Annotated in this window: 103 protein-coding genes and 1 tRNA gene (2 of these 104 cut by a window edge); 54 read left to right on the forward strand and 50 right to left on the reverse strand. The window is 71.1% G+C overall.

The features are described 5' to 3' along the window. Positions 1-1693 carry the 3' portion of an aminopeptidase N gene (gene pepN, locus AAW13_RS16235; protein ID WP_046729674.1) on the forward strand. 791 nt of this gene lie to the left of the window's left edge, so 1693 of the gene's 2484 nt are visible here — the last part of the coding sequence; its start codon lies off the left edge, out of view; its stop codon occupies positions 1691-1693. 174 nt (positions 1694-1867) lie between these two features. Here pepN and AAW13_RS16240 read toward each other — a convergent pair whose 3' ends face one another. Further along, positions 1868-2416, reverse strand: coding sequence for a GNAT family N-acetyltransferase (locus tag AAW13_RS16240; protein WP_240528636.1), 549 nt, complete (start codon positions 2414-2416; stop codon positions 1868-1870). 229 nt (positions 2417-2645) lie between these two features. On the opposite strand from AAW13_RS16240, the gene AAW13_RS16245 reads away from it, so the two are divergent. Both AAW13_RS16245 and AAW13_RS16250 read left to right on the forward strand, forming a co-directional pair. Next, entirely contained in the window at positions 2646-4004 is a 1359-nt protein-coding gene (locus tag AAW13_RS16245) for a pyridoxal phosphate-dependent decarboxylase family protein (protein WP_046729608.1), read from the forward strand. Then, on the forward strand, positions 4001-5407 hold the full coding sequence (locus tag AAW13_RS16250; protein ID WP_046729609.1) for a lysine N(6)-hydroxylase/L-ornithine N(5)-oxygenase family protein: 1407 nt from the start codon (positions 4001-4003) through the stop codon (positions 5405-5407). The genes AAW13_RS16245 and AAW13_RS16250 overlap by 4 nt, the downstream gene beginning before the upstream one ends. 43 nt (positions 5408-5450) lie before the next feature. Here AAW13_RS16250 and AAW13_RS16255 read toward each other — a convergent pair whose 3' ends face one another. Beyond that, a complete protein-coding gene (locus AAW13_RS16255; RefSeq protein ID WP_046729610.1) occupies positions 5451-7247 on the reverse strand; it encodes a bifunctional metallophosphatase/5'-nucleotidase in 1797 nt (598 codons plus the stop codon). A gap of 149 nt (positions 7248-7396) precedes the next feature. On the opposite strand from AAW13_RS16255, the gene AAW13_RS16260 reads away from it, so the two are divergent. Together AAW13_RS16260 and pyk are read left to right on the forward strand one after the other, a co-directional pair. After that, entirely contained in the window at positions 7397-8086 is a 690-nt protein-coding gene (locus AAW13_RS16260) for an SIMPL domain-containing protein (protein WP_046729611.1), read from the forward strand. Between the two features lie 140 nt (positions 8087-8226). Beyond that, positions 8227-9663, forward strand: coding sequence for a pyruvate kinase (gene pyk, locus AAW13_RS16265; protein ID WP_046729612.1), 1437 nt, complete (start codon positions 8227-8229; stop codon positions 9661-9663). Between the two features lie 98 nt (positions 9664-9761). Here the strand turns inward: pyk and AAW13_RS16270 are convergent. Beyond that, positions 9762-9836, reverse strand: a tRNA-Leu gene (locus AAW13_RS16270). Between the two features lie 100 nt (positions 9837-9936). On the opposite strand from AAW13_RS16270, the gene AAW13_RS16275 reads away from it, so the two are divergent. Continuing rightward, complete coding sequence (locus tag AAW13_RS16275) at positions 9937-10593, forward strand: ANTAR domain-containing response regulator (protein WP_046729613.1); 657 nt, start codon at positions 9937-9939, stop codon at positions 10591-10593. A 157-nt stretch (positions 10594-10750) separates the two neighbouring features. On the opposite strand, the gene AAW13_RS16280 is transcribed toward AAW13_RS16275, so the two are convergent. The 9 genes from AAW13_RS16280 to AAW13_RS16320 all read right to left on the reverse strand — a co-directional run bounded on the left by AAW13_RS16280 (position 10751) and on the right by AAW13_RS16320 (position 20773). Continuing rightward, positions 10751-11467, reverse strand: a complete 717-nt coding sequence (locus AAW13_RS16280; protein WP_046729614.1) for an ABC transporter ATP-binding protein — start codon at positions 11465-11467, stop codon at positions 10751-10753. After that, on the reverse strand, positions 11464-12366 hold the full coding sequence (locus AAW13_RS16285) for an ABC transporter ATP-binding protein (protein ID WP_046729615.1): 903 nt from the start codon (positions 12364-12366) through the stop codon (positions 11464-11466). Before AAW13_RS16285 ends, AAW13_RS16280 begins: the two co-directional genes overlap by 4 nt. Before the next feature lie 5 nt (positions 12367-12371). Then, positions 12372-14213, reverse strand: coding sequence for a branched-chain amino acid ABC transporter permease (locus AAW13_RS16290; protein WP_046729616.1), 1842 nt, complete (start codon positions 14211-14213; stop codon positions 12372-12374). A gap of 5 nt (positions 14214-14218) precedes the next feature. Further along, positions 14219-15151: a branched-chain amino acid ABC transporter permease gene (locus AAW13_RS16295; RefSeq protein WP_046729617.1), complete on the reverse strand. Its 933-nt coding sequence runs from the start codon at positions 15149-15151 to the stop codon at positions 14219-14221. A 107-nt stretch (positions 15152-15258) separates the two neighbouring features. Beyond that, positions 15259-16497, reverse strand: coding sequence for a branched-chain amino acid ABC transporter substrate-binding protein (locus tag AAW13_RS16300; RefSeq protein WP_046729618.1), 1239 nt, complete (start codon positions 16495-16497; stop codon positions 15259-15261). A 313-nt stretch (positions 16498-16810) separates the two neighbouring features. Next, positions 16811-17404, reverse strand: a complete 594-nt coding sequence (locus AAW13_RS46775) for a Tat pathway signal sequence domain protein (RefSeq protein WP_071659571.1) — start codon at positions 17402-17404, stop codon at positions 16811-16813. Then, a complete protein-coding gene (locus tag AAW13_RS16310; RefSeq protein ID WP_046729619.1) occupies positions 17401-17850 on the reverse strand; it encodes a hypothetical protein in 450 nt (149 codons plus the stop codon). Before AAW13_RS16310 ends, AAW13_RS46775 begins: the two co-directional genes overlap by 4 nt. A gap of 56 nt (positions 17851-17906) precedes the next feature. Next, complete coding sequence (locus tag AAW13_RS16315; RefSeq protein WP_046729620.1) at positions 17907-18392, reverse strand: PaaI family thioesterase; 486 nt, start codon at positions 18390-18392, stop codon at positions 17907-17909. Positions 18393-18478: 86 nt separating this feature from the next. After that, positions 18479-20773, reverse strand: coding sequence for an FdhF/YdeP family oxidoreductase (locus AAW13_RS16320; protein WP_046729621.1), 2295 nt, complete (start codon positions 20771-20773; stop codon positions 18479-18481). A 155-nt stretch (positions 20774-20928) separates the two neighbouring features. Between AAW13_RS16320 and polA the strand changes: the two genes are divergently transcribed. Both polA and AAW13_RS16330 read left to right on the forward strand, forming a co-directional pair. Continuing rightward, on the forward strand, positions 20929-23658 hold the full coding sequence (gene polA / locus AAW13_RS16325; protein WP_046729622.1) for a DNA polymerase I: 2730 nt from the start codon (positions 20929-20931) through the stop codon (positions 23656-23658). Positions 23659-24067: 409 nt separating this feature from the next. Further along, positions 24068-24436 carry a hypothetical protein gene (locus AAW13_RS16330; protein WP_046729623.1) on the forward strand — a complete coding sequence of 123 codons (369 nt, stop codon included), beginning with the start codon at positions 24068-24070 and terminating at the stop codon, positions 24434-24436. Here AAW13_RS16330 and AAW13_RS16335 read toward each other — a convergent pair. After that, complete coding sequence (locus tag AAW13_RS16335; RefSeq protein ID WP_046729624.1) at positions 24375-25211, reverse strand: DUF4184 family protein; 837 nt, start codon at positions 25209-25211, stop codon at positions 24375-24377. The two genes, AAW13_RS16330 and AAW13_RS16335, sit on opposite strands and share 62 nt — an antisense overlap. Positions 25212-25522: 311 nt before the next feature. Between AAW13_RS16335 and AAW13_RS16340 the strand changes: the two genes are divergently transcribed. From AAW13_RS16340 to pgfA, 3 genes are all read left to right on the forward strand, one after another. Beyond that, the gene (locus AAW13_RS16340) at positions 25523-27301 is read left to right on the forward strand and encodes a lytic transglycosylase domain-containing protein (protein WP_046729625.1); all 1779 of its coding nucleotides are present in this window, start codon (positions 25523-25525) and stop codon (positions 27299-27301) included. Between the two features lie 164 nt (positions 27302-27465). After that, the gene (locus AAW13_RS44875; RefSeq protein ID WP_107483338.1) at positions 27466-27600 is read left to right on the forward strand and encodes an SPW_0924 family protein; all 135 of its coding nucleotides are present in this window, start codon (positions 27466-27468) and stop codon (positions 27598-27600) included. 21 nt (positions 27601-27621) lie between these two features. Next, positions 27622-28614, forward strand: a complete 993-nt coding sequence (gene pgfA, locus AAW13_RS16345; protein WP_046729626.1) for a cell envelope lipid trafficking protein PgfA — start codon at positions 27622-27624, stop codon at positions 28612-28614. Here the strand turns inward: pgfA and AAW13_RS16350 are convergent. Together AAW13_RS16350 and AAW13_RS16355 are read right to left on the reverse strand one after the other, a co-directional pair. Beyond that, positions 28604-31345: an ATP-dependent RNA helicase gene (locus AAW13_RS16350; protein WP_046729627.1), complete on the reverse strand. Its 2742-nt coding sequence runs from the start codon at positions 31343-31345 to the stop codon at positions 28604-28606. The two genes, pgfA and AAW13_RS16350, sit on opposite strands and share 11 nt — an antisense overlap. 111 nt (positions 31346-31456) lie before the next feature. After that, positions 31457-32323, reverse strand: a complete 867-nt coding sequence (locus AAW13_RS16355; protein WP_420855468.1) for a class I SAM-dependent methyltransferase — start codon at positions 32321-32323, stop codon at positions 31457-31459. A 317-nt stretch (positions 32324-32640) separates the two neighbouring features. Between AAW13_RS16355 and rpsA the strand changes: the two genes are divergently transcribed. From rpsA to AAW13_RS16375, 4 genes are all read left to right on the forward strand, one after another. Beyond that, entirely contained in the window at positions 32641-34137 is a 1497-nt protein-coding gene (gene rpsA, locus AAW13_RS16360) for a 30S ribosomal protein S1 (RefSeq protein WP_046729628.1), read from the forward strand. Between the two features lie 288 nt (positions 34138-34425). Further along, positions 34426-35364 (forward strand): PAC2 family protein, encoded by a 939-nt coding sequence (locus AAW13_RS16365; protein WP_046729629.1) that lies wholly within the window; start codon positions 34426-34428, stop codon positions 35362-35364. Between the two features lie 67 nt (positions 35365-35431). Next, the gene (gene coaE / locus AAW13_RS16370) at positions 35432-36043 is read left to right on the forward strand and encodes a dephospho-CoA kinase (RefSeq protein WP_046729630.1); all 612 of its coding nucleotides are present in this window, start codon (positions 35432-35434) and stop codon (positions 36041-36043) included. A 72-nt stretch (positions 36044-36115) separates the two neighbouring features. Beyond that, positions 36116-36502 (forward strand): tetratricopeptide repeat protein, encoded by a 387-nt coding sequence (locus AAW13_RS16375; RefSeq protein WP_046729631.1) that lies wholly within the window; start codon positions 36116-36118, stop codon positions 36500-36502. Between the two features lie 45 nt (positions 36503-36547). Here AAW13_RS16375 and AAW13_RS16380 read toward each other — a convergent pair whose 3' ends face one another. Beyond that, positions 36548-36862 (reverse strand): DUF6343 family protein, encoded by a 315-nt coding sequence (locus AAW13_RS16380; RefSeq protein ID WP_046729632.1) that lies wholly within the window; start codon positions 36860-36862, stop codon positions 36548-36550. 202 nt (positions 36863-37064) lie between these two features. Between AAW13_RS16380 and AAW13_RS16385 the strand changes: the two genes are divergently transcribed. Then, on the forward strand, positions 37065-37979 hold the full coding sequence (locus tag AAW13_RS16385) for an acyltransferase domain-containing protein (protein ID WP_046729633.1): 915 nt from the start codon (positions 37065-37067) through the stop codon (positions 37977-37979). Positions 37980-38143: 164 nt separating this feature from the next. Further along, on the forward strand, positions 38144-38851 hold the full coding sequence (locus tag AAW13_RS16390; RefSeq protein WP_046729634.1) for a class I SAM-dependent methyltransferase: 708 nt from the start codon (positions 38144-38146) through the stop codon (positions 38849-38851). A 149-nt stretch (positions 38852-39000) separates the two neighbouring features. Here AAW13_RS16390 and AAW13_RS16395 read toward each other — a convergent pair whose 3' ends face one another. Both AAW13_RS16395 and AAW13_RS16400 read right to left on the reverse strand, forming a co-directional pair. After that, complete coding sequence (locus AAW13_RS16395) at positions 39001-39372, reverse strand: DUF1330 domain-containing protein (RefSeq protein WP_046729635.1); 372 nt, start codon at positions 39370-39372, stop codon at positions 39001-39003. Next, entirely contained in the window at positions 39369-39719 is a 351-nt protein-coding gene (locus AAW13_RS16400; protein WP_046729636.1) for a nuclear transport factor 2 family protein, read from the reverse strand. Before AAW13_RS16400 ends, AAW13_RS16395 begins: the two co-directional genes overlap by 4 nt. A gap of 119 nt (positions 39720-39838) precedes the next feature. Here AAW13_RS16400 and AAW13_RS16405 point away from each other — a divergent pair, with 119 nt between their 5' ends. After that, positions 39839-40621, forward strand: coding sequence for a helix-turn-helix domain-containing protein (locus tag AAW13_RS16405; protein ID WP_046729637.1), 783 nt, complete (start codon positions 39839-39841; stop codon positions 40619-40621). Between the two features lie 95 nt (positions 40622-40716). Then, the gene (locus tag AAW13_RS16410) at positions 40717-41187 is read left to right on the forward strand and encodes a DoxX family protein (RefSeq protein WP_046729638.1); all 471 of its coding nucleotides are present in this window, start codon (positions 40717-40719) and stop codon (positions 41185-41187) included. A gap of 67 nt (positions 41188-41254) precedes the next feature. On the opposite strand, the gene AAW13_RS16415 is transcribed toward AAW13_RS16410, so the two are convergent. Further along, the gene (locus AAW13_RS16415) at positions 41255-41863 is read right to left on the reverse strand and encodes an RNA-binding S4 domain-containing protein (RefSeq protein WP_046729639.1); all 609 of its coding nucleotides are present in this window, start codon (positions 41861-41863) and stop codon (positions 41255-41257) included. Between the two features lie 105 nt (positions 41864-41968). Between AAW13_RS16415 and AAW13_RS16420 the strand changes: the two genes are divergently transcribed. Continuing rightward, the gene (locus tag AAW13_RS16420) at positions 41969-42661 is read left to right on the forward strand and encodes a uracil-DNA glycosylase (protein ID WP_046729640.1); all 693 of its coding nucleotides are present in this window, start codon (positions 41969-41971) and stop codon (positions 42659-42661) included. A gap of 5 nt (positions 42662-42666) precedes the next feature. Here AAW13_RS16420 and AAW13_RS16425 read toward each other — a convergent pair whose 3' ends face one another. Beyond that, complete coding sequence (locus AAW13_RS16425; RefSeq protein ID WP_046729676.1) at positions 42667-44139, reverse strand: LamG domain-containing protein; 1473 nt, start codon at positions 44137-44139, stop codon at positions 42667-42669. A 62-nt stretch (positions 44140-44201) separates the two neighbouring features. Next, the gene (locus AAW13_RS16430) at positions 44202-44870 is read right to left on the reverse strand and encodes a GntR family transcriptional regulator (protein ID WP_046729641.1); all 669 of its coding nucleotides are present in this window, start codon (positions 44868-44870) and stop codon (positions 44202-44204) included. Positions 44871-45062: 192 nt separating this feature from the next. Between AAW13_RS16430 and AAW13_RS16435 the strand changes: the two genes are divergently transcribed. Both AAW13_RS16435 and AAW13_RS16440 read left to right on the forward strand, forming a co-directional pair. Next, entirely contained in the window at positions 45063-46520 is a 1458-nt protein-coding gene (locus tag AAW13_RS16435; protein WP_046729642.1) for an NCS1 family nucleobase:cation symporter-1, read from the forward strand. Positions 46521-46525: 5 nt separating this feature from the next. After that, positions 46526-47248: an aspartate/glutamate racemase family protein gene (locus tag AAW13_RS16440; protein WP_046729643.1), complete on the forward strand. Its 723-nt coding sequence runs from the start codon at positions 46526-46528 to the stop codon at positions 47246-47248. 117 nt (positions 47249-47365) lie between these two features. Here AAW13_RS16440 and AAW13_RS16445 read toward each other — a convergent pair whose 3' ends face one another. The 5 genes from AAW13_RS16445 to AAW13_RS16465 form a co-directional block, all read right to left on the reverse strand. After that, positions 47366-47818, reverse strand: coding sequence for a GNAT family N-acetyltransferase (locus tag AAW13_RS16445; RefSeq protein ID WP_046729644.1), 453 nt, complete (start codon positions 47816-47818; stop codon positions 47366-47368). Further along, a complete protein-coding gene (locus AAW13_RS16450) occupies positions 47815-48228 on the reverse strand; it encodes a RidA family protein (RefSeq protein WP_046729645.1) in 414 nt (137 codons plus the stop codon). Before AAW13_RS16450 ends, AAW13_RS16445 begins: the two co-directional genes overlap by 4 nt. Before the next feature lie 222 nt (positions 48229-48450). Beyond that, complete coding sequence (locus AAW13_RS16455; RefSeq protein WP_143145011.1) at positions 48451-49305, reverse strand: hypothetical protein; 855 nt, start codon at positions 49303-49305, stop codon at positions 48451-48453. 123 nt (positions 49306-49428) lie between these two features. Next, complete coding sequence (locus AAW13_RS16460) at positions 49429-50565, reverse strand: AAA family ATPase (RefSeq protein WP_046729647.1); 1137 nt, start codon at positions 50563-50565, stop codon at positions 49429-49431. Next, positions 50562-51866, reverse strand: coding sequence for a DUF262 domain-containing protein (locus tag AAW13_RS16465; RefSeq protein ID WP_052768556.1), 1305 nt, complete (start codon positions 51864-51866; stop codon positions 50562-50564). The genes AAW13_RS16460 and AAW13_RS16465 overlap by 4 nt, the downstream gene beginning before the upstream one ends. Before the next feature lie 195 nt (positions 51867-52061). On the opposite strand from AAW13_RS16465, the gene AAW13_RS16470 reads away from it, so the two are divergent. From AAW13_RS16470 to AAW13_RS16490, 4 genes are all read left to right on the forward strand, one after another. Then, positions 52062-52793 carry a DUF7873 family protein gene (locus tag AAW13_RS16470; protein WP_046729648.1) on the forward strand — a complete coding sequence of 244 codons (732 nt, stop codon included), beginning with the start codon at positions 52062-52064 and terminating at the stop codon, positions 52791-52793. A 622-nt stretch (positions 52794-53415) separates the two neighbouring features. Continuing rightward, positions 53416-55194 carry an FUSC family protein gene (locus AAW13_RS16480; protein ID WP_046729649.1) on the forward strand — a complete coding sequence of 593 codons (1779 nt, stop codon included), beginning with the start codon at positions 53416-53418 and terminating at the stop codon, positions 55192-55194. An 80-nt stretch (positions 55195-55274) separates the two neighbouring features. Next, positions 55275-55919, forward strand: a complete 645-nt coding sequence (locus tag AAW13_RS16485) for a DUF899 domain-containing protein (RefSeq protein ID WP_046729650.1) — start codon at positions 55275-55277, stop codon at positions 55917-55919. Between the two features lie 154 nt (positions 55920-56073). Continuing rightward, a complete protein-coding gene (locus AAW13_RS16490) occupies positions 56074-56253 on the forward strand; it encodes a hypothetical protein (RefSeq protein ID WP_046729651.1) in 180 nt (59 codons plus the stop codon). Here AAW13_RS16490 and AAW13_RS16495 read toward each other — a convergent pair. From AAW13_RS16495 to AAW13_RS16505, 3 genes are all read right to left on the reverse strand, one after another. After that, positions 56250-58136 (reverse strand): ABC transporter ATP-binding protein, encoded by a 1887-nt coding sequence (locus tag AAW13_RS16495; protein ID WP_420855470.1) that lies wholly within the window; start codon positions 58134-58136, stop codon positions 56250-56252. The genes AAW13_RS16490 and AAW13_RS16495 overlap by 4 nt on opposite strands. Positions 58137-58385: 249 nt before the next feature. Beyond that, positions 58386-58820: a hypothetical protein gene (locus AAW13_RS16500; RefSeq protein WP_046729653.1), complete on the reverse strand. Its 435-nt coding sequence runs from the start codon at positions 58818-58820 to the stop codon at positions 58386-58388. Continuing rightward, a complete protein-coding gene (locus AAW13_RS16505; protein WP_079178830.1) occupies positions 58817-59488 on the reverse strand; it encodes an ATP-binding protein in 672 nt (223 codons plus the stop codon). The genes AAW13_RS16500 and AAW13_RS16505 overlap by 4 nt, the downstream gene beginning before the upstream one ends. Positions 59489-59855: 367 nt before the next feature. On the opposite strand from AAW13_RS16505, the gene AAW13_RS16510 reads away from it, so the two are divergent. The 3 genes from AAW13_RS16510 (at position 59856) to AAW13_RS16520 (ending at position 61986) form a co-directional block, all read left to right on the forward strand. Continuing rightward, positions 59856-60716, forward strand: coding sequence for a helix-turn-helix domain-containing protein (locus tag AAW13_RS16510; protein ID WP_046729654.1), 861 nt, complete (start codon positions 59856-59858; stop codon positions 60714-60716). Then, positions 60717-60992 (forward strand): DUF397 domain-containing protein, encoded by a 276-nt coding sequence (locus AAW13_RS16515; RefSeq protein WP_046729655.1) that lies wholly within the window; start codon positions 60717-60719, stop codon positions 60990-60992. A gap of 190 nt (positions 60993-61182) precedes the next feature. After that, on the forward strand, positions 61183-61986 hold the full coding sequence (locus tag AAW13_RS16520) for an SAM-dependent methyltransferase (RefSeq protein WP_046729656.1): 804 nt from the start codon (positions 61183-61185) through the stop codon (positions 61984-61986). Between the two features lie 156 nt (positions 61987-62142). Here the strand turns inward: AAW13_RS16520 and AAW13_RS16525 are convergent, their stop codons facing one another. The 3 genes from AAW13_RS16525 to AAW13_RS16535 all read right to left on the reverse strand — a co-directional run bounded on the left by AAW13_RS16525 (position 62143) and on the right by AAW13_RS16535 (position 65139). Further along, positions 62143-63630 carry a glutamate synthase subunit beta gene (locus AAW13_RS16525; protein ID WP_046729657.1) on the reverse strand — a complete coding sequence of 496 codons (1488 nt, stop codon included), beginning with the start codon at positions 63628-63630 and terminating at the stop codon, positions 62143-62145. Between the two features lie 296 nt (positions 63631-63926). After that, positions 63927-64406 (reverse strand): anthrone oxygenase family protein, encoded by a 480-nt coding sequence (locus AAW13_RS16530; RefSeq protein WP_046729679.1) that lies wholly within the window; start codon positions 64404-64406, stop codon positions 63927-63929. 31 nt (positions 64407-64437) lie between these two features. Further along, entirely contained in the window at positions 64438-65139 is a 702-nt protein-coding gene (locus tag AAW13_RS16535; RefSeq protein WP_046729658.1) for a DUF2293 domain-containing protein, read from the reverse strand. Positions 65140-65397: 258 nt separating this feature from the next. On the opposite strand from AAW13_RS16535, the gene AAW13_RS16540 reads away from it, so the two are divergent. Next, entirely contained in the window at positions 65398-66030 is a 633-nt protein-coding gene (locus AAW13_RS16540; protein WP_046729659.1) for a nucleoside/nucleotide kinase family protein, read from the forward strand. Positions 66031-66036: 6 nt separating this feature from the next. Here AAW13_RS16540 and AAW13_RS16545 read toward each other — a convergent pair whose 3' ends face one another. Beyond that, positions 66037-67164 (reverse strand): magnesium and cobalt transport protein CorA, encoded by a 1128-nt coding sequence (locus tag AAW13_RS16545; RefSeq protein WP_046729660.1) that lies wholly within the window; start codon positions 67162-67164, stop codon positions 66037-66039. A 250-nt stretch (positions 67165-67414) separates the two neighbouring features. Here AAW13_RS16545 and AAW13_RS16550 point away from each other — a divergent pair, with 250 nt between their 5' ends. Beyond that, on the forward strand, positions 67415-68209 hold the full coding sequence (locus AAW13_RS16550) for a methyltransferase domain-containing protein (protein ID WP_046729661.1): 795 nt from the start codon (positions 67415-67417) through the stop codon (positions 68207-68209). Between the two features lie 40 nt (positions 68210-68249). Here the strand turns inward: AAW13_RS16550 and AAW13_RS16555 are convergent, their stop codons facing one another. Beyond that, entirely contained in the window at positions 68250-69188 is a 939-nt protein-coding gene (locus AAW13_RS16555; protein WP_240528638.1) for a carbohydrate kinase family protein, read from the reverse strand. After that, positions 69173-70081: a pseudouridine-5'-phosphate glycosidase gene (locus AAW13_RS16560; RefSeq protein ID WP_046729662.1), complete on the reverse strand. Its 909-nt coding sequence runs from the start codon at positions 70079-70081 to the stop codon at positions 69173-69175. The genes AAW13_RS16555 and AAW13_RS16560 overlap by 16 nt, the downstream gene beginning before the upstream one ends. A gap of 99 nt (positions 70082-70180) precedes the next feature. Here AAW13_RS16560 and AAW13_RS16565 point away from each other — a divergent pair, with 99 nt between their 5' ends. After that, on the forward strand, positions 70181-70609 hold the full coding sequence (locus tag AAW13_RS16565) for a VOC family protein (protein WP_046729681.1): 429 nt from the start codon (positions 70181-70183) through the stop codon (positions 70607-70609). A gap of 27 nt (positions 70610-70636) precedes the next feature. On the opposite strand, the gene AAW13_RS16570 is transcribed toward AAW13_RS16565, so the two are convergent. Both AAW13_RS16570 and AAW13_RS16575 read right to left on the reverse strand, forming a co-directional pair. Next, positions 70637-71191: a methylated-DNA--[protein]-cysteine S-methyltransferase gene (locus tag AAW13_RS16570; protein ID WP_046729663.1), complete on the reverse strand. Its 555-nt coding sequence runs from the start codon at positions 71189-71191 to the stop codon at positions 70637-70639. 49 nt (positions 71192-71240) lie between these two features. Next, complete coding sequence (locus tag AAW13_RS16575) at positions 71241-72110, reverse strand: glycerophosphodiester phosphodiesterase (protein WP_046729664.1); 870 nt, start codon at positions 72108-72110, stop codon at positions 71241-71243. Positions 72111-72386: 276 nt separating this feature from the next. On the opposite strand from AAW13_RS16575, the gene AAW13_RS16580 reads away from it, so the two are divergent. The 7 genes from AAW13_RS16580 (at position 72387) to AAW13_RS16610 (ending at position 81233) form a co-directional block, all read left to right on the forward strand. Then, positions 72387-73253, forward strand: coding sequence for an MHYT domain-containing protein (locus tag AAW13_RS16580; RefSeq protein ID WP_046729665.1), 867 nt, complete (start codon positions 72387-72389; stop codon positions 73251-73253). A 39-nt stretch (positions 73254-73292) separates the two neighbouring features. Further along, positions 73293-75440 (forward strand): excinuclease ABC subunit UvrB, encoded by a 2148-nt coding sequence (gene uvrB / locus AAW13_RS16585; RefSeq protein ID WP_046729666.1) that lies wholly within the window; start codon positions 73293-73295, stop codon positions 75438-75440. A 158-nt stretch (positions 75441-75598) separates the two neighbouring features. Next, positions 75599-76177 carry a TerD family protein gene (locus AAW13_RS16590; protein ID WP_046729667.1) on the forward strand — a complete coding sequence of 193 codons (579 nt, stop codon included), beginning with the start codon at positions 75599-75601 and terminating at the stop codon, positions 76175-76177. 73 nt (positions 76178-76250) lie between these two features. Then, the gene (locus AAW13_RS16595) at positions 76251-78362 is read left to right on the forward strand and encodes a TerD family protein (protein WP_071659573.1); all 2112 of its coding nucleotides are present in this window, start codon (positions 76251-76253) and stop codon (positions 78360-78362) included. 223 nt (positions 78363-78585) lie between these two features. Then, entirely contained in the window at positions 78586-79587 is a 1002-nt protein-coding gene (locus AAW13_RS16600) for a TerC family protein (RefSeq protein ID WP_046733440.1), read from the forward strand. A gap of 129 nt (positions 79588-79716) precedes the next feature. After that, complete coding sequence (locus AAW13_RS16605; protein ID WP_046733441.1) at positions 79717-80019, forward strand: hypothetical protein; 303 nt, start codon at positions 79717-79719, stop codon at positions 80017-80019. 113 nt (positions 80020-80132) lie between these two features. Next, positions 80133-81233: a calcium:cation antiporter gene (locus AAW13_RS16610; RefSeq protein ID WP_046733442.1), complete on the forward strand. Its 1101-nt coding sequence runs from the start codon at positions 80133-80135 to the stop codon at positions 81231-81233. Here the strand turns inward: AAW13_RS16610 and AAW13_RS16615 are convergent. Then, positions 81223-82539 (reverse strand): MFS transporter, encoded by a 1317-nt coding sequence (locus AAW13_RS16615; RefSeq protein WP_420855469.1) that lies wholly within the window; start codon positions 82537-82539, stop codon positions 81223-81225. The two genes, AAW13_RS16610 and AAW13_RS16615, sit on opposite strands and share 11 nt — an antisense overlap. Before the next feature lie 139 nt (positions 82540-82678). On the opposite strand from AAW13_RS16615, the gene aroQ reads away from it, so the two are divergent. After that, positions 82679-83152 carry a type II 3-dehydroquinate dehydratase gene (aroQ, locus tag AAW13_RS16620; RefSeq protein WP_046733444.1) on the forward strand — a complete coding sequence of 158 codons (474 nt, stop codon included), beginning with the start codon at positions 82679-82681 and terminating at the stop codon, positions 83150-83152. Between the two features lie 4 nt (positions 83153-83156). Here aroQ and AAW13_RS16625 read toward each other — a convergent pair whose 3' ends face one another. The 5 genes from AAW13_RS16625 to AAW13_RS16645 form a co-directional block, all read right to left on the reverse strand. Beyond that, positions 83157-83909, reverse strand: coding sequence for an amino acid ABC transporter ATP-binding protein (locus AAW13_RS16625; RefSeq protein WP_046733445.1), 753 nt, complete (start codon positions 83907-83909; stop codon positions 83157-83159). Beyond that, positions 83906-84808 (reverse strand): amino acid ABC transporter permease, encoded by a 903-nt coding sequence (locus AAW13_RS16630; protein ID WP_046733446.1) that lies wholly within the window; start codon positions 84806-84808, stop codon positions 83906-83908. Before AAW13_RS16630 ends, AAW13_RS16625 begins: the two co-directional genes overlap by 4 nt. Beyond that, a complete protein-coding gene (locus tag AAW13_RS16635; RefSeq protein ID WP_046733447.1) occupies positions 84805-85698 on the reverse strand; it encodes an ABC transporter substrate-binding protein in 894 nt (297 codons plus the stop codon). Before AAW13_RS16635 ends, AAW13_RS16630 begins: the two co-directional genes overlap by 4 nt. 340 nt (positions 85699-86038) lie before the next feature. Beyond that, entirely contained in the window at positions 86039-86695 is a 657-nt protein-coding gene (locus tag AAW13_RS16640) for an MBL fold metallo-hydrolase (protein WP_046733448.1), read from the reverse strand. A 43-nt stretch (positions 86696-86738) separates the two neighbouring features. After that, a complete protein-coding gene (locus AAW13_RS16645) occupies positions 86739-87428 on the reverse strand; it encodes a maleylpyruvate isomerase family mycothiol-dependent enzyme (RefSeq protein WP_046733449.1) in 690 nt (229 codons plus the stop codon). Positions 87429-87651: 223 nt separating this feature from the next. Between AAW13_RS16645 and uvrA the strand changes: the two genes are divergently transcribed. Then, on the forward strand, positions 87652-90681 hold the full coding sequence (uvrA, locus tag AAW13_RS16650; protein WP_046733450.1) for an excinuclease ABC subunit UvrA: 3030 nt from the start codon (positions 87652-87654) through the stop codon (positions 90679-90681). Positions 90682-90861: 180 nt separating this feature from the next. Here uvrA and AAW13_RS16655 read toward each other — a convergent pair whose 3' ends face one another. Beyond that, entirely contained in the window at positions 90862-91773 is a 912-nt protein-coding gene (locus tag AAW13_RS16655) for a carbohydrate kinase family protein (RefSeq protein ID WP_046733451.1), read from the reverse strand. Further along, positions 91770-92864 carry a LacI family DNA-binding transcriptional regulator gene (locus AAW13_RS16660; protein WP_079178832.1) on the reverse strand — a complete coding sequence of 365 codons (1095 nt, stop codon included), beginning with the start codon at positions 92862-92864 and terminating at the stop codon, positions 91770-91772. Before AAW13_RS16660 ends, AAW13_RS16655 begins: the two co-directional genes overlap by 4 nt. A gap of 183 nt (positions 92865-93047) precedes the next feature. Between AAW13_RS16660 and AAW13_RS16665 the strand changes: the two genes are divergently transcribed. Further along, complete coding sequence (locus AAW13_RS16665) at positions 93048-93476, forward strand: Rieske (2Fe-2S) protein (protein WP_046733452.1); 429 nt, start codon at positions 93048-93050, stop codon at positions 93474-93476. Positions 93477-93608: 132 nt separating this feature from the next. On the opposite strand, the gene AAW13_RS16670 is transcribed toward AAW13_RS16665, so the two are convergent. Further along, positions 93609-94556 (reverse strand): hypothetical protein, encoded by a 948-nt coding sequence (locus AAW13_RS16670; protein ID WP_046733453.1) that lies wholly within the window; start codon positions 94554-94556, stop codon positions 93609-93611. Between the two features lie 690 nt (positions 94557-95246). Here AAW13_RS16670 and uvrC point away from each other — a divergent pair. The 12 genes from uvrC (at position 95247) to pgi (ending at position 111101) form a co-directional block, all read left to right on the forward strand. Next, positions 95247-97448 carry an excinuclease ABC subunit UvrC gene (gene uvrC, locus AAW13_RS16675; protein ID WP_046733454.1) on the forward strand — a complete coding sequence of 734 codons (2202 nt, stop codon included), beginning with the start codon at positions 95247-95249 and terminating at the stop codon, positions 97446-97448. Further along, complete coding sequence (rapZ, locus tag AAW13_RS16680) at positions 97445-98485, forward strand: RNase adapter RapZ (RefSeq protein WP_071659574.1); 1041 nt, start codon at positions 97445-97447, stop codon at positions 98483-98485. The genes uvrC and rapZ overlap by 4 nt, the downstream gene beginning before the upstream one ends. Then, positions 98482-99549, forward strand: a complete 1068-nt coding sequence (locus tag AAW13_RS16685; RefSeq protein WP_046733456.1) for a gluconeogenesis factor YvcK family protein — start codon at positions 98482-98484, stop codon at positions 99547-99549. Before rapZ ends, AAW13_RS16685 begins: the two co-directional genes overlap by 4 nt. After that, positions 99540-100529, forward strand: coding sequence for a DNA-binding protein WhiA (whiA, locus tag AAW13_RS16690; protein WP_046733457.1), 990 nt, complete (start codon positions 99540-99542; stop codon positions 100527-100529). The genes AAW13_RS16685 and whiA overlap by 10 nt, the downstream gene beginning before the upstream one ends. Positions 100530-100698: 169 nt before the next feature. Next, entirely contained in the window at positions 100699-103653 is a 2955-nt protein-coding gene (locus AAW13_RS16695) for a M14 family metallopeptidase (protein WP_079178833.1), read from the forward strand. 274 nt (positions 103654-103927) lie between these two features. Next, positions 103928-104938 (forward strand): type I glyceraldehyde-3-phosphate dehydrogenase, encoded by a 1011-nt coding sequence (gene gap, locus AAW13_RS16700; RefSeq protein ID WP_046733458.1) that lies wholly within the window; start codon positions 103928-103930, stop codon positions 104936-104938. A gap of 150 nt (positions 104939-105088) precedes the next feature. Further along, entirely contained in the window at positions 105089-106300 is a 1212-nt protein-coding gene (locus AAW13_RS16705) for a phosphoglycerate kinase (protein WP_046733459.1), read from the forward strand. A 5-nt stretch (positions 106301-106305) separates the two neighbouring features. Then, a complete protein-coding gene (tpiA, locus tag AAW13_RS16710; protein WP_046733460.1) occupies positions 106306-107082 on the forward strand; it encodes a triose-phosphate isomerase in 777 nt (258 codons plus the stop codon). Between the two features lie 131 nt (positions 107083-107213). Then, positions 107214-107450, forward strand: coding sequence for a preprotein translocase subunit SecG (gene secG, locus AAW13_RS16715; RefSeq protein WP_079178834.1), 237 nt, complete (start codon positions 107214-107216; stop codon positions 107448-107450). A gap of 257 nt (positions 107451-107707) precedes the next feature. Next, positions 107708-107995, forward strand: a complete 288-nt coding sequence (locus tag AAW13_RS16720; RefSeq protein WP_007448238.1) for an RNA polymerase-binding protein RbpA — start codon at positions 107708-107710, stop codon at positions 107993-107995. A gap of 125 nt (positions 107996-108120) precedes the next feature. Further along, positions 108121-109374, forward strand: coding sequence for an MFS transporter (locus AAW13_RS16725; protein ID WP_071659575.1), 1254 nt, complete (start codon positions 108121-108123; stop codon positions 109372-109374). A 74-nt stretch (positions 109375-109448) separates the two neighbouring features. Continuing rightward, a complete protein-coding gene (pgi, locus tag AAW13_RS16730) occupies positions 109449-111101 on the forward strand; it encodes a glucose-6-phosphate isomerase (protein ID WP_046733462.1) in 1653 nt (550 codons plus the stop codon). A gap of 82 nt (positions 111102-111183) precedes the next feature. Here the strand turns inward: pgi and pgl are convergent, their stop codons facing one another. The 4 genes in view from pgl to tal are tightly spaced (at most 4 nt apart) and all read right to left on the reverse strand, a layout consistent with a single transcriptional unit that may run on beyond the window. Further along, positions 111184-111966 carry a 6-phosphogluconolactonase gene (pgl, locus tag AAW13_RS16735; protein ID WP_046733463.1) on the reverse strand — a complete coding sequence of 261 codons (783 nt, stop codon included), beginning with the start codon at positions 111964-111966 and terminating at the stop codon, positions 111184-111186. Then, positions 111963-113036, reverse strand: a complete 1074-nt coding sequence (gene opcA / locus AAW13_RS16740) for a glucose-6-phosphate dehydrogenase assembly protein OpcA (protein ID WP_046733464.1) — start codon at positions 113034-113036, stop codon at positions 111963-111965. The genes pgl and opcA overlap by 4 nt, the downstream gene beginning before the upstream one ends. Then, positions 113033-114571 (reverse strand): glucose-6-phosphate dehydrogenase, encoded by a 1539-nt coding sequence (gene zwf, locus AAW13_RS16745; protein ID WP_046733465.1) that lies wholly within the window; start codon positions 114569-114571, stop codon positions 113033-113035. The genes opcA and zwf overlap by 4 nt, the downstream gene beginning before the upstream one ends. A 4-nt stretch (positions 114572-114575) precedes the next feature. Continuing rightward, a protein-coding gene (gene tal / locus AAW13_RS16750; RefSeq protein ID WP_046733466.1) for a transaldolase crosses the window boundary here: on the reverse strand, positions 114576-115343 show its 3' portion. The gene runs 351 nt beyond the window's last position; the window shows 768 of its 1119 coding nt (coding positions 352-1119); its start codon lies off the right edge, out of view — the gene reads right to left on this strand; it ends in the stop codon at positions 114576-114578.

A 115343-nucleotide genomic window follows, 5' to 3' on the forward strand; every position in this document is an offset into this window, starting at 1 on the left:
CACCTTCCGCGACGAGTTCGTCTACCGCTCCGCCGTCACCGACACCGAGCGCCAGACCCGCGCGATGGTCGTCGCCCACGAGATGGCCCACATGTGGTTCGGCGACCTCGTCACCCTCCAGTGGTGGGACGACATCTGGCTGAACGAGTCCTTCGCGGAGTACATGGGCTACCAGACCCTCACCGAGGCCACCCGCTTCACCGACACCTGGGTCGACTTCGGTGTCGCCCGCAAGGCCTGGGGCTACGACGCCGACCAGCGCCCCTCCACCCACCCCGTCGCCCCCGAGGCCGTCGACGACACCGCCGCCGCGCTGCTCAACTTCGACGGCATCTCGTACGCCAAGGGCGCCTCCGCGCTGCGCCAGCTGGTCGCCTGGATGGGCGAGAAGGACTTCCTGGCCGGCATCAACATCCACTTCCAGCGGCACCGGTTCGGCAACGCCACCCTCGCCGACTTCATCGAATCCCTGGCCGCCGCCACCGACCGCGACGTGCACGCCTGGGCCGACACCTGGCTGCGCACCACCGGCGTCGACACCCTCGTCCCGGTCCTGGCCACCGCCGCCGACGGCACCCGCGGCCTCACCGTGGAGCGCACCGGCAGCCGCCCGCACCGCGTCTGCGTGGGCGTGTACGACCAGGACCTCGCCGACGAGGGCCGGCTCACCCTGCGCGAGCGCATCGACCTCGACATCCCGGGGACCGCCCCGCAGCCCCTCGGCAAGCGCCCCGCGCTGCTCGTGCTCAACGACGGCGACCTGACCTACGCCAAGATCCGCTTCGACGCCGAGTCCGCCGCCACGATCCGCGCCCACCTGTCGGGCCTGCCCGACCCGCTCACCCGCGCGGTGGTGTGGAACGCCCTGCGGGACGCGGTCCGCGACGGCGAACTGGCGCCCGCCACCTACCTGGAGACCGCCCGCGCCCATCTCCCGCGCGAGACCGACCTGGCGCTCGTCCAGGGCGTGCTGGCCTTCACCGCGCTCCACCTCGTCGACCGCTACCTCACGCCGGAGGAGCGCCCGGCCGCCCTCGCGATCCTGTCCGCGCTCTGCCGGGACCTCATCCGGCGCACCGAGGACGGCGACAACCCCGGCCTGCGCCTCATCGCCGTACGGCACTTCATCCGCGCCGCCGCCCAGCCCGACACCATCGCCGCCTGGCTCGCCGACGGCACCGTGCCGGGCGGCCCCGAACTCGACCCCGAGCTGCGCTGGCGCATCATGAGCCGGCTCGCCGTCCTCGGCGCCGTCGACGAGGACCGGATCGCCGCCGAGCTGGCACGCGACCCGAGCGCCAGCGGCCAGGAGGGCGCCGCCCGCTGCCGGGCCGCGCTGCCCCACCCGGAGGCCAAGCGCACCGCCTGGGAGGCCATGTTCACCGGCGACGACCTGTCCAACTACCTGTTCGCGGCCACCGCCCAGGGCTTCTGGCACCCCGAGCAGGCCGACCTGGTCCGGGAGTACGTGCCGCGCTACTACCAGGACGCGGTCGCCGTCGCCGCCCGGCGCGGGCCCGCCATCGCCGGGGTGGTCGGCCGGGAGGCCTTCCCGGTCCACGCCGTCGACGCCGAGAACCTCGCCCTCGGCCGGGACTGCCTGCGCGACGCCGACCCGGTCACCGCCCTGCGCCGCCGCCTGACCGACGAACTGGACGACCTGGAAAGGGCGCTGCGGGTCCGCGGGGCGTAGGGGGCCGCGGAAGCCCCGTCGTTCACCCGGAGGGCGGGGCACCCGAAGGGTGGGTCAGACGGGGCTTCCGCGTCTCGATCCGGGGGGGGGTCTCGTGCCCCGACCCCCGGGGGACTTTCGCGACACACCCCAGCCGAGGGCGCCGTGGGTACGGCTGGGTGCGTGGTCGGCTGTTCAGCCCGCGGACGGGCGCAGTTCGGCCCGGCGTACCCCGCCCTCCCGTGGGCCCGCGCGCCGGTTGCCCACCTCGGCGGCTCTGGGCGTCGGCACGCCCAGGGTGAAGCCGAGGCGCTCCAGGAAGCGCTCCCCGGCCCGCCAGCCCGGCGGCACCGTCGCCGTCACCAGCGACACCCCCTCGGCATGGGCCAGCAGCGACTCGGCCAGCGCGCGGCCGAGGCCCCGGCCGCGCGCCCACGGCGCCAGCAGGAACAGGCCCACCGCGACCGCGCCGGGCCCCGGATGGTCGCGCACCGCGTCCACCAGGCCCGAGACCACCCCGTCCCGTTCCAGCACCAGCAGCACCTTGTCGTCGGGGTCGGCGCCCTCGGGCAGCCCGTAGAACAGGCTCTGCACGTCGCCCGGCCCCGACGGCAGCCCCGTCGCCGCCACGAACCAGTCCTCGCAGGCCTCGAAGAGGTCCAGCAGCGGCACCTCGTCCGAGGGCAGCGGCTCCCGTACCAGCACCCGCTCACCGGGCACGTCGATCATCCACGCGTCAACCACCCGACCGACGTTAGCCCCGGTCAGCCCCCGCCTCAACGCCCTTGCCCCGCTCCGCCCCACACGCGGGCCACCACCCGCCGCCGGACGTCCCGACAGGTTTTCCCCGCACGGCAGTACCCACTTTCGGGTTCCGATCGTTGAGCTTTATGGGCGCGCAGACCCAATCCCGTACAAGCTGGAACTCCCCCCCGCGGACCACCCCCTTAGGCCAGCGACCCGAGGAGAGCCCATGGGCATGCCGCCCCTCGCATCCGGACCGCACGGACCCGACGCCCTGCGGCCCCTGCTGGACACCGTGCTCGACGCCCTGCGCGCGGGCGGCCGGGCACGCGGCGGACCGCTGCCCGCCGGCGGTCCGGAAGCGGTGGCCGAGCGCGTCGCGGACGCCATGGGGGACGTACTCCCCGACGACGGTGATCCCGACGCCCTGCGCACCCTGGTGACCGCCCTCGCCGAGGGCGCCGCCGACCCCGCCGACCCGCTGTGCGCGGCGCACCTGCACTGCCCGCCACTGGCCGTCGCGGCCGCCGCGGACCTCGCCGCGAGCGCCCTCAACCCCTCCCTGGACTCCTGGGACCAGGCCCCGGCGGCCACCGCCCTGGAAGCCATGGTCACCCGCACCCTCGCCCACACCATCGGCCTCGCCGACGCCGTGGTCACGAGCGGTGGCACCGAGTCCAACCAACTCGCCCTGCTGCTCGCCCGCGAGGCCCTGGACGGCCGCGTCCAGCTGGTCCACGGAGCCAACGCCCACCATTCGCTGCCCCGCGCCGCCTGGCTGCTCGGCCTGCCCGACCCCGTCGTGCTCCCCACCCCGAACGGCACCCTCGACCCGGCCGCCCTCCACGACGCCCTCACCCACCTGCCCCGCCCCTGCCTCGTCGCCGCCACCGCCGGTACCACCGACGCCGGGCACATCGACCCGCTCCCCGAGATCGCCGGGCTCTGCGCGGCCCACGGCGCCCGGCTGCACATCGACGCCGCCTACGGAGGCGGCCTCGCCTTCAGCGACCGGCACCGGGACAAGCTGGCCGGCCTGGAGCGCGCCCACACCGTCACCCTCGACCTGCACAAACTCGGCTGGCAGCCGGTCGCCGCCGGCCTCCTCGCCGTCGCCCGCCCCGCCGAGTTCGGCGTCCTGCACCATCGCGCCGACTACCTCAACGCCGACGACGACACCGAGGCCGGCTACCCGGACCTGCTCGGCCGCTCCCTGCGCACCACCCGCCGCCCCGACATCCTCAAGATCGCGGTCACCCTCAGGACCCTGGGCCGCTCCGGACTCGGCGCGCTGGTGGACCAGGTGTGCGCACGGGCCCGGGAGTTCGCCTCCCTGGTCCGCGAACACCCCGGCTTCGAGCTCTACGACCGGCCGGACATCAGCACGGTGCTGTTCCGCCCCACCGGAGCCACCGACGAGGACGTCGCCGGCATACGGCGCAGCCTGCTGCACGACGGCCGGGCCGTCCTCGGCCGGGCCCGGCTCGACGGCCGGCTCTGGCTCAAAGCCACCCTCCTCAACCCCCACACCCGGCCGGACGAACTGGCCGTCCTCCTGAAACTCGTGGAAGGAACGACCCCGCGATGACCCACCCCCCACACCACGAGCCCGAAGCACCCCGCGACCTGGTCGGCATCGGCATCGGTCCGTCCAACCTGTCCCTGGCCGCGCTCGCCCACCCGCTCGCCGAACTCGACACCGTCTTCTACGAACAGCGCCCCCGCTTCGACTGGCACGCCGGACTGCTGATCGACGGCGCCACCGTCCAGGTGCCGTTCCTCGCCGACCTGGTGACCCTCGTCGACCCCGCCAGCCCCTGGTCGTTCCTCAACTACCTCAAGGCCCGCGAGCGGCTTTTCCCGTTCTACTTCGCCGAGCGCTTCCACGTCCGGCGCGCCGAGTACGACGCCTACTGCCGGTGGGTCGCCGAGAGCCTGCCCGGACTGCGCTTCTCCCACCAGGTGGACGCGGTCCGCTGGAACTCCGAACGCGACCTGTTCGAGGTCGACCACACCCAGCTCGACGCCGAAGGAGAGGCCGAGGCCCTCGGCCGTACCTACACGAAGAACGTCGTGCTCGGGGTCGGCACCGTGCCGTACGTGCCCGACCCGCTCAAGCCGCTGGTGGAGTCCCCGGGCGTACCCGTCCTGCACGCGGCCGACTACCTCGACCACCGCGAGGCCCTCCTCACGGCCGAGCACGTCACCGTCGTCGGCTCCGGCCAGTCCGGTGCCGAGGTCTTCCTCGACCTGCTGAGGAACCGGCCGGCCGGCCGCGAGAAGCTGCACTGGATCGGCCGCAGCGAGTCGTTCGCGCCCATGGAGTACTCCAAGCTCGGCCTGGAACACTTCACCCCCGACCACACCCGCTACTTCCATGCCCTCGGCGAGCCCGTCCGGGACCGGCTCGTCGCCTCCCAGTGGCAGCTCCACAAGGGCATCGACGCGGACACCATGGCCGCCATCCACGACGAGCTCTACCGCCGTACCCTGCACGGCGGCTGGCCCGACGCCGTCCTCACGCCGGGCGTCCAGGTCCGTACGGCCGGACGCATCGCCACCACCAAGGTCGAGCTCCACCTCGAACACGTGCAGCAGGGCGGCCGCTCCCGACTCACCACCGACGCCGTGGTCCTGGCCACCGGCTACCGCGAGCGCCCCCTCGGGCGGCTGCTCGCCGGACTCGACCCCTACCTGCGCCGTGACAGCAGCGAACGCCCGCGCGTGGACGAGCGGTTCCGGCTGGTCCTCGACCCGTCGGTGAGCGGAGCGGCGTACGTCCAGAACGCCGAGCTGCACACCCACGGCGTCGGCGCGCCCGACCTGGGCCTCGCCGCCTGGCGCAGCGCCACCATCCTCAACTCCCTGACCGGCAAGGAGCCCTACCCGCTGCCCGCGCGCACGGCCTTCACCAGCTTCGGCCTGGAGGGACCCGAGGACCGGGTCCCGGCCCAGCAGCAGCCGAGGCAGCTCACGCCCCTGGTCGACTGAGGGACCGGCGCCGGGCCGCCCGGACCGGCGCCGGCCGCCCCTCTCAGAACACCGGCGTGCCCTCGCGCGTCAGCCGCCAGTCCGCCGACGCGAAGTCCTTCGGGTCCAGGACGCCCTTGGCGGTCACCCACTCCGCGATCCGGGTGCGGATCTCCGTCGACTCCGACCACAGCTCCTTGGCCGAGGCGACGTACGGGAACGCGCCGCCGCCGTTGGCGCGGTAGTTGTTCACCGCGAGCACGAACTGCCGCGAGTCGTCCAGGGCGGCCCCGTCGTAGGTCAGGTTCCTGATCCGCGACCCGGCCGGCCGGGCGACGTCGATGTCGTAGCGCAGACCGGAGACGTAGTCGTAGTTGTAGTCCGGACGGTTGCCGGCGTTCGTGAGCTTCTCCACGTCGACGGCCGCGCCGACGGCCGTCTGGACGTAGTACTCCGCCGAGTACTCCAGGTACGCGCGGATCTGGGCGCCCGTCATCAGCTTGGCGACCAGCGTGTTGTCGTACACGTAGAGGCTCGACAGGTCCCGGATGGTCACGTTGCCGGCCGGGATCTCGGACGTCCGCGAGAACGGCGAGGCCTGCGCGATCACCGGCAGCTCGGCGTACTCGGTGCCCGCCAGGGCCGCCCTGACCACGTCCTCCTGGACCTTGGTGATCAGGTCGATGATCGGGGCGTCCTGGTAACGGGCGTCGACCGTGGTGAGGGTCTCGGTGGCGGTGCCGACGACCTGGTTGACGTACGCGACGACCTTCGCGTGCTCGTCGGAGAGCAGTCTGGTGATCTTCGGGTCGTCGGCGACCGTCCTGGAGTCGCGCAGCGAGGCCGCCACCGACTCCACCTGCCAGGCACCCTTGCTGAACACCAGCTCGATGTCGAACACGGTGAGGCGCTCGGCGTAGCACAGCGGTTCGGACAGCACGACCGTCCTGCCGGTGGCCTCGTTGGTGACCTTCAGCTCCGGGATCTCCAGGTGCGCGTGGCCGACCAGGATCGCGTCGATGCCCGGCACCTGCCTGGCGACGTTCGCGGCCGCGTTCTCCACGAAGGGCACCTGGTCGCCGTAGGAGGAGGTGCCGGAGGAACCGGAGTGCGCCGAGACCACGACCACGTCGGCGCCCAGCGCCTTCAGCCTCGGCACCCACTTCGCGGCCTGCTCCTCGAGGCCGGGGAAGGCCAGCTTGCCCTGGACGTAGGCCTTGTCCCAGATCGCGATGCCCGGGTTGGTCAGACCGAGGACGGCGACCTTGACCGGCGGGGCGCCCGGGACGTGGAACTTCTTGACGAAGTACGGCGGGAAGGCGGGCTTCAGGGTCTTCGCGTCCACCGCGTTGGCGCCGAGCAGCGGGAAGTCCAGTTGGTCCTCGAACGTGCGCAGCGTCTCGATGCCGTAGTTGAACTCGTGGTTGCCGAGCGCCGCCGCGTCGTACCCGATCGCGTTCATGGCCTGCGCCATCGGGTGCACCGGGCCGCCCTTGGCGGTGATCGGGTCGACCTTGGCGTAGTAGTACGTCAGCGGGGTGCCCTGGATGGTGTCGCCGGCGTCCAGCAGCAGCGTGTTGCAGCGGCCCTTCTCCGCGCGCACCTGGTTCACCAGGGTCGAGACGCGGGCCAGGCCCATCGCGTTGCCGGCCTTGTCGGAGTACTCGGCGTCCTTGAAGTAGTCCCAGTTGAAGACGTGCCCGTGCAGGTCCGTGGTGCCCATGACGGTCAGCGAGTACCGCTTGGGGTGCCGGCCGGGCCGCGCGGACGCCTGTGCCGGAGCCGCCGCCGCCCCGGCGACCGCGACCCCCGCACCGGTGACGGCTGACTTCTTCAGGAACTTCCGGCGGTTCAAGGGCATGTCTCGATCTCCTCGGGAAACGGTCAACGACGCGCGTAGATTGTGTCCTGCCCGGACCGACGGCAACAGGTCCGGGAGGTTGCGATCTGGTGACCTGATCCCCGAACTCCGGTGCGCACAAGCGGGGATGGCGTGACAGAGTGGGGCGTATGACCTTCGAGGATGCCCGCTCGGCCGGCACGCCCGACGCACCCCTCCTCGTCGTGCGCGGCGAGGCGGAACTGGAGGTCGAACCGGAGCTGGCCCGGATCGGTGTCCTGGTCAGCGCCCGGGGCCGCGACCGCCGTTCGACCCTGGACGACCTCACCCGCCGCAACACCACCGCCGTGGAACTCGTCAAGTCGTACGGCGAGGCGGTGGAGCGGCTGTCGACGGGGGCCTTCTCCATCGCGCCCGAATTCGCCGAGCGCGGCCGGGGCGAACGGGTGCGCAGCTATCACGGCCGGGTGCAGCTCACCGCCGAGTTCACCGACTTCACCGTGCTCGGCGAACTCGTCACCCGCCTCGCCGACCTGGAGCTGACCCGGGTCGACGGGCCCTGGTGGTCACTGCGCCCCGACTCACCGGTGCACGGCGAGGCCCGGCGGCGGGCGGTCGCCGAGGCGGTGCAGCGGGCCCGTGAGTACGCGAGCGCCCTCGGCACCTCCCTCGCCGCGCTGGTCGAACTCGCCGACACCGGCGCCGAGGGCCCGCGGCCGCACCGGCCTGCCTTCGGTGGCGGGGTCCGCAGCCGGGCGGTCGCCGACGCCCCCGCCGAGCCGCTGGACCTCGAACCCCCGCACCTGCGGGTGGCCGCTCAGGTCGGCGTGCGCTTCACGATGGCGCCGCCGGAACTGTGAACGCGTTCAACACCTGCGGGATGCTCATAGGAGCGGGTCTCCGCACAATTCAACACTTGTCAATAGGCCTTCACGCAAAGGTTGTTGGGTCGTCATGTACCACCGATTCTCTACCCGCCGGTAAGGCCTAGGCTCGAAGCATGCGCCGAGCAAAGATCGTTTGTACTCTGGGGCCCGCCACCGACTCGTACGACCAGATCAAGGGCCTGGTCGAGGCCGGCATGGACGTCGCCCGATTCAACCTCAGCCACGGCGGTCACGCCGAGCACGAGGAGCGCTACCACCGGGTGCGCAAGGCCTCCGACGAGACCGGTCGCAGCGTGGGCATGCTCGCCGACCTTCAAGGCCCGAAGATCCGGCTCGGCACCTTCACCGAAGGCCCGGTCCTCCTCGAGCGCGGCGACACCTTCACCATCACGGTCGAGGAGGGCGCCGAGGGCGACCGCGGCCAGTGCGGGACCACCTACGCGGGCCTGGCCGCTGACGTCACCCCCGGTGAGCGGGTCCTGGTCGACGACGGCAAGGTCTGCCTGGAGGTCACCCATGTCGACGGTCCCCGGGTGCACACCAGGGTCGTCGAGGGCGGCGTGGTCTCCGACCACAAGGGCCTCAACCTGCCCGGGGTCGCCGTCTCCGTCCCGGCCCTGTCCGACAAGGACGAGGCCGACCTGCGATGGGCGCTGCGCACCGGGTTCGACGTGATCGCACTGTCCTTCGTGCGCAGCGGCCGGGACATCGAGGACGTCCACCGCATCATGGACGAGGAGGGCCGCCGCCTTCCCGTGATCGCCAAGGTCGAGAAGCCGCAGGCCGTCGAGAACATCGACTCCATCGTGGCCGCCTTCGACGGCATCATGGTCGCGCGCGGCGACCTGGGCGTGGAGATGCCGCTGGAGCAGGTGCCGATCGTCCAGAAGCGCGCCGTCAAGCTGGCCAAGCGGAACGCCAAGCCGGTCATCGTCGCCACCCAGATGCTCGACTCGATGATCGACAACTCCCGGCCCACCCGTGCCGAGGCCTCCGACGTGGCCAACGCGGTCATCGACGGCACGGACGCGGTGATGCTCTCCGGCGAGACCAGCGTGGGCAAGTACCCGATCGAGACCGTGCGGACCATGGCGAAGATCGTCGAGGCGGCCGAGGAGGACATCCTCGCCAAGGGGCTGCCCCCGCTGACCGACAGCAACAAACCCCGTACCCAGGGCGGCGCGGTGGCGCGGGCCGCCGCCGAGATGGGCGACTTCCTGAACGCGAGGTTCCTGGTCGCGTTCACCGAGTCCGGGGACACGGTCCGCCGGCTCTCCCGCTACCGCTCGCCGATCCCGCTGCTCGCCTTCACCCCGGAACCGGCCACCCGCTCCCAGCTCAACCTCACCTGGGGCGTGGAGACCTTCCTCGGTCCGCATGTCGACTCGACGGACAAGATGGTCGACCAGGTCGACGAACTGCTGCTGAAGTACGGCCGCTGTGAGAAGGGGGACATCGTGGTCATCACGGCCGGCTCCCCGCCCGGTGTCTCCGGCTCGACCAACATGGTCCGGGTCCACCACATCGGCGAGGACGACAGCCCCAGGTGACGCCGGCGGGCGCCCCCGCACAATGCCGACGGGCCCCTCCGCAAGGTGGGGCCCATTGTTAACACGAAATTATTGTGACCTTGGAATCCAAGGAAAAGTGCCCCGGGTCGGACTCGAACCGACACTGTACGGGTTTTGAATCCGTTGCCTGCTGCCAATTGGGCTACCGGGGCTCGAAGAATCAAAGGTTATCCCCGACCCTCCGCGCGTCCACCATACCGTAGCTAGGTAGGCTCTTGTCAGCAGTACCCCTGCCCTGAACGAGGAGCCCCCGTGACCGCCGCCGAGTCGCCCCAGCCAGTCGACGCACCCGACGACGACAAGTCGCACGTACCTCCGCTGACGACCCGTGTCGTCATCGCCGAGGACGAGGCCCTGATCCGGCTCGACCTCAAGGAGATGCTGGAGGAAGAGGGGTACACGGTGGTCGGCGAGGCCGGCGACGGCGAGCAGGCCATCGAACTCGCCCGCGAGCACCGCCCCGACCTGGTCATCCTGGACGTCAAGATGCCCAAGCTGGACGGCATCTCGGCGGCCGAGAAGATCGCCGAGGAGTCCATCGCCCCGGTCCTGATGCTCACCGCGTTCTCCCAGCGCGACCTGGTCGAGCGGGCACGCGACGCCGGTGCGATGGCGTACCTGGTCAAGCCGTTCAGCAAGAGCGACGTCGTACCGGCGATCGAGATGGCCGTCTCCCGGTTCAGCGAGCTGAAGCAGCTGGAGGCGGAGGTCGCCGACCTCAGCCAGCGCCTGGAGACCCGCAAGCTGGTCGACCGCGCGAAGTCCGTCCTCCAGACCGAGTACGGCCTGACCGAGCCGGCCGCGTTCCGGTGGATCCAGAAGACGTCGATGGACCGCCGCATGTCGATGCAGCAGGTCGCGGAGGCGGTCATCGCGGACAGCGAGGAGAAGAAGACCGGCAAGAGCTGACCGACGGTCGCACGAACGCCAAGGCCCGCGCCCCGGAGAAGGGGACGCGGGCCTTTGTGACGCCGTCGGCGGCAGCGCCCCCTCGGGGGGCAGCGCTCCGTCAGGGGCGTGGGGAACCGCGCGACCGGCCACGACCGGCCCGCAGTGATCCCACGACCTAGTCCTCGCCCAAGTAGGCCTTACGAACCGACTCGTCGTGCAGCAGGTCCTGGCCCGTACCCGACAGCACGATGTTGCCGACCTCCATCACATGCCCCTGGTCGGCCAGCGACAACGCCGCCTGCGCGTTCTGCTCGACCAGCAGGATCGTCGTCCCCTGCGACTTCAGCTCCGCGATCGTCGCCATGATCTTCTGCATCATGATCGGCGACAGCCCCATCGACGGCTCGTCCAGCATCAGCAGCTTCGGCTGGGACATCAGCGCCCGCCCCATCGCCAGCATCTGCTGCTCACCGCCGGACAGGGTGCCCGCGGCCTGCTTGCGCCGCTCCCCGAGGATCGGGAAGAGGTCGTACGCCCGCTGGATGTCCTTCTCGATGCCCGGCTTGTCGCTGCGCAGGAACGCACCGAGGCGCAGGTTGTCCTCGATGGTCATGCGCGGGAAGATGTGCCGCCCCTCGGGGGAGTGGGCGAGTCCCAGCGAGACCACGTCGTGGGCCGGGACCTTCTTCAGCGATCTGCCGTTGAACCGGATCTGCCCGCCGACCGGCTTGAGCAGCCCGGACAGCGTGCGCAGGGTCGTCGTCTTGCCGGCGCCGTTGGTGCCGATCAGGGTGACGACCTGGCCGGCCTCGACCTTGAAGGAGATGCCCTTGACGGCCTCGATCTTGCCGTAGGCGACCCGCAGGTCCTCTACTTCGAGCAGTGCGGTCATCGGTCGTTCTCCTTGCCGGGCACGGCGTCGGTCGTGGTGTCGGCCTGGGCTGCGGCTTCCGCCGCCGCGACCTCGGCGGCCTCCTCGTCGCCGGGCGCGTTCTCGAACGGCTCGCCGAGGTAGGCGGCGATGACCCGCTCGTCGCCCTGCACGGTCGCGCTGTCACCCTCGATGAGCTTCTCGCCCTGCACGAGGACGGCGACGCGGTCGCAGAGGTTGAAGATGAACCGCATGTCGTGCTCGATGACGAGGACGGCGATGCCCTTGTCGCGGATCGCGAAGACCAGTTCCTCGGTGGTGCGGGTCTCCTGCGGGTTCATGCCGGCCGTCGGCTCGTCCAGGAGCAGCAGCCCCGGCTCGCTGGCCAGCGCCCGTGCGATCTCCAGCTTGCGCTGCTCGCCGTAGGGCAGGTTGCGGGCGAGGTGCTCGGCCTTCTTCTCCAGGCCCACGAACTCCAGGAGTTCCATGGCCCGGGCCCGGGAGGCGGCCTCGGCCTTGTGGAAGCCGGGGCCGCGCAGCAGGGCCGACCAGAGGCCCTCCTTGGTGCGGGTGTGGCGGCCGACCAGCACGTTCTCCAGGACCGTCATGTTGGCGAACAGCCGGATGTTCTGGAAGGTGCGGGCGATGCCGGCCGCCGTGACCTTGAAGGACTTCGGCGGCAGGACCTCGCCCTTGTACCGGACCTCGCCCTCGGTGGGGATGTACAGACCGGTGAGGCAGTTGAAGAAGGTGGTCTTGCCGGCGCCGTTGGGGCCGATCAGACCGACGATCTCGCCGCTCCTGACGGTGAAGTCGACACCGCGTACGGCGGTGAGGCCGCCGAAGCGCATGGTCACGCCGCGTGCGTCGAGCACGACCTCGCCGGCGGCGGCGTCCTTGACGGTGGTTTCCGTGGTCATCGTGGTCAGGCCCCTGCCTTGGTGAGGACGGCGGGCGCTTCGGCTTCCTCGTGGAACTCGAGCTGGCGGCGCCGGTTGGGGATGAGGCCCTCCGGGCGGAAGCGCATCAGCAGGATGAGCGTGACACCGAAGGCGAAGAGCTGGTAGTCGCCGAGGAACTGGAGCTTGGCCGGGATCAGGTAGAGCAGGGACGCGCCGACCAGCGGGCCCGAGATGGTGCCCATGCCGCCGAGGACCACCGCGGCCAGCAGGAACGCCGAGTTGGGCGGGACCACGTAGGCGAACTGGTACTGCTCCGGGGTCACCGTGTAGGTGACGTGGGCTTGGACGGAGCCGGACAGGCCGGCCAGGCAGGCGCCCAGGGCGAAGGCGATCAGCTTGACCCGGAAGCCGTTGATGCCCATGGCGAGCGCGGCGGTCTCGTCCTCGCGGATGGCCACCCAGGCACGGCCGATGCGGGAGTCGCTGCTGCGCCGGAAGACGATGACCACGATCAGTGTGATCACCAGCATCAGCAGCAGGTAGTTGGCGAACCGGCCGATGGTGCTGCCGAGGATCTGGTGCGGCGCGCCGAAGTCGAAGCCGAGGATGTCCAGGTTCGGGATCGAGGAGATGCCGTTGGAGCCGTTGGTGACGTCCGGGCCCGAGGTGCCGTCCAGGTTGAGGACGGTGATCCGGAAGATCTCACCGAAGCCGAGGGTCACGATGGCCAGGTAGTCGCCGCGCAGTCGCAGGGTCGGGGCGCCGATGACGACACCGAAGATCATGGCGACCACCGCACCGAGCAGCGCCGACGCCCAGAACGGCCACTGCACGTGCAGCGGCGAGGACGGCGAGCCGGAGACCAGGGCCGCGGTGTAGGCGCCGACACCGAGGAAGGCGACGTAACCGAGGTCGAGGAGGCCGGCGAGGCCGACGACGATGTTCAGGCCGAGCGCGACCGTCGCGAAGATCAGGATGTAGACGCCGATGGTCGCGTACTGGTCGTTGGACTGGGTGAACGGGAAGGCCGCGGCGGCCAGGAAGGCACCGGCCATGGTGATGTTCCGGTGCTTCGCGGTGATCGCCGAGACCCGGGCCACGAGCCCGGCTTTGGAGAGCGAGGCGAAGCCGAAGCCGGCGATGATCAGGAAGCCGATGAACAGCTCGTCGTACGACGTGCCGATGCCGTAGCTGAAGACGATCAGGCCGATCGCCATCGCCGCGACGATGACCAGGATCTCCGCCCAGGACGGCAGCGGGGCGGCCGGTGCCGGGGTCCTGGGCGCGAAGGCCGCGCGGAAGGTGTTCCAGCTCTGCCGGGAGTTGTGCTTGAACAGCTCCCAGCCGGCGTCGTCGGGGTCCACCGGGTCGGGTTCCGGCCGCTCGAACGGCAGGGCCAGCGCGCCGATCACGGATGCCAGCGTGGCGATCGCGACGACGAAGCCGCCCGGGTCCAGGTTCACCACGCCGCCCAGCTCCACGCTGATGGCGACGACCGTGTACCAGGCGGTGCCGAAGGTGCCGAGCGCGGCCATCTTCAGCGCGCTGTCGGCGCTGCCCGGGGTCAGCCAGGACAGCCACTTGACACCGTAGGAGGCGAGGCCGAACAGGGTGGTGAGGATGCCGCCGATCAGCACCAGGACCTGGAGTCCGCCCGGGTAGCCGTAGACGGTGAGGTCACCGGGGAAGTCGGAGGTCCAGGTCCACGACATGAACGTGGAGACGACGGCGAGGACGCCGCCACCGGTGGCGAGGGCCCGGCCCAGCGGGGCCGGCAGTCCGATCAGACCGGACGCGGCGGGCGCCGGGGCGCTCGTGGTCTCGGGGGTCTCGGGGGTTTCGGATGCGGTGGTCTCTGTGGTCATCGGTGTCACGCCCTGTCCGCGACGCGTTCGCCGAGCAGACCCTGTGGCCTGAACAGCAGTACGAGGATGAGGAGTACGAACGCCCAGACGTCGGCCCAGGACTGGCTGCCGAACTTGTCCATGCCGGGGATGTCCGAGATGTAGGCGGTGGACAGGGCCTCCGCGACACCGAGGACGAGGCCGCCGAGCGCGGCGCCGTAGATGTTGCCGATGCCGCCGAGGACGGCCGCGGTGAAGGCCTTCAGACCGAGCAGGAAGCCCATCTTGAAGTCGATCTGGCCGTACTTGAGGCCGTAGGCGACACCGCCGATGGCGGCGAAGGCGGCGCCGAGCGCGAACGCGATCACGATGATGCGGTCGGTGTTGACGCCCATCAGCTTGGCGGTGTCCGGATCCTGGGCGGTCGCCTGCATGCCGCGGCCGGTGCGGGTGCGCATCACGAAGTAGGCGAGGAAGGCCATGCTGAGCGGGGCCACGACCACCAGGAAGATGTCACCGGTCTGGATCGTGACGTTACCGATGTTGAAGGGCCCGCCCGGGATGGTGGGGAAGGTGCGGGCGGACTTCGCCTCGGGGTACCAGGCCCACACCGCCTGCTGGAGGGCCAGGGAGAGGCCGATGGCGGTGATGAGGGGGGCCAGACGTGGGGCGGTGCGCAGAGGGCGGTAGGCGAACCGTTCCGCTCCGACGGCGACCAGGACGGCCACGATGATCGCGCCCACCAGCATCAGCGGCAGCGCTATCCACATCGAGGTGCCGCCCGGCAGTACGTACGCGTAGACCGTGAGCGCGCCGAACGCGCCGGTCATGAAGATCTCGCCGTGGGCGAAGTTGATGAGCTGGACGATGCCATAGACCATCGTGTAGCCGATGGCGACCAGCCCGTACATGGATCCCAGTAGCAGGCCGTTGACCAGCTGCTGCGGCAGTTCGTTCACCGCATGTCCTCCGAGACGGTTCGGAAAGTTCGACGAATGTGGCCGGATGCGAGTCCGCGCGGGGCGCCAGTGGAACAGCGCCCCGCGCGGCTCGGTGCGGGTGTGGGTCAGCTGCTGGGCGTGTACGTGCCCGAGGTGGCAGCCTTCCAGGCGCCGCTGGTCACCTTGTAGACGGTGAGCTGCTTGTTGGTCGCGTCGCCGTACTCGTCGAAGGAGACCTTGCCGGTCACGCCGTCGAAGGAGACGTTCTGCACCGCGGCGGTGATCTTGGCGCGGGCGTCGGACGGCAGCTTGCCGTTGTTGTCGTCGACGACCTTCTTCACGGCCTCGATGATCGACCAGGCCGAGTCGTAGGAGTAACCGCCGTAGGCGCCGTAGGCCTCCTTGTAGCCGGCGGCCTTGTAGTTGGCGACGAACTCCTTGGCGGAGGCCAGGGTCTCGACCGGGGCGCCGACCGAGGTCGCCAGGTCACCGTTGGCGGCGGAGCCCGCGAGGGTGAGGAAGTCGTCGGCGTAGATGCCGTCGCCGCCGACCAGCGGGATGTTGGCACCCGCGGCCTTGATCTGCTTGCTCAGCGGACCGGCCTGCGGGTACTCGCCGCCGTAGTAGACCACGGTGGCACCCGAGTTCTTCACCTTGGTGGCAACCGCCGAGTAGTCCTTGGAGTCGGGGTTGATGTGCTCGGTGCCGACCACCTTGCCGCCGAGCTTCTTGAACTCGTCGGTGAAGGTGGCGGCGAGGCCCGCGCCGTAGGTCTTCTTGTCGTCGATGATGAAGGCCTTGTTGAGCTTCGCCGTGTTGTACACGTACTGCGCCGCGTACGGGCCCTGGATGGCGTCCGTGGTGGCGGTACGGAAGTACGACTTGTACTGGCGCGACTTGGAGGTCTGCCAGTTGGGGCCCTGGGTCAGGTCGGGGCTGGTGTTGGCCGGTGAGACCTCGACCAGCTTGGCGTCGTCAAAGACCTTCTGCATCGACTGGGCCACCGAGGAGTTCAGCGGGCCGACCACGCCGTAGACGTTGCTGTCGCCGACGAAAGCGGTGGCGTTGGCCTGGCCGGAGGAGGGCTGGGCCTGGTCGTCCTTGGCCTCGATCTTGAAGGTGACGCCGTCGACGTACTTCTTCTTGTTGGCCTGGTTGACCGCGAGGTCCACCGAGTTCTTGATGCCGAGGCCGAGCTCGGAGAGGTCGCCGGTCAGCGGAGCGTCGACGCCGATGGTGACCGTGGTGCCACCGCTGCCCGAGTCCGAGCCATTGCCGCCCTTGTCTCGCGAACCGCAGGCGGTGAGGGTGAGTGCTCCCGCTGCCAGCGCGGCGGTGATGGCGATGAGCGAACGTTGACGCACGATCAGTCCTTTCCCCTGAACAACCGCATCCCCGTGGAAACGGTCGAGTCACGCGCACCGGGCCGAAGATCGACGTGGGAATCCGAAGGCACCGTGACTGGCCGTGACTCTAGGCGGGTGTGGGGAACGTGGAGGAGGGTCTGGCCGATGCTGTGACGCTCTTGTTATGACACGAGGTAATGCAGAGCGGTACACCGTGCGGAGAACGGAGGAATTCCGGCCGATTCGCCCGGTCCGCATGCTGAGAACCCGCAGGACCCGCCGTCATCGCATCAGGCGTCTCGTGCGTTTTGGTGATTACCGGAAACCTCGCCTAACTGTTGCTACAGGCTACTTTCAGGGCGCGTGAGAGGTGCTGTGCGTAACGGGATCCCAGGATGAAACTCTGGACTTGTATTGCGCGGGTATTACGTAGAGTTACGTCCAGGAAAGGCAGCCCGGCATCCTTCGGAACCGTCCCACAATCGGTCACATGCATAGTGATCGTGATCTCGCGGGGTGAGCCCGCTTTTGTCCGAAAGGGTGCGGATGGCGACTCGGTCAGCGTGAGACCGGCATAGGGCTGGGTCATCCGGGGCACGGTGACCGGCGGCCCGTCCATGACGGTCATCCGCACCGCGAAGCTGAAGCTGCGGGGTGGGGCGTCCGCCGGTGTGCCCCGGCCGCCCACGAAGGAGAACGCCACCGTCTGCGCCGGGTACGGGACTTCGGGCGGTGGAGGCCGGTGCGGCCGGGTCGCGACGAGGTACCCGCCGCCCGCGAGGAGGACGGCGGCCGCGCCGAGGACGAGGGCGGCGCGCCGGCGGCCGGGGTGCGGGGGAGCGGGGGCGGCGGCCGCCCCGGGGAACTCCCGCGCGTGCGTGCCTTCGCCCGGTTCGACGGGTCCGATGCCGCTCGCTCCGCTCATCGCCAGGGGCCCCCGCTCGGCGTGCCCCGGCGGTACCGCTCGGCGCAGGCGGACCGTGCCCGGCGGTCGATCAACCGGTCGGCGGCGGCGGCCCCCTGACGGCGTTCCAGCGCCCGGGCCGCGTCGACGACGTCCCGGAGGATCTCGTACTGGCCGTTGGACAGCCCCATCGACTGGTAGTCGCCGTAGGTGCCGCTGCCGAGCACCTCGCGCGACCAGTGCGCGACGATCCTGGCGCACAGGTCCGCGTCCGGGACCGCCGACGGGGAACCGGCCTGCGAGGGGCCCCGCGAGCCGGCCGGGGTGTCCTGTGCGGCCGTGGGGGCCGGTGGGGTCGCGGTAGCCGGTGGGGTCCTGGGGGCCGTGGCGGCGCCGCAGCCTGTCAGCAGCGCGAGCCCGAGCCCCAGTGCCGTCACCCCCGAGAGGGGGCCTCCTCGCCGTCCCATGGGCCGAAGTTACGGGCGCCGACGGCGGGGAGCAATGGACGTGCCGGCAAGGGCCGTCAGCCCTGGACGGCGGAAGGCGGCGTCGAGCCCTCCAGGTCGCGCAGCAGGCAGGTGAGGCGGGCGGTGCACACCCTGCGCCCCTCCTCGTCGCTGATCACGATCTCGTACGTCGCCGTGGAGCGCCCCCGGTGCACCGGCGTGGCCACACCGGTGACCAGGCCGGAACGTGCGCCGCGGTGGTGCGTGCAGTTCAGGTCGACGCCGACGGCGATCTTCGAGCTGCCGCCGTGCAGCATCGACCCGACCGAGCCCAGGGTCTCCGCCAGCACCGCGCTGGCCCCGCCGTGCAGCAGCCCGTACGGCTGGGTGTTGCCCTCCACGGGCATGGTGCCGACGACCCGGTCCGCGGAGGCCTCGACGATCTGCACGCCCATGCGGGTGCCCAGGTGCCCCGCGGAGAACAGGGCGGGCAGGTCGACACCGAGCGCGGCGTACTCGTCGATGACCTCCTGCGGGAACTTCACATGCTGCTGCTCGCCCATGGGCCGGCTCCGATCGTCTTGCGGCTGTCTCCGCTGAGCAAACGCTCAGTAGGCCGTCGATTGTTCCAGACGGACTGAGCGGGCGCTCAGACGGCGGGTGCCGGGTGCCGCGCGCCGCTCTCCAGCCGGATCACGACGGACTTGCTGGCCGGGGTGTTGCTGACGTCCGCGGTGGCGTCGAGCGGCACCAGCACGTTGGTCTCCGGGTAGTACGCCGCCGCACAGCCCCGGGCGGTCGGGTAGTGCACGACCCGGAAGCCCGGCGCCCGGCGCTCCACACCGTCCTTCCACTCGCTCACCAGGTCCACGTACGAGCCGTCGGCGACCCCCAGCCGCCGCGCGTCCTCCGGGTTCACCAGGACCACCCGGCGGCCGTTCGTGATACCCCGGTAGCGGTCGTCCAGGCCGTAGATCGTGGTGTTGTACTGGTCGTGCGAGCGCAGCGTCTGCAACAGCAGGCGGCCCTCCGGCAGTTCGGGGAACTCCACCGGTGCCGCCGTGAAGTTCGCCTTTCCGGTGGCCGTCGGGAAGCGCCGCTCGTCGCGCGGGGCGTGCGGGAGGGCGAAGCTGCCCGGATGTGCCACGCGCGCGTTGAAGTCCTGGAAACCGGGGATCACGCGCGCGACGCGGTCGCGGATCGTCGCGTAGTCCTTCTCGAACTCCTCCCACGGCGTGCGGCTGTTCTCGCCGAGCACCCGGCGGGCCAGCCGGCACACGATCGCCGGCTCCGACAGCAGGTGCGGGCTCGCGGGCTCCAGACGGCCGCGTGAGGCGTGCACCATGCCCATGGAGTCCTCGACGGTCACGAACTGCTCGCCGCCGCCCTGGAGATCGCGCTCGGTGCGGCCGAGCGTCGGCAGGATCAGCGCCCGCGCGCCGGTGACCACGTGCGAGCGGTTGAGTTTCGTCGACACGTGCACGGTCAGCCGCGCGCGCCGCACGGCCGCCTCGGTGACGTCGGTGTCGGGGGTGGCGGAGACGAAGTTGCCGCCCATCGCGAAGAACACCTTCGCCTCGCCGTCGCGCAGCGCGCGGATGGCCCGGACGACGTCGAAGCCGTGCGCGCGCGGGGGCGCGAAACCGAACTCCTTCTCCAGGGCGTCCAGGAAGGCCGGGGCGGGACGTTCGAAGATGCCCATCGTGCGGTCGCCCTGCACGTTCGAGTGGCCACGGACCGGACAGACGCCCGCACCGGTGCGGCCTATGTTGCCGCGCAGCAGCAGGAAGTTGACCACCTCGCGGATGGTGGGCACCGAGTGCTTGTGCTGGGTGAGTCCCATGGCCCAGCAGACGATCGTCCGCTTCGAGGCCAGCACCATCCGCAGCGCCTCCTCGATCTCCGCGCGGGTGAGGCCGGTGGCGGCGAGCGTCCCGTCCCAGTCGGCGGCGCGGGCGGCCTTCGCGAACTCCTCGTAACCGTGGGTGTGTTCGCGAACGAACTCCTCGTCGACCGCGCCCTCGGTCTCCAGGACGAGCTTGTTGAGGAGGCGGAACAGGGCCTGGTCGCCACCGATCCGGATCTGTAGGAACAGGTCGGTGAGCGCGGCGCCCCTCAGCATGCCCTGAGGAGTCTGCGGGTTCTTGAACCGCTCCAGACCGGCCTCCGGCAGCGGGTTGACGCTGATGATCCTCGCGCCGCCGGCCTTGGCCTTCTCCAGGGCGGAGAGCATCCGCGGGTGGTTGGTGCCCGGGTTCTGCCCGGCGACGATGATCAGGTCGGCCTTGTGCAGGTCCTCCAGCAGGACGCTGCCCTTGCCGATGCCGATCGTCTCGGTCAGCGCCGAGCCGGACGACTCGTGGCACATGTTGGAGCAGTCCGGCAGGTTGTTGGTGCCGAGCTCGCGCGCGAAGAGCTGGTACAGGAACGCGGCCTCGTTGCTGGTGCGGCCCGAGGTGTAGAACACGGCCTCGTCGGGGGAGCCGAGGGCGGCGATCTCCGTGCCGATGATGTCGAAGGCCCGCTCCCAGCTGACCGGCTCGTAGTGCTCGGCGCCCTCCGCCAGGTACATGGGGTGGGTGAGCCGCCCCTGCTGCCCCAGCCAGTAGCCACTGCGGCCGTGCAGGTCGGTGAGGGTGTGCGCGGCGAAGAACTCGGGCGTCACGCGCCGCAGGGTGGCCTCCTCGGCGACCGCCTTCGCGCCGTTCTCGCAGAACTCGGCGGTGTGCCGGTGCTCCGGCTCCGGCCAGGCGCAGCCCGGACAGTCGAAGCCGTCCTTCTGGTTGACCCGCAGCAGCGTCAGCGCGGTGCGCCGCACACCCATCTGCTGCTGGGCGATGCGCAGCGTGTGCCCGACGGCCGGCAGACCGGCGGCCGCGTGCTTCGGCTCCGCGACCCGCGGCGCGTCCTGGACGGGATCCCCCTGAGGCGGCTTCGTCGCCATCGCACGCTCTCCTCTACGCCGACACCAGTGCCCTGTACACCCGGTGCGCCCCCGATCCTCGCACGCGCCGCCGACAACCATCGAGCACGGGCCGGGGCCCGCTCCCCGCTCCTCGCCGGCCCGCACTGTCAGTGCGGCGTGGCAGGATCGGGGGCGTGGCAGAGACAGCAGCGAAGCAGACCGACAAGACCCCCGGCGGCCCCCGTCCCCGGCTGATGCTCATGGACGGGCACTCGCTGGCGTACCGCGCGTTCTTCGCGCTGCCCGCGGAGAACTTCACGACCGCGACGGGCCAGCCGACGAACGCGATCTACGGCTTCGCGTCGATGCTGGCCAACACCCTGCGTGACGAGGCGCCCACGCACTTCGCGGTGGCGTTCGACGTCTCCCGCAAGACCTGGCGTTCGGAGGAGTTCACCGAGTACAAGGCGAACCGATCCAAGACCCCGGACGAGTTCAAGGGGCAGGTCGAGCTGATCGGCGAGCTGCTCGACGCCATGCACGCGCAGCGCTTCGCCGTCGAGGGCTTCGAGGCCGACGACATCATCGCCACCCTCGCCACCCAGGCCGAGGCCGAGGGCTTCGAGGTCCTGATCGTCACCGGCGACCGCGACTCCTTCCAGCTGGTCACCGAGCACACCACGGTGCTGTATCCCACCAAGGGCGTCTCCGAGCTGACCCGGTTCACCCCGGAGAAGGTTCTCGAGAAGTACGGGTTGACGCCCGCGCAGTACCCCGACTTCGCGGCCCTGCGCGGCGACCCGTCCGACAACCTGCCCGGCATCCCCGGCGTGGGCGAGAAGACCGCCGCGAAGTGGATCAACCAGTTCGGGTCCTTCGCCGAGCTGGTCGAGCGCGTCGACGAGGTCAAGGGCAAGGCCGGCCAGAACCTCCGCGACCACCTGGAGTCCGTCAAGCTCAACCGCCGGCTCACCGAGCTGGAGCGCGCCGTGGAGTTGCCGAGGACGGTCGCCGACCTGGAGCGCGCGCCGTACGACCGCAAGAACGTCGCGATGATCCTGGACACCCTGGAGATCCGGAACCCCTCGCTGCGCGAGCGGCTGTACGCCGTCGACCCCGGCGCCGAGGAGGCCGAGTCCACCCCGGTCGCCGAGGCGGGCGTGGAGGTCGACGCCACCGTCCTCGGCACCGGCGAGCTGGCCGGCTGGCTCGCCGGACACGGCACGGAGCAGCCGCTGGGCGTCGCCACCGTCGACACCTGGGCGCTCGGCGCCGGCTCGGTCGCCGAGGTCGCCCTCGCCACCGGCGACGGCCCGGCCGCCTGGTTCGACCCCGCCCAGCTCGACGAGTCCGACGAGAACGCGTGGGCGGCCTGGCTCGCCGACCCCGCCCGACCGAAGGTCTTCCACAACGTCAAGGGCGCGATGCGGGTCTTCGCCGAGCACGGCTGGCGCATCGACGGCGTGACCATGGACACCGCGCTCGCCGCGTACCTGGTCAAGCCCGGCCGCCGCTCCTTCGACCTGGACGCGCTGTCCCTGGAGTACCTGCACCGCGAGCTGGCCCCGGCCGCCGCGGCCGACGGACAGCTGGCCTTCGGCGCGGACGACGGCGCCGAGGCCGAGGCCCTGATGATCCAGGCCCGCGCGATCCTCGACCTCGGCGCGGCCTTCGAGGACCGCCTCCGGGAGGTCGGCGCCGCCGATCTGCTCCGCGACATGGAGCTGCCCACCTCGATCCTCCTCGCCCGCATGGAGCGGCACGGCATCGCCGCCGACCGCGCGCATCTGGAGGCGATGGAGCAGATGTTCGCGGGCGCGGTGCAGCAGGCCGTGAAGGAGGCGCACGCGGCGGCCGGGCACGAGTTCAACCTGGGTTCGCCCAAGCAGCTCCAGGAGGTCCTCTTCGGCGAACTGGCGCTGCCGAAGACGAAGAAGACCAAGACCGGCTACACCACCGACGCGGACGCCCTCGCCTGGCTCGCCGGCCAGACCGAGAACGAACTGCCGGTGATCATGCTCCGCCACCGTGAGCAGGCCAAGCTGCGGGTCACGGTCGAGGGCCTGATCAAGACCGTCGCCGCCGACGGCCGGATCCACACCACCTTCAACCAGACCGTCGCCGCGACCGGCCGGCTCTCCTCCACGGACCCGAACCTCCAGAACATCCCGGTCCGCACCGACGAGGGGCGGGCGATCCGCCGCGGCTTCGTGGTGGGCGAGGGCTACGAGTCGCTGATGACCGCCGACTACAGCCAGATCGAGCTGCGGGTGATGGCCCACCTCTCCGAGGACGAGGGCCTGATCGAGGCGTTCACCTCCGGGGAGGACCTGCACAACACGGTCGCCTCCCAGGTGTTCGACGTCGACCGCTCGGCCGTCGACGCGGAGATGCGGCGCAAGATCAAGGCGATGTCGTACGGCCTCGCGTACGGTCTTTCGGCCTTCGGTCTCTCCCAGCAGCTGAACATCGACGCGGGCGAGGCCCGGGGCCTGATGGACACGTACTTCGAGCGGTTCGGCGGGGTCCGCGACTACCTGCGCCGCGTCGTCGACGAGGCCCGTGCCACCGGCTACACGGCGACCCTCTTCGGCCGCCGGCGCTACCTCCCCGACCTCAACAGCGACAACCGGCAGCGCCGGGAGGCCGCCGAGCGGATGGCTCTCAACGCGCCCATCCAGGGCACCGCGGCGGACATCGTCAAGATCGCCATGCTCCGGGTGGACGGCGCCCTGCGCGAGGCCGGGCTGAAGTCCCGCATGCTCCTCCAGGTGCACGACGAAATCGTCCTGGAGATCGCCCCCGGCGAGCGCACGGAGGTCGAGGCCCTCCTCCGCGACCAGATGTCCAACGCGGTCCACCTCCGGGCCCCGCTGGACGTCTCGGTGGGGGTCGGCCCGGACTGGGAGTCAGCAGCACACTGACCCTCCGGCCCAAGCCGACAGGGAGGCGCGTACCTCCGGTGCCTTCCGAGGGAGGGCGCGCAAGCCTCCGTCCCCTCTTGCGGAGGCCGCACAAGCCTCTGTCCCCTGTTGCGGAGGCCGCGCGAGCCTCTGTCCCCTGTTGCGGAGGGCGCGCGAGCCCCGTCGCGGTGTGTCCGCCGCGACGGCGCCCGGTGCCTTTCGTCCACCGCGCCGGTGGCCGGTGCTCCCTGCCGGCCTCGGCGGTGGCGCCCGTTCGCCCATTTGTCCGCCGCGACGGTGCCCGGCCACGACGGTGGTTTCCGGCGGTGCCGGCCGTGCTCTCGCCTCGGCCTCCGCACCCCGTGGGGGCCGTCACTCACCTGGACCCCGTCAGAACGCCCCCGGCATCGCCACCGGCAAGGATGCGGCCATGGGTATACGCATGGTTCACCGCCGGACGCCCCAGACCAGGCCCCCGGCCACCGCCCGCTCCGCCGCAGCACAGGTCACGGCGACCCCGTCGGCCCCGGCCCAGGCGGCGGGCGCCAGCTCCGCCCGCATCCCCACCGACCTCGCCGTCACCGTGCGCCGCGCGGCCACCCGCCTCCGGCGCCGGCTCCGTGCCCGTCCCCAGCCGCGTCAGTGGCTCGACGTCGGCCGCGGCTACCTCGCGCTGCTCCTGACCGCGCTGCCCGGCCCCCGCCGCCCCCGCACCATGACCGTGTTCGTGGCGACCCTCACCGAACGGCGGACCGGCTCCGCCGCACCCCGGCCACCGGAACCGGACGCCACACCCTGACCACCACGGCGTATCCGACCACCCCCAGCAGCAGCCCCGCGCCCGCTCCGAAGAGCACCGTGGGCAGCAGCTCCCAGGGCTTCGCCGTGGCTCCCCAGTAGGCCCACCACCGCGTCGCCCGCTGCACCGCCGCCAGCAGGGCGCAGCCGGCGATCCCGGCCGCGGCCCACCACCGGTCCGGTACCGACAGCGACGGCACCCCCGCCGGCTCCACGTCCGGCGCCCGCCGTACCGCGCGCACCAGGAACACCGCGAGCACGACCGCGCTCACCGCCGAACTGCCGTACTGGAGCAGGGTGTACAGCGGTACCCCCGACACGTTCCGGCCGATCGCGGGGACGAGCCGGCTGCCCCAGCGGTCGTGGTGCGTGAAGGCGTCCCAGACGACGTGCGTGAGACCGCCGAGCACGGCGGAGACGTACCACCGTGCCGTCAGGGAGAGCCCGGCACGCGCGCGTGGAGCACCGCAGCGCAGCAGGGCCGAGAGCCGCCCCTGCCGCGCGCGCGGCAGGAGCGCCACGAGCGGCTCGCGTACCAGCAGCCACAGCGCCGCCAGCGCCCAGGAGAACAGCACGTCCACCGTGAAGACTCCGGTGAAGGAGTGCGTGAACCCGCCGAACCCCATCGCGTCCGGCACCGCGCTCGCCGCGTAGAAGGTGAGGTCGGGGGCGAACGACCCCGTCACGAGCACCGCCGGCACCAGTCGCCCGCGGCCCGTCCCGTCACCGCGTACGGCGGGCAGCACGGCGGTGGCATGGCTGAGCGTGAACGGCACCGGGCCTCCTGGAGCGGTCGTCGGCCGGAGCGCCGAACGGTGATCGCGTACGACAAGTATCCGCGAGCCCACCATCGTCCAACGGCGGATGGCCAACTGGTGAAAACCGGGCACCACCGGGTGTCCGTGGAAAGCAAGTTGTCGTAGGGTCGCCTGGGTCGCTGCCCGGGGCACGTACGACCGGGTGCACGACCTCACGACTCCAAAGAGGTAACGAGGGCAACCACAGCACCGGGTCCATCGTCACACCAGGGCGAGCAGACAGACGGAGACGGGCGCTCAGAAGGCGTCCACGGGAGGGGTTCACCACTATGGCGGCGCAATTCGGCAGGCGGCTGCGCAAGGGGGCGGCGACGACCGCCGCGGCCGCGTTGGCGGTGGCGGCTCTGTCCGCGTCCCAGGCTCCGGGTGTCACCAACGGCGACCCCGGCAGACAGGCCAACGCCGGCGCCAGCACCGCCGCTTCCGAGGAGGCCGGCGCCACCGGCAACTCGCCGTACTACACGGACCTGCCGCCGCTCAACAGCCCGAACCCCAGCGCGAGCCCCACCGCCTCCTCGTCGAGCATCGGCACCGCCGTCTCCCGGGGCGCGGCCGAGGCCGGCATACCGGCCACGGTCCTGGACGCCTACAAGAAGGCCGAGGCGGAACTGCGCGACTCCAAGCCCGGCTGCAACCTGCCCTGGCAACTGCTCGCCGCCATCGGCAAGGTCGAGTCCGGCCAGGCCCGCGGCGGTGACGTGGACGCCGAGGGCAACACCCTGCACCGGATCCTCGGCCCGGAACTCGACGGCAACGGCTTCGCGCTCATCCAGGACACCGACGGCGGCAAGTACGACGGCAACAGCCGCTACGACCAGGCCGTCGGCCCGATGCAGTTCATCCCGTCGACCTGGGCGTGGGCGGGCCGCGACGGCAACGGCGACGGCGTCAAGGACCCGAACAACGTCTACGACGCGGCGCTGGCCGCCGGCCACTACCTGTGCCGCAACGGCTGGGACCTGTCCGTCCAGGCCGACATGAACAGCGCGATCCTCAGCTACAACAACTCGCAGGACTACCTCGACCTGGTCCTGTCCTGGTACGAGTTCTACCGCAAGGGCACCCACTCGGTGCCCGACGGCACCGGCACCGTGCCCTCCCACCGCAGCGACGACGGCAGCGGCTCCGGCTCCGGCGGCTCCTCCGACGGCTCGGGCGGCTCGACTTCCCCGTCGCCGAGCACACCGAGCACCCCGGGCACGGCCACGCCGAAGCCCGAGGGGCCGACGCCGGGCACCCCGAGCACCTCCCCGACCGTGCCGCCCACGGCCACCGACACCGTGGACCACCTCGCGGACGCGGGCACCGCCAAGCTCACGGCCATGGCGGGCGACGCGTTCACCAAGAGGATCAGCACGCGCGCGGAGACGAAGGCCGACCGGATCGTCGCCAAGGTGCGCGTCCGCTTCACCATCGTCGGGGACACGGACACCACCTTCACGGGCGGCGAGAGCACGGCCACGGTCGTCACCGACAGCAGGGGTGTCGCCGTCGCGCCCGCGCTCCAGGCCGGCGAGAAGACCGGCGACTTCACGGTCCGCGCCAGTGTGGTGGGTCGTACGGTCAAGGGCGTCGACTACGCCGCGACCGTCACCGCGCGTGCCGCCGACGCCCTGGCCCGCACCGCCGACACCGCGCTGACCTGCACCCCGGGCGGCGAGTTCGCCGACCAGGTCCAGGTGAAGGCCACCTACCAGGGCGCCGTCGCCGGCAAGGTCGCCGCCACCGCCACGCTGATCAAGTCCGCGGACGACCCGAGCACCAACGACAAGGGTCCGTACTTCAAGGACGCCGACGGCAAGGCCGTACGCACCCTCACGGACCTCCAGACGGACGCGGACGGTCTGCTCACGCTGCCCAAGCTGTACGCGGACGACACCACCGGCACGTTCCTGCTGCGCGTCACCACCACCGGCGGTGCGGCGCTCACCGTCGAACTGACGGTGGCCGCGGCGGACGCCTCGCCCAGCCCGTCGCCGACCGCCTCCGCTTCGGCGAGTGAGTCCGCCTCCCCGTCGGCGAGCCCGTCCGCCTCCGCCACGTCCTGACCCGCCGGCCCGGCCCACTGGCCACGAGGGCGCCCTCCCGCCGACGAGGGAGGGCGCCCTCGCCGTCGTACGGCCGTGTGCGACGTGTTCTCATCTCACCCTCCCGTTGCTACCGTGCCCGGACCTGACGAACCATCAGGAAACCGTCCGCCGGGAGGCTCCGCATGCGTGCCCTGATCGCAGCCGCGACCGGTCTCACCCTCGCGGTCGTCCTGGTGGTGACGATCAGCGCCCTGGGGTCGCCGGCCGGAGAGACGTCCCCCAAGCCGCTGCTCACGACGGTGCCGTCCCACCCGTAACCGCCGCCCCGGGAGGCCGAGATGCGCCGCACGGCCAGTCTGGTCCTGCTCGCCTGCGCCGTGTTCTTCGCGGCGCTGTCCCCGCTGCTGCGCTGGTACGCCTTCCCGCGCCTGGCCAAGATCCCGGCGAACCAGTACCAGGACATGGTCCTGGTGGCGAAGAACGCCACGCTCCTCGACTACGGCACCATGAAGGCGAAGAAGGTCCCCCAGGTCACCATCGTGCAGACCCTCAAGGGCGACGTGGCGGCCGCGAAGCGGATCGAGGAGACGGCGGGGCGGGACGTCGTCGTCTGGGACGGGCTGTCCTACGTCCAGGGGCCCGACGGCAAGATGGTCTCCGAGATCCCCGAGCGCTACATCTTCGACGCCCACAGCCAGGAACCCGTCCACGCCACCGGCGAGATGGTCGACGGCGACCCGGTGAAAAGGGACGGCATCGAGTTCAAGTGGCCCTTCCTGACCGAGAAACGGGACTACGAGTACTTCGACGCGCAGACCCGCACCACCAACCCCATCCATTACAAGGGGACGCGGACCTTCCGGGGCGTCGAGGTCTACTACTTCGAGCAGACCATCCCGTGGACCAAGGTCCCGATGCCCAAGAAGATGCCCGTGCAGGGCATCACGCCCGAGTCGGTCGCCAAGACCGGCACCACCCGCTGGTACACCACGGTCCGCAGGTTCTGGGTCGAGCCCGTCACCGGAGCGCCCGTCTACGGCGAGGAGACCCACCAGGAGGAACTGCGCGGCGGCACCCTGCTGGGCGGCCGCGCCAAGGTGACCGCCTTCGCCGGTGACGTGAAGATGCGCGAGGACTACATCGAGCACACCATCGCCCTGGTCAAGCACAACCGCACCCTGGTCCTCCTGATGACCTCGTACCTGCCCTGGGGCTTCCTCTCCCTCGGCATCGCGCTGCTCGCGCTCGCCCTGTGGCTGGAGGCGCTCGGCCGCCGTCCGGCCGACCCGCAGCCCGTGGCGGCCTCGGCACCGGAACCGGTCAGCGCCTGAGCCGTGCGTTGGTGTGCCGGGTGGGCTCCGCGGTGGCGGGGTCCTCGGGCCACGGGTGCTTCGGATAGCGCCCCCGCAGCTCGGCCCGCACGCCCCTGTAGCCGTCCCGCCAGAACGAGGCGAGGTCGGCGGTGACCGCGGCGGGCCGCCCGGCCGGCGACAGCAGATGCACCAGCACCGGGACCCCCGCCACGGCGGGCGACTCCTGCAACCCGAACATCTCCTGCAACTTCACGGCGAGCACCGGCTGACCGGGGTTCCCGTAGTCGACCCGGATCCGCGATCCACTGGGCACGGCGATCCGCTCCGGCGCCAGCTCGTCCAGCCGCCCCGCCTCCCCGCTCGCCCACGGCAGCAGCCGTCGCAGCGCCTCCCCGGCGTCGATCCGTCCGAGATCGGCCCGCCGCCGGGCCCGGCTCAGTTCCGGCTCCAGCCACTCGTCCACGCGCGCGTGCAGCGCGTCGTCGCCGACGTCGGGCCACGGATCCCCGAGGCGCAGCCGGAGAAAGGCCAGCCGCTGCCGCAGCGCGACGGCGTCGGGCGTCCACCGCAGCAGACCGAGACCCTCCTGCCGCAGCCCTTCGAGCAACGCACCGTGTACGAGCACGGGGTCGGCGTCCCGCAGCGGCCGTACCGCGAGTTCGACGGCCCCGAGCCGTTCCACGCGCCGCGCGACGACGTCCCCCTCGGCCCAGCGCACCTCGTCCCGCACGTCCAGCAGGGTCCCGGCCGCCGCCCGCGCGGTCTCCTCGTCCACCGCCGCCGCGAGCTGCACGCGCGCGTGCCCCTTCCCGAGCGGCCGGTCGGCGACGGCGACGGCGAGCCACGACGCGGACCGCAGCGGCGAACCCTCACGGAGCTCGGCACGGGTGCCGGAGACCATCAGGTGAGAACCGCCGTCGACCCGGGCGATCCGCTCGGGGAAGGCGAGGGCGGTGACGAGCCCGGCCGCCTGATCGTCAGGGATGCTGCCGGTGCCGGTGCCGGTGCCGGTGCCGGTGCCGGTGCCGGTGCCGGTGCTTCCGGTGTTGCTGCCCCTGTTGTTGCCGCTGCCCCCGCTCGTGCCGGCTTTGGTGCTGGTGCTGGTGCTGGTGCTGGTGCTGGTGCTGGTTCCGGTGCCTCTGCTGCCGGTGCCCCTGCCGGTGTCGGCTTCGGTGCTGGTGCTGGTGCTGGTGCTGGTGCTGGTGCGCGTGCCGGATGCGGGCGCGTCCTCGGGCGGTCGCGCGACCCCGGTCAGGACGGCCCGCAGCCGCCGAACCTCCGCACGCCACCTGGTGGCATAGGCGTCGGCCGCGCGCCGCGCGCTCCGCAGGGCGGCCCCCAGATCGTCCCCGTACTCCCGGGGAACCTCCTCACTCAGCAGCGCGACCACTTCCGCGGCCCGCTCCGCCCCCACCACCCCGGCTCCGTCCACGAGCGCCCGCCCCAGCCGGGGGTGCAGCCCCAGCCGCGCCAGCCGCACGCCCCGGTCGGTGGCCCGGCCCGCGGAGTCCACCGCCCCGACCGCCGTCAGCAGACCCCGCGCCGCCGCCATCGCCCCGCCGGGCGGCGGGTCCAGCAACGCCAGTCCGGCGGCCTCGGGATCGCCCCAGCAGGCCGCCTGAAGGGCGAACGCGGTCAGGTCGGCCACCTTTATCTCGGGGGCCGGAAAGGCCGTCAGGCGCGCGTCCTCGGCCTCGGTCCAGCAGCGGTAGACCGCCCCCGGCGCCTCCCGCCCGGCCCGCCCCGCCCGCTGCCGCCCGGCCGCACGCGACGCCCGCACCGTCGTCAGGGCGCTCAGCCCGCGCGCGTGGTCGACCCGCGGCTCGCGCGCGAGCCCCGAATCGACGACCACCCGTACCCCGGGCACGGTGAGCGAGGACTCGGCGACCGCCGTGGCCAGCACCACCCGGCGCCGGTCGCCGGGCGCCAGCACCGCGTCCTGGACGGCGGCCGGCGCCCGGCCGTGCACCTGGAGCACCTCGACGTCCCCCGGACTCCCCAGCTGGCCGGCCACGCGCGCGATCTCGCCCACGCCCGGCAGGAAGCACAGCACGTCCCCGTCCCGCTCGGCCAGCGCCCGCCGCACCAGCGACGCCACGTGCGCCAGCAGCGCCGGGTCCACCCGCATCCCGTGCGGCGGCCGTACCGGACGGGCCGGCGGCGCCCACACCACCTCCACCGGGTACGAGACACCGTCCGCCTCGACCACCGGTGCGCCGCCCAGCAGCCGGGACCAGCCCTGCGCGTCCGTCGTCGCCGACGCGGCCACCAGGCGCAGCTCCGGCCGCAGCGTCTCCCGCACGTCCCAGAGGAAGGCCGCCACCGTGTCGGCGTCCAGATGCCGCTCGTGACACTCGTCGAGGATCACGACGTCCACGCCCGACAGTTCCTGGTCGCGTTGCAGCCGCTGCAACAGCACACCGGTCGTGACCACCTCCACGCGCGCGTCCCGGCCCACCACCCGCTCGCCGCGCACGGTGTAGCCGACGCTCCGCCCGACCTGCTCGCCGAGCAGCCAGGCCATCCGGCGGGCCGCCGCGCGGGCGGCGATCCGGCGCGGCTCGGCCACCACCACCCGCCGCGCGGGTCCCTCGCCCAGCAGCCCGGCCAGCGCCAGCGGCACCAGCGTCGTCTTGCCGGTGCCGGGCGGCGCCACCAGGACGGCGGTACCGTGCCCCGCCAGGGCGTCGTCCAGACCGGGCAGGGCCTGCCGCACGGGCAGCGCGTCCAGGGCGTCGTAACGGATCACGCCCCTAGTGTCGTACGCCCGCGCGGAACACCCTTCACCCTTCACGCGCGCGTGCGCTCACGGGCGGTGCCGGTGAGCGCACGGTTCTCGGCGGCGGTCCCGCCGACGCGGTCAGTCCCGCTCGCACACGAAGATCGCCGTGCCCGGGATGAGGTTGCCGCGCAGGGGGGACCAGCCGCCCCATTCGGAGGTGTTCCAGGCCGGCCACTCCGGTTCGACCAGGTCGACGAGCCGGAAGCCCGCCGAGGCGATGTCCCGGACGCGGTCGCCGAGTGTGCGGTGGTGCTCGACGTACACCGCTTGGCCCTCGTCGTCCTGCTCCACGTAGGGCGTGCGGTCGAAGTACGAGTTCGCGACCGAGAGGCCCTCGGGACCCGGCTCGTCCGGGAACGCCCACCGGACGGGGTGGGTCACCGAGAAGACGAAACGGCCGCCGGGCCGCAGCACGCGGCGCACCTCGCGCAGCACCAGACCCGGATCGGCGACGAAGGGGAGCGCGCCGTAGGCCGAGCAGGCCAGGTCGAAGGAGCCGTCCGCGAACGGCAGCGCGCCCGCGTCCGCGCATACGAGGGGAAACGATCCGCCGATGCGCAGCGCGTGCTGGAGCTGGCGGTGCGAGAGGTCCAGGGCGACCGGCCGGGCCCCCTGGGCCGCCAGCCACCGCGCGCACTGGGCCGCGCCGGCACCGATCTCCAGGACGTCCTTGCCCTTCAGCTCCTCGGGCGGGCCGAGCAGCTCGGCCTCCACCTCGTCGAGACCCTCGGGACCCCACACGAAACGGTCGTCCCCGAGGAACGTGCCGTGCTCGATCTGGTAGTCGTCGGCGTTGCGGTCCCACCAGCCCCGGTTGGCCCGGCTGCTCTCGGCGGCCCCGGCGGTCCGCCGGGTGGCTTCCGGTTCGAGGTCGAACGAAACGGGCTCTTGGATGATCGGCTCCCTCGTCGTACTCTTCCCTGCAACCCGTCGCCGGGGTGTCACGAAAGAGGTTTTCCAGACCTGCGTGGCCTCGTGGGACGGTTCTTGTGCCGGGTATGCGGCGATCCGCCCCGGGTGTGCGCCTTCGCGCATTGACCCTGTCCGGCTGCCCCCGTATGCTACAAGTTGCGCTGCGGGCCTGCGCACCTCAGACGTAGCAGGCTGCGCTCGCATCTGTTGTATGCCCCCTCGGTTTTCGAGGCGCCACCAGCGGTTTTGTGTGGCGCTTCCTTGGCTGTCCGGTCTTCATCAGAGCGAAACGGGCTCCCGGCGTAAGCAGTACCTACGACTTCAATGTCCGTACCGGAGCCCTTTCCCACATGACGAGCAGCACCGAGACCACCGCCACCACCCCGCAGGTAGCGGTCAACGACATCGGTAACGAGGAAGCCTTCCTCGCCGCGATCGACGAGACGATCAAGTACTTCAACGACGGCGACATCGTCGACGGCGTCATCGTGAAGGTCGACCGGGACGAGGTCCTGCTCGACATCGGTTACAAGACCGAAGGTGTCATCCCGAGCCGAGAGCTCTCGATCAAGCACGACGTCGACCCCAACGAGGTCGTCGCCGTCGGTGACGAGATCGAGGCCCTTGTCCTCCAGAAGGAGGACAAGGAAGGCCGCCTGATCCTCTCGAAGAAGCGCGCCCAGTACGAGCGTGCCTGGGGCACCATCGAGAAGATCAAGGAAGAGGACGGCATCGTCACCGGTACCGTCATCGAGGTCGTCAAGGGTGGTCTCATCCTCGACATCGGCCTCCGCGGCTTCCTCCCGGCCTCCCTGGTCGAGATGCGCCGCGTCCGCGACCTCCAGCCCTACGTGGGCAAGGAGCTCGAGGCGAAGATCATCGAGCTGGACAAGAACCGCAACAACGTGGTCCTGTCCCGCCGTGCCTGGCTGGAGCAGACCCAGTCCGAGGTCCGCCAGACGTTCCTCACGACCCTCCAGAAGGGTCAGGTCCGTTCCGGTGTGGTCTCCTCGATCGTCAACTTCGGTGCCTTCGTGGACCTGGGTGGCGTCGACGGTCTGGTCCACGTCTCCGAGCTGTCCTGGAAGCACATCGACCACCCGTCCGAGGTTGTCGAGGTCGGCCAGGAGGTCACCGTCGAGGTCCTCGACGTCGACATGGACCGCGAGCGTGTCTCCCTGTCGCTGAAGGCGACCCAGGAAGACCCGTGGCAGCAGTTCGCCCGCACCCACCAGATCGGCCAGGTCGTGCCCGGCAAGGTCACGAAGCTGGTTCCGTTCGGTGCGTTCGTCCGCGTGGACGAGGGCATCGAGGGTCTGGTCCACATCTCCGAGCTGGCCGAGCGCCACGTGGAGATCCCGGAGCAGGTCGTCCAGGTCAACGACGAGATCTTCGTCAAGGTCATCGACATCGACCTCGAGCGCCGCCGCATCAGCCTCTCGCTGAAGCAGGCCAACGAGGCCTTCGGTGCCGACCCGGCCACGGTCGAGTTCGACCCGACCCTGTACGGCATGGCCGCGTCCTACGACGACCAGGGCAACTACATCTACCCCGAGGGCTTCGACCCCGAGACCAACGACTGGCTCGAGGGCTACGAGACCCAGCGCGAGGCGTGGGAGCACCAGTACGCCGAGGCGCAGCAGCGGTTCGAGCAGCACCAGCAGCAGGTCATCAAGAGCCGCGAGGCCGACGCCGCTGCCGCCGCCGAGGGTGGCGACGCCGCGGGTGCCGCTCCGGCCGCGGGTGGCGGTTCGTACTCCTCCGAGGGTGCGGACACCTCCGGCGCGCTCGCTTCGGACGAGGCGCTCGCCGCGCTCCGCGAGAAGCTGGCCGGTGGCCAGAGCTGAGGCCCAGCCACTGTGGCGCCTAGCCACTGAGGCCTAGCCGCTTCACCGAGGGCCCGCACCTTCCGAGGTGCGGGCCCTCGGCATGTTCCGAGGTGCCGGCCTTCGCATGTTCCGAGCTGCCGGCCTCCGTGTGTTCCGGTACCGCGCGCCCACCGGGAACTTCCCGGCGCCCCTCGGGAGTTGCCATGCCGCGGCCCGGCACGAAAAGGCGGTGAGAGGACGGCGGACCAGGAATGCCCACGTCGTGCGACGCGTTGTCACGTACGAACACGAGGAGGAGCGGTCACAGTGCTTGATCCGCAGGGTTTGTACGCATGGGAGCCGAAGGGCCTCGCCGTCGTCGACATGGCGCTCGCCCAGGAGTCGGCCGGTCTTGTCATGCTCTACCACTTCGACGGATACATCGACGCGGGCGAGACCGGCGACCAGATCGTCGAGCGGCTCCTCGACTCGCTGCCCCACCAGGTCGTCGCCCGCTTCGACCACGACCGGCTCGTGGACTACCGGGCCCGCCGCCCGCTGCTGACCTTCACGCGGGACCGCTGGACCGAGTACGAGGAGCCCGGCATCGAGGTCCGGCTGGTCCAGGACGCCACGGGGGCGCCCTTCCTGCTGCTGTCCGGCCCCGAGCCGGACGTCGAGTGGGAACGTTTCGCCGCCGCCGTACGGCAGATCGTGGAGCGGCTCGGGGTCCGCCTGTCCGTGAACTTCCACGGCATCCCCATGGGCGTCCCGCACACCCGCCCGGTGGGACTCACCCCGCACGGCAACCGCACCGACCTCGTCCCCGGCCACCGCAGCCCCTTCGACGAGGCCCAGGTGCCCGGCAGCGCCGAGGCGCTGCTCGAATACCGGCTCATGGAGGCCGGCCACGACGTCCTGGGCGTCGCCGCGCACGTTCCGCACTACATCGCCCGGTCGCCCTATCCGGACGCCGCCCTGACCGTCCTGGAGGCCGTCACGGGCGCCACCGGGCTGGTGCTCCCGGGTGTCGCCCACGCCCTGCGCACGGACGCGCACCGCACCCAGACGGAGATCGAACGCCAGGTCCAGGAGGGCGACGAGGAACTCACCGCCCTCGTACAGGGCCTCGAGCACCAGTACGACGCGGCCGCGGGCGCCGAGACCCGGGGCAACATGCTCGCCGAGCCGGTGGAGATCCCCTCGGCGGACGAGATCGGCCTGGAGTTCGAACGCTTCCTCGCGGAGCGGGAGGGCGACAACTAGGGCCCGCCGCCGAGGTTTCCTGGACCTGTCCGGGCCGGTGTCGGTGGCAGGCCCTAAGCTGCTGGGCATGCTGAAAGTTGGCCTCACCGGCGGGATCGGCGCCGGCAAGAGCGAGGTGTCGCGGCTGCTGGTGGAACACGGCGGCGTGCTGATCGACGCTGACCGCATCGCGCGTGAGGTCGTCGCGCCGGGCACGCCGGGCCTGGCGGCCGTCGTCGAGGCCTTCGGCCCGGACGTCCTGGCCGCCGACGGCAGCCTGGACCGGCCGCGACTCGGCTCGATCGTCTTCGCCGACCCCGAGAAGCTGGCCGTGCTCAACTCGGTCGTGCATCCCCTCGTGGGTGCCCGCTCCCGCGAACTGGAGAGCTCGGCCGCCGCCGACGCGGTGGTCGTCCACGACGTCCCGCTCCTCGCGGAGAACGGCCTCGCCCCGCTCTACGACCTCGTGGTCGTGGTCGACGCCGCCCCCGAGACCCAGCTCGACCGGCTCACCCGGCTGCGCGGTATGACGGAGGAGGACGCCCGCGCGCGTATGGCCGCACAGGCCACCCGCGAGAAGCGCCTGGAGATCGCCGACATCGTCATCGACAACGACGTGCCCCTGGACGTGCTGCGACGGCGGGTCGCGGAGGTCTGGGCCGAGCTCGTGCGCCGGGCGCGGGAGTCGGCCCCGAGCTAGCGGGCGGCCGTCTTCGAAATAGCGGACACCCGTCCGGGCGTTGAACCGCTTCAGCGAGGGAAGGACTTTGCCGTGCCCGAGACCAGCGGTTCGACCGGACGTACTCCGGAGACGCATGTCATCGATTTCCGTGCCGCCGAGCAACTGCTCAACGCACGGGACCCACGGGGCGCGGTGAAGCTGCTCGACGGAGTGATCGCCGCGCACCCCGAGAACACCGCCGCCCGGCTGCTGCGCGCGCGTGCCTTCTTCGCCGCCGCGCAACTACGGCCCGCCGAACTGGAGTTCACGATCGTTCTGGAGCGGGAGCCGGACAACGCGTTCGCCCACTTCGCGCTCGCCCGCACGTATGAGCGCCAGGGCCGGGCCGACCTCGCGATACGTCACTTCCGGCTGGCGGCCGCACTGGACCCGAACCCCGAGTACCTGAAGGCGGCCCGCTTCGACAGCGGTACGTGAGCGGACCCTCGCCCATGGTGTCCGGGCCGGCCGGGGAGGGCGGGCTCACGGGTGACGGTGCTGCGGTGGGCGCCGGAACGGCGGCGGGCGGGAGTCCGGCTGACGGGTGTCCGCCGGGCGGTACGGCGGTACGTCACGGCCCGGCTGGTAGTGCGGGCCCTGCCGCATGTGTCTGAGGATCATGGTCATGTCGACCGTGGCCACCAGCCACAGCACCCCGCAGGCGATCGCCCAGCCGGGGCGTCCGACGAGCACGAACACCACGGTGCCGAAGATCGCCCAGGCGACTCCCCACAGGCTCAGCCACAACCGCGCCCGCAGCGCGCTGCGCGCGGTGGTCGGTTCACTGCCCGTACGCATCCCGGATCACCACTCCTCCTAGCAACGTACTCTTCGACGAGGGCGTTCACCAAGGGGCGAGGACGCCCACCAGGGACGCGTACGCCGAGAGGCGCGTACGGGCCCCGGGACGCCCACGCCGGGAGGCGCGTACGGCCCACCAGGGACTCGTACGCCGAGAGGCGCGTACGCCAAGGGACGCGTTCACCAAGGGGGACCGCACGTGCTGCCGGACGCCGACGACCTGCCCGACCTGCTCCTCGATCTCGCCGTGCCGCACGAGGACGTCAACGAGGTGACCGCACGTCTGCGGACCGTGACGACCGACCCCGGGGTGAGACGGCTCCTGGAGGAGTGCGCCGAGGACGTGACGCGCGTCGTCAGGGAGGTCGACGACCCGGCCGGACTCGGGGACCGGGCCGCCCACGCCCCGACCGCCCTCGGCGAGTACTTCCTCGTGTACGTCTTCCTCTTCGCGGTGCCGCGCGTGCGTGCCGCGCACCGGGAACTCGGCATCCCCGACGACATCGGCCGGCACACGCTCACCGACCTCGGCCGCGGCATGGCACTGCACCGCAGAAGGTACGGCCGCGGGGGCCTCGGTGTCCGCCAGGCCCACTGGCTGACCCGCCACTTCTGCGGCGAGCTCTACCAGCTCGGGCGGCTGCAATACGAGCGGGCGGGGCTCGGCACCCGGACGGCACAGGCGATCACCGCCGCCGGAACCGCGGTCACCGCCGACAGTCCCAGCCTGAACCTGCACATCCCTGACTTCCTCGGACCGCTCACCCCGGCCGCCTGCGACCGTTCCGTGCTCCGGGCCCGGGAGTTCTTCGCCCGGTACTTCCCCGACGAGTCCCCGGCCGTCGCGACCTGCCACTCCTGGCTGCTCGACCCGCAGCTGCGGCAGCACCTCCCGGCCGACTCCAACATCGTCCGCTTCCAGGAGCGGTTCCGGCGCGGCTGGGACGACCGGGAGCCGGCCGACAGCACGCCCGTCGGCTTCGTCTTCGGTGACCCCGACCTCCCGGCCCGCGACCTGCCCCGGCGTACGTCGCTGGAGCGGGCGGTCGGCGACCGGCTGCGGGCCGGCGGCCACTGGTACATCGGGCACGGATGGTTCCCGTGGGAGCAGTGACGATCTCCGGCGTCACCTGACGATCTGTCATCGTCTGTGATCTGCCATCGTCGGTACGGTGCGGGAAAGTTCCCGTCGGGTGCCGAACGACTCGAACGAGTGAACCATCGCGGTGCGGGAACGGCTGTGCGGTGGCCGGCCGTTCTTCGGGCATGACGGTTGAAATGCGTGAGGGATACGAGGGAACAGGACCCGGTGCGATCACGCCGGACGGCTGCGCGGTGGAGTTCTACTCGCGGCTGGCCGTGGGGAGCGAACCGGACATCATCGAGGCGGCGGTCCCCGCCGGTGCCCGCGTCCTCGAACTGGGCTGCGGAGTGGGGCGGGTGACGCACCCGCTCGTGGAACGCGGCTTCACGGTCACGGCGGTCGACGAGTCGGCGGAGATGCTGGAGCGCGTGCGAGGGGCGCGCACGATACGCGGCACCATCGAAGGGCTCGACCTGGGCGAGAAGTTCGACGTGGTGATGCTCGCGTCGTTCCTGGTGCACACCGGAGACCTGGAGGTGCGCCGGGGCATGCTGCGGACCTGCGCGGCGCACGTGGCCGCGGACGGCTGTGTGCTCGTCCAGCGGGAGGGCGCGGACTACCACACGAAGGTGCCCAGGGAGCGGGTCGACCCCCATGGCTACACCGTCCGGATCGTGTCGGCCGAGCCCGTCGGCGACGGGGTGAACTCGGTGCGCGCGGAGTACGAGTTCCCGGACGCGACCTGGACCCAGACGTTCCTGGCCCGGCCGCTCACCGCGGAGCAGTTCGAGGAGGCGCTGGCGGAGGCGGGACTGGAGGTGGCGGAGTATCTGACGGAGGACAGGACATGGGTGCGGGCGGTACCCGCGGCCCGGCGGACCCCGTCGGCCCCGGCTGCCTGACGGCCCCGCAGCCCCGGTCCACCCGGCTGCCTGACGGCCCCGCAGCCCCGGTCCAGGTGGGTGCGGTCCGGCGGTGCTCCCCGCCGACGTCGTCGGGAGGCCGAGGGGGGCACCGCTGAGTGGGTCGTCCGCGCTCAGGTCGTCCGCGCTCAGCTCGCCAGCTCGGCCGGGGCGTTCAGGAGCGGGAACAGCTGCGAGATCTTGTTGCTTGCGCGATAGCCGTCGGGCACCCCCTCGACCAGGGCGACCATCGAGCTCGCGTGCTCGGTGCGGAGCGGCAGGATCGCCTGGTAGTCCGGGGACTCGTACCACTCCTGCGCGCGGGCCGTGTCGGGGAACTCGAGGATCACGACGTCTCCGTTCCAGGTGCCCTCGTGCTCGACGAGCCGTCCGCCGTGCACGAGGAAGCGACCGCCGTACGGTGCCATCGTGGCCTCGATGCGCTCGATGTACTCCGCGATCTCCGGGCCGACGTCGACGTTCCGCAGGTACCCGACCACGTATGCGCGCGGCGCCGTCATGCCGGCACCTTGTCCAGGAAGCCGCGCACGTCCTGGATCCGGCCCGACGCGTCCAGCACCAGGACGTCGAACCCGATCACCAGCGGCTCGGCGCCCTCCGGTCCCAGACCCCAGCGGAACCGGACCTGGCTGTGGTGGGCGTCGGCCTCGCCGACCTGCGTGAACACGAAACCCGGGAACTGCGCCTGCACGCCGTCGACGATCGCGGTGATCCCCTCGTGGCCGGAGACCTCGGCCATCGGGTCGGTGTAGGTGACCTCGGGCGACCAGTGCTCGGAGACGAGCTTCGCCCGCTCGTCGCCGGTCGCGTTCCAGGTGGCCAGGTACTTCTCGACGATGCCGTTCATGTTCGTCTCTCCGTCCGTCTCGATCGGCTGATGACCCAGATCCTGGCCCCGGGCGGGGCGTCCGATCCATGACCTCACAGGTCATGGCACCCCGGACCCGGCCGCTTAGACTCGCGGACATGAGCGTTGCAGTCGAAGTCCCCCCGGTCGGTGCGCTGTTGAGGACCTGGCGTGAACGGCGCCGGTTCAGCCAGCAGGAGCTGTCCAACCGGTCAAGGGTCTCCACCCGGCACCTCAGCCGGGTGGAGACCGGCAAGGCGCACCCGACACCGGAGATGCTCATGCACCTCTCCGAGAACCTGGACGTGCCGCTGCGGGACCGCAACCGGCTCCTGCTGGCCGCCGGTTACGCACCCCGCTACCAGGACCACCAGCTGGACGACGCGTCGATCGCGGTGGTGATGGACGGTCTGCGCCGGCTCCTCGACGCCCACCTGCCGTATCCCGCACTGCTGCTGGACGAACACTGGGACATCGTCGACGCCAACGCGGCCGTTGATCAGCTGCTGGCCGGTTGCGCGCCGGAGCTGCTGGAGCCACCGGTCAACGTGGTCCGGGTCAGCCTGCACCCGGGCGGCCTGGCGGCCCGGATCGGCAACCGCGCGGAGTGGGGCAGCCACCTGCTGCAACAGGTGCGACACCGGGCCGAACGCAGTCATGACCAGCGTCTGCACGAGCTGGCCGGGGAGGTGGCCGGGTACCTCGGCACGGCCGCTGCCGCCACGCGTGCCGAGGGACCGGTGGTCACCCTCGAAATCGAGGTGGACGGCACCCCGCTCCGGTTCTTCAGCACCTCCGCCACCCTCAGCACCGCCACCGACGCCGCACTGGAGGGACTGCACCTGGAGACGTTCCTGCCGGCCGACGAGGAGACCCGGCGCCGGTTCGACCGGGCGGAGTGAAATCCAGGGAATCCGGTGCGGCGGCGATGAGTTCTCCGGCGGCCACGGGTCTACCTCTGTGACAGCAGCAGAGACCGTTTCCCCAGGAGAACCCCATGTCCGAGACCACCGCTCCCGTCTCCCTCACCGCTTCCGCCACCCCCGCGACCCCGGCCGTCGCCCGGTCCGCGACGTCCGGTGGCCGCCGGGCCGCCCGCCTCGCCCTGCGCACGGTGCAGGTGCTGCTCGCCCTGTTCTACGCCGCGGCGAGCGCGCTGCCCAAGCTGATCGCGCATCCCTCCGCCGTGGAGTCCTTCGACAGGATGGGATGGGGCAGCGCGGGCATGTACACCATCGGTGCGCTCGAACTGGCCGGTGCCGTCGCCCTGCTGGTGCCGGTGCTGCAATCGGCGGCGGCGACGGCGCTCAGCGGGCTCATGGTGGGCGCGTTCATCGTCCAGATGACCGTCTTCGACGGCCAGTACGCGGCGACCCCGCTGATCCTGATCGTGCCGCTGATGCTGATCGCCTGGGCCCGGCGCGAACAGAACGCGCGGCTGTGGGCGCTGGTGCGGGGACGGAGCTGAAGCACCGGGCGAAGGGGAGCGAACCGGCCCCACCCGCCCTCACCCGGCCCCGCTGCGCCCCGGTGGATCACCGTCCGCCGGGGCGTCCGCCGCTCGGCCGGCCGGTGCTGCCCGGGCCGCCCGGGCCACCCGTCCCGCCAGGTCCGCCGATCCCGCCGAGGCCACGGAGCCGTTCCAGCTCGCGGCGGTCGCGCTTGGTGGGGCGGCCGGTGCCGCGGTCGCGCAGGCCGATCGGGGCGACGGCCTCGCGGGGCGGAGGCGGCGGCGAGTTGTCGACGTAGCACTGGGCGGCGACGGGGGCGCCGACCCGCTTGCGGATCAGCCGCTTCACGATGACGATCCGTTCCCGTCCCTCCTGGCGCACCCGCACCTCGTCACCGACGCGCACGGAGTGGGCGGGTTTGACGCGCTCGCCGTTCAGCTGGACATGCCCGCCCCGGCAGGCGGTGGCCCCCATGGAGCGGGTCTTGATCAGCCGCACGGCCCAGATCCAGCTGTCGATCCGGACACTCTCCCCGGGAGCCGGCGCGGCGGCCTCGGCGGCGGCGACCGCCGCGGCGACGGCGGCGGGATCGGGAGCCTCGGCGCTCTGCGCCGGCTCGGCCGCGGCGGAGGCGCCCGTACCGGCACCGGCACCTTCGCGTGCCGCGCTGCCGTTCACGTCCTGAGAAGACATGCCCCGACCTTAACGCGCCCCCGAGGGGCGTGGGGAACCGCGCGAGCTGCCACGACCGAACCCCGGTGGCCCCCCGCACACTCACCTCGGCCCTACCGTTGAAGCATGCACCACACCCCCCTCGCCGACCTGGACGCCCGTGTCAGCGACTGCCGCGCCTGTCCCCGGCTGGTCGCCTGGCGGGAGGAGGTGGCGCGCACCAAGCGTGCCGCGTTCGCCGACTGGACGTACTGGGGGCGGCCCGTTCCCGGCTTCGGGCCGCCCGACGCCCGCCTGTTGATCGTCGGCCTGGCCCCGGCGGCGCACGGCGGCAACCGCACCGGGCGGATGTTCACCGGTGACCGCTCCGGCGACGTGCTGTACCGGGCGCTGTACGACGTCGGGCTCGCCTCGCAGCCGACGGCGGTGAGCGTCGACGACGGACTCGAACTGTACGGCGTGCGGATCACCTCGCCGGTGCACTGTGCCCCGCCCGACAACAAGCCGACGCCCGCGGAGCGCGACACCTGCCGCCCCTGGCTGGTGGAGGAGCTGGCGCTGCTGCGGCCGACGCTGCGGGCCGTCGTCGTGCTCGGCGCGTTCGGCTGGCAGGCCGCGCTGCCGGCGTTCGCCGCGGCGGGCTGGACGGTGCCGAGGCCCCGCCCGCGCTTCGCCCACGGCACCCGGGTCGACCTGGGCGGCCTGGACCTCTTCGGCTGCTTCCACGTCAGCCAGCGCAACACCTTCACCGGCCTGCTCACCCCCGAGATGCTCCGCGACGTGCTGCGGACGGCGGCGGAGACGGCCGGGCTGCGCTGAGGCACTCAGACCAGGCGGGCCGCCGCCACCGGCCGGTCACCGACCGGGTGGGTGCCGGTGGTCGCGGAGGAGTTGACGCTCCAGCGGTAGCGGGAGAACTCACCTGTGGCGTCGGACGCGTAGAACATCATGTGGCCGATGCCGACGCCCTGGAAGTTCTCGCCGTCGACGTTGCTGACCATGCGCGTGTCCGGGTACCGCGGGTAGTTGGAGAGGCCGTGCACGCCGTGCGGGTCGGAGGTGCAGTCGACGATCTCGACGGCGTACTGGGTCTCGCCCGGGAAGTCGGCCACCCCGCTGAAGATCCCCTTGACCTCGCGGACCAGCACGATGTGCCCGGTGTTCGCGGTGTCCTGCCCGTTGTAGTCGACCGCGATCAGGTCGCCGGGCCGCAGATCGGCGACCCTGCGGACGGGACGGAGGCGCGGGCCGCCGCTGTTCCTCAGGAAAGCCTGGCAGTAGTCGGCGGCCTCGGGGCCCTTCTCCCCGAAGTACTGGAGGAAGTAGGCGTCGGTGGCCCAGCCGTAGGTGTGCCTGAGCAGCGCGGTGACGAAGGACGAGCAGCGGGCCCGGGACACCCAGCTCGCGAGGTCGTCCGGCCGGCCCCAGGTGACGGTGGCCGTCGCGTCCATCAGGTAGACGTTGTTGGCGTCCGCCGTGGCACCGCTGATCAGCGAGACCTCGTCGGCGCTCAGTGCCCGTCCGTAGCCGCGGACGTCGCTGATCGCACCCTTGAAGCGGTTCACGTAACCGCCGTCCCAGCGGGCCCGGCCGATGCTGAGGCCCTGGGGCGCGGCCCAGGAGAGGGCGGTGCCGGCGCTGCCTTCCAGCACGCCGTTCACGTACAGCTTGATGCTCGTGCCGTCCCAGACGCCGGTCAGGTGGGTCCAGACACCGGTCCTGTCGACGGGCCGGGCACCGAGGGCGGAGACCTTGACCGCCTGGTCCTCGCTGCGCACCTTGAAGGCCCAGGTCCTGGCCGAGTCGTCGTACTGGAGCAGGAAGCGGCTGGCGCTGCTCCCGTCCTGGCTCACGGCTGTGTACATGTTCGTCAGGACGGCGTCGTCGGCCAGCCGCACCCAGGCCGCGACCGTGAACGGGGCGGTGGTGTCCAGCACGGAGGCGGCGGCCGCGTACGCGGCGGAGGTGCCGTCGAAGCTCAGCTCACCGCCCGCCCGCAGGCTGGTCCAGCCCGCCCCGGAGCCCAGGGTGACGGGGTGCTCCAGGCCGGAGCGGTCGGCGGCGGAGCCGTCCAGCGGCCAGTGGCCCGCGAGTCCGGTGGGCAGGTAGCCGGCCGCCAGCATGCGCTGGTACTGCACCATCCGCTCGGCCTCGGCCAGATGCGGTGCGGTGACCGGGGTGAACGGCGTGTCCAGCGGGGCGTCGGCCGCGGCGGTCCCCGTGCCCGCCGCCGTACCGGCCAGCGTGCCCATCCCCACGAGCGCGGCTCCGCTCAACAGCCCCCGTCTGCTCACCATGGTCATGCACTCCCCGTGTCGATGTGATCGGCCCGCCAGCCTAGGGGACGGTCAGCCGGCGGTCAGCCGCCGGTCTCCTCGTCGAACAGGTGCCTCACCGTCGACCGGTAGTTGGCACGCACGTGGCCGAGCGCGAGGGTGCGGGCGCGGTCGGGGTCGCCGGAGGCGATCGCCTCGTACAGCTCGCGGTGCTCGGTGAGGAGCTGGGGCCACTCCTCGTTGCGCCGGGTGAGCCAGCGGAGCCGGCCGTCGACCGGTTCCATGACCGAGATGAGCAGGCTGTTGCCCGCCAGGGCGAGGATCCGGTCGTGGAAGCGCGTGTTGACGTCGGTGATCGTCTCGGCGTCGTCGGACCTGGTCGCCGAGGCCGCCTGGTCGAGCAGCTCCCGCAGTTCGGCCAGTGCCTCGGGTGTCGCCCGCGCGGCCGCCAGCCCGGCCGCGTACACCTCCAACGCCTCGCGCAGCTCGAAGAGTTCCTTGACGTCGGTCGGGGTCAGCCGGCGCACGACCGTACGGCGGGCCGACTCGAAGAGCACGAAGCCCTCGGCGACCAGAGCCCGGATCGCCTCCCGGACCGGCACCCGGGACACCCCGAACCGCTCGGCCAGTTCCCGCTCGACCAGCCGGTCACCCGGGGCCAGCCGCCCCTCGATGATGTCCTGCCGCAGGGTGGCGAGCACGTGCTCGCGCACCGCGCCCAGGGGTTCGATCTTCGTAGTGGGGGAGCCCATGAGGTCATTTTCGCCGACCCGAGGGGGCTTTTACGGAGCCGTAACGGGACGGACATCGGTCAGAACGCTTGACGGGAGGACCATGACCGCAGTTTGGTATACCAAACGCGCGATACAGCCCATCCGCGGCACTCGGCGGCAGCACCCGCAGCCGCCCTCCTCCCTCCCCGCCCCGTAGTTTCTGGAGGCCCCGTGTCCCTGGCCGACCGCGCCGAAGCCACCGGCGCACCCGCGTTCGTCCCCGACCCCCGGCTCACCAACGAAGACCTGGCCCCCGCCGAGCAGCGGAACTGGAAGGTCTTCGACCTCTTCGCGATGTGGATGTCCGACGTCCACAACCTCGGCAACTACACCTTCGCCGCCGGTCTGCTGGTCCTCGGCATGAACGTCTGGCAGGTCTTCACCTCCCTCCTCGTCGGCTTCGTGCTCATCTACGTCGGCATGAACTGGATGGGCAGGATCGGCCAGCGCCACGGAGTGCCGTTCCCCGTGGTCAGCCGCATCAGCTTCGGCGTCTGGGGCGCCAACATCCCCGCCCTGATCAGGGCCGTGATCGCCATCATGTGGTACGGCATCCAGACCTATCTGGCGTCCGTCGCCGTCAACGTGATGCTGCTGGCCGCCTGGCCCGGCCTGAAGTCCCTGACGGAGACCTCCTTCCTCGGCCTCGACACCCTGGGCTGGATCTCCTTCGTCTCGCTCTGGCTGGTCCAGGCGGCGATCATCAGCCGGGGCATGGAGTCGGTCCGCAAGTTCCAGGACTTCTGCGGCCCGGCGATCTGGCTGGTCATGATCGCCCTCGCGGTCTGGATCCTCGCCAAGGCCCACTGGACCATCTCGCTCACCTCCACCCCGCACCCGGTCTCCACCGGCGAGCAGTGGCGCCAGTGGTTCGGCGCGATCGGGCTGATCCTCGCCACCTACGGCACGCTGATGCTCAACTTCTGCGACTTCTCGCGCTTCGCACCCGACTACCGCACCGTGCGCCGCGGCAACTTCTGGGGCCTGCCGATCAACTCGACGGCGTTCGTGGTCGTCTCGGTGATCGTGACCGCGGGTTCGCTGGAGGTCTTCGGCGAGGCCATCACCGATCCCGCCGAACTGGTCGCCAAGGTCGGCAACACCTGGGTCCTGGTGGTGGCGGCCCTGACCTTCGCGGTCGCCACCATGGGCGTCAACATCGTCGCCAACTTCGTCTCACCCGCGTACGACCTGGCCAACGTCTGGCCCCAGAAGATCAGCTTCAAGGTCGGCGGCATGATCAGCACGGTCGCCGCGCTGGTCGTCACCCCCTGGAACCTGTTCTCCAACCCCACCGTCGTCAACTACTTCCTCGGTGGCCTCGGCGCCTTCCTGGGACCGCTGTTCGGCGTGATCATGGTCGACTACTACGCGATCAAGCGCGGCAGGGTGGACGTGCGGGGGCTCTTCGACGCGGCGCCCGGCTCCCCGTACCACTACCGCAAGGGCGTCAACCCCAAGGCGCTGTGGGCGTTCCTGCCCTCGGCGGCGGTCGCGGGCGTGCTCGCGCTGGTGAAGACCTTCAGCGACGTGGCGCCGTACTCCTGGTTCATCGGCACCGCCCTGGCCGCCGGCCTGTACCTGGCGCTGGGCCGGGATGACCGGGTCCCCGAGACCGAGGAGGCCTGACGGACGTGCGGATCGTCGTCACCAACTGCAACACCACGCAGGAGATGACCGAGGAGATCGTGCGAGGTGCCCGGGCCGCCGCAGGCCCGGGCACCACCGTGACCGGGCTGACCCCCGGCTGGGGGCCCGAGTCGGCGGAGGGCTGGCTGGACAGCTACCTCTCGGCGGCCGCGGTCCTGGACACCCTGCGGACCTACGACGGGCCGCCGTACGACGCGGTGGTCATGGCCGGCTTCGGCGAGCACGGACGGGAAGGCGTAAGGGAGTTGCTGGACGTCCCGGTCGTCGACATCACCGAGGCCGCCGCGCATCTGGCCTGCCTGCTGGGCCGCCGCTACGGCGTCGTCACCACGCTGGACCGCTCGCGCGGGCAGATCGAGGACAGCCTGGAGACGGCGGGCGTCGCCCGCAACTGCGTGGCCGTGGCGGGCACCGGACTGGGCGTCCTCGACCTGGCCGGTGACCCAGGACGGACGGAGGCCGCGTTTCTGGCGGCGGCCGAACGGGTCCGGGACGCCGGCGCCGAGGTCCTCGTCCTCGGCTGCGCCGGGATGACGGGCCTCCAGCGGGTGGTGGGAGAGAAGCTCGGGGTCCCGGTCGTGGACGGCGTCGGCGCGGCGGTCAAGCTGGCTGAGTCGCTGGTCGCCCTCGGGCTCACCACCTCCCGCGCGGGGAGCTACGCGAAGCCGCTGGCGAAACGCCGGGCATGGGGGCCACGGCGCGCCTAGGAACGGCGGCCGAGCCCACACCCGGCCACCCGGCGGCCGGCCCGCGGCGGCGGGTTCAGGGCCGCCAGACGTACCGCACGTCCGGCTCAGGGCCGCCAGACGTACCGCACGTCCGGCTCAGGGCTGCCAGACGTACCGCACGTCCGGCTCCCGCTCCTCGTTCCCGCTGCCGTCCGTGGACTCGACGGCGACGAAGCCGTGCCGCTCGTAGAACCGGTGGGCGGGCTTGTTGACCTGGAACGTCCACAGCGTGAGCCCCCGCGGCGAGCGCTCCTTCGCCAGCGCGACGAACCGGTCACCGACACCCCGCCCCCGCCACGCGGGGTCCAGGTACAACTGGGACAACACATCCTCCGCGAGCACCATCACCCCCACGACACGACCGTCCGCCTCCGCGAGCCACGTCTCCCGCTCCGGCACCACCACGACCCGGAAGTACGCGCGCACCTCGTCGTCGGAGTGCGCCCGGACGACGGTCGGCAGCGCCGCACCGTACGACCGCAGCCACACGTCGGCGACGGCCCCGGCATCCGGACCACCTGCCCGCCGCAACACGACCCCACCGCTCACGCTCCGGCCCCCTCGGGTACGACGGCCGTGGCCGTGATCTCCACCAGCTGCCCGCTGTAACCCAGGCAGGCCACGCCGACGAGCGTCGAGGAATGCGGCCCCGCGCTGAGCCCGGACGCCTCGACGACCTCCCAGACGGCGGAGAGCACCGCGGTGTCGGCGCTGACGACGTACACGTCGGTCGCCACCACGTGCCCCATGTCGGAGCCCACCGCCCGCAGTTGCTCCTGGAGGTTCGCCAGCACCTGCCGGGCCTGCCGCACGGGATCCCCCGCACCGACCAACTCCCCCCGGGCGTCGAGGGGGACAGCCCCGGCGAGGAACGCGAGTCTCGTGCCGGCCGCCACGACGGAGGCGTGCGAGTAGGCCGGCGGTGGAAAGAGGGCGGTGGCGCTGACACGGCGGATCACGGCGGCTCCTGGGACAGACGGCGAAGAACCCCCCGATCATCCGAGAGACCACCCACCACCGCACCAGAATTATCCCCCCAGCCAGCGTGACCGAGCAGCTGTCGACCGGCCCCCGGTGAGTCGGCGCAGGGCGCCCGGCGCCTTCGACGAGGTGCGGGAGCGAGCCGACGTCGGTCCCGGCTGCCTGCCTCTGCTGGAGCAGGGTCGTGCCCGCTCCGGCCGTCAGTGGGAGAGGCGGTCGCTGCCGGGTTTCGTGCCCACGTACGCGAGGCGGAACGTCAATCGCTCGGGTACCAGGCGGAAGTACAGGCGTCCCTGGCCCGGTGTCATGCGGCCGTGCCAGGAGAAGCAGAGGTCCTGGCCGTGGCACTCCGGGTCCGGGAAAGTACACAGATGACGCCGGGACTGTGACTCGGGTGTGATGTGGGAGTTCTGCCAGTGTGGTTCGGGAGAGCGGGCGAGGTCCCAGTGGCCGGCGGCCGTGCACTGGAGGTCGGCGAGGAGACGGCGGACCGGCAGGAACCACTTCGGGTCGAGGGCGCGCAGATCACGGTCGAAGCGAGGAAGGCGTTCCAGGGACGGGAAGAACTCGTCCCAGGCGTCGAGGAGCAGGGCCGGACTGTTCAAGCCGCTCAGGCCGCGGTCGCGCACCCATGCCTCGTGTTCGTCGGCCTCGTCCGGTGCGGAGCAGTGCCGGACCCGGCCCTGACGGGACTCGATGTCGTTGTCACCGAGGCGGTTGACGTCGACGTCGAGCCAGGAGGTCGCCCATTTCTGTGTGACCGGAAGGCTGATGGCGATGCCGTCCATGAGGTGCGCGGCACCGATGCCGAGAGCCTGGCGTCCGTCGTGGAGGTGTTCGACCTCCGCCGGGTCGTGGCCGTTCGCCTCGAGCGTGCCGCGTACGGTGCTGCGGTCGCGAAGCCGCAGGATGTAGCGGTGCCGGTCCCGGTTGTGCGGAGTGGCGTTCACCCACTGCTGGTAGACGTAGCCGCGGGCGAGTTCGGCCGACTGGAGAGGGCTCTCGGTGACGAGCCCGACCTTCTGCCAGGTGCTGAGATGCTTCAGAGTGGCCACGAACGTGGCCATGGCCTCGTCGACACGTCTGGGTCCCGCGTCGGACTGGCACGACAGTTCGTTCAGGAATAACGACAGTGGCACTGCGGCCCTACCCCAATCGTGGTGCGTGACGGACGACCGTCAGTCAAGAAGCTGTTCGAGGGAGTTCTCCCACTCGTCGAAGAAGCCCGTCGGCCAGTCGGAGAGGGAACCGTCGCCGTTGATGCGCGGGGTGACGACGTCCGCGCGGTGGCCACGGCGGCGGAAGTAGTGCACGGCTGTGTGCGAGGCCGGGAGGACGCCCTTCTTGACCGAGAGACGCAGGCCGTTGAGGACATGGTCCGAATGGGTCTCCACGATCAGCTGCGCGCCGGCCGCGGCCGCGGCAGCGATGAGCGCGGCCATCCTGGTCTGGCCGCGCGGATGGAGATGGGCCTCCGGGTTCTCCAGCAGGATCAGGCTTCCCGGTCCCGCTGTCAGGCACGCGACGACGATCGGCAGGGCGTAGGTGAGTCCGAAGCCGACATTCGTGGGGCGACGGGGTGCCGAGGAGTCCAGGCCGGCCGTGCCGTCGAATCCGTAGCTGAGGCGTACGGAGTCGATGCCCGGGATCTCGGTGGCGTCGAGGTTGACGCCGGGGCACAGCTCCTGCATCCAGGCCACGACGTGGTCGAGGAAGGTGTGCGCACTCGCGCGCGGGTGGCGGAGCGGACCGTCGTCCATCGGGTGGGCGGCGTGATGCCGGAGGTAGTTGACGGCGTGTTCCCCCCGCGCCCCGAGAAAGGCCCGGCCGATGGCCTGGTGATGGGACCGGGGATAACTCGTGGCGGGAAAGATACGGTCGGCCCTGAGGTACTGGAAGCAGCGTCCGAAGAGTGAGTCGTCGTGAGGCAGGCCCGAAGCCGAGTGGAGCGGGAGTACGTCCTGTTCGGGGGCGTACCGGGCGAACCACTCATGGGTGTGCCCGTCGCTCGTGCGGATCCCGATGCCGATCAAGGGTGTGGGCAGCCCGGGGGAGCGTACGAAGTCCTCGTGGATCAGGTCCTGCCCGGTCCCCAACTCGACCAGGTCGCCGTTGAGGAGCAGGCCTCCCTGCTCCAGGGCCCCGTCGGTGGGGAACATGGTGAAGGATTCGTACGACTGCCGCAGCAGGGCGAAGGCTTGCAGGACCGTGCTCTTGCCCGACGAGTTGAGGCCGGTGAGCAGGGTGACCGGCGCGAGCGGGATGTCGGATGCCGGGAACGCCTTGAAGTTGGCCAGGGACACCTGGTCGATCACTGCACGCCGCCCCCGTTGCCGTTCAGGACGGTTCGGAACAGGTTGCGGATCCTGCCGAACCGGAAGGTCACTTTGGCCCGGTCGCCGGTGCCGACGGACACGGCCCGCTCGAAGTCCGGGCGGTGCATGACGAGTCTGAACCTCGACAGCACCTGCTCGCGGGACGCTACCAGGCTGTCACGCTCGGTGTCCGTGAGAACGGCCAGGTTCACCGCGACCGACTCGAAGATCGCCTTGTTGATGGGATTGCGCCACGACTGTCCTGGATACAGCTTGCGGAAGGCGTGTTCTCCGAAGATCGCCCGCGCTGACGTCATCGCCTGCTTGAACTCCCGGGCAAGCAGCTGCCGCTGTTCGTCGGTCAGCCTGTTGATCTGCCGCATCGTGCGGGCGAGGAACTGGTCGAAGTCGTGTGCCCTGAATTCGTCGGGCGGGGTGAGCCGGAACGCCAGGGCCCGCAGCACCATTTCGCGGTCGGACATACGGGTGTTGGCGACCCCGTTGCCGGTCGCGGACACGAACTCCGGCGACTCGGCGAGCGTGGAGAGCAACTGCCTGGCCGGCCCCGGGATCAGCGCGTGCCGGATCTCCTGCCGGGTGAGGGGAAGTCCGCCGGTGTTGATCCGGGCGAAGATGTTGAACTTCACCTCCTCCGGAGTGCCGGGCCGGATGACGTGCACGACCACCTGCGTCTCGTTCAGGCGGATCTGGAGCCGTCCCGTGAGGTCGTCGTACCCCTTGCCGGCGAAATCCCTCTGGAGGTACTCCAGGCCGCGCAGCCGCAGCGGCCCCGCATCGACACCCGCGAATTCGGCGAGCGCGTCAGGGGCGATGAACCGGGCGATGGCGGTCAGCCGCTGGATGCCGTCGACGATCGCCCATGAGCTGTCCTGGGACCAGGAACTGTCGTCCAGCTCGGCCGCGTAGAAGGAAGGAATGGGAATGCGGAGCAGCAGTGACTCGATCAGTCTGCTCTGCTGCTCGTCGGACCAGATGCCGGCCCGTCGCTGGAAGTCGGGCGCGAGGTCGATCATGCCGTTGCTCAGCCGGGACATGAGCAGGTTGATGGTGGGGTTGCCGGTCTGAATCTCGATCTTGGAAGGGTCGTACGGTGAGGTGATCCGGTCCGCCGTCTCCTCGGTGTCGGGATCCGTCACTTCCAGCTCGACGTTGGTACCGCGGCCGTCGGCGCCCACCTCGACCTGGAAGCCGTTGTGGTCCCCCGTGTCCATGTAGCGGCTGAACAGGGACGTCTGATCCCGTACCGCCTTGCGGCCGCCGACGTTCTCGTCCTGCGACATCTGCCCTCGCGTCCCGTTCCGGAGCCGGAAACGACTCGGTGTTACGTCAGTACGACGGTGTCGATTCTGCCGGACGAGGGGCGGGCGTCGCGTGCGCCGTTGACCGCCGGGTGGTGGCCCGGGTGAATGCGGTCCCGTTCCGGGGCATCGAAAATGCTTGGCAATCCCGGAGTTGGCGTTGCTACTTTCCTCTGCGTGGCGAAACTCAATCAGATCATCGCGGTCGAGAAGGGCATCAAGTCCAAGGCTCACCAGGACCTGACGTCGGCTCATCACGGGTTGCAGAAACCCGCGTTGCTGGCCGGTATCTCGCGGACGTATCAGCCGAAGGACGAGGAGGGTGAGCAACTGCCGCCCGAGTCCACGCGAGTGCAGGTCAAGGCCGAGGACGTGCTGCGGGAGACCTCGGCCACGCTGACGCGGCTCTTCGATGTGACCGCCACCAAGGACTGGGCCAACTGCGAGGCCAGGGCCGACGTGAAGGTCGACGGGCGGGTGCTGGTCGCCGGGGTGCCCGTGGCCTATCTGCTGTTCCTGGAGAAGCAGCTGGTCGATCTCAACACGTTCGTACGGAAGCTGCCCCTCCTCGACGCCTCGGAGTCGTGGGTCCAGGACCCCTCCACCGACGCCTGGAAGACCGAGCCGGTGCGGACCCTGCGCACCAGGAAGGTGCCCCGCAACCATGTGAAGGCCGAGGCGACGGAGAAGCATCCGGCCCAGGTCGAGGTGTACTACGAGGACGTTCCGGTGGGGTACTGGACCACCGTGAAGTTCTCCGGCGCCCTGCCCGCACGGCGCGTGAACGAACTCCTCGACCGCGTCGAGAAGTTGCAGCAGGCCGTCAAGTTCGCCCGAGAGGAGGCGAACGGCACCGACGTCGTCGACCAACGAGTCGGGGACGCCGTGTTCGGTTACCTCTTCGGGTGACCTTCCCAGACTCCCCGGCCCGACGTGGCCGGGGTGCGCGAGGAGCGCAAAGCTGAAGCTGAGCCTTGTCGTGAAGAGCGGTCGTACCCCACAGAACACGGGGCGGACCGCGTTGAATCTCAGACTCTCGCTCCAGACTCAGCATTCGCCGCCGATCGCCGGATCGACCGGGCCCGGGCCCCAGCACGTCGAAATGCAGGTTCAAGTCCTGCCCGCGCAGCTCGATGCGTGGTGGTCCAAAGGAAGGACGCGGCGACCTCACGACTGACCCGGGTTCTCAAGTGTGCCGGCGTGTGACTTTCGGCGGCATCCCGGGGCCCGGGGGCAGGCTACGCCCTCGGGCCCGCTCGCGTTCCCGGCCCCGAATCCAGGCCGCCCGGAATTGCGTTCATAAAGAACTCGGTCCTTCGGGACACATGTCACACCCGCGAAATGCGATCGAACCTTTTCGTACGGGAACCCGATCTACCGTTGGACAACGAAGCCAACAGCCCGGCCACCGTCGCCCGAAGGCACACCCCGCCCTCGTCCGGACAGGAGCCCCGTGTCCCGTCGTATCGCCCTGCCCCCGTGGCTCGCCCACGCCCTGCGCGCTCAGCGCGGGCCCGTGCCCTGGAGCGCGGTGACCAGAGGGGCGCTGGCCGCCGGGCCGCTGCTGCTCGCCGCGGTCATGGTCCACCGCACCTCCCTCGGCGTGGTCGCCGCCATCGCCGCCATGCTCGCCGGGATCAACGACCGGCCGGGCAGCCGGCGGGCCGCGGTGCGGCGGCTCGGGGCGCCCGCGGCGGCCGGTGCGGCGGGGCTGCTCGTCGGGACGTACGGCGGCGCGCACCTCACCGCCGTCCCCCTGACCCTGCTGCTCACGGGCCTCGGCCTGGTCGCCGGTGGCATCAGCGCCGTCGGGCCGGTCGCGTCCGGCGCCGGGACGCAGCTCCTGGTCGCCGCCGCCATCGGCGCCGGGATGCCGGTCGCGGAGGCGGGCTGGCAGCGGGCCCTCGCCTTCCTCGCCGGAGCCGGCTGGCTGCTGGTGCTGCGGCTCGCCCTGCCCACCCCCGGCGCGACCGCGGGCGACTACCGTTTCGACGGGGAGCGGGACGCCGTCGCCGCCGTCTACGACGCCATCGCCGACCTGCTCGAAGCCGTTGCCGGCGAGGCCGCGCTCGGCCGGCGGAAGGCGCTGAGCACCGCGCTCGACCATGCCCAGGACGCGCTCACCGGACCCCGGCTCAGGCGGTACGCCAGTTCCGCCGCCGAACGCCGGCTGCACACGCAGTACACCGCCGCGCTGCCCCTCGCCGAGGCCGCCACCGCCCTCGCCTGGGCCGGCGAACCGATATCCGGGCGGGCCGCCGAGGGACCCCGGCGGCTCGCCGCCGCCGTCCGGGAGAACACCGGCACCGGACCGTTGCCCGCGCCGTCCCGCGCGGTACCCGCACTGCGCGCCCTGGACGACGCGCTGCTGCGGGCCGCAGAGGCCTTCGACCGGTCCGAGGGCGCGGACCAACGGCCGCCCGCCCGCCGCCGCGGCCCCCGGGAGATCCTGCGCGCCGCGTTCGGCAGCGGCGGACGGGAGTACGGGCTGCGGGTCGCCCTCTGCTTCGGGGCCAGCGCCGCCATCGCCCAGGCCCTGCACCACACCCGCTGGTACGGCACGCACCAGCACTGGTACTGGCTGCCCGCCACCGCCGTCTTCCTCGTCAAGCCCGACCTAGGGCCGCTCGCCTCCCGGGTGCTGTGCCGGGCCGCCGGGACGGTGGTCGGCGCCCTCCTCTTCGCGGGCTTCGCCGCGGTGCTGCCCCGCCCTGAGGGGCTCATCGCCCTGGTGGCCCTCTGCGGCGCCCTCGTCCCCGTGTCCACCCGGCACTTCGGCGCCCAGACCGTCGTGGTCACCGTCCTGGTGCTCGCCCTGGTCATGGTCGGCGGTGAACCGCAGGCCTCCGTCAGCCGGATCGGCGAGACGCTGCTGGCCTGCGGGCTCGTGCTGCTCGTCGGGCATCTGCCGATGCCGGGGGAGCGCGGCGGCGGGGTACGGGCCCGGCTGGCGGCGGCCGGGCGGGCCGCGCACGCCTATCTCGCCCACGTACTGAGCGAGTCCGCCGACCGCGGCGAACGCTGGGCGCTGCGCCGCGAGGCCTACCGCACCCTCGCCGAGGCCCGCACCGCCATCGCCCTGGCCGCCGCCGAACTCCCGGCTCTGGCCCGGCACACCGAGGGCACGGACGCGGTGGCCGCCGTACTCGAACGGCTCGTGGACACCACGACCGCGTGCGCCGTGCACCTCGACGAGACCGGCCGGCTCACCGCCCGCCACACCCGGCAGCTGGGAGACCTGGCCGACGAGTTGGAGCGGGGCGGGCAGCGGCTCGGGGTCACGGTGCCGAGGATGCCCCTCGCCGCGTAGGAGAATTTCTCCGCCGCACCGATGAGTTCTCCGGCCGGCCGCGGTCAGCACCCGGAACCGACCGTCGTACTGGAGGGCCCATGTCGCTTCCGGAGATCGTCTCGCGTGAGCGGTGGCGTGCCGCGCGTGAGGAGTTGCTGCGCAAGGAGGAGGCACTGGCGCGGGCGCGGGACGTGCTCAACGCCGAGCGGCGCCGGCTGCCCATGGTCGAGGTGGACCCCGAGTACGTCTTCGAGGGCGGCGACGGCAAGGCGAACCTCCCCGACCTCTTCGACGGCCGGACCCAACTGATCGTCCACCACTTCATGTTCGCCCCGGAGTGGGAGGCCGGCTGCCCCGACTGCGCCGCCTTCCTGGACCAGATCGGCCACCTCGCCCATCTGCGGGCGCGCGACACCTCGTTCGCGGTGGTCTCCCGGGCGCCCTTCACCAGGATCCTGCCGTTCAAGGCGCGGATGGGCTGGACACTGCCCTGGTACTCCTCCTACCACAGCGACTTCAACCGTGACTTCGAGGCGACCCTCGTGGTGGACGACGAACCGGTCGAACGCCCCGGGCTCAGCTGCTTCCTCCGCGAGCACGACCGGGTCTTCCGCACCTACGCGGTGTACGACGGCGGACTCGACGGACTCGGCTCGACCGCGTCCCTGCTCGACCTGACCGCGCTCGGCCGGGCGCCCACGGGCAGCGACCGCGTGCGTTATCACGACGAGTACGAGGACTGACACAAGTGGTCACGAAAGTGGCCGAAAGTCAACGGACCCTCACCCTCCGCGCCGACGGCGTGTCGGCTGTGTCTCAGTACGGTCACCGGGCGAGCCATTCGTGTTCTCCAGAGCGTTAACTCCTACGAGTACGACGCATTTCTGGAGGTGCAGGATGGTGAACGGGCGAACCGTGCTCGAGCGCTTTCCCGCAGGCGGACCGCGAGGATCATGGCCTGCGGAGGAGTTCGCACAGGCCCGGCGGCTGGAAGGGCTGCCCGCGGAGGTCGTGATGGACCTGGCCACGGACACCTTCCTGGTCATCGTGCGCGCCGCCGAGGGGGTCGAGAACTAGCCCGCCTTCCGGGCGGGCGCCGCGGCCGTGAACTGGTTCGCCTGGAGTCCGTAGAGCTCCGCGTAGACACCGCCGCTCGCCAGCAGCTCGTCGGGGGTCCCCGACTCCACGACCCGGCCCTGGTCGAGGACGTGCACCAGATCCGCGTGCCGGACCGACGCCAGCCGGTGGGTGATCAGTACGACCGTCTGCCCGCCGCCCGCCAGCGCCCGGATCTTCTCGAAGACCTCCAGCTCGGCCCGGGCGTCCAGGGCGGCCGTCGGCTCGTCCACGATCAGGATGTGCCCGCGCCGGTAGGCGGCGCGCGCGATGCCGAGGCGCTGCCACTGGCCACCGGACAGCTCGTGGCCGCCGCTGAAGCTGCGGGCCAGGAGGGTCTCCAGGCCCCGCGGCAGGTCCTCGACCACCTCCTGCGCGCCCGCCTCCGCGACCGACGCGGCCAGCCGCTCCTCGGTCAGCGGCGCCGACGAGCGGCCGACGGCCACATTGACCTTGGCGGTGAACGGCCAGCGTTTGAAGTCCTGGGCGACCATCGCGATGCGTTCGGCGAGCCGGTGCCGGTCCGCCTTCGCCGCGTCGACGCCGTCCCACAGGATGCGCCCCCGGTCCGGCTGGTACAGCCCGGCCAGCAGCTTGACCAGCGTGGTCTTGCCGGATCCGTTCTCCCCCACCAGGGCGACGATCCGGCCGAGGGGGAGGGAGAGGGTCACGTCGTCCAGGGCGGGACGGGAGACGGCACCGGTGTCACCGCCCGGGTCCTCACCCGGATAGGTGAAGGTGACGTTCTCGAAGCGGATCTCCCGCGGATCGTCCGGCAGGGGCTCCCCGCCGACCGGGATGGCCCGTTCGGCCGCCTCGACGTACAGCCGCTCCAGGTCTCCGACGAACAGCGCCTCCTCGTGCAGCGTGTTGATCTCCAGCACGAGCGTGTTGAGGCTCGCCGAGCCGGTACGGATCGCGATCACCGCCGTCCCGGCCACCGACAGGGCCATCGCCCCGCTCAGCAGCAGCGCGCCCAGCGTGGCGTACGTGGCGACGGTCGCCAGCCCGGTCCAGGCCGCCGCGATCAGACCGGTACGGGCCGCGAGCCTCGCCAGCCGGGCCTGCTCCTCCTCGGCCGTCTCCGCCATCGCCCGGAAGTGCCGCAGCAGGAACGGGCCGACCCCGTGCACCCGGATCTCCGGCGCCGCCTCCGGCTCGGTGAGCAGGCTGCTGATCAGATGCCCCGCGCGGGCGTGCTGCACCCAGATGTGGAACGACTCGTAGCGGCGCCGGGCGTTGGTCAGGGCGCCCCAGGCGCTCGGGATGGTCATCGTGATCAGCAGCGGGAGCAGGGCCGGGTGCAGCACGGTCAGCACCCCGGCCGCGGCGACCAGCGAGATCATCGCGTTCACCACACGGGTGCCGTACATGATCATGCGGCGGGCCGAGGCCGCGCCGTACTGCGCGGTGTCCAGCAGCTTGTGGAAGGCGTGGTCCTCGATCGCGGCGAGTTCGACGGCCGCCGCCCGCTCCAGGTACATCTCGGTCGCGACCCGTTCGACCTTGGGTTCCAGACGGCCCGTGGCATAGGTCGACGCGGCGCGCAGCAGCGCGGCCACGAACATCAGGGCGGCCATGGTCACCAGGGCGGGGGCGGCGCCGCGCAGCCGCTCCTCGATGGTGCCGGTGCCGATCAGCCGGCCCAGCACGCTGTTCACGGCCAGCAGGCTCACGGCCTGGGCCACGCCGACGCCCAGCTGGGCGACCAGCACGGTCCGCGCGTCCCGGGCGTCCGCCTGCCGGGCCAGCCGCAGGCTGGACGCGAGCATGCCGGGCAGGCGGGTCATCATGGCGCGGAAGTCCAGTTCGAGGAAGGCGTCCCGGTGCTGGTTCCAGCCCATGTCGTAGCGGAGCGGCCCCCCGAACAGCAGCCGCTCCGACTCGGACACCTCGGGCGCCGCCGCTTCCCGCCGCTTCCTCACCGTGGTCCTCCCCGGAGCCGTCGACGAACGGCCACTATCGCGGGCCCGGACGCCCGCCGGGCAGGGCGCGCGACGGGGCTCGGGGTGCACGGGGGAGTGCGCCCGGAACACACCGCGAACCGCGTCCGTACGGCACTCGGGCGGTGAAGGACGAGGTACGCGTACGCGTCACGCGCTGAGGGGCCGGGACCATTCCGGGGTCGTTCCCGTCACCCGGCAGAGTGCGAGATACAGCGGGATCGGCGGGGTGTACGGCACCGTCCCCTGCGGGCGGTGGATCAGCCGGGCGGCGCCGGGGAGCGTGGCCCCCGTGCTGTAGAGGGCCGGGGCGGGCCAGGTGAGGGCCTCGTCGGAGTCCGACGGAACGATCCACCACCAGTGCGTGCCGTCGGCGTACACGCATCCGACCCGTGGCAGCCGGGGTGCCACCAGCGGTCCGAGCGCCGCGGGTACGGCCACCGCGTCGCGGCCCAGCGGCGCCGTCATGCCCTCGGGCACCGGCGGTCGCCGGGTGTCGGCCGCGGTTCCCGGCCGCCGGTCCCGTTGCAGGCGGACCAGGGTGTCGAGACCCAGCGGCCGGCCAGGACCGGGGGCGCCGCTCACGCCGGCCTCCGCCGGGGCACCGAGTGCCGGGCCTCGGGCCGCGCCTCCCCGCCGGAGGCCGGCGACGGGCGGTGCGCCGGGTCACGCGCGGGGTTGTGGGACGAACCGCGCGTAGAACCCGGTCCGGGACGGGCGCCCCAGCCCAGGTCGTTGCTGGGTCCGGCGGTCTCCCGGGCGGCGTCGGCCCGGCCCGGCAGCTCCGCCCAGACCAGCAGTCCCGGTCCGTGCTCCTGCGCTCCCCAGGCCCGGCACAGCGCGTCGACGAGGAGCAGTCCTCTCCCGTGCTCCTCCTCGGGACGCTGCGGGGAGGGGTGGGGCTCGTCCGGTGAGCAGCCCTCGTCGTACACGGCTATGCGCACCGTGCCGTCGTGGTCGTGCAGCTCGCACACGACGCGACTGCTCGCGGTGTGCACGATCGCGTTGGTCACCAGCTCGGATATGACGAGCAAGGCGGTGTCACAGGTGTCCGCGCAGACCGACCAGCCGGTCAGCCGGGCACGCGCCAGACGTCTTGCCTGGGCGGGGGAACCCGGATGAGCGGCCAGCTCGAACCGGAACCGGCGCTCGGCGGCGCCCTCACCTGGGGCGACCACCGCGGCAGCGCCGAGACCGAGACGGTCGCCGGCGGCGTCTGTTCCTAAGGGCGCGGACGGAATCACGCTTGCCACTATCGCCCCGCCGTGAACACTTGGCAAGTGTCACTCTGAAAAATGCAGAGTGCTGTGTGACGCGGTGAAGGGCCGTGGCACACTGCTCGCAACAGCATGTCGAGCGGCGCCAGTTGGGATCAGTGAGGATCCGGCGGACCGATCCGGCCCATGCGACCGAGGTGACCGAACAGGACAGTTCCGGCTTATTCGGGCAATTCGGTTTGACGGGGCCGTTTCGGTTGATCCGTCAGATCGTCGAATGAGTCTTCGAATGGCGCCGCTGGGCTGTCGGCATGCCGGGTGACACCTGTAGATGACGGCGGCCGGCGCACCGGCGAGTCCGGACGGCGGCCCGGTCGGGGAACTTCATGGAGGTGGGTGGAGCGTGAGCGAGCCGCGGTCCGCGCCGACGGTGGGCCAGGTGGTCCTCGGCCGGCGCCTCCTCGACCTGCGGGAGCGCGCCGGGCTCAAACGGGAGGAAGCCGCCCGGGTGCTGCGCGTGGCACCCGCCACCGTCCGTCGTATGGAGATGGCCGAGGTCGCCCTCAAGATCCCCTACCTCCAGTTGCTCCTGAAGGCCTACGGGGTGACCGACGACGAGGCCGACCTCTTCGTCCGGCTCGCCGAGGACGCCAACAAGCCCGGCTGGTGGCAGCGGTTCCACGACATCCTCCCCGGCTGGTTCTCCATGTACGTCAGCCTGGAGGGCGCGGCGAGCCTGATCCGTTCCTACGAACCGCACTTCGTCCCCGGCCTGATGCAGACCGAGGACTACGCGCGCGGGGTGCTGAGATCCGGCGCCATCGGCCAGACGTCGCCCGAGGAGATCGAGCGCCATGTCGCCCTGCGCATGCAACGCCAGGAACTGCTCACCCGGTCCGACGCGCCGCGCTTCTGGGCGGTGATGGACGAGACCGTCCTGCGCCGCCCGGTCGGCGGCCCGGAGGTGATGCGCGCGCAGATCGACCGACTGCTGGAGGTGGCGAAGCTGCCCAACGTGACGCTCCAGGTCGTCCCGTTCTCGAGCGGGCCGCACCCGGGGACGTACGGGCCCTTCGTGCTCTTTCGATTCGCCATGCCCGAACTTCCGGACATGGTCTACAGCGAGTACCTGACCGGCGCCGTCTACCTGGACGCGCGCACCGAGGTGGCCAGCCACCTGGAGGTCATGGACCGCATGGCGGCCCAGGCCGCTACGGCACAACGCACGAAGGAGATCCTCCGGGATCTCCGCAAGGAGCTGTGAATGGATCGCATCAAACCCCAGTCCGGCCCGCGGAACCGCACCGAGCGGATCTACAACGGGATGCCTGCCGGGGAACTGGGCAGCGAGGGCTGGCACAAGCCGTGGAGCGGCGGCAACGGAGGCAACTGCCTGGAGGCGATGAAGCTGGCCGACGGCCGGATCGCCGTCCGCCAGTCGACCGATCCGGACGGACCGGCGCTGATCTACACCACCGACGAGATGACGGCCTTCATCGAGGGCGCCAAGGCGGGGGAGGCCGACTTCCTGCTCTCCTGACCTGCTCTTCTTCTGACCCGAACGTTGCCTTGCTCTCCCCGTTCTCCCCGTTCTCTCCGTTCTCCTCGTTCTCCTCGTTCTCCTCGTACTCCGTGATCTCCTTGTGTGACTTCTCTCGACTTCTCGTTCAACTTCGTTCTCTTGGTACTCAATTGACCATTGACCGTGTCAGACGCTTATGGAGCCCTTCATGACCGGGCAGGACCGCACCGTGATCGACACTGGCAAGCCCCATCCGGCGCGCATGTACGACTGGTATCTCGGCGGCAAGGACAACTACCCCGTCGACGAGGAGATGGGCCGGCAGATGCTGGCCCTCGACCCCCGGGTGCCGGTGATGGCCCGGGTCAACCGCGCCTTCATGCACCGCGCCACCCGCTGGCTGGCCGAGCACGGCGTACGGCAGTTCCTGGACATCGGCACGGGCATCCCGACCGAGCCGAACCTGCACCAGGTCGCCCAGGCCGCCGCCCCGGACGCCCGGGTCGTGTACTGCGACAACGACCCGATCGTGCTGGCCCACGCGGCGGCCCTGCTGCGCAGCACCCCCGAGGGCGCGACCGAGTACCTCCAGGCCGACGTGCGCGACCCGGCGGCGATCGTCGCCGGCGCGCGCGAGATCCTGGACCTCGACCGCCCCGTCGCGCTGTCACTCGTCGCCCTGCTGCACTTCGTCTCCGACGAGGACGGGGCGCACGAACTGGTCGGCAGACTGCTCTCCGAACTGCCCTCCGGCAGCTACCTGATGATGACCCACGCCACCGCCGACTTCACCCCGGAGGAGTCGGCGGCGGCCACCGCGAAACTGAAGACGGCCGGGGTCACGCTGGCGCTGCGCTCCCGCGAGGAGTTCGGCCGCTTCTTCGACGGCCTGGAACTCGTCGAGCCCGGTGTGTCGGTGGTCCACCACTGGCACCCGGAACTCGGCGAACCGGTGCCGGGACAGGACGACGGGGTGATCCCGGGATACGGGGCGGTGGCGCGCAAGCCGTGAGCCGCCCTCCGACACCGCCCCGCTCTGGTGACCTGCTGACCCTCTCCGGGTGACCTGCTGACCCCCCGGGTGGCCCGCTGCCCCCGGTGACCCGCTGGCCCTCGCTGACCTGTCGGCCTGGCCCCGGCCGACGCAGCTACACGACCATCGACGCAGCTACACGACCATCGGCCGGTCGTACGGCGATATCGGCGTCGGCAGCCGCGAACTGCCCGTCAGATACCGGTCGACGGCCGCCGCCACCGCCCGTCCCTCCGCGATCGCCCACACGATCAGGGACTGTCCACGCGCCGCGTCCCCGGCGGCGAACACCCCGGGGACGTTCGTCGCGAACCCGGCGTCCCTGCTGATCGTCCCGCGCGGTTCCGTCGCCACCCTCAGCTGGTCGATGAGCCCGTCCTCGCGGTCGGGCCCGGAGAAACCGAGCGCGAGCAGCACCATGTCCACGGGCAGCGTCCGCCCGCTCCCCGGCAGCGGCCGGCGTGCCGCGTCCACCTCCACCAGGTGCAGCGACCGGACATGGCCGCCCTCGTCGCCCGCGAAGCGCAGTGTCGACGCCGCGAACAACCGCGCGTCCGCGTGCGCCGCGGGCGCCGTCTCCAGATCCCGCGCCTCCTCGTGCGCTGCCGACAGCCGGTAGACCTTCGGGTACGTCGGCCACGGCTCGACGTCCTCGTCCCGCTCCGCGCCCGGCTGCGCGTAGATGTCCAGCTGGGTCACCGACGCGGCCCGCTCCCGGACCGCCGTACCCAGACAGTCCGCCCCCGTGTCACCTCCGCCCACGATCACCACATGCCTTCCGGCCGCCGACATCGGCGACTCGGCCAGATCCCCCTCGCACACCCGGTTGGCCAGCGGCAGATACTCCATCGCCTGGTGTATCCCTTCCAACTCCCGACCCGGCACCGGAAGTTCCCGCCACGCCGTGGCGCCGGTCGCGATCACCACCGCGTCGTACCGGGCCCGGAGCTCCGCCGCTCCCACGTCCCGTCCGACCGTCACCGAGGTGCGGAACTTCGTCCCCTCGGCGCGCATCTGGCGCAGCCGCCGTTCCAGATGGTGCTTCTCCATCTTGAACGAGGGGATGCCGTACCTCATCAGCCCGCCGAGCCGGTCGTCCCTCTCGTACACGGCGACCGTGTGCCCGGCCCTGGTCAGCTGCTGCGCCGCCGCGAGCCCGGTGGGCCCCGACCCGATCACCGCCACGGTCCGCCCGGTCAGCCGCTCCGGCGGCATCGGCGGAGCGAACCCCTCCGCCCAGGCCCGGTCGGCGATCGCGCACTCGACGTTCTTGATCGTGACGGCCGGCTGGTTGATCGCGAGCACACACCCCGCCTCGCACGGCGCCGGGCACAACCGTCCGGTGAACTCGGGGAAGTTGTTCGTCGCGTGCAGCCGGTCGCTCGCCGCCCGCCAGTCCTCCCGCGACACCAGGTCGTTCCACTCCGGGATCAGATTGCCCAGCGGGCACGCGTCGTGGCAGAACGGCACCCCGCAGTCCATGCAGCGGTCCGCCTGCTTGCTGATGATCGGCAGCAGCGCCCCGGGTACGTAGACCTCGTCCCAGTCCCGCACCCGCTCGTCGACCGGCCGCCGCCGCCACTCCTCGCGCTGCGTGGTCATGAACCCCTTGGGATCGGCCATGGTCGTCTTCCTCGCGTACGTCGCCCCAGGCCGTGCGTCATCGGGCCGCACTCTTTCGGCCACGATACGTCCGACCGGTGCCGCCCGCAGAGTGGCCGGTGACGCATTCCACCGGGTGCTCCTCAGCCGGGATCCAGCCGGAATCCAGCCGGAATCCAGCCGGAATCCAGCCGGGATCCAGCCGGGATCCAGCCGGGATCCAGGCGGGATCCAGGCGGGGCCAACCGGGATCCAGGCGGGGCCAGCCGGAATCCAGCCCGGGGTCAGCCGGACGCCAGTCGCCTCCCACGGCCTCCTCAGGCCAGGGCCAGTACGTAGACGAGGGCCGCCGCGGCCGACGAGAGGGTGCGCAGGTGGTTCCAGAACGTCCACTCACGCACATACACCGGCCAGTAGGCGGCCGCCTCCGGGGTGCCCGGCTCCAGCTTCGCCAGCGCCTCGTTCCGGGGCACGTTCGCCGCCACGCTCAGCCCGAACGAGCCGAACAGGTACAGCGCGCTGCCCAGCAGCAGCGCCGCCTTCCCCGCGTCCGGCCACACCACGAACGTCACCACCGCGATCATCGCGCTCAGCACCGCCGACCCCACGAACACCAGCATGAACGCCGACGTCACCGCGGACCGGTTGATCGCGTTCATCGCGGCGACCCCCTGCGCCGACGGCAGGGCGGCCAGCCCGCGCATCACGAAGGTCGAGAATCCGCAGAACACCCCCGCCACCAGGCCGGTCCCCAGCACTCCCAGCAGCACCAGTACGTAATACGGCCCGTCGATCACGACCACCACACCCACTCCCGTCCGTCCGACGTCATCCGGTCAGGCGCACCCGCACCCCGGCCTCCCAGCTCCGCAACACCGCTTCCACCGCCCCCGCGATCCGCCGCCTTGCCTCGTACCTGGGCACCCCGCCCATCAGCAGCTGGTCGTACGGCGTGTCCATGTGCCGTACCGCCGCCACCACCGCCGAGATCACCGCCCCCTCCGTCAGTGCCCGCCCGGCCGCGGTGCGACCCACCCGCCCGCTGCCTCGCAACGACGCGTGCGCAGCGATCGCCGTGGCCCGCTCCACCGGACACCCCGGAAACAGGCGCAGGATCTCCGCCGCGAACGCCTCCGTGAACCGCACGTCCTGCGCCGCCCGCAGCCTCGCGTCCCGCGCCCGCCGACGCCGCCGGGCCTCGGCGTCGGCCAGACACCGCCTCTCGGCGCGGACCAGCGCGGCCTCCTCCACCAGGACGCCCTGCCGCTCGTACCGGCTCTTGCGCCGGTTGAACCGCACCACCACCGCCGACAGCGTGCTCTCCTCCCGCGACCGCCGGGTCAGCGCGGTGTCCCCGCGGGGCAGGAACACCAGATGCCCGAGATCGGCGCAGTCCAGACACCGCGGCGCCCCGTCCTCCAGCACCAGCAGCGACAACGGCCCCCGCCGGCAGGCCGCGCACCGCTTGTGCCGCAGCGGCTGCACGACCAGCAGTCCACCGTGGTGAGGAGGAGTCGCGAGGCGTGTCATACGCGGTTCCCTGCCCGTTACGGGCACTGGTTGCACGTCCTTCGCAGCCCTGACCAAGACGTCCTCACCGCCCTGGAGAAGGCCGGGGCCGAGGAGAAGACGACTCGGTACGACGAGACCCCGGACAGCAACCTCGCCGATCCCGGACAGCCACCTCGCCGACCCCCGCTTGAGCCCCCCACCCCGCGCCCTCCGCCCGGCGCCCCCGCCCCGTGCCCCGTGCCCTGCGCCCCGTGCCCTGCGAGGCATCATGGCCCCGTGCGACTCGAAGCGATCACCTGGGACCGGCTCGCCGACCGCCTCGCCGAGCGGCTGGCCGACCTGAAGCCCGCCGACGGGGGTGCCTGGCCGCGCGTCGCCTTCGACGGCGCCCCCGCCGCCCGGCCCGGGGACCTCGCGGAGCGCGTCGGCGAGGCGCTGCGGGTGCGCGGCAGGCCGTCCCTCGTCGTGGGCACCGAGGGCTTCCTGCGGCCCGCCTCACTGCGTCTGGAGCACGGCCGCCGGGACGCGGAGTCGTACTACGGCGGCTGGTTCGACACCAACGCCCTGTGGCGCGAGGTCTTCGGCCCCCTCGACCCCGGCGGCACCGGCCGTGTCCTGCCCGATCTCTGGGACCCGGCCACCGACCGCGCCACTCGCAGCCCCTACGTCTCCCTCCCGCCCGGCGGCCTTCTGCTGCTGCACGGGCCGCTCCTGCTGCGGCACTGGTTCCCGTTCGACCTGACCGTCCATCTCCTGCTGACTCCCGGTGCCCTGCGTCGCCGGACCCCTGCGACCGAGCACTGGACCCTGCCCGCCTTCGAGCGCTACGCGGCCGAGACCGACCCCGCCGGCACGGCCGACGTCCTGGTCCGTGCCGACGACCCCCGCCATCCGGCGTGGAACGGCTGAGCGCCGTCAGAGCCAGCCGTTGCGCCGGAAGCCCCGGTACAGCGCCAGACACGCCGCGGATATGACCCCGAGGACGAGCGGATAGCCGAACCGCCAGTGCAGCTCCGGCATGTGATCGAAGTTCATGCCGTACACACCGCACACCATCGTCGGCACCGCGATCACCGCGGCCCACGCCGTGATCTTCCGCATGTCCTCGTTCTGCGCGACCGTCACCTGCGCCAGATGCGCCTGGAGGATGGAGTTGAGCAACTCGTCGAAGGCCGCGATCTGCTCCTTCGCCCGCGTCAGATGGTCGAGCACGTCCCGGAAGTAGGTCTGTATCTCCGGCGGGATCACCCGTATCGGCCGGGCGGTCAGCTCCTCCATCGGCCGGCCGAGCGGCACCACCGCCCGCTTCAGCTCCAGGAGTTCACGCTTCAGCTGGTAGATCCGGCCCGGATCGGCCCGCGCGCCGTTCTCCGCGAACACATCGGCCTCGACCTGGTCGATGTCCGCCTGCACCGAGTCCGTGACGTTCAGGTAGTCGTCCACCACATGGTCCGCGATCGCGTGCAGCACCGCCGCGGGACCCTTGGCGAGCTGCCCCGGCGTGGCCTCCAGCTCCTCGCGCAGCGGCCCCAGCGAACCGTGCCTGCCGTGCCGGACCGTGATCACGAAGTCCTCGCCGACGAACACCATGATCTCCCCGGTGTTCACCACCTCGCTGGTCGCCGTCAGCTTCTCGTGCTCGACGTAACAGACCGTCTTGAACACCGCGAACAGCGTCTCGCCGTACCGCTCCACCTTCGGGCGCTGATGGGCCTCGACCGCGTCCTCCACCGCCAGCGGGTGCAGATCGAAGAGTTCGGCGATGCCCGCGAACTCGCCGTCCGTCGGTTCGTGCAGCCCCAGCCACACGAACCCCTGGCCCTTCTTGCGCACCCGCTCCACCGCCGAGTACAGATCACTGCACTCCGGCACCCGCACGCCTTCCTCGTACGTCACACAGTTGACCACCGAGGAGCCCAGCGGGGACCGCGCGTGATGGTTCAGGTCGACGCGGGGGCGCCGCCGGGCAAGCCGCGCGACCTTGCGCAGACCGCCGGCCCTGCCCAGCCCCGTGACCTTCCGCAGATTCCCTGCCATCGTCATCCGGATCTCCTCGCGTGGATCCCCTCGCACACCGCTTCCGCGCCTTGTCCGGCAAGTCTGCCAGCCCGGTGTGAGACACGGGTAAGGCTGTGGGAACAGCGCGTTCCGGTTGGTTCCTGACTGTGGACAACCGGAACCCCGGCGCCGGTTCCCGCCGTTCGGTGACGGGTTCCCCGCGTCGGGCCGACACACTCTCGCCGCACCGGCGTCGACCGTCCCGGACAAGCCGGGCAACTGGGATCATCACTTCATGACACAAGCCGACGGGTACCTTCTCGACAACCGTCAGAGCGAGGCCGGACAGCGTTTCGACGCCTTCGCCCGCCTCTTCGACCCCACGACCTTCCGGCATCTCGAGGCGGCCGGTCTCAAAGCTGGCTGGCGCTGCTGGGAAGTGGGGGCGGGCGGCACCTCCGTGGTGTCCTGGCTCGCCGGGAAGGTGGGGCCGTCCGGCAAGGTCGTGGCCACCGACATCGACACCTCGCTGCTCACCGCGGTCGCCCAGGCACCCGTCGAGGTCCGCACCCACGACGTCGGCGCCGAGGAACCGCCGGGAGAGGGCTTCGACCTGGTGCACGCGAGGCTGGTCCTGGTCCATGTGCCGGACCGGGAAAGGGCGTTGCGCGCCATGATCAAGGCTCTGCGTCCCGGCGGTCGACTGCTGGTCGAGGACGCCGACCCCGCCCTCCAGCCCCTCACCTGCCCCTACGAGTACGGCCCCGAGCAGCAACTCGCCAACCGGCTCCGCCAGGGTTTCCGCAAGCTGCTGGCCGAACGCGGCGCCGACCTGTCGTACGGCCGCAAGCTCCCGCGGCTGCTCCGTGAGGCAGGACTGCGCGACGTGGAGGCCGACGCCCACTTCCCGGTCGCCTCACCCGCCTGCACCGCGCTGGAGGCCGCCACCGTCCGGCAGATCCGCGACCGGCTGGTCACGGCCGGCCTGGCCACGGACGCCGACATCGACCGGCACCTGGCCAACGTGGAGGCGGGCACCATGGACCTCGCCACCGCCCCGATGATCTCGGCCTGGGGCCGCAAGGAGTAGCCCCGCCCCGCCGCGCGCCGTTGCCGGCCGCTCTGCCGTGTCAGCCGTGGGCCGGGGGTCTGGCGCCCACGCGGCCCACCGCCCGCGCGCCCGCCCGGCAACCCCGCGCCGCCGCCTCCTCGGCGTCCGCGCCGGCGACCAGCGCGGCAAGGAACGCCCCGGTGAAGGCGTCACCGGCGCCCGTGGTGTCCCGGGGCGTCGCCGGTGCGGCCGGGACCCGCGCGACCACCACGCCCGCCCGGGCCACCAGCGCGCCCTCCGCGCCCGCCTTGGCCACCACCAGCGGCACCTGACGGCTCAACTTGGCCGCCGCGTCCGCCGGATCCGGCAGCCCCGTCAGCAGACAGGCCTCGTCCCGGCTCGGCAACAGGACGTCCACGCCCTCGACGAGTGCCAGGAACCGGTCCACACCCAGTGCCACGAGGAACCCGGCCGACGCCGGATCCACGCTCACCGGGACACCCCGCGCGCGTGCCGACGCCAGGGCGACCGCCACCAGTGCCCGGCCCGGTGCGGAGAACAGCAGATAACCGGAGAGATGCAGCCGGGCGGCCCCGTCGAGCAGCGTGTCCGACCAGTCGGCCGGCTCCAGCCGCAAGGACGCCCCGCTGTCCGTGAGGAAGGTGCGCTCCGCCGAGGCACCGCCGTCCACCAGGCAGACCACCGTCCCGGTGGCGGCCTCGGGATCCACCACCAGCCGCGGCCGCACCCCGGAGGCGACCAGTTCCCGCTCGTGCCACTCGGCCGCGTCCGCGCCGACCCGCCCGAGCAGCCGCACGTCCGCACAGCCCGTGTGGGCGGCCCAGCAGGCCACGTTGGCCCCGGCACCACCGGGCAGGGTCCGGATCACGGCAGCCGTGTCGGTGCCGGCCGCGAGCGGCCCCCGGTGCCGCGCGACGACATCGGTGACGACGTCCCCGACCACGAGCAGCGCACCGCCCGGTACCGCCTCCCGCGCGGTGGTCACCTCGCGGACCACGCCGAGGCGATCCGGGCCGCCAGCCGCACGTTGCCGCGCACCGCCGCCAGGTTGGCCTCCAGCGAGGCCCCGTCCGTGTGCCGGACCAGGTACCCGAGCAGGAACGGGGTGACCGCCTGCCCGGTGATCCCCTCCGCCTCGCACGCCCGCAGCGCGTCCGCGAGCACGCGCGCGTGCAGCTCCGGATCCAGCTGCTGCTCCTCCGGCACGGGGTTGGCGACGATCAGCGCCGTGTCCGCCGCGGCGAGCGTGTCCTGGGCGCGCATGACGTCCACGACCTGCTCGGGGGTGCGAAGCGTCCAGTCGACCGGGTGTCCGGAGTCGGACAGGTAGAAGCCGGGGAAGCGGTCCGTGCCGTAGCCGGCCACCGCGACGCCCATGGTCTCCAGGCGCTGGAGGGTGGCCGGCACGTCCAGGATCGACTTCACGCCCGCGCACACCACCGTGATCCGGGTGCGGGCCAGCAGGCCCAGGTCGGCGGACTCGTCCTGGGTCACCGTCCACTCCCGGTGCACCCCGCCGAGGCCTCCCGTGGCGAACACCCGGATGCCGGCCAGTGCCGCCAACTGCGCCGTCGCCGAGACGGTCGTCGCCCCGCTTGCCTCCGCGGCCACGGCGAACGGCAGATCGCGGTGGCCCAGCTTGCGGATCCCCTCCCCGCCCGCGACCCGCTCCAACTGGTCCTTGGCCAGGCCGACATGAGGCCGCCCGTCCAGCACCGCGATGGTCGCGGGCACCGCCCCCGCGCGCCGCACCTCCTCCTCCAGCTCCAGCGCCACCCGGAGGTTGCGCGGACGCGGCAGCCCGTGCGCGATGATCGTGGACTCCAGAGCCACCACCGCCCGGCCCGCGTCGAGTGCCTCCCGGACCTCTTCCGACACCACCAGCACCACGCGCCCGCCTCCTGTCCGTCGGTCCTTCCTCATCTCTGGCGGGCGGCACCGCCGGCTAAACGCTTGCGGCCCGTGGTGGACGCCACCAGCCTGGACCGCATGACGAATCACCCGGTACGTCTGGATCACGTCGTCCTCTGGGTCACCGACCCGGTCGCCGCGGCCGCCTTCTACGAGCGGACGGTCGGCCTGGAACCGCTGAGGGTCGCCGAGTTCGCCGCGGGCGAGGTCGCCTTCCCCTCCGTGCGGGTCGACGAAGGAAGCATCATCGACCTCGCGCCCCGCACCCTCGCCGACCGCATGCCCGCGCTCCCCGGGGCCGCCGGCAGCGCGGGCCACCCCGTCCACCACATCTGTCTGGCCCTGCCGTCCGACGCCTTCGACGCCCTGCGCGCCCGCCTCGCCGAGCACGCCGTACCCATGACCGACCTCGGGCACGACTCCTTCGGCGCCCGCGGGAAGGCGCCGCGCAACTTCTACTTCCAGGACCCGGACGGCAACGTCGTCGAGGCACGCCACTACGAGTGACCGCGCCCCAGGCGTAGCAGCGGCACCTCAGAACAGCGGCTCGGGCAGCACACCCTCCAGGGCGAGCAGCTTCCGCTTGGTCTCCAGACCGCCCCCGAACCCGCCGATGCCGCCGTCGCTCTCCACCACCCGGTGACAGGGCACCACCACGGGCAGCGGATTGGCGCCCATCGCCGCGCCCACCGCCTGCGCCCCGCCCGGCTGCCCGACCCGTCCGGCCAGCTCGCCGTACCCGACCACGGTGCCGAACGGCACACCCGCGGCCAGCTCGCGCAGTACCTGACGGTTGAAGCCGGAGATCAGCGACCAGTCCAGCGGCAGGTCGAAGTCCTGCCGGTCACCGGCGAAGTAGGCCCGCAGCTGACGTATCGCCTCGGCCAGCACCGGCGCTCCGGGATCCTCGACCGGCTCGGTGCCCAGCCGGCCCGCCAGCCGCTCCACCGCCCGCTCCCGCACCGCCTCGGAGGCATGGAACACCACGTTGACCAGGCCGTCGCGGGTCGCCGCCAGCAGCAGCGGACCGATGGCAGTGCCCACGACGGCCCACACCACCCGCTGCTCGTACTGCCCTTCGCTGTCCATGCGCCCCACCGTACGGCCCGCCACTGACAACGCCCGCCGCCCGGCCGGATCAGCCGGCCCGCAGCGCGGCCCGCACCACGTCGGGCTTGTCGCTGATGACCCCGTCGACGCCGTACCCCACGGCCTTCCACGCCGTGACCGCGTCGTCCACCGTCCATGTGAAGACGCGCAGGGGCCGGCCGTGCGGTCCGTCGACCGAGTGGACCGCGTGCACGTAACCGGCGGAGATCGAGCCCACCGACGGGTTGATCAGATCCGCGAAGCCCGCGTACCGCCGCAGCGCCCCGGTGGCCGGCGTGCCGAGGTAGCCGGTGGTCACGGCGGGCCGCAACCGGTGCACGGCGCGCAGGCTGTCCGCGCTGAAACTCTGCACGACGAGCCGGCCGAGGTGGCGGCGGTCCAGCCAGCCCTCGTTGCCCAGCTGCGCGAGGATCTGCCGCTCGATGCCCGGGTACAGCTGCGGGTTCTTGATCTCCAGGAGCAGCTTCTCGTGGTTGTGCTCGACCTCGCGCATGTACCGCGCCAGCGTGGGCAGGCGCGTGCCCGTGTACGAGCGGGAGAACCAGCTGCCCGCGTCGAGCCGGGCGATCTCGGCGGCGGTGAAGTCCTTCACCTTCCAGGGGGCCCGGCCGGGAAAGACCTGTTCGACGTCGGTGGTGCGCTGGAGACTGTCGTCGTGGACGACGACGAGCGTGCCGTCCTTGGTCCGCTGGACGTCGTTCTCGACCCAGGTGAAGCCCAGCGCGGCCGCCTTGTCGATGGCGGCCAGGGTGTTCTCGGGTGCGTAGGCGGAGGCACCCCGGTGGGCGAGCACCGTGGGTACCCCGGTGTCACCGGCCCGGGCGGCGGGGACGGGGCTCAGCAGGGCGGCCGTCCCCAGGAGCGCGGTGGTGGTGGCGGCTACTGCGCGCGCGTGCATGCGTACACCTCACGTCGGGCGAATACGGACAGCACAAGAGTGACAGCAGGGAGTCAACGGTGGCCGGGTACGGGATGACCACAGATCGAACGCAGTCGCCAAGGCCGCTCACCGGTGCCGCACAACTGAGGCAAGGGCGTGTTTCTTTGCCGGAAAATCGTTCGACCATTCCGGTGCGGGTCATACTCTCTGCGTCAACCCTGACCGCTCGGGCGGTCCTGGGACGGGGGCGCAATCCAAATATTCCGGGACGCAAAGGGTGAAGGGCAGCCACGCATGCAGGGCACGGTCGACGGATTCAGCTATGGGGTCGTCACCCCGCTGGTGGCCTATCTGATGGCCTGCCTCGGCGGCGCCCTGGGGCTGCGCTGCACGACCCGGGCCATGCTGGTGACCCATACCTGGCGGCCCGCCTGGCTGGCGCTCGGCTCCGCGGCGATCGGCTCCGGCATCTGGACCATGCACTTCATCGCCATGATGGGGTTCAGCGTCAAGGAGACGCCGATCCACTACGACAAGCCGATCACCTATGCGAGTCTCGCCCTCGCCATCGTCATGGTGGGTGTCGGGATCTTCATAGTCGGCTACCGGGGCGCCACCGGTACCGCGCTCTTCACGGGCGGCACGATCACCGGACTGGGCATCGCCTCGATGCACTACCTCGGCATGGCGGGCCTGCGCCTGAACGGCAGCCTCCAGTACAACACCGCCACCGTGGCCGCGTCCGTGGTGATAGGGGTCGTGGCCGCCACCTCGGCCCTGTGGGCGGCCGGGCAGATCCGCGGCTTCCTCTGGAGCGTCGGCGCCAGCCTCGTCATGGGCCTCGCCGTCAGCGGCATGCACTACACCGGCATGGCGGCCCTCAGCGTCCACCTCCACGGTTCCGGAGTGACCGCTCCCGGCGACTCGCCGGCCTCGCTGCTCGCCCCCATGCTGATCGGCCCGCTGACCTTCCTGTGCCTGGCCGCCGTCGTCGTGATCTTCGACCCGCTGCTGGTCATGGGCAGGCCCGCCCGGCTCCGCGTGGAGCGCAAGGCTGGCGTCCCGGCCGACGAGGTCACCCACCACCCGAGCCGCCGCACGTCCCCCCGCGTCGGCCACCAGCACAGCCACCACAGCTCGCGCACCCCGCAGAACCGCTGATCAGACCCGGTTGTCAGTGGGGGGTCGTACGGTGGATCCATGCGGCCCGTTTCCCACATCGAACGCACGGTGGCGCCCATCGAGGTCGTCAGCCCGTACCAGCCCAGCGGCGACCAGCCGGCGGCCATCGCCGAGCTGGCCAAGCGCATCGAGGCCGGTGAGAAGGACGTGGTCCTCCTCGGCGCGACCGGCACCGGCAAGTCCGCCACCACCGCGTGGATGATCGAGAAGCTCCAGCGCCCCACCCTCGTGATGGCGCCGAACAAGACACTGGCCGCCCAGCTGGCCAACGAGTTCCGCGAGCTCCTCCCGAACAACGCGGTCGAGTACTTCGTCTCGTACTACGACTACTACCAGCCCGAGGCGTACGTCCCGCAGTCGGACACCTACATCGAGAAGGACTCCTCGATCAACGAGGAGGTCGAGCGGCTGCGGCATTCCGCGACCAACTCGCTCCTCACCCGCCGTGACGTCGTCGTGGTGGCCTCGGTCTCCTGCATCTACGGCCTCGGCACCCCGCAGGAGTACGTCGACCGGATGGTCCCGCTGCGGGTAGGTGACGAGTTCGACCGGGACGACCTGCTGCGCCGCTTCGTCGACATCCAGTACACGCGCAACGACCTGGCCTTCACCCGCGGCACCTTCCGCGTCCGCGGCGACACCATCGAGATCTTCCCGGTCTACGAGGAGCTCGCCGTCCGCATCGAGATGTTCGGCGACGAGATCGAGGCGCTGTCCACGCTGCACCCGCTGACCGGCGAGATCATCAGTGACGACCAGCAGCTGTACGTCTTCCCGGCCTCCCACTACGTCGCCGGCCCCGAGCGCATGGAGCGGGCCGTCAACGACATCGAGAAGGAGCTCGGGGAGCGCCTGGCCGAGCTGGAGAAGCAGGGCAAGCTGCTGGAGGCCCAGCGCCTGCGCATGCGCACCACCTACGACATCGAGATGCTCCGCCAGATCGGCACCTGCTCCGGCGTGGAGAACTACTCGATGCACTTCGACGGCCGCCTGCCCGGCTCCCCGCCCAACACCCTGCTCGACTACTTCCCGGACGACTTCCTGCTCGTCATCGACGAGTCGCACGTCACCGTGCCGCAGATCGGCGCCATGTACGAGGGCGACGCCTCCCGGAAGCGCACCCTCGTGGACCACGGTTTCCGGCTGCCCTCGGCCCTGGACAACCGGCCCCTGAAGTGGGAGGAGTTCCAGGAGCGGATCGGTCAGGCCGTGTACCTGTCGGCGACGCCCGGCACGTACGAGCTCTCCCGCGGGGACGGCGTCGTCGAGCAGATCATCCGCCCCACCGGCCTCGTCGACCCCCAGGTCGTGGTCAAACCCACCGAGGGGCAGATCGACGACCTGGTGCACGAGATCCGCAAGCGCACCGAGAAGGACGAACGGGTCCTGGTCACCACCCTCACCAAGAAGATGGCCGAGGACCTCACCGACTACTTCCTGGAACTCGGCATCCAGGTGCGCTACCTGCACAGTGACGTCGACACCCTGCGCAGGGTCGAGCTGCTGCGCGAGCTGCGGTCCGGCGAGTACGACGTCCTGGTCGGCATCAACCTCCTCCGTGAGGGCCTCGACCTGCCCGAGGTGTCCCTGGTGGCGATCCTCGACGCCGACAAGGAGGGCTTCCTGCGCTCCGGTACCTCGCTGATCCAGACCATCGGCCGTGCGGCGCGCAACGTCTCCGGCGAGGTCCACATGTACGCCGACAAGATCACCCCGGCGATGGAGAAGGCCATCGACGAGACCAACCGGCGCCGGGAGAAGCAGGTCGCCTACAACAAGGCCAACGGCATCGACCCGCAGCCGCTGCGCAAGAAGATCAACGACATCGTGGCGCAGATCGCGCGCGAAGAGATCGACACCGAACAGCTCCTCGGCTCGGGCTACCGCAAGTCCAAGGACGGCAAGGGTGCCAAGGCCCCCGTCCCGGCCCTGGGCGACAAGGCGGCCAGGGGCGCGAAGGCCGGCAAGGCGGCGAAGGGCAAGGCCGCGGAAACGGTGCCCACCGATCGTCCGGTGGCCGAACTCACCGAGCAGATCGAGGAGATGACGGCGCGGATGCGCGCCGCCGCGGCGGATCTACAGTTCGAGATCGCCGCCCGGCTGCGTGACGAGGTCTCGGAGATGAAGAAGGAACTGCGCCAGATGAAGGAGGCGGGCCTGGCCTGATCCCGCAGTCCCCACCGGACCCCGGCAAGGGCGCGAAGTGTTGCAACACCGACACAAACCGCGGGCCGGGGTTCGGCACTGTCAGTGCCGCTGCATAGGGTTTTGGACAACCGCGCACGCCGCGGCGACCGGAGACGTCCGACGAGGGGAACGCAGCCGTGACCGTCAACATGACCAAGGGTCAGGCCATCAGCCTGGAGAAGCAGGACGGGGGCTCCCTGAGTGCGGTCCGCATGGGTCTCGGCTGGAAGGCGGCGCCCCGGCGCGGGCTGTTCGGCTCCCGTACCCGTGAGATCGACCTGGACGCCTCGGCGGTGCTGTTCGCCGACAAGCAGCCCGTCGACGTCGTGTTCTTCCGCCACCTGGTGAGCGACGACGGTTCGGTCCGTCACACCGGCGACAACCTCGTCGGCGGCGCCGGCCAGGGCGGTGACGACGAGGCGATCGTCGTCGACCTCGCACGCGTCCCGGTCCACATCGACCAGATCATCTTCACCGTCAACTCGTTCACCGGCCAGACCTTCCAGGAAGTGCAGAACGCCTTCTGCCGGCTGGTCGACGAGACCAACGGCCAGGAACTCGCCCGCTACACGCTCGACGGCGGCGGCGAGTACACCGCCCAGATCATGGCGAAGGTGCACCGGTCCGGCTCGGGCTGGACGATGACGGCCCTCGGTGTCCCGGCCCGGGGCCGTACCTTCCAGGACCTCGTGCCCACGATCCTGCCGGTTCTCTAGGGCACGACTCCGCCGGTCCTCCGGAAGAGGCCCCGCGGCGCACGACGACACGACACACAGGGGGACATGGGCAATGGCGGCCGAGCTGGTGCGCGGGCAGAACCATCCGCTCTCGCGGGCCCGGATCGAGATCCGGATCTCGGCCGACGTGCCGGTGGTCGCCGGGGCCACCCTCGCCGACGACAGCGGCCGGGTGCCGGGCGCGGACCGGGTGGCCCACCCGGGCGCGCCCACCCTGCCCGGGCTGGAGGTCTCCCGGCAGGCGGCCGCCGAACACCGGCTGGCCGTCGACCTCGACGCCATGCCGGAGACGGTGCACCGGCTGAGTGTCCTGATCGCCCTGCCCGCCACTGCCGACGGGCCGCCCCGCTTCGGTGCCGTCCGCGCTCCCCGTGCCGCGGTCACCGGCCTCGACGGCGCCGAGATCGCCGGCTACACCCTCACCGGCCTGGACGCCGAGTCGGCCGTGATCGCCCTGGAGCTCTACCGTCGGCAGGGCGCCTGGAAGGTCCGCGCGGTCGGCCAGGGCTACGCGGGCGGCCTCACCGCGCTCTTCACCGATCAGGGCGTGCCGCAGGCCGCCGAACTCGCCCGCGGCATCGAGGAAGCGGTGGCCCAGGGCCTGGCCCGCTCCGTCCCGGCCCGTACGACGGACACCGACCGCACCCGCCGTACGGCCGCGTCCGTCGCCGGCTCCGATCTCTCGGGCGCCGCCTCCGCCGCCGGTCCCGAGCCGGCGGGTACCGCTCCCGCCGCCGGACCGTCGTACGACCCGAGGGCAGCCGGCGTCGGCAGCGTCCGACCGGCCCCTGCCGACGGCAGCGTGCGACCGGCCCCTGCCGACGGCAGCGTGCGACCGACCCCTGCCGACGAACTGGGCGGCACCCAGCCGGCGTCCGGCGCAGGGCCCTCCGTCTCCGACGGTCCCGGCATCGCGGAGGCCGCCACGTCACCCGCCGGTGGCCCCGTCGACTACACGCATCCGAAGCGCCGCCAGGCCTCCCCGCCACCGGCCCCGGGGGCTCCGGGCCCAGGGGCTCCGGCCCCGGTGGCGGACGGTCCCGCACCACCCGTCGCGGGAGACGCGGTCGGCTGGTCCATGGACGAGCGCCTCTACAACCAGGTCTGGGGCATGTTCGAGGACCTGGCCCGGTCCACCGCCGCCTACCGCAGCGCCGTCGACTTCGCCGAGTCACGCCTGGAGAAGGAACTGGACCAGGTCCTCTCCGATCCGCGCAGCCGCCTCGGTTCGGCGGGCGACGCCGCGCGCGAGGCGGCCCGTGCCCGGCAGGCCGAGCTGGTCGACCAGGCCCGGGCCGTCCTCGACCGTGACCTCGCTCAGCTCATCGCCGAGTCCGAGGTCGTCGAGCCCGCGCTGCCACCGGCGTACGCCGGCTGGGACAACCCCGTCTGGCACGGCTACCGGGTGCCGACCGAGTCACCGATGGCCGTCCGGCTGGGCGACCTCCGGCTGCCGGAGAGCACCCCGCTGCGCATCCCGATGCTGATCAGGCTGCCTCTGGAGCGGGGGTTGTGGATCGACAGCGGATCCCTCGACGGGACCGGTTCGGACACCGGCGAGCTGCGCCACCTCGCCATGCGCACGGCGGTGGCGCTGGCGGCCCGGCTGCTCGCCGTCCATCCGGTGGGGGAGTTCGGGGTCGAGGTCGTCGATCCCGCCGGCGCGGGTGCGTCGGCGCTCACACCGCTGACCGGGACCGGGGCCCTGGCGGAGCCACCCGCCACCGGCGCCGCCGGTGTGGCGGCCGTACTGGGGCGGCTGACCGAGCGGGTCGATCTGGTGCAGATGGCGCTGCGCGGCGGTGCGCCCGACGCGCTGCCGCCCGGTCTGGACACCTCACGCCGACTGCTGATCGTCAACGACTTCCCGCACGGTTTCGACGACCGTGCCGTCACCCAGCTGCGTTACCTCGCGGACGAGGGGCCGGACGTCGGCGTCCACCTCCTGCTGGTGGCCGACCGTGAGGACGCGGCTGCCTACGGCCCGTTGCTCGATCCGTTGTGGCGTTCACTGATGCGACTGACCCCCGCGCCGGACGACCACCTGGCCGACCCGTGGGTGGGGCATGCCTGGACGTACGAACCCTGCCTCGTGCCGGACGGCAGCCAGGTGCTCCAGCAGGTCCTCACGCAGGTGGTGACAGCCCGCACCAAGCGTATGTAAAGAGCTCTGACCAGTGTATTTGGCCTTTCTTTTGCCAAGCGCTTTACCTTTCCTTGGTGATTGGGGTACTGTTTTCCTCACGGAGGGGAGTACTCCCTGTCTGCTGCGGCGTACCCGTCAATACGGATCCGACCGGATCCCGGGGCGTCGGCCCGTCTCGGGTGGAAGAGACCTCCGGCAGCGATGACGCTGGCACTTTGCCCGTTCACGAACCGGAGGCGCAGTGGATGTATCCGTGACCCTGTGGGTCCTCACCATTCTTGGTCTGGCCGCCCTGATCGCGGTCGACTTCTTCATCGGCCGCAAGCCGCATGACGTGTCCATCAAGGAAGCTGGAATCTGGACCGTCGTCTGGATCGCCCTGGCCGGACTCTTCGGCCTCGGCCTGCTCCTCTTCTCCGGCGGCCAGCCCGCGGGAGAGTTCTTCGCCGGCTTCATCACCGAGAAGTCGCTGAGCGTCGACAACCTCTTCGTCTTCGTCCTGATCATGGCGAAGTTCGCGGTGCCCTCGCAGTACCAGCAGCGGGTGCTGCTCGTCGGCGTCCTCATAGCCCTGGTCCTGCGCGCGGTCTTCATCGCCGCCGGTGCCGCGATCCTCGCCAGCTTCTCGTGGGTCTTCTACCTCTTCGGTGCCTTCCTCATCTGGACGGCCTGGAAGCTGATCCAGGAGGCGCGGACCGACGAGGAGGACGAGGAGTTCGAGGAGAGCAAGCTGCTCAAGGCCGTCGAGCGCAAGTTCGGTGTGGCCGACCGCTACCACGGCACCAAGCTGTGGATCCAGCAGAACGGCAAGCGGGTCATGACCCCGATGCTCGTCGTCATGCTCGCGATCGGTACGACCGATGTCCTGTTCGCGCTGGACTCCATCCCCGCGATCTTCGGCCTGACGCAGGACCCGTACATCGTCTTCACGGCCAACGCGTTCGCGCTGATGGGTCTGCGACAGCTGTACTTCCTCATCGGCGGACTGCTGAAGAAGCTGGTCCACCTCTCGTACGGCCTGTCGATCATCCTCGGCTTCATCGGCGTGAAGCTGGTGCTGCACGCTCTGCACGAATCCGGCATCCATGTCCCGGAGATCAGCATCCCGGTCTCCCTCGGCGTCATCTGCGCGGTCCTGATCGTCACCACGATCACCAGCCTCAGGGCCTCCGGGAAGCAGGCGGCGGCCGAGGCGGCGCAGGCCCGGAGTGAAGGCGCTCCGAAGGACAGCATCGACGTCTGACCACGTCCGACGTAGCCACAACCACCCCGTGGACCGGTGCCCGGCGCATTGCCGCGGCACCGCGCCCGATGCTTCGTTGGGTGGCGGAGTGCCCCCGGTCGGGGGCGCCGCCACCCGGTGGAGGCAACCGTGACATTCGTCCAGATCATCGACTTCGAAACCGACCGCATCGACGAGCTGAAGGCCCTCGCCGACGAGATGGCCGACCAGCTCGCCGGCCGCGACAACAGCCCCACCGACCGTCTGATCCTCGAGGACCGGGGCCGCCCCGGTCGCTACCTCGCGGTGATCGCGTTCAACTCCTACGAGGAGGCCATGCGGAACAGCGGCGACCCGGAGACCGGCAAGTTCGCCGAACGGATGGCCGCCCTCTGCACCCGGCCGCCGTCCTTCACCGACTGCGACGTCATCGACCGGGCCGACTTCACGTAACCGCCCGCCCGACCGAACCCGTACGACCCGGGGGCCGTGCCGTACGACGGCAGGCCCCCGGCACCCGAAAGGACCGGAATGCGAACCATGTACGCCTCTGCAACCATCACTGCATGATCACTCGGCTCAGGTCGCTCACCTCTCAGTGGACGTTCCTCGTGCCGGTGCTCGCGGTCGTCCTGCTCGCTCTCACCTGGGGACGTGATCTGCCCGGCTGGGTCATCGCGCTGGTGACCCTGGTCCTCGCCGCCTCCGTGCTGGCAGCGGTCCACCACGCGGAGGTCGTGGCCCACCGGGTCGGCGAACCCTTCGGTTCCCTGGTCCTCGCCATCGCCGTCACCATCATCGAGGTCGCACTGATCGTCACCCTCATGGCCGACGGCGGCGACAAGAGCTCCACCCTGGCCCGGGACACCGTCTTCGCCGCCGTCATGATCACCTGCAACGGCATCGTCGGCCTCTGCCTGCTCGTCGGGTCGCTGCGGCACGGCACCGCTGTCTTCAACCCCGAGGGCACCGGCGCCGCCCTCGCGACCGTGGCCACCCTCGCCACACTCAGCCTGGTGCTCCCGACCTTCACCACCAGCAAGCCGGGCCCGGAGTTCTCCGGCGTACAGCTCACCTTCGCGGCCCTGACCTCGTTGATCCTCTACGGCCTGTTCGTGGCGACGCAGACCGTGCGGCACCGCGACTACTTCCTGCCGATCACCCGGCAGGGCGAGGTGATCACCGCCGACGACCACGCCGTGGCCCCGTCCGCGCGGACGGCCTGGATCAGTCTCGGGCTGCTGGGTCTCGCCCTGGTCGGAGTCGTCGGACTGGCCAAGGGCGTGTCGCCGACGATCGAGTCCGGTGTCGCGGCGGCCGGCCTGCACCACGCCGTCGTCGGTGTGATCATCGCGCTGCTGGTGCTGCTCCCGGAGACGATCGCGGCCCTGCGCTCAGCGCGCCGCGACCGGGTGCAGACCAGCCTCAACCTGGCGCTCGGCTCGGCCATGGCCAGCATCGGCCTGACCATCCCCGCGGTGGCCCTCGCCTCCGTCTGGCTCTCCGGCCCCCTGGTCCTCGGCCTCGGCTCCACCGACATGCTGCTGCTCCTGCTGACGGTGGTGGTCAGCTCCCTGACCGTCGTGCCCGGCCGGGCGACACCGCTACAGGGCGGGGTCCACCTGGTGCTGTTCCTCGCCTATCTGGAGCTGGCGGTCAACCCGTAGCGTGCTTCCGTCCGGTGACCGGCTCGACGGCCGGCACCGGGCGGGTCTCCGGCAGCATCGCGAAGCAGCCGAGGCTCAGCAGCGCGACGGCCGTCAGATACGCCCCCACACCCCAGGGCACCCGCCCACCGTGCTGCGCCAGCGCCGTCGCCGCGATCGGTGTGAGCGCACCCCCGAGCACCCCGCCCAGGTTGTAGCCGACGGCGGCACCGGTGCAGCGCACCCGAGGTTCGTACAACTCCGGCAGGTAGGCGGCGATCACCGAGAACATGGTGATGAAGCCGATGAGCGCACCCGTGAACCCCAGGAACATCAGCAGTGGTTCGCCGGTGGCCAGCAGGGCCACCATCGGGAACGACCACAGCGCCGACGCCGCGCATCCCGCCAGGCACAGCGGCCGCCGCCCGTATCGGTCGCCGAGCAGCGCCATCACCGGTGTGAGCGAGCCCTTCACCACCACGGCGGCCATGACGCAGACCAGCATGACGGTACGGCTCACCCCGAGCCGCTCCGTCCCGTACGCCAGCGACCAGGTCGTCACCGTGTAGAACACCGCGTACCCGACGGCCAGCGCCCCCGCCGTCAGCAGCACCAGCCGCCAGTGGTGCCGTACGACCTCGGCGAGCGGCATCCGCGCGTGGTCGTCGATCTCCAGGAACCGTGGGCTCTCGGCGAGCGAGGAACGCAGCCACAGCCCGCTCAGCGCCAGCGCGCCCGCCGCCCAGAACGGCACCCGCCATCCCCACTGCGCGAACTGCGCGTCCGACAGCAGCGCCGACAGGGCCAGCATCACGCCGTTGGCGAGCAGGAAGCCGACGGCCGGACCGATCTGCGGAAAGCTCGACCACAGGGCACGCCGCCCGGCAGGCGCGTGCTCCGCGGTCAGCAGCACCGCCCCGCCCCACTCGCCGCCGAGCCCCAGCCCCTGGAGGAACCGCAGCACCAGCAGCAGCACGGGAGCCGCGACGCCGACCGTGGCGTACGACGGCACGCACCCGACGGCGACCGTCGAGGCGCCGGTCAGCAGCAGGGACAGGACCAGTACGGGCCGCCGGCCGCGCCGGTCCCCGAGGTGCCCGAACAGCATGGAACCCAGCGGCCGGGCCACGAACCCCACGCCGAACGTCCCGAACGCCGCCAGCGTCCCCGCGACCGGCGAGAACGTCGGGAAGAACAACGGCCCCAGGACGAGCGCCGCCGCCGTCCCGTAGACGAAGAAGTCGTAGAACTCGATCGCGGTCCCGGCGAGCGAGGCCGCCGCCAGCCGCAGCATCGAGGGGGCCCTTACGGTGCGTACATCGCGCATGCCGCGTCAACCACCCACAGTGATCATGGGTTACGGGGCGCACGACGTCCTTCGTAGGCGCCCCGGCGCACCGTGATAAACCGGTCTGAGCCGCGGTCCTCCCAGGGCCGTTCACCAGTAAATCGGACCCGGAGGAATCGTGCCCCGCTCCCTGGCCAACGCCCCGATCATGATCCTCAACGGGCCCAACCTGAACCTGCTCGGCCAGCGCCAGCCGGAGATCTACGGCTCCGACACGCTCGCCGACATCGAGGCCCTGTGCGCCGAGGCGGCGGCCGCGCACGGCGGCACCGTGGACTTCCGGCAGTCCAACCACGAGGGCGAACTGGTGGACTGGATCCACGAGGCGCGCCTCGGCCACTGCGGGATCGTCATCAACCCGGGTGCCTACTCGCACACCTCGGTCGCGATCCTGGACGCCCTCAACACCTGTGACGGGCTGCCCGTGCTGGAGGTCCACATCTCCAACATCCACAAGCGGGAGTCGTTCCGGCACCACTCCTACGTGTCCCTGCGCGCCGACGGCGTGATCGCGGGATGCGGCGTGCAGGGCTACGTGTTCGGGGTGGAGCGGGTGGCGGCACTGGCCGGCGCCGCCACCGCCGAGGCGTAGCGCCTCAGAGGCGCCCGGCCTCCACGATCCGCCGCAGGAAGCGCTGAGTGCGCTCCTGCTGCGGGTCGCCGAACACCTGCTCCGCGCTGCCGCGTTCCAGGACGACACCGCCGTCGAGGAAGCAGACCTGGTCGGCGACGTCCCGGGCGAAGCCCATCTCGTGCGTCGCCAGCACCATGGTCATGCCCTCGTCCTTCAGACCACGCACCACGGTCAGCACCTCGCCGACCAGCTCCGGGTCGAGGGCGGCCGTGATCTCGTCGAGCAGCAGCAGCCGGGGCCGTACCGCCAGGGCGCGCACGATGGCCACCCGCTGCTGCTGGCCGCCGCTCAGCCGGTCCGGGTAGGCGTCCGCCTTGCCACCCAGCCCCAGGCGCTCCAGCAGCTCCCTGGCCCGTTCCTCGGCCTCCGCGCGGGAGACCCCGTGCACCCGGCGGGGCGCCAGCGTGATGTTGTCCAGCACGGTCATGTGCGGGAAGAGGTTGTAGGCCTGGAAGACGACACCGATCCGGCGCCGGACCGCGTCGTGGTCGGCACGCGGGTCGGTGATCTCCTCGTCGTCCAGCCAGATCGCGCCGTCGTCGATCTCCTCCAGGAGGTTCGCGCAGCGCAGCAGCGTCGACTTGCCGGAGCCGGAGGCACCGATCAGCGCGGTCACCGTGTGCGGGGCGACCGCCAGGTCCACGTCCCGCAGGACGACCGAGTCCCCGAACGTCTTGCGGACGGACTCCATGCGCAGGACGGGCGCGTCGCTCATATCGCTCCTCCCTGGGCCCGCTGCCGGTCCATCCGGGCCGTCACCCAGTCCGTGAATCGCGTCATCGGGATGGTCAGCGCCACGAAGACCAGCCCGGCGACGATGTACGGGGTGTAGTTGAGGCTGCGCTGGGCGATGATGTCGGACGCCCGTACGGCGTCGATCGCACCGCCGATCGACACCAGCCCGGTGTCCTTCTGAAGCGACACCAGGTCGTTCAGCAGGGGCGGCACCTGGCGGCGTACCGCCTGGGGGAGCACCACGTGGCGCAGCGCCTGCCGGTTGGTCAGTCCCAGCGAGCGGGCCGCGGCGCGCTGTGAGGGGTGCACCGACTCGATGCCCGCGCGGAACACCTCGGCGACGTACGCGGAGTACGTCAGCGTCAGCGCCGTACCGCCCAGGAGCACGGGATCGACGGTCACGCCCTGGAGGCGCAGCGCCGGCACCCCGAAGACCACGATCATCAGGTTGATGATCAGCGGCAGACCGCGGAAGAAGTCCGTGTAGGCCGCCGCCAGTGCCCGCAGCGGGAAGAAGACGGGTCCCGGCAGCGTCCGGGCGATGGCGATCAACATGCCCAGCACGAGCACCAGCACACCGCAGATCAGCAGCAGCCGGATGTTGAGCCAGAGACCGTCGAGGACCTTCGGGAGGGCCTCGCGCGCGTACTGCCCGTCGAAGAAGGTCTCCTTGGTGCGCTCCCAGCCCGGCGCGCTGACCACGACCAGGTACAGGACGACGGCCGTGACCAGGGTGGACAGCGCGGCGATCGCGGTCGCGCGCCGCGCGCGGACGCGCTTGTGACGCTCGCGGTCCAGGCGTCGCTGCGAGGGGACGTACGTGTCGCGCATTCCGTCTTCGCCGGAGTCCTCCCCGGACTCGGCCTTCGTGACCGTCACTTGAGCACCGGCGCGTCGACGGCGTCGGACAGCCACTGCTTCTCCAGCTTCGCCAGCGTGCCGTCCTCGCGCAGGCTGTCCACGGCCGACGACACGCAGGACGTGAGGTCGCTGCCCTTGTCCAGGACGAGCCCGAACTGTTCGGGCGTGCCGCTCTGGTTCTCGAACTGACCGACGATCTTCGCGTTCGTCACCTGGGCCGCGGTGACGTAGAACGCGGTCGGCAGGTCGGTGACGATCGCGTCCACCTGGCCGTTCTTGAGTGCCGAGATGGCCTGGTCGTTCTTGGAGTACGCGGCCGCCTCCTGGGACGGCTTCACCACGTCGCTGATGTAGTTCAGGCTCGTCGTGCCGACCTGGGCGCCCAGCTTGAGGCCCTTGAGGTCGGCGATGCTCGTCGCCTTGGCGGCCTTGCTGCCCTTGAGCGCGATCACAGCCTGGCGCACGTCGTAGTAACCGGACGAGAAGTCCACGGCCTTCTTGCGCTCGGTGCTGATGGACACCTGGTTGATGTCGAAGTCGAAGGTCTTCACGCCGGGCGCGAACGCCTTGTTGAACGGCACGCTCTGCCAGACGACCGCGCTCTTGTCGTACCCCAGCTGCTTCGCCACGGCGTACGCGACCGCCGACTCGAAGCCCTCGCCGTTGGCGGGCTTGTCGTCCTTGAACCACGGCTCGTACGCCGGCTCGTCCGTCGCGATCGTCAGCTTGCCGCTGGTCCGGGTGGCCAACTTGCCCTTGGCGCAGGTGCTTCCGGCCGCGGAGGCCGACGAGGAGGATCCGCCGGACGCCTTGTCGTCCGGCTGCGGAGCACAGCCGACAGCGGTGGCGAGCAGGGCTATGGTGGCGGCGGCGACAGCGCTACGCAGTGCGCTCGGGGCAGGGTGCATGGCGGGAGAGTGACAGCGAACGCCGCGTTTGTCCAGGTCAAGCGGGTATTTGTCCGCATACTGGGAACGGGTGTTGCGGTCTTGTGAACGCCGCTGTCCGCCGGGTGGACGGACGTGCCGGGGCCGCCGGTCGAGGGCGGGGAATGAAGACCGGCGGCCCGTACCGCGCAGGAGCCGTCATCCTGTGCGGGGCTGCCACCAGTTGACCGCGCGAGCACGCACGCGGGGAGCGTGCGCCCGGCTCCGGCGTGTGCGAACTGTTCACACGGGGCGCGCGTTTGGACCTACGCGCCCCGGGCTCACCACCCGCGCCCTCCGCTCGCCGCGTGAGCCGCTTCGCTCACCACCCGCGCGCGTGCCACTCCGGCAGGTGCGGGCGTTCCGAGCCCAGCGTGGTGTCGTTGCCGTGCCCCGGGTACACCCAGGTCTCGTCCGGCAGCGCGTCGAAGATCTTCGTCTCGACGTCGTGGATCAGGCTCGCGAAGGCCTTCGGGTCCTTGCGCGTGTTGCCGACGCCGCCGGGGAAGAGGCAGTCACCGGTGAAGACGTGCGGATGGCCGTGCGGGTCGTCGTAGACCAGGGCGATGGAGCCGGGGGTGTGGCCGACCAGGTGGCGGGCGGTGAGTTCGACCTGGCCGACCCGGATGACGTCGCCGTCGTCGACGGGGACATCGGTGGTGACCGGGATGCCGTCGGCGTCCTCGCGGCCCGCGTACGTCCGCGCGCCGGTGACGGCGACCACCTCGGCCAGCGCCTGCCAGTGGTCGCCGTGCTGGTGCGTGGTGACGACGGACGCGATGCCGTCGTCACCGATCGTGCCCAGGAGCGTCTCCGCGTCGTTGGCCGCGTCGATCAGCAGCTGCTCGTCCGTCGCGCGGCAGCGCAGCAGGTAGGCGTTGTTGTCCATCGGCCCGACCGCGATCTTGGTGATCATCAGGTCCTTGAGCTCGTGCACGTCCGCAGGACCGCCGACCGTGACCTCTCCGCTGTACGTCATGGCGGTCAGCCTATAGCCGTCGGACCCGGCGCGGCGCCGCGTGCTACAGCGGCGGAAGCGCCGGCAGGGCGCCGCCCGTCACCGTCAGGGCCGAGCCGTCGCGGCGCCCGGCGAGCCAGCCGAGCAGGTCGGCGGCGGTCCCCTCGACCCCGATCGGGCCTCCCGGCGCGCCGCCGCCCGTCGTCCAGGCCCGGCCGTCGCTGCTGCGCAGCCCGACGGACGGCACGTCACGGTGTCCGCCGAAGCGTTCCGCGAGGAAGTCGATCTCCCGTTCCGCGAAGTCCGCCGGGACATCCTCCAGCTCGTACCCCATCCCGAGGTCGACGTGGTGCAGCTCGACCTCGATCCAGCGCCGGAACGGCACCCGCGCGGCCACGTCGATGACCCCGTTGCGCAGCTCCACCGAGCGCGTCCAGTCCGCGGGCGCGGTGCCGTGGGCCCGGAACCGGGCGTCGCTCTCGCGCAGGTCCGCGAGCTGCGCGTCGAGCGGGCGCGGCGCGTCCCGCTCGATGTCGGCGTCCCGCGCCTCGGCGGAGGGGTACATGGGGCGTCCGTCGAGGACGTTGCCGAGCGCGTCCGCGTTGCGGGCGAGGTGGGCCAAGACGTGGCCGACCGTCCAGCCGGGCAGCCGTGACGGTCGCGCCACAGACGCGTTGTCCAGTCCGGCGGCTGCGGTGAGGAGTCGCTCCGTCGCTTCCCGTACAGACGCCAGGTCATGAGCGTGATCAATCATGGGGCTGACAGTAGCCCCGCCCCACCTTCGGGTGAAGGTTTCCGGCGGGAGCCGTAAATCGAATGCACGTGCTATATCGTCGGTGGTGGCGTCGGGCATGCTGGATGGTCCGGGATTGTTTACGCATCCAGAATCCGACCGGCGTTGTCAGTGGCTCCCCCTAGTCTGAAGAAGCACGGGGCCCTGCCCCTGTCACTTCTCTCAAGAAAGGTGCGGACCGGCTGTGGCCGACCGTCTCATCGTCCGTGGCGCGCGCGAGCACAACCTGAAGAACGTCTCGCTCGACCTGCCTCGTGACTCGCTCATCGTCTTCACGGGTCTGTCCGGGTCGGGCAAGTCGTCCCTGGCCTTCGACACGATCTTCGCCGAGGGCCAGCGTCGCTACGTGGAGTCGCTCTCCTCGTACGCCCGCCAGTTCCTCGGGCAGATGGACAAGCCGGACGTGGACTTCATCGAAGGCCTGTCCCCGGCGGTGTCCATCGACCAGAAGTCGACCTCGCGCAACCCGCGCTCGACGGTCGGCACCATCACCGAGGTCTACGACTACCTGCGGCTGCTCTTCGCGCGCATCGGCAAGCCGCACTGCCCCGAGTGCGGCCGCCCGATCTCGCGCCAGTCGCCGCAGGCCATCGTGGACAAGGTGCTGGAGCTGCCCGAGGGCAGCCGGTTCCAAGTGCTCTCGCCGCTGGTGCGCGAGCGCAAGGGCGAGTTCGTCGACCTCTTCGCCGATTTGCAGACCAAGGGCTACAGCCGCGCGCGCGTGGACGGCACGACCGTCCAGCTCTCCGAGCCGCCGACCCTGAAGAAGCAGGAGAAGCACACCATCGAGGTGGTCGTCGACCGCCTCACGGTGAAGGACACCGCCAAGCGCCGCCTCACCGACTCCGTGGAGACCGCGCTCGGCCTGTCCGGCGGCATGGTCGTGCTCGACTTCGTCGACCTCCCCGAGGACGACCCCGAGCGCGAGCGCATGTACTCGGAGCACCTGTACTGCCCCTACGACGACCTCTCCTTCGAGGAACTGGAGCCCCGCTCCTTCTCCTTCAACTCGCCCTTCGGCGCCTGCCCCGAGTGCACCGGCATCGGCACGCGCATGGAGGTCGACCCGGAGCTGATCGTCCCGGACGAGGACAAGTCCCTCGACGAGGGCGCCATCCACCCCTGGTCGCACGGCCACACCAAGGACTACTTCGGCCGCCTGGTCGGCGCCCTCGCGGACGCGCTGGGCTTCCGCACCGACATCCCCTTCGCCGGGCTCCCGCAGCGCGCGAAGAAGGCCCTGCTCTACGGTCACAAGACCCAGATCGAGGTCCGCTACCGCAACCGGTACGGCCGTGAGCGCGTGTACACCACGCCTTTCGAGGGCGCGGTGCCGTTCGTCAAGCGCCGGCACAGCGAGGCCGAGAGCGACGCCAGCCGCGAGCGCTTCGAGGGCTACATGCGCGAGGTGCCCTGCCCGACCTGTCAGGGCACGCGCCTGAAGCCGATCGTGCTCGCGGTCACGATCATGGAGAAGTCGATCGCCGAGGTCGCCGCGATGTCGATCAGCGACTGCGCGGACTTCCTGGGCGAGCTCAGGCTCAACGCGCGCGACAAGAAGATCGCCGAGCGCGTACTCAAGGAGGTCAACGAGCGGCTGCGGTTCCTGGTCGACGTCGGCCTCGACTACCTCTCGCTCAACCGCGCGGCCGGCACCCTCTCCGGCGGCGAGGCCCAGCGCATCCGGCTGGCCACCCAGATCGGCTCCGGTCTCGTCGGTGTCCTGTACGTCCTCGACGAGCCGTCCATCGGCCTGCACCAGCGCGACAACCACCGGCTGATCGAGACCCTGGTCCGGTTGCGTGACATGGGCAACACCCTCATCGTCGTCGAGCACGACGAGGACACCATCAAGGTCGCCGACTGGGTCGTCGACATCGGTCCCGGCGCCGGCGAGCACGGCGGCAAGGTCGTGCACAGCGGCTCCCTGAAGGAACTGCTGGACAACGCCGAGTCGCAGACCGGTCAGTACCTGTCCGGCAAGAAGTCGATCCCGCTGCCCGACATCCGCCGCCCGCGGGACCCGTCGCGCCGGCTCACCGTGCACGGGGCCCGGGAGAACAACCTCCAGGACATCGACGTCTCCTTCCCGCTGGGTGTGTTCACGGCCGTCACGGGCGTGTCCGGCTCCGGCAAGTCGACGCTGGTCAACGACATCCTCTACACGCACCTGGCCCGCGAGCTGAACGGCGCGCGCAACGTGCCGGGCCGGCACACGCGCGTGGACGGCGACGACCTCGTCGACAAGGTCGTGCACGTCGACCAGTCGCCCATCGGCCGCACCCCGCGGTCCAACCCGGCGACCTACACCGGCGTCTTCGACCACATCCGCAAGCTGTTCGCGGAGACCACCGAGGCGAAGGTCCGCGGCTACCTGCCCGGCCGTTTCTCCTTCAACGTCAAGGGCGGCCGCTGCGAGAACTGCGCGGGCGACGGCACCATCAAGATCGAGATGAACTTCCTCCCGGACGTCTACGTCCCGTGCGAGGTCTGCCACGGAGCCCGGTACAACCGGGAGACCCTGGAGGTCCACTACAAGGGCAAGTCCATCGCCGAGGTCCTGAACATGCCGATCGAGGAGGCCACGGCGTTCTTCGAGGCCGTCCCCTCGATCGCCCGCCACCTCAACACGCTCAAGGACGTCGGCCTCGGCTACGTCCGCCTGGGCCAGTCCGCGACCACGCTGTCCGGCGGTGAGGCACAGCGCGTGAAGCTCGCCAGTGAGCTCCAGCGCCGCTCCACCGGGCGGACCGTCTACGTCCTCGACGAACCGACCACCGGTCTGCACTTCGAGGACATCAGCAAGCTGCTGAAGGTCCTCTCCGGTCTTGTCGACAAGGGCAACACGGTCATCGTCATCGAGCACAACCTCGACGTGATCAAGACCGCGGACTGGGTCGTCGACATGGGTCCGGAGGGCGGCGCCGGCGGCGGACTGGTCGTCGCCGAGGGCACGCCCGAGGAGGTCGCCGGCGTTCCGGCCAGCCACACCGGCAAGTTCCTGCGCGAGATCCTGGGCGCCGACCGCGTCAGCGACGCCAGCTCGGTGAAGGCTCCGCGCAAGACGGCGGCGAAGAAGACGGTCGCGGCCAGGTCGGCGGCGAAGAAGACGGCGACGGCCACGACCGCCAACAACACGGCCACGAAGAAGGCGGCCGGAGTCACCAAGAAGGCGGCGCCCGCGAAGAAGACGACGCGAGCCCGCAAGGCCTGAGGCCACGGGATCACAGGCTTCGACAAATCCGGAAATGTGCGGTGCCCCGCGGGAACTTCCCGCGGGGCACCGCGCGTTGCACAGTCAGCCGCTCGATCACTGCGGCCACGGCGAACCTTGACTCCTCAACAGTGGAAACAGCGGCAACAGCGGCCGAACGTCCTTGACAGGTTCGCGAGTTCACGGACTCCCGAGCTCGAAGGCGTACGGAGGCTCCGCACCCGCGCGGGAGCAGGTGATCGCGGCCGCCCGGGCCGCGAAGCGCAGCAGCCCGGTCCAGCCCTCGGCGTCCAGTCCCAGGAGCGCCTCGGCCGACAGCGCGTCCCTGGCGGCCAGACCGTGCAGCAGAGCCGCGTTCACGGTGTCACCGGCGCCGATCGTGTCCACGACGGCGACCTCCTCACCCGGCACGGCATACTCGGCGCCGTCCCGGGTGAAGGCACTGAGGCCGTCCCCACCGTGGGTGATCACCACGGCCGACGGGCCCGACGCCAGCCATTCGCGCGGGGTACCGCCCAGCCACAGCGCGTCCTCCTCGGAGAGCTTGAGGAGCGTCACCGAGGGCAGCCAGCTCTCGAACCGGGCCCGATAGGCGTCCGGATCCGGGATCAGACCCGCCCGGATGTTCGGGTCGAGGGCGGTGAACAGGCCCTGCGCCGCGGCGCCGCGCATCAGTTCCTCGTAGGCGCTCGCCCCCGGCTCCAGGGCGAGCGACAGCGTCCCGAAGGAGACGGCACGGGTGGCGGCGGGCAGGGCGGCGGGGGCGGTGAACAGGCGGTCGGCCGTGCCGTCGACGTAGAAGGAGTAGGAGGCGGAACCCCGCGGGTCGACGGTGGCGACCGCCAGGGTCGTCGGTTCCGTGCCGCGCTCCACGAGGGAGACGTCCACCTCGGCCCGCCGCAGCCCGTTCAGCAGGGCCTCGCCGAACGCGTCCCGCGAGGCACGGGAGCAGAACGCGGTGGGGGAGCCGAGGCGGCCGAGCGCCACGGCCGTGTTGTACGGGCCACCGCCGAGCGCCGGCCGCAGGGCGGCGAGGGCGCCCGTGCCCTGCGGTACCAGGTCGATCAGTGCTTCACCGGCGACGACGATCACGACAGGGTTCCTTCCTCTGGGTGCTCTGGGTGCTCTGGCTCTGAGCGTTCGCGGGCCGGGGCGGCCCTCCCGTCCCCTCCTGGACACCCGCACGAGGTCCGGTGCACGAAAGCGCACGGGAGGCGTACGGTCCGGGCCGGCCGGCCGGGTGCGGCCAGCCGTTCCAGGAGCACCCGGACCGCCTCGGCACCGATCTCCCTGCTGGGCTGGGCGATGGCGGTGAGCCGCGGCGAGAAGAGATCGGCCCAGGCGAAGTCGTCGAAGCAGCACAACGCGATGTCGTCGGGGACGCGCAGACCACGGGCGTCGAGGGCGCGCAGGGCACCGATGGTCATCGCGTTGTTCGCGGTGACGAGGGCGGAGGGCGGCGCGGCAAGCCCCAGCAGGGCGGCGACGGCCCGCTCGGCTCCGGCTGACTCCGAGTTGCCGGGGACGATCAGCCGTTCGTCCAGGGCCAGCCCGGAGGTGGCAAGCCCCTGCCGGTATCCGGTGATCCGCTCGTCGCTGGTGCTCAGCCCGGGCAGCCCCGCCACCAGGCCGATCCGGCGGTGCCCCAGCCCGGCGAGGTGGGTGACGAGCCGGGCCGTCGGTTCGGTGTTCTCGGCGCAGACCTGATCGAAGCGCGGAGCGGCGTCGGGACGACCGTCGATCACCCGGTCGAGGAAGACCGTCGGCACGGCATGGCGGCCGAGATAGGTGAGGAGCTCGCCCGGGGCGGCGGAGGGAGCGACGATCATGCCGTCGACGCGCCGCTCATGGAGAAGCTGGACGACCTTGAGTTCGTGGTCGGGGTCCTCGTGCGGATCGGCGATGAGCAGGCTGTAGCCGTGCTTCAGGGCGGCGGCCTCGACACCCTGGAGGATCTCCGTGAAATAGGGGTTGCTGATCGCCGACACCGCGAGCCCGATGGAGCGGGTGCGGGAGGTCACCAGGGAGCGGGCGAGGGTGTTCGGGGTGTAGCCCAGCTCCTCGATGGCGTCGAGCACGGCCTGGCGGGTGTGCGGCAGCACCGGGCGTGTCTCGTTCAGCACGTGGGACACGGTCGCCACGGAGACACCGGCACTCCGGGCCACGTCGGCCATGGTGGGCATGGTTCCCCCTTCTCCGCTTCCCGCCCGGGGAAGCTATCTCATCCGGCATCGCCGCGTAAACGCTTACGCAAGCGTTTACGCACCACGACGCGTGCCGTCCCGCGCACCCCGACCCGTCCCGAAGCGGGACAGACCGGCCCAGGTATCGTCGCCCTGCACACCCTCGACCCACCTGGAGCCCGCATGCCGTCCCGTCCCTCCGCGAGCCGTCGTACCGTCCTGCGCGGGACGGCGGCCGTGCCGGTCGCCGGACTGGGACTGGCCGCCTGCTCGGCGCCCGCCGGTGGAGCCGCGGCGGACGCGACACCGACCGCGCCGGTCGACCTCGGGGCCGAGAACGAGGTCGCCAAGGGCGCCGCCAAGCTCTACCGGGACCACAACGTCGTCGTCAGCCGGTCCGGCGACGGTGCGCTGAAGGCGTACAGCACCATCTGCACGCACGCGGGGTGCCCGATCAACAAGCTCCAGGGGACGACGCTGGTCTGTCCCTGCCACGGCAGTGAGTTCGACGCCCTGACCGGGAAGGTGGTGCGGTCACCGGCCACCGAGCCGCTGAACGAACTGCCGGTCAAGACGGCGAACGGCCGGCTCGTCGCCGGGCCCGGCGCCTGAGGCGGAGGGCCGAGGCCGCTCCTCCGCCGCATCAGCGCCGGCCCATCCGGACCAGGGGCGGCCGAACCGCACCGGGACCGGCGATCCGGACCAGTGGCCGAGCCGATCCGGACCAGTGGCGGCCGATCGGGGTCAGTCCCAGTCCCAGCCGATGCCCAGCAGGCCCGGCCGTACCCGGGGCTCGACCAGGTGGACGGAGCGGTGCAGCCCGCTCAGCGGCAGGTTCTGCCGGCCACTGCGCGGGGCCGCGGCCGAGTGCTGGGCGAACCGGTGGCACCGGGCCGGCAGCGCTTCGGAGGTGAAGCGGACCTGGAGGGTGTACTGACCGCCGGGAAAGCCGAAGCCGCGGACGTACTCGCGGGAGACACCGGCCGTGCCGTCCTCGACGGCGTAACGGAAGAGGAAGGTGTCGCCGGAGCGCAGCCGGGTGCCGAAGAGGAGTTCGGCGACGAGCAGGCCGGTCTCCTGGTCCGAACGGACCCGGCCCGTCCGGCAGTTCTCCAGCGCGTGCACGCTCATGCGCCGCGGGGCACAACCGGGGTCACCGTGGTGGACGGCCACGAAGCGGTCGATGCCGTCCCGGTGGGCGCGGACGATGTGCTGCGACTCGCGGGCGGCCAGTTCGCGGTGGGCGCCGATCCGCACCCGCTCGTGGTGCCCCAAGGTGTGCAGGCCACCGTCGAGGGACCAGTCGAGCTCGGCCTGGAGCCGGTCGATGACGTCCGACGCCTCGACCAGCGAGCGGTAGGAGCGGGCCGCGGGGCGCCGCACGGCGGTGCCCTGGTCGCTCTCGGCCAGGAGACGTATCAGGGACTCGTCCGGGAGCTGGAGTATCTCCTCCAGCGCGCGGACGGCCCGCAGCGACTCCGGGCGCTGCGGGCGGCGGGCGCCCTGCTGCCAGTAACTCAGGCTGGTGACGCCCACTTTGACCCCGTAGCGCGACAGATGGTGCTGCACGCGCTGGAGCGGCAGGCCGCGGGCGGCGATCGCGGCGCGCAGGGCCACGTGGAAGGGGCCACCCCGCAGGGCCGAGTCCAGTTCCGCGGTGGCGACGTCCGCGTGCTGTGTGCCGTGCCGCATGCAGGGGGGCCTTTCTCTTGGGGGTTCTCAACGGCTGGTCAGGCCGTTGGCGCGGGCCAGGGCCACCCCGGCGGTGCCGGGGCGGCCGCGTTTGGGTGCGCCGCGTCCGCAGGCCGTCGCTCGCGGCCCCGAGTTCCCCCGCATTGAAGCGTGTTGACCAGGCCCCGACAACACCTTCGTCCGGCCGAGGGCGCTCACCTGGCCGAGGCGTGCCCCCTCGCGCGGGTGGCACCGGGTGGGCGTGGCGGTGCCGTCGTCGTCCCGGCGGTCGAAGATCGTTCGTCGGGAAGCGGCCGATTCGGGGAGGAAGCGGCGCAAGCTCCCTGGGAATCGTCACAGCCGCCGCGCACCGGCTGCGCTCCCGCCTCGGAGCAGGCTCGCGCACGGGCCGTGCCGGAACCGTCCCCGACGCCACCGAGGTGGCCGATTCCGAGATCGTCTGCCGGACGGACCAGATGGACGGGACGGACGGACATACCGGACGGACCGCATGGATCGATCGGACCGCGTGGATGGATCGGACCGCATGGATCGATCGGACCGCATGGACCGGAGCGGACCGCATGGACCGGACGGACCGGATGGGCTTGACGCCCCTGACGCCGGGGCGCCCGGGCCCCCGGCCGTCGGCGCCCCGGCGGTTGTCCACAGGGCGTCACGGTGTCGGTGCTCGCCAGTAGGGTGTGAGACATGGCCGACCCCTCCAGCTACCGCCCCAAGCCGGGACAGATCCCCGACTCTCCCGGGGTGTACAGGTTCCGTGACGAGCACCGCCGGGTGATCTACGTCGGAAAGGCGAAGAGCCTGCGCCAGCGCCTGGCGAACTACTTCCAGGACCTGGCGAGCCTGCACCCCCGCACCCGGACGATGGTCACGACCGCCGCGTCCGTGGAGTGGACCGTGGTGTCCACGGAGGTCGAGGCGCTCCAGCTGGAGTACTCCTGGATCAAGGAGTACGACCCCCGGTTCAACGTCAAGTACCGCGACGACAAGAGCTACCCGTACCTCGCGGTGACGATGAACGAGGAGTTCCCGCGCGTCCAGGTGATGCGCGGTCACAAGAAGAAGGGCGTGCGTTACTTCGGTCCGTACGGCCACGCCTGGGCCATCCGGGACACCGTCGACCTGCTGCTGCGCGTGTTCCCGGTGCGGACCTGCTCCGCCGGGGTGTTCAAGAACGCCGCCCGCACCGGTCGCCCCTGTCTGCTCGGCTACATCGGCAAGTGCTCGGCGCCCTGCGTGGGCCGGATCGACCCCGAGGACCACCGCGAACTGGCCGACGACTTCTGTGACTTCATGGCCGGCCGCACCGGCACCTACCTCCGCCGTCTGGAGAACCAGATGACGGAGGCGGCCGAGGAGATGGAGTACGAGCGGGCCGCCCGGCTGCGCGACGACATCGGGGCCCTGAAGAAGGCCATGGAGAAGAACGCGGTCGTGCTCGCCGACGCGACCGACGCCGACCTCATCGCCGTCGCCGAGGACGAGCTGGAGGCGGCCGTCCAGATCTTCCACGTGCGCGGTGGGCGGGTGCGCGGTCAGCGCGGCTGGGTGACGGACAAGGTGGAGGACGTCACCACCGGGGCCCTCGTCGAGCATGCGCTACAGCAGCTCTACGGCGAGGAGACCGGCGACGCCGTCCCCAAGGAGGTGCTGGTCCCGGCCCTGCCCGACCCGCTGGAGCCGGTCCAGGAGTGGCTCACCGGCCGTCGTGGTTCGAACGTCTCGTTGCGGATCCCGCAGCGTGGCGACAAGAAGGCCCTGATGGAGACCGTGGAGCGCAACGCGCTTCAGGCGCTCGCCCTGCACAAGACGAAGCGCGCCTCCGACCTCACCACCCGGTCGCGCGCGCTGGAGGAGATCGCCGACGCGCTGGACCTGGACAGCGCCCCGCTGCGCATCGAGTGCTACGACATCTCCCACCTCCAGGGCGACGACGTGGTGGCCTCCATGGTCGTCTTCGAGGACGGCCTCCAGCGCAAGAACGAGTACCGCCGCTTCCAGATCAAGGGCTTCGCCGGCCAGGACGACGTGCGCTCCATGCACGAGGTGATCACCCGCCGGTTCCGCCGCTACCTCGCCGAGAAGGAGAAGACCGGCGAGTGGGTGGAGGACGGCATCGACGACGCCCTCGAGAACGCCGCCGCCCTCGAGGACGCCGCCACCGCCACCCCCGGCACCTCCACGGACGACGGCACAATCCCGGACGCCGGCACCTCCACGGACGACGCCGCCTTCCCGGACCCCGGCACCCATCCCGACGGCGTCCCGGTCAACGGCTTCAAGGACGAGGACGGCCGGCCCAAGAAGTTCGCGTACCCGCCCCAGCTCGTGGTCGTCGACGGTGGCCGCCCGCAGGTCGCCGCCGCCAAGCGGGCGCTCGACGAGCTCGGCATCGACGACATCGCCGTCTGCGGTCTCGCCAAGCGCCTCGAAGAGGTCTGGCTGCCCGAGGACGAGGATCCGGTGGTGCTGCCCCGCAGCAGTGAGGGCCTCTATCTGCTCCAGCGTGTCCGTGACGAGGCGCACCGCTTCGCGATCACCTATCAGCGCACCAAGCGGGCCAAGCGTTTCCGTGCCGGCCCCCTGGACGACGTACCGGGCCTCGGCGAGACCCGCAAACAGGCGTTGATCAAGCATTTCGGCTCGGTGAAGAAGCTGCGGTCCGCCACAATCGAACAGATCCAGGAAGTCCCCGGGATAGGCCGCAAGACGGCCGAGACCATCGCCGCGGCCCTCGCCCAGGCGGCCCCGGCCGCACCCGCCGTGAACACGGCGACGGGAGAGATCATGGAAGACAGGGAAGACGAGGCGCCCGAGACGACGGCGGACGCCTCGGGGGAGCCCGTACCCGCGGGCGCCCCGGACGATCGACGGGGGCAGGAGAGATGACCGAGCGCGACGCACAGCCCACAGCCGGACGAGATCCGGCGTTCAGCGAATCACAGGGCGAGCCAGAGGAAACGCACAACGAGGCGCGCCAGGATCAGCCGCAGGAAGCGGAAGCGGTCCAGGAAAACGGAGCAGAAGTGAGTACGGACGTCACCCCGGCCGGGGCCGCCGAGGCGGCCATCCCCGAGCTGGTGATCATCTCCGGTATGTCCGGGGCCGGCCGTTCGACGGCGGCGAAGTGCCTGGAGGACCTCGGCTGGTTCGTCGTCGACAACCTGCCGCCCGCCCTGATCCCCACCATGGTGGAGCTCGGTGCCCGTTCCCAGGGCAACGTGGCGCGGATCGCGGTCGTCGTGGACGTACGCGGCCGGCGTTTCTTCGACAACCTGCGGGAGTCCCTCGCCGACCTCGACAGCCGGGCCGTCACCCGCCGGATCGTCTTCCTGGAGTCGTCCGACGACGCCCTGGTCCGCCGCTTCGAGTCGGTGCGCCGCCCGCACCCGCTCCAGGGCGACGGCCGGATCGTGGACGGCATCGCCGCCGAGCGGGAGCTGCTGCGCGAGCTGCGCGGCGACGCCGACCTGGTGATCGACACCTCCAGCCTCAACGTGCACGAACTGCGCGCCAAGATGGACGCCCAGTTCGCCGGCGAGGAGGAGCCCGAGCTGCGGGCGACGGTGATGTCGTTCGGGTTCAAGTACGGCCTGCCGGTCGACGCCGACCTGGTCGCCGACATGCGGTTCCTGCCCAACCCGCACTGGGTGCCCGAGCTGCGTCCGTACACCGGTCTCAACGAGGAGGTGTCGGCGTACGTCTTCAACCAGCCGGGCGCCAAGGAGTTCCTCGACCGGTACGCCGAGCTGCTGCGGTTGATCGCGACCGGGTACCGGCGCGAGGGCAAGCGGTACGTGACCATCGCCATCGGCTGCACGGGCGGCAAGCACCGCTCGGTCGCCGTGTCGGAGAAGCTCGCCGCCCGCCTGTCCGCCGAGGGAGTGGAGACCGTAGTCGTGCACCGGGACATGGGGCGCGAGTGACCGGACGTTCTTCGCGGCTGGGCAGGCTCCGCCGGATGGTTCCCGAAAGCCGCGCGGGCCGTCCCGTCGAGGTCCGAGGCGCCCGGCCGCGCCGTCGGGGCACCCAGCCCAAGGTGGTCGCCCTGGGCGGTGGCATGGGTCTGTCCGCCTCGCTCGCCGCGCTGCGCCGGATCACCGGTGACCTCACCGCCGTCGTCACCGTCGCCGACGACGGCGGCTCCAGCGGGCGGCTCCGCGACGAGCTGGGTGTGCTCCCCCCGGGTGATCTTCGCAAGGCGCTCGCCGCGCTGTGCGGGGACGACGACTGGGGCCAGACCTGGGCCCGGGTCATCCAGCACCGCTTCCAGTCCAAGGGCGACCTGCACGAGCACGCGGTCGGCAACCTGCTGATCGTCGCCCTGTGGGAACAGCTCGGCGACCATGTGCAGGCCCTGGACCTGGTCGGCAAGCTGCTCGGCGCGCACGGGCGGGTGCTGCCCATGTCCGCGGTACCGCTGGAGCTGCAAGCGCTGGTCAAGGGGCACGATCCGGAGCGGCCGGACGAGGTGGACATCGTCCGGGGCCAGGCCACCGTGGCGCTGACACCCGGCGAGGTGCAGTCGGTGCACGTGGTGCCGCACGACCCGCCGGCCGTACCGGAGGCCGTCGAGGCGGTGCTGGACGCGGACTGGGTGGTGCTCGGTCCCGGTTCCTGGTTCTCGTCGGTGATCCCGCACCTGCTCGTCCCCGAGCTGAGTGACGCGCTCACCGAGACGAAAGCCCGTAAGGTCCTGTCCCTGAACCTGGCACCCCAGCCGGGAGAAACCGAAGGCTTCTCCCCGCAGCGTCATTTGGAGGTTTTGGGGCGACACGCCCCTAAACTCGCCCTGGACGTGGTGCTGGCCGACGAGGCCGCCGTGCCCGACCGCGACTCGCTCACCGAAGCCGCCAAGCGGCTGGGGGCCGCGGTCGAGCTGGGCCCCGTGGCCCGGACCGACGGTTCACCCCGGCATGACCCGGAGCTGTTGGCCGCCGCGTACGACCGTATTTTTCGGATGCATGGAAGGATCGGCCCATGGCGATGACGGCAGCGGTGAAGGACGAGATCTCCCGGCTACCCGTCACCCGGACCTGCTGCCGGAAGGCGGAGGTCTCCGCCATTCTGCGGTTCGCGGGCGGCCTCCACCTGGTGAGCGGGCGCATCGTGATCGAGGCGGAGCTGGACACCGCGATGGCGGCCCGGCGCCTCAAGCGGGACATCCTGGAGATCTTCGGCCACAGCTCCGAGCTGATCGTGATGGCTCCCGGCGGGCTGCGCCGCGGCTCGCGTTACGTCGTACGGGTGGTTGCGGGCGGTGATCAGCTGGCCCGTCAGACCGGACTGGTGGACGGCCGGGGCCGGCCGATCCGGGGCCTGCCCCCGCAGGTGGTCTCCGGGGCCACCTGCGACGCCGAGGCGGCCTGGCGCGGTGCCTTCCTGGCCCACGGGTCGCTGACCGAGCCCGGCCGTTCCTCCTCCCTGGAGGTCACCTGCCCCGGCCCGGAGGCCGCCCTCGCCCTGGTCGGCGCGGCCCGCCGGCTGTCCATCGCCGCGAAGGCCCGTGAGGTGCGCGGGGTGGACCGGGTGGTCGTCCGTGACGGTGACGCCATCGGTGCGCTGCTGACGCGGCTCGGCGCGCACGAGTCGGTGCTGGCCTGGGAGGAGCGGCGGATGCGCCGCGAGGTGCGGGCCACCGCCAACCGCCTCGCCAACTTCGACGACGCCAACCTGCGCCGTTCCGCCCGCGCGGCCGTCGCCGCCGGCGCCCGGGTGCAGCGCGCCCTGGAGATCCTCGGTGACGAGGTGCCCGAGCACCTCGCGGCGGCGGGCCGGCTGCGCATGGAGCACAAGCAGGCCTCGCTCGAGGAACTGGGCGCGCTCGCCGACCCGCCGCTGACGAAGGACGCCGTGGCCGGCCGGATCCGCCGGCTGCTCGCGATGGCCGACAAGCGGGCCTCCGACCTCGGCATCCCGGGCACCGAGGCCAACCTCTCCGACGAGCTGGCCGACAACCTCGCGGTCTGAGCCCGCGTCAGTTCCGTGGTGCCGACGGCCCATTGGGCCGTCGGCACCAGTTTTTTGCCCGCAGGTGCGGTTCCCGTGGGCCGAGCGTGAGTCGCCCTTGACTCGATCATGAAGTGTCATGAGCCTGGCATGAGTTCGCCGCCGTGGCGGACCACTGCTAGGGGGGTTCATGAGACACAGAGCGAGATCGATCCTCGCTGTCGGCGCGCTCCTGCTCGGCGGAGCCGCACTCGCACCCGTGGCACAGGCACAGACCGGAGGTTCGGGCACGACCGACCCGGACGAGGTGAAGGTCTTCCACGCCGACGTCACCAAGAAGCAGATTCCCCTGTTGCTCAAGGCCGGCCAGGACGGCCACGAACTCGGCGACCAGGTCTCCGGATCCGGGAAGACGGAAGTCGAGCTCTACCTCACCGACCAGCAGGCCGGGAAGCTGAAGAAGCAGGGCGTCGCCCTCACCGAGCACACCCTCTCGGCCAGGGCCGAGGCCCGGGTCGACAGTGCGTCCCAGGGCGTCTTCCGCCCCTACGGCGGCAGCGGCGGACTGCGGGAGGAGATCCTCCGCACCGCCCAGGCCAACCCCGGCCTCACCAAGGTCGAGTCCATCGGGAAGACGGTCGGCGGCCAGGACATCCTCGCGCTCAAACTGACCAAGGGCGCGAAGAAGTCGGCGGACGGCTCCAAGCCGTCCGTGCTGTACATGTCCAACCAGCACGCGCGCGAGTGGATCACGCCGGAGATGACCCGCCGGCTGATGCACTACTACCTGGACAACTACGGCACCGACAAGCGCGTCAAGAAGATCGTCGACTCGACCGAGCTGTGGTTCGTGCTGTCGGCCAACCCCGACGGCTACGACTACACCTTCCAGAACTCCGACACCCGTCTGTGGCGGAAGAACCTGCGGGACGTCAACGGCGACGGTGTCATCAGCACGGGTGACGGCGTCGACCTGAACCGCAACTTCGGCTACAAGTGGGGCTACGACGACGAGGGTTCGTCGCCCAACCCCACCAGTGAGACCTACCGCGGCGCGAGCCCCGAGTCCGAGCCCGAGACCAAGGCGCTGGACGCCTTCGAGAAGCGGGTCGGGTTCACGTACGGCATCAACTACCATTCGGCCGCCGAACTGCTGCTCTACGGTGTCGGCTGGCAGGTGGCCACCCCGACCCCGGACGACGTCCTCTACAAGGCGCTCGCCGGCACCCTGGACAACCCGGCGATCCCCGGCTACCACTCGCAGGTCTCCTCGGAGCTGTACACCACCAACGGCGAGGCGGACGGACACGCGTCCAACGTCAACGGCATGGCGATGTTCACCCCGGAGATGTCGACCTGCCAGACGGCCTCGAACATCGACCCGAGCGACGCCTGGAACGCGGCTGACTGCCAGTCGGTCTTCAACTTCCCGGACGACGAGAAGCTGATCCAGGACGAGTTCGTGAAGAACATCCCGTTCGCGCTCTCCGTCGCCGAGACCGCCGCCCACCCGGACCAGCCGGTCTCCTCGGTCGGCCTGAGCGCCGCCGACTTCACCCCGGCCACGTTCTCCACCTCGTACACGCGCGGCGCCGACCAGGAGGTCTCCGTCGTCGTCCGCAAGGCGGTCCGCGACAAGGAGCTCAGGTACCGCGTCAACGGCGGCCGCACCCATGACGCGTCGCTCCGGCACTGGAAGGGCGGCGAGACCTACGGCGGTGACGACGACCTCTACTTCGACGAGTACCGGGCCAAGGTGCGGGACGGCGCGCCGGGCGACAAGGTCGAGGTGTGGTTCACCGGCAGGACGAGGAACGGCAAGAAGGTCTCCAGCCCGCACTTCACGTACACCGTCGCCCAGCGTCCCAAGGCGGACACCCTGGTGGTCGCCGAGGAGGGCGCCAAGGCCACCCAGGCGGGGACCTACATCGACGCGCTGAAGGCCGCCGGTCACAAGGCGGTCGTCTGGGACGTCGCCACCCAGGGCGCGCCCGACGCGCTGGGCGTACTGGGGCACTTCCGGACCGTCGTGCACTACTCCGGCACCGGCGGCCCCGGCAACGCCACCCAGCTCCAGCTGCGCGCGTACCTCAACGAGGGCGGCAAGCTGATCGAGGCCGGTGAGCTCGCCGGCGGCAGCGTCAACCTGGCCGACGGCACGCCGTCCGACGACTTCAGCCAGTACTACCTGGGCGCCTACTCCCGTACGTCGACACCGGGGGCCACCGGCTTCACCGGCTCCGGCACGCTGGCCGGGTTCTCCGGCCCGCTGAGCGGCACCACCGCCAACCCGCTCGACAAGGCCGGGACCTACGCCGTCACCTCGGACCAGCTCGCCACCGACACCTACCCCCAGTTCGCCAGCGCGGGGGCCGGGCAGTTCGCCGGGACCGTCAACCCGTACGGGCCGTACTCCGGGTCGTACATGGCCGCGGCCGTCCACACCGACGACTCCTACAAGCGCCTCACCCGCACCATCGACCTCACCGGTGTCACCGCGGCCGACCAGCCGGCCCTCGGCACCAAGCTGCTGTGGGACACCGAACCGGGCTACGACCACGCGATCGTCGAGATCCACACGGTCGGCGCCGACGACTGGACGACCCTGCCCGACAGGGAGGGCGGCACGAAGACCGCCGTACCGTCCGAGTGCGAAGCCGGGTTCCTGATCGCCGAGCACCCGTGGCTCAAGCACTATCTGACCATCGGGGACAACCAGTGCGCCGCCAGCGGCACCAGCGGTGCCTGGAACAGCTTCACCGGCAGCTCGGCGGGCTGGCAGTCCGCGAGCTTCGACCTGAGCGCGTACGCGGGCCACAGGGTCGAGGTGTCCATCAGCTACGTCACCGACCCGAGCACCGGCGGCCACGGCGTCCTCGTCGACGACACCTCGCTCCTGCTCCACGGCACGGCCGCCGAGACCGAGGGCTTCGAGACCTCGCTCGGTCCCTGGAGCGCCGCCGGACCGCCCGCGGGCAGCCCGGCCGTCCTCAAGGACTGGGCCCGCACCGGAGCCCTGTTCCAGACGTACGGAGCGGTCACCACCGACCGGACCGTGCTGCTCGGCTTCGGCCTGGAACAGGTCACCTCGGCCACCGATCGTGCCGCTCTGGTGAAGAAGGCGTTGACGGCACTCGACAAGTGACCCGCACGGCACTCGACAAGTGAGCCGACCCGCTCACGAACGAGTGATATCGAGGTAAGAAGTGGTCGGCATTCCCTGACAGAACGGGGCGTTCCGACCCACGATCCGAGGTGGTCCGTACCCCTACTGGCGGGTACGGACCGCCTCGCCGTGTATGGGGCATCTGGATGTCACCACGGGAGCCTCAGGGAGGTAGGGTCGTGGGTGGTCGGGGACATCCCAAATACAGCTCGCCGGCACCGCATGGCCGGCGTACCAACGAGGAGATCGGTTCGTGACGATCCGCGTAGGCATCAACGGCTTCGGTCGTATCGGTCGCAACTACTTCCGCGCGCTGCTGGAGCAGGGTGCTGACATCGAGATCGTGGCTGTCAACGACCTGGGTGACACCGCGACCACCGCGCACCTGCTGAAGTACGACACGATCCTCGGCCGCCTCAAGGCCGAGGTGTCGCACACCGCCGACACGATCACCGTCGACGGCCACACCATCAAGGTGCTGTCCGAGCGCAACCCCGCCGACATCCCGTGGGGCGACCTGGGCGTCGACATCGTCATCGAGTCGACCGGCATCTTCACCAACAAGGAGGACGCCGCCAAGCACATCGCGGGCGGCGCCAAGAAGGTCCTCATCTCGGCCCCGGCCAAGAACGAGGACATCACCATCGTCATGGGCGTCAACCAGGACAAGTACGACCCGGCGAACCACCACGTCATCTCCAACGCCTCCTGCACCACCAACTGTGTGGCGCCGATGGCGAAGGTCCTCGACGAGAACTTCGGCATCGTCAAGGGCCTGATGACGACGGTGCACGCGTACACGAACGACCAGCGCATCCTGGACTTCCCGCACAAGGACCTGCGCCGCGCCCGTGCCGCCGCCGAGAACATCATCCCGACCACCACCGGCGCCGCCAAGGCGACCGCCCTGGTCCTCCCGCAGCTCAAGGGCAAGCTGGACGGCATTGCCATGCGCGTCCCGGTCCCGACCGGCTCGGCCACCGACCTGGTCGTGACCCTCCAGCGCGAGGTCACCAAGGACGAGGTCAACGCCGCGTTCAAGAAGGCCGCCGACGGCGGCGACCTCAAGGGCTACCTGGCGTACACCGAGGACGAGATCGTCTCCTCGGACATCGTCGGCGACCCCGCCTCCTGCACCTTCGACTCCTCCCTGACCATGGTCCAGGAGGGCAACACCGTGAAGATCCTCGGCTGGTACGACAACGAGTGGGGCTACTCGAACCGCCTCGTCGACCTCACGGTCTTCGTCGGCGACCAGCTCTGATCGACCGAGCACGCACCTCGATGCGGTAGCAGGGCTCGGGCAGCGCACCGTCGCGCCGCCCGAGCCCTGACGCACGTAAGGATCGACCCGCCGTCTACGGTTCGATCAGTCCTCGTACGATCAAGAGCCCTCCTGTAGGAGTCCCCAACCATGAAGACGATCGACGAACTCCTCACCGAAGGCGTCGACGGCAAGCGGGTCTTCGTCCGCGCCGACCTCAACGTGCCGATGGCCGGCGGCCTCATCACCGACGACGGCCGCATCCGCGCCGTCCTGCCGACCGTCAAGGCGCTCGCCGACGCGGGCGCCAAGGTGGTCGTCGCCTCCCACCTGGGCCGCCCCAAGGGTGCCCCGGACCCGGAGTTCTCCCTGCTCCAGGCCGCCGAACGGCTCGGTGAGCTGCTCGGCGCCCCGATCGCGTTCGCCCAGGACACCGTCGGACCCGCCGCCCACGACGCGGTGAACGGCCTTGAGCCCGGCCAGGTCGCGGTCATCGAGAACCTGCGTTTCAACGCCGGTGAGACGTCCAAGGACGACGTCGAGCGCGGCGAGTTCGCGGACCAGCTGGCCGCCCTCGCGGACGTCTACGTCGGCGACGGCTTCGGCGCCGTGCACCGCAAGCACGCCTCCGTCTACGACCTCCCGGCCCGGCTGCCGCACTACGCCGGTTACCTGATCGCCACCGAGGTCGGCGTCCTGAAGAAGCTCACCGAGGATGTCCAGCGCCCCTACGTCGTCGCGCTCGGCGGCGCCAAGGTCTCCGACAAGCTCGCCGTCATCGACGAGCTCCTCGGCAAGGCCGACCGCATCCTCATCGGCGGCGGCATGGCCTACACCTTCCTGAAGGCCAAGGGCTACGAGATCGGCAGCTCCCTCCTCCAGGAGGACCAGCTCGACGCGGTCACCGAGTACATCGAGCGCGCGGAGAAGACCGGCGTCGAGCTCGTCCTGCCCGTCGACACCGTCGTCGCCCCCGGGTTCCCGGACCTGAAGACCAAGGCCCCGGGCAACCCCACCACGGTCGCCGCGGATGCCATGCCGGCCGGCCAGATGGGGCTCGACATCGGCCCCGAGAGCGGCGCGCTGTACGCCGCGAAGCTCGCCGACGCCGAGACCGTGTTCTGGAACGGTCCGATGGGCGTCTTCGAGCACCCCGACTACGCCGCGGGCACCCGGGCGGTCGCCCAGGCCCTCGTGGAGTCCAAGGGCTTCACCGTCGTCGGCGGCGGTGACTCCGCCGCCGCCGTGCGCATCCTCGGCTTCGACGAGAACGCGTTCGGACACATCTCGACCGGTGGCGGCGCCTCCCTCGAATACCTCGAGGGCAAGACGCTCCCCGGCCTCGCCGCACTGGAGGACTGACCTACATGAGCACGCGCACGCCGATCATGGCGGGCAACTGGAAGATGAACCTCAACCACCTCGAGGCCATCGCGCACGTCCAGAAGCTCGCCTTCGCCCTGGCGGACAAGGACTACGAGGCCGTCGAGGTCGCCGTCCTGCCGCCCTTCACCGACCTGCGCTCCGTGCAGACCCTGGTCGACGGCGACAAGCTCAAGATCAAGTACGGCGCCCAGGACATCTCGGCCCAGGACTCCGGCGCCTACACCGGCGAGATCTCCGGCCCGATGCTGGCCAAGCTGAAGTGCACGTACGTGGTCATCGGCCACTCCGAGCGCCGCCAGTACCACCACGAGACCGACGACACGGTGAACGCCAAGGTCAAGGCCGCCTACAAGCACGGTCTGACCCCGATCCTGTGCGTCGGCGAGGAGCTGGAGGTCCGCGACGCGGGCAACCACGTCGCCCACACCCTCGCCCAGGTCGAGGGCGGCCTCAAGGACCTCCCCGCCGAGCAGGCCGAGTCGATCGTGATCGCCTACGAGCCGGTGTGGGCCATCGGCACCGGCAAGGTCTGCGGCGCCGGCGACGCCCAGGAGGTCTGCGCCGCCATCCGCGGCAAGCTGGCCGAGCTGTACGGCCAGGAGCTGGCCGACCAGGTCCGCATCCAGTACGGCGGCTCCGTCAAGTCCGGCAACGTCGCCGAGATCATGGCGCAGGCCGACATCGACGGCGCTCTGGTCGGCGGGGCCTCGCTGGACGCGGACGAGTTCGTCAAGATCGTGCGTTTCCGCGATCAGTGAGCACACCGGTGAGTAGGCGGTAGCGACGATCCGTCGTACCCTTGCGGGGCCGAAGCTGTTATTTGGAGCGTGAGACTTCAAACAGGCTCCGGCCCCGCAGTCCATCCGAATCCGAGGAAGTTGGTCCAGCCGTGGTTTTGGGGTTCTCGATCGCCCTGATCGTCTTCAGCCTGCTGCTGATGCTGCTGGTGCTGATGCACAAGGGCAAGGGCGGCGGCCTCTCCGACATGTTCGGTGGTGGCATGCAGTCCTCCGTGGGCGGCTCCTCGGTCGCCGAGCGGAACCTGGACCGGATCACCGTGGTGATCGGTCTGCTGTGGTTCGCGTGCATCATCGTCCTCGGCATGCTGATGAAGACGAACAGCTGATCCGCGGCTCGCACACACGCACAATCCGCACGTAAGGCCCCATGTTCGGTACGCGCCCCTGAGCGCGGCCTATCATGGGGCTTGCGTCTAGGTGCGGGGACGGTAACTCCCAACACTGGACGCGCGTTGGGCCTTACGTAGACTGAGGCGCTCGCAACGGAGCGACACGCCGACTCGCTTCGCGGCACCATCACGCAGGGAGTTACACCGTGGCAAGTGGCAACGCGATCCGAGGTAGCCGGGTCGGGGCGGGGCCGATGGGCGAGGCCGAGCGCGGCGAGTCCGCGCCGCGTCTGCGCATCTCCTTCTGGTGCTCCAACGGGCACGAGACGCAGCCCAGCTTCGCCAGCGACGCGCAGGTGCCCGAGACCTGGGACTGCCCCCGCTGTGGCTTTCCGGCCGGCCAGGACCGGGACAACCCGCCGGACCCGCCGCGCACCGAGCCGTACAAGACGCACCTCGCGTACGTACGGGAGCGGCGCAGCGACGCGGACGGCGAGGCGATCCTCGCCGAGGCGCTGGCCAAACTGCGCGGCGAGATCTAGGAGTTGACACCGGCCGGGCGCCTTCGGGCGCTTGGCCGCAGTCGTCTCCGCGGCCGGGTCCCGGCCCGTTGTCAGTGGTGCCCTCTACGGTTTGCACATCGGCGAATCGTGAGGGGGCGACGGTGATGACGGGGGAGCGGGCACCCGCGTGGCGCGGGGGATTCGGACGGCTGTGGACGGCCGCCGTGGTCTCCCGGTTCGGGGACGCCTTACGGACCGCCGCGCTGCCCCTGCTGGCCGCGCGCCTGACGGACGACCCGTTCGCCATCGCCTCGGTGACCGCCTGCGGCTACGTCCCGTGGCTGCTGTTCGGGCTGCTCGGCGGTGCCGTCGCGGACCGGGTGGACCAGCGGCGTGCCATGTGGGCCGCGGACACGGTCCGAGGGCTGCTCGTCGCCGCCTTCGCGCTCGCCGTGGGCCTAGGCCACGCCTCGATCCCGCTGCTGCTCGTGCTCGCCTTCGCGCTGACCACCCTCCAGACGCTCTTCGACAACGCGTCCACGGCCCTGCTGCCCGCACTGGTGGACGGCCAGGCCCTCGGCGGGGCCAACGCCCGGCTGATGACCGGTCAGCAGGTGGCCGGCGGCCTGCTCGGCGCCCCGCTGGTGCCGCTGCTGCTCACGGCCGGCGCGTTCATGCCCTTCGCGGCCGACGCGAGTACCTATCTGGTCGCCGCCGTCCTGGTCGCCTCGCTGCGGACCCGGCCCCCGCACCGGCCGCCACGCCCGGCCGGCAGCACCCTGCGCACCGAGATCGGCGAGGGCCTGCGCGTCCTGTGGCGGGACCGGGCGCTCCGGGCGGTCTGCGTCTCCACCCTGCTCTGCAACATCGGCATGGGCGCCCTGATCGCCACCCTGGTGCTGCACGTGACGCGCTGGCTGCACGCGGGCACCGCGGGATACGCGGCGGCCATGACCGCCTACTCGGTGGGCAGCATCGCCGGCGGCTTCCTCGCCCAGCGCGTCGCCCGCCGTACCGGCCGGCTGCGGGCCCTGCTGGTCGCCGGCACGGTCCAGACGGCCGCCCTGGTCCTCATGGGCACCGTCCGGCAGCTCGGCGCCCTGGTCGCCGGCATGCTGCTGCTCGGCGCGATGGGCATGGTGTGGAACGTCAACCAGGTCACGCTGATGCAGCAACGCGCCCCCGAGTCGATGACCGGCCGGATCGCCGCCGCCTTCCGCACCTGCGCCACGTCCGGGGCTCCGCTCGGCGCCCTGCTGGGCGGAGTCGTCGCCGGGGCCGTCGGCCTGAACGGGCCCGCGCTCCTCGCCGCCGCCCTCTTCGGACTGGCCGTCACCTCGTTGATACCGGTGCGCCGGCCGGACGTACCTGTTGTTGCGTCGCCGGACAGCGTGACGGCAGGCGGTGTCCCGCGCTGATCAACTAGGTTGGAACCGGCAGGCGGGGCAGCCGTGCAACAGGACAGGTGCAAGGAAGAAGGCTGAAGTCGCACATGAACGCAGACGGCCGTACCAGGCTCAACCAGATGCCCGAGTGGACCGCGCTCGCCAAGCACCGCGAGGAGCTGGCCGGCACCCATCTGCGGGACCTGTTCGCCGCCGACCCGGGGCGTGGCACCGGCTACACCCTCCAGGTCGGCGACCTCCACATCGACTACTCGAAGCACCTCGTCAACGACGAGACACTGCGGCTGCTGCGGGAGCTGGCCGCCGCCACCGACGTGTTCGGCCTGCGGGACGCCATGTTCCGCGGCGAGAAGATCAACGTCACCGAGGACCGCGCGGTGCTGCACACCGCCCTGCGTGCCCCGCGCGACGCGGTGGTCGAGGTCGACGGGGAGAACGTGGTGCCGCAGGTGCACGCGGTCCTCGACAAGATGGGCGACTTCGCCGACCGGGTCCGCTCGGGTGCCTGGACCGGCCACACCGGCAAGCGCATCCGCAACGTCGTCAACATCGGCATCGGCGGCTCCGACCTCGGCCCCGCGATGGCCTACGAGGTGCTGCGGGCCTTCACGGACCGCGACCTGACGGTCCGTTTCGTCTCCAACGTCGACGGCGCCGACCTGCACGAGGCCACCCGCGACCTGGACGCGGCCGAGACGCTGTTCGTCATCGCCTCCAAGACGTTCACCACGATCGAGACGATCACCAACGCGACGTCGGCCCGCAACTGGGTGCTGGGCGAGCTGAAGGCCGGTCAGGAGGCCGTCGCCAGGCACTTCGTGGCCCTGTCCACGAACGCCGGCAAGGTGACGGAGTTCGGTATCGACCCGGACAACATGTTCGAGTTCTGGGACTGGGTCGGCGGCCGCTACAGCTACGACTCCGCCATCGGCCTCTCCCTGATGATCGCCATCGGCCCGGACCGCTTCCGCGAGATGCTGGACGGCTTCCACCTGGTCGACGAGCACTTCCGCACCGCGCCCGCCGAGAGCAACGTCCCGCTCCTGCTGGGCCTGCTGGGCATCTGGTACGGCAACTTCTTCGACGCCCAGTCGCACGCGGTGCTGCCGTACAGCCACTACCTCTCCAGGTTCACCGCCTATCTCCAGCAGCTGGACATGGAGTCCAACGGCAAGCACGTGGCGCGGGACGGCAAGGTGGTCGACTGGACCACCGGGCCGGTGGTCTGGGGCACCCCGGGCACCAACGGGCAGCACGCCTACTACCAGTTGATCCACCAGGGCACGAAGCTGATCCCGGCGGACTTCATCGGCTTCGCCGAGCCGGTCGCCGAGCTGAGCGGTGAACTCAGGGCGCAGCACGACCTGCTGATGGCCAACTTCTTCGCCCAGACCCAGGCGCTGGCCTTCGGCAAGACCGCCGACGAGGTCCGCGCGGAGGGCGTCGCCGAGGAACTGGTCCCGCACAAGACCTTCGAGGGCAACCGCCCGACGACGACCATCCTCGCCCGCGAGCTGACCCCGTCGGTCCTCGGGCAGCTCGTCGCCCTCTACGAGCACAAGGTGTTCACCCAGGGCGCCGTCTGGGACATCGACTCCTTCGACCAGTGGGGCGTCGAACTGGGCAAGGTGCTCGCCAAGCGCGTCGAACCGGCCCTGACCGAGGGCGCCGAGGTACCCGGCCTGGACGCGTCGACGAAGGCACTGGTGGCCAAGTACCGGGAACTGCGCGGGCGGTAGACCCGAGGCGGTCCGGGGTGGCCCGGATGTGAAAGAACCCGTACGGCCAGGGGCCGTACGGGTTCTTCTCAAGCGGGGGTTGTCACGGCGAGGCCGGCGGATACAGCGACCTCGGCAGCTGGGCCGCCGCCGTCGTGTCCAGGAGCCACAGGGTGCGTTGGCGGCCCTGGGCGCCGGCCGCCGGGGCCTGGATCTCGCCCGCGCCCGAGAGGGCGATGGCGACGGCCTCGGCCTTGTCCTCGCCCGCCGCCAGCAGCCAGACCTCGCGGGCCGAGCGGATCGCGGGCAGGGTGAGGGAGACCCGGGTGGGCGGCGGCTTGGGGGCGCCGTGCACGCCGACCACCGTGCGCTCCGTCTCCCGGACCGCGGGCAGCTCCGGGAAGAGCGAGGCCACGTGGGTGTCCGGACCGACGCCCAGCATCAGGACGTCGAAGGTCGGCACCGGACCGTGGTTCTCGGGGTCGGCCGCGGCGGCCAGCTCCGCCGCGTAGGCCTCGGCCGCCGCGTCCACGTCCGCGCCCCAGGGGCCGTCCGACGCGGGCATGGCGTGCACGCGCTTCGGGTCCACCGGGACCTGGTCGAGCAGGGCCTCGCGGGCCTGGGTGACATTGCGCTCCGGGTCGCCCTCGGGCAGGAAGCGCTCGTCGCCCCACCAGAGGTCGAGCCGGCTCCAGTCCACGGCGTCCCTGGCCGGTGCCGCCGCCAGCGCCGCGAGCAGGCCGTTGCCGTTGCGGCCGCCGGTGAGGACCACGGACGCCTCGCCCCGGGAGGCCTGGGCGTCCACGATCTTCGTGATCAGACGGGCCGCGGCGGCCTGCGCCATCAGCTCCTTGTCGTGGTGCACGACCAGCTGGGGAGTGCTCATGTCGCCTTCGCCCTCTTCTTCAGCGGTGCCGGTTCCTGCGCCGCCTCTGTCGTGGGAGCCTCGGCAGCGGCTTCGGGAGCCGCTGCGACGGTGACCGGTTCTCCTTTGGGCGACGGCTCAGGGGCCGGCGGCACGGTGGCCGACGACGCGTTCAGCCGCTCCACGCCGAACCGCAGCGCCGACGCGTAGGTGTCGTCCGGGTCGAGCCGGCGCAGCTCCTCCGCGATCAGCTCGGCCGTGTCCCGGCGCTTCAGCGCCACCGCGCGGTCCGGCTGCCCGTCGATGGAGAGGGTGGCGAGGGAACCGTCCGCGCGGTCCAGCGCGATCGGGCCCTCGCTGGTGTGCATACGGACCGCCGTCAGACCGGGGCCCGCGGAGAGCGACCGCTTGACGGGGACGTCCAGCCGGTCCGCGAGCCACATCGCGAGCAGCTCGCAGCTCGGGTTGAACTCCTCGCCCTCCACCTCGACGGCCTTGACCTCGCAGACCACCTGGTCCAGGGCCGCCGCCAGCATCGAGCGCCAGGGGGTGATCCGGGTCCAGGACAGGTCCGTGTCACCGGGGGTGTACGTGTCCGCGCGGGCGGACAGCTCCCGTACCGGCTGCTCGGAGGCGTAGGTGTCGGTGACCCGGCGCTGGGCGAGAGCGCCCAGCGGGTCCTTCGCCGGGTCGAGCGGGGCGTTCACCGGCCACCAGACGACGACCGGCGCGTCCGGCAGCAGCAGCGGCAGGACGACCGAGTCGGCGTGCTCGGCGACCTCGCCGTGCAGCCGGAGCACCACCGTCTCGCCGGTGCCCGCGTCCGCGCCCACCCGGACCTCGGCGTCCAGCCGGGACGCCGTACGGTCGCGGGGGGAGCGGGAGACGCGCTTGATGACGACCAGCGTGCGCGAGGGATGCTCGTGCGAGGCGTCGCTGCCCGCCTTCAGGGCGTCGTAGGCGTTCTCCTCGTCGGTGACGATGACGAGGGTCAGCACCATGCCGACGGCGGGGGTGCCGATGGCCCGGCGGCCCCGCACCAGCGCCTTGTTGACCTGGCCGGCCGTGGTGTCCGTGAGGTCTATCTTCATGGCCGGCGCCAGCTCCGTCCGTCTCGTGCGAGCATCTCGTCGGCCTCGACGGGACCCCAGGTGCCCGACTTGTACTGCGCGGGCCTGCCGTGCTTGTCCCAGTACTCCTCGATCGGGTCGAGGATCTTCCAGGACAGCTCGACCTCCGCCGTGCGCGGGAAGAGGTTGGAGTCGCCGAGCAGCACGTCCAGGATCAGCCGCTCGTAGGCCTCCGGCGACGACTCGGTGAAGGACTCGCCGTAGGCGAAGTCCATCGAGACGTCCCGGATCTCCATCGAGGTGCCCGGCACCTTGGAGCCGAAGCGGACCGTGATGCCCTCGTCGGGCTGGACGCGGATGACGATCGCGTTCTGCCCGAGCTCCTCGGTGGCGGTGTGGTCGAAGGGCGAGTGCGGGGCCCGCTGGAAGACCACCGCGATCTCGGTGACCCGGCGGCCGAGGCGCTTGCCGGTGCGCAGGTAGAAGGGGACGCCCGCCCAGCGGCGGTTGTCGACCTCGACCTTGACGGCGGCGTAGGTGTCGGTCTTCGACTTGGCGTCGATGCCGTCCTCTTCGAGGTAGCCGATGACCTTCTCGCCGCCCTGCCAGCCGGCCGCGTACTGGCCGCGCACCGTCGACCTGCCCAGGTCCTTGGGCAGCCGTACGGCGCCGAGCACCTTCTCCTTCTCGGCGGCCAGCGCGTCCGCGTCGAAGGAGGCGGGCTCCTCCATGGCGGTCAGTGCCATCAGCTGGAGGAGGTGGTTCTGGATGACGTCACGGGCGGCGCCGATGCCGTCGTAGTAGCCGGCGCGGCCGCCGATGCCGATGTCCTCGGCCATGGTGATCTGCACGTGGTCCACGAAGGACCGGTTCCAGATCGGCTCGAACATGGTGTTGGCGAAACGCAGCGCCAGGATGTTCTGGACGGTCTCCTTGCCGAGGTAGTGGTCGATCCGGAACACCTGGTCCGGCTCGAACACCTCGTGCACGACCTTGTTGAGCTCCTCGGCCGACTTCAGGTCGTGGCCGAACGGCTTCTCGATGACCGCGCGCCGCCAGGAGCCGCCCGACTGGTCGGCCAGGCCGTGCTTCTTCAGCTGCTGGATGACCACCGGGAAGGAACGCGGCGGCACCGAGAGGTAGAAGGCGAAGTTGCCGCCCGTACCCTGCGCCTTGTCCAGCTCCTCGATGGTGGAGCGCAGCCGCTCGAACGCGTCGTCGTCGTCGAAGGTGCCCTGGACGAAGCGCATCCCCTGGATGAGCTGCTGCCAGACCTCCTCGCGGAACGGGGTGCGGGCGTGTTCCTTGACGGCGTCGTGGACCTCGGCGGCGAAGTCCTCGTGGGCCCACTCACGGCGGGCGAAGCCGACCAGGGAGAAGCCCGGCGGCAGCAGACCCCGGTTGGCGAGGTCGTACACGGCGGGCATGAGCTTCTTGCGGGAGAGGTCGCCCGTGACGCCGAAGATGACCAGGCCCGACGGCCCCGCGATACGCGGGAGCCGTCGGTCCGCGGGGTCACGGAGCGGGTTCGCTCCGGAACCGGAAAGGGGTGACAAGTGATCAGCCCTCCGAGGGGGCCAGGCGCTCCAGCTCCGCCTGGGTCGACTTGAGCAGGTCGTTCCAGGACGCCTCGAACTTCTCGACGCCCTCGTCCTCCAGGACCTGGACCACGTCGTCGTACGAGATCCCGAGCGCCTCGACGGCGTCGAGTTCGGCGCGGGCCTGCTCGTACGTACCGGTGACGGCGTCGCCGGCGACGTCACCGTGGTCCTCGACCGCGAGGAGGGTGGCCTCCGGCATGGTGTTCACCGTGTTCGGCGCCACCAGGTCGACGACGTACAGGGTGTCCTTGTACGCCGGGTCCTTCACGCCGGTGGAGGCCCACAGCGGGCGCTGCTTGCGGGCGCCCGCGGACTCCAGCGCGTTCCAGCGGTCGGAGGAGAAGACCTCCTCGTACGCCTGGTAGGCGAGCCGGGCGTTGGCGACGGCGGACCTGCCGCGCAGCGCCTTGGCCTCGTCGGTGCCGATGTCGTTGAGGCGCTTGTCGATCTCGGTGTCCACCCGGGACACGAAGAACGACGCCACCGAACGGATCAGCGACAGGTCCAGGCCGCGCTCCTTGGCCTTCTCCAGGCCGGTCAGGTAGGCGTCCATGACCTTGCGGTAACGCTCCAGCGAGAAGATCAGCGTGACGTTGACGCTGATGCCGAGGCCGATGACCTCGGCGATCGCCGGCAGACCCGCCTCGGTGGCCGGGATCTTGATGAGCGTGTTGGGGCGGTCCACCAGCCAGGCCAGCTGCTTGGCCTCGGCGACCGTCGCCTTGGT

This window comes from Streptomyces humi (assembly GCF_001005085.2).
GTDB classification, from domain to species: Bacteria; Actinomycetota; Actinomycetes; order Streptomycetales; family Streptomycetaceae; genus Streptomyces; species Streptomyces humi.

Excerpts from the sequence above, each read along its gene's own strand:
- AAW13_RS16495 (WP_420855470.1), bottom strand. The coding sequence starts at position 58,136 with ATGGGCTGGAACCAGCACCGGGACGCCTTCCTCGAACTGGACTTCCGC.
- AAW13_RS16395 (WP_046729635.1), bottom strand. The coding sequence starts at position 39,372 with ATGACGGCGCCGCGCGCATACGTGGTCGGGTACCTGCGGAACGTCGAC.
- pgl (WP_046733463.1), bottom strand. The coding sequence starts at position 111,966 with ATGAGCACTCCCCAGCTGGTCGTGCACCACGACAAGGAGCTGATGGCG.
- AAW13_RS16665 (WP_046733452.1), top strand. The coding sequence starts at position 93,048 with ATGCCGTCCCGTCCCTCCGCGAGCCGTCGTACCGTCCTGCGCGGGACG.
- AAW13_RS16695 (WP_079178833.1), top strand. The coding sequence starts at position 100,699 with ATGAGACACAGAGCGAGATCGATCCTCGCTGTCGGCGCGCTCCTGCTC.
- AAW13_RS16255 (WP_046729610.1), bottom strand. The coding sequence starts at position 7,247 with ATGCCCTTGAACCGCCGGAAGTTCCTGAAGAAGTCAGCCGTCACCGGT.
- uvrB (WP_046729666.1), top strand. The coding sequence starts at position 73,293 with ATGCGGCCCGTTTCCCACATCGAACGCACGGTGGCGCCCATCGAGGTC.
- AAW13_RS16260 (WP_046729611.1), top strand. The coding sequence starts at position 7,397 with ATGACCTTCGAGGATGCCCGCTCGGCCGGCACGCCCGACGCACCCCTC.
- AAW13_RS16390 (WP_046729634.1), top strand. The coding sequence starts at position 38,144 with ATGCGTGAGGGATACGAGGGAACAGGACCCGGTGCGATCACGCCGGAC.
- AAW13_RS16660 (WP_079178832.1), bottom strand. The coding sequence starts at position 92,864 with ATGCCCACCATGGCCGACGTGGCCCGGAGTGCCGGTGTCTCCGTGGCG.
- AAW13_RS16430 (WP_046729641.1), bottom strand. The coding sequence starts at position 44,870 with ATGGGCTCCCCCACTACGAAGATCGAACCCCTGGGCGCGGTGCGCGAG.
- AAW13_RS16280 (WP_046729614.1), bottom strand. The coding sequence starts at position 11,467 with ATGACCGCACTGCTCGAAGTAGAGGACCTGCGGGTCGCCTACGGCAAG.
- AAW13_RS16520 (WP_046729656.1), top strand. The coding sequence starts at position 61,183 with ATGACCGGGCAGGACCGCACCGTGATCGACACTGGCAAGCCCCATCCG.
- AAW13_RS16570 (WP_046729663.1), bottom strand. The coding sequence starts at position 71,191 with ATGGACAGCGAAGGGCAGTACGAGCAGCGGGTGGTGTGGGCCGTCGTG.
- AAW13_RS16610 (WP_046733442.1), top strand. The coding sequence starts at position 80,133 with ATGATCACTCGGCTCAGGTCGCTCACCTCTCAGTGGACGTTCCTCGTG.
- rpsA (WP_046729628.1), top strand. The coding sequence starts at position 32,641 with ATGACGAGCAGCACCGAGACCACCGCCACCACCCCGCAGGTAGCGGTC.
- AAW13_RS16250 (WP_046729609.1), top strand. The coding sequence starts at position 4,001 with ATGACCCACCCCCCACACCACGAGCCCGAAGCACCCCGCGACCTGGTC.
- AAW13_RS16320 (WP_046729621.1), bottom strand. The coding sequence starts at position 20,773 with ATGGCGACGAAGCCGCCTCAGGGGGATCCCGTCCAGGACGCGCCGCGG.
- coaE (WP_046729630.1), top strand. The coding sequence starts at position 35,432 with ATGCTGAAAGTTGGCCTCACCGGCGGGATCGGCGCCGGCAAGAGCGAG.
- AAW13_RS16315 (WP_046729620.1), bottom strand. The coding sequence starts at position 18,392 with ATGGGCGAGCAGCAGCATGTGAAGTTCCCGCAGGAGGTCATCGACGAG.
- pgfA (WP_046729626.1), top strand. The coding sequence starts at position 27,622 with ATGCGCCGCACGGCCAGTCTGGTCCTGCTCGCCTGCGCCGTGTTCTTC.
- AAW13_RS16405 (WP_046729637.1), top strand. The coding sequence starts at position 39,839 with ATGAGCGTTGCAGTCGAAGTCCCCCCGGTCGGTGCGCTGTTGAGGACC.
- opcA (WP_046733464.1), bottom strand. The coding sequence starts at position 113,036 with ATGAAGATAGACCTCACGGACACCACGGCCGGCCAGGTCAACAAGGCG.
- AAW13_RS16420 (WP_046729640.1), top strand. The coding sequence starts at position 41,969 with ATGCACCACACCCCCCTCGCCGACCTGGACGCCCGTGTCAGCGACTGC.
- AAW13_RS16285 (WP_046729615.1), bottom strand. The coding sequence starts at position 12,366 with ATGACCACGGAAACCACCGTCAAGGACGCCGCCGCCGGCGAGGTCGTG.
- AAW13_RS16310 (WP_046729619.1), bottom strand. The coding sequence starts at position 17,850 with ATGGGACGGCGAGGAGGCCCCCTCTCGGGGGTGACGGCACTGGGGCTC.
- AAW13_RS16720 (WP_007448238.1), top strand. The coding sequence starts at position 107,708 with ATGGGCGAGGCCGAGCGCGGCGAGTCCGCGCCGCGTCTGCGCATCTCC.
- AAW13_RS16640 (WP_046733448.1), bottom strand. The coding sequence starts at position 86,695 with ATGACGTACAGCGGAGAGGTCACGGTCGGCGGTCCTGCGGACGTGCAC.
- pgi (WP_046733462.1), top strand. The coding sequence starts at position 109,449 with ATGAACGCAGACGGCCGTACCAGGCTCAACCAGATGCCCGAGTGGACC.
- AAW13_RS16625 (WP_046733445.1), bottom strand. The coding sequence starts at position 83,909 with ATGAGCGACGCGCCCGTCCTGCGCATGGAGTCCGTCCGCAAGACGTTC.
- AAW13_RS16400 (WP_046729636.1), bottom strand. The coding sequence starts at position 39,719 with ATGAACGGCATCGTCGAGAAGTACCTGGCCACCTGGAACGCGACCGGC.
- AAW13_RS16580 (WP_046729665.1), top strand. The coding sequence starts at position 72,387 with ATGCAGGGCACGGTCGACGGATTCAGCTATGGGGTCGTCACCCCGCTG.
- AAW13_RS16705 (WP_046733459.1), top strand. The coding sequence starts at position 105,089 with ATGAAGACGATCGACGAACTCCTCACCGAAGGCGTCGACGGCAAGCGG.
- AAW13_RS16485 (WP_046729650.1), top strand. The coding sequence starts at position 55,275 with ATGTCGCTTCCGGAGATCGTCTCGCGTGAGCGGTGGCGTGCCGCGCGT.
- AAW13_RS16535 (WP_046729658.1), bottom strand. The coding sequence starts at position 65,139 with ATGACACGCCTCGCGACTCCTCCTCACCACGGTGGACTGCTGGTCGTG.
- pyk (WP_046729612.1), top strand. The coding sequence starts at position 8,227 with ATGCGCCGAGCAAAGATCGTTTGTACTCTGGGGCCCGCCACCGACTCG.
- AAW13_RS16525 (WP_046729657.1), bottom strand. The coding sequence starts at position 63,630 with ATGGCCGATCCCAAGGGGTTCATGACCACGCAGCGCGAGGAGTGGCGG.
- AAW13_RS44875 (WP_107483338.1), top strand. The coding sequence starts at position 27,466 with ATGCGTGCCCTGATCGCAGCCGCGACCGGTCTCACCCTCGCGGTCGTC.
- AAW13_RS16725 (WP_071659575.1), top strand. The coding sequence starts at position 108,121 with ATGACGGGGGAGCGGGCACCCGCGTGGCGCGGGGGATTCGGACGGCTG.
- AAW13_RS16340 (WP_046729625.1), top strand. The coding sequence starts at position 25,523 with ATGGCGGCGCAATTCGGCAGGCGGCTGCGCAAGGGGGCGGCGACGACC.
- AAW13_RS16380 (WP_046729632.1), bottom strand. The coding sequence starts at position 36,862 with ATGCGTACGGGCAGTGAACCGACCACCGCGCGCAGCGCGCTGCGGGCG.
- whiA (WP_046733457.1), top strand. The coding sequence starts at position 99,540 with ATGGCGATGACGGCAGCGGTGAAGGACGAGATCTCCCGGCTACCCGTC.
- AAW13_RS16245 (WP_046729608.1), top strand. The coding sequence starts at position 2,646 with ATGGGCATGCCGCCCCTCGCATCCGGACCGCACGGACCCGACGCCCTG.
- uvrC (WP_046733454.1), top strand. The coding sequence starts at position 95,247 with ATGGCCGACCCCTCCAGCTACCGCCCCAAGCCGGGACAGATCCCCGAC.
- AAW13_RS16565 (WP_046729681.1), top strand. The coding sequence starts at position 70,181 with ATGACGAATCACCCGGTACGTCTGGATCACGTCGTCCTCTGGGTCACC.
- AAW13_RS16415 (WP_046729639.1), bottom strand. The coding sequence starts at position 41,863 with ATGTCTTCTCAGGACGTGAACGGCAGCGCGGCACGCGAAGGTGCCGGT.
- AAW13_RS16635 (WP_046733447.1), bottom strand. The coding sequence starts at position 85,698 with ATGCACCCTGCCCCGAGCGCACTGCGTAGCGCTGTCGCCGCCGCCACC.
- AAW13_RS46775 (WP_071659571.1), bottom strand. The coding sequence starts at position 17,404 with ATGAGCGGAGCGAGCGGCATCGGACCCGTCGAACCGGGCGAAGGCACG.
- AAW13_RS16330 (WP_046729623.1), top strand. The coding sequence starts at position 24,068 with ATGGGTATACGCATGGTTCACCGCCGGACGCCCCAGACCAGGCCCCCG.
- AAW13_RS16670 (WP_046733453.1), bottom strand. The coding sequence starts at position 94,556 with ATGCGGCACGGCACACAGCACGCGGACGTCGCCACCGCGGAACTGGAC.
- AAW13_RS16550 (WP_046729661.1), top strand. The coding sequence starts at position 67,415 with ATGACACAAGCCGACGGGTACCTTCTCGACAACCGTCAGAGCGAGGCC.
- AAW13_RS16575 (WP_046729664.1), bottom strand. The coding sequence starts at position 72,110 with ATGCACGCGCGCGCAGTAGCCGCCACCACCACCGCGCTCCTGGGGACG.
- rapZ (WP_071659574.1), top strand. The coding sequence starts at position 97,445 with ATGACCGAGCGCGACGCACAGCCCACAGCCGGACGAGATCCGGCGTTC.
- AAW13_RS16490 (WP_046729651.1), top strand. The coding sequence starts at position 56,074 with ATGGTGAACGGGCGAACCGTGCTCGAGCGCTTTCCCGCAGGCGGACCG.
- tpiA (WP_046733460.1), top strand. The coding sequence starts at position 106,306 with ATGAGCACGCGCACGCCGATCATGGCGGGCAACTGGAAGATGAACCTC.
- AAW13_RS16425 (WP_046729676.1), bottom strand. The coding sequence starts at position 44,139 with ATGGTGAGCAGACGGGGGCTGTTGAGCGGAGCCGCGCTCGTGGGGATG.
- AAW13_RS16645 (WP_046733449.1), bottom strand. The coding sequence starts at position 87,428 with ATGATTGATCACGCTCATGACCTGGCGTCTGTACGGGAAGCGACGGAG.
- AAW13_RS16465 (WP_052768556.1), bottom strand. The coding sequence starts at position 51,866 with ATGTCGCAGGACGAGAACGTCGGCGGCCGCAAGGCGGTACGGGATCAG.
- AAW13_RS16410 (WP_046729638.1), top strand. The coding sequence starts at position 40,717 with ATGTCCGAGACCACCGCTCCCGTCTCCCTCACCGCTTCCGCCACCCCC.
- AAW13_RS16545 (WP_046729660.1), bottom strand. The coding sequence starts at position 67,164 with ATGACGATGGCAGGGAATCTGCGGAAGGTCACGGGGCTGGGCAGGGCC.
- AAW13_RS16595 (WP_071659573.1), top strand. The coding sequence starts at position 76,251 with ATGGCGGCCGAGCTGGTGCGCGGGCAGAACCATCCGCTCTCGCGGGCC.
- AAW13_RS16290 (WP_046729616.1), bottom strand. The coding sequence starts at position 14,213 with ATGACCACAGAGACCACCGCATCCGAAACCCCCGAGACCCCCGAGACC.
- AAW13_RS16515 (WP_046729655.1), top strand. The coding sequence starts at position 60,717 with ATGGATCGCATCAAACCCCAGTCCGGCCCGCGGAACCGCACCGAGCGG.
- AAW13_RS16615 (WP_420855469.1), bottom strand. The coding sequence starts at position 82,539 with ATGCGCGATGTACGCACCGTAAGGGCCCCCTCGATGCTGCGGCTGGCG.